The sequence below is a fragment of the Aeromicrobium sp. Leaf350 genome (assembly GCF_916858655.1).
GTDB lineage: Bacteria > Actinomycetota > Actinomycetes > Propionibacteriales > Nocardioidaceae > Aeromicrobium.
Map to the genome: position 1 here is coordinate 618,999 of NZ_CAKASL010000001.1, position 115,343 is coordinate 734,341.

At 71.8% G+C, this 115,343-nt stretch carries 105 protein-coding genes and 1 pseudogene (2 of these 106 cut by a window edge); 35 read left to right on the forward strand and 71 right to left on the reverse strand.

Features of this window, described 5'->3' with window-relative positions; all coding sequences use genetic code 11:
- Positions 1-568: the 5' portion of a tryptophan--tRNA ligase gene (gene trpS / locus LO931_RS03105; RefSeq protein ID WP_229051757.1), read on the reverse strand. The gene continues 479 nt to the left of window position 1, outside the view; 568 of the gene's 1,047 nt are visible here — the first part of the coding sequence; the start codon lies at positions 566-568; its stop codon lies beyond the left edge, outside the window.
- Between the two features lie 72 nt (positions 569-640).
- Here trpS and galK point away from each other — a divergent pair, with 72 nt between their 5' ends.
- From galK to LO931_RS17625, 10 genes and pseudogenes are all read left to right on the forward strand, one after another.
- Positions 641-1,753: a galactokinase gene (gene galK, locus LO931_RS03110; protein ID WP_229051758.1), complete on the forward strand. Its 1,113-nt coding sequence runs from the start codon at positions 641-643 to the stop codon at positions 1,751-1,753.
- Positions 1,750-2,604, forward strand: coding sequence for a prephenate dehydratase (locus LO931_RS03115; RefSeq protein WP_229051759.1), 855 nt, complete (start codon positions 1,750-1,752; stop codon positions 2,602-2,604). The genes galK and LO931_RS03115 overlap by 4 nt, the downstream gene beginning before the upstream one ends.
- Positions 2,605-2,611: 7 nt before the next feature.
- A complete protein-coding gene (locus tag LO931_RS03120; protein ID WP_229051760.1) occupies positions 2,612-3,739 on the forward strand; it encodes a GNAT family N-acetyltransferase in 1,128 nt (375 codons plus the stop codon).
- Positions 3,740-3,827: 88 nt separating this feature from the next.
- A complete protein-coding gene (locus LO931_RS03125) occupies positions 3,828-5,360 on the forward strand; it encodes a DHA2 family efflux MFS transporter permease subunit (protein ID WP_229051761.1) in 1,533 nt (510 codons plus the stop codon).
- Positions 5,361-5,400: 40 nt separating this feature from the next.
- The gene (locus LO931_RS03130; RefSeq protein WP_229051762.1) at positions 5,401-6,048 is read left to right on the forward strand and encodes a DedA family protein; all 648 of its coding nucleotides are present in this window, start codon (positions 5,401-5,403) and stop codon (positions 6,046-6,048) included.
- 142 nt (positions 6,049-6,190) lie between these two features.
- The gene (locus LO931_RS03135) at positions 6,191-7,234 is read left to right on the forward strand and encodes an extracellular solute-binding protein (protein ID WP_229051763.1); all 1,044 of its coding nucleotides are present in this window, start codon (positions 6,191-6,193) and stop codon (positions 7,232-7,234) included.
- Positions 7,231-8,091, forward strand: coding sequence for a sulfate ABC transporter permease subunit CysT (gene cysT / locus LO931_RS03140; RefSeq protein WP_229051764.1), 861 nt, complete (start codon positions 7,231-7,233; stop codon positions 8,089-8,091). The genes LO931_RS03135 and cysT overlap by 4 nt, the downstream gene beginning before the upstream one ends.
- The gene (locus LO931_RS03145) at positions 8,084-8,977 is read left to right on the forward strand and encodes a sulfate ABC transporter permease subunit (protein ID WP_229051765.1); all 894 of its coding nucleotides are present in this window, start codon (positions 8,084-8,086) and stop codon (positions 8,975-8,977) included. The genes cysT and LO931_RS03145 overlap by 8 nt, the downstream gene beginning before the upstream one ends.
- Before the next feature lie 25 nt (positions 8,978-9,002).
- Positions 9,003-9,659: pseudogene (locus LO931_RS03150) on the forward strand (sulfate/molybdate ABC transporter ATP-binding protein); the annotation flags it as partial.
- 27 nt (positions 9,660-9,686) lie between these two features.
- Positions 9,687-9,974, forward strand: coding sequence for a TOBE-like domain-containing protein (locus LO931_RS17625; protein ID WP_370636088.1), 288 nt, complete (start codon positions 9,687-9,689; stop codon positions 9,972-9,974).
- On the opposite strand, the gene LO931_RS03155 is transcribed toward LO931_RS17625, so the two are convergent.
- The gene (locus LO931_RS03155; RefSeq protein ID WP_229051767.1) at positions 9,964-11,211 is read right to left on the reverse strand and encodes an MFS transporter; all 1,248 of its coding nucleotides are present in this window, start codon (positions 11,209-11,211) and stop codon (positions 9,964-9,966) included. The two genes, LO931_RS17625 and LO931_RS03155, sit on opposite strands and share 11 nt — an antisense overlap.
- A gap of 181 nt (positions 11,212-11,392) precedes the next feature.
- On the opposite strand from LO931_RS03155, the gene nhaA reads away from it, so the two are divergent.
- Positions 11,393-12,634 (forward strand): Na+/H+ antiporter NhaA, encoded by a 1,242-nt coding sequence (nhaA, locus tag LO931_RS03160; RefSeq protein WP_229051768.1) that lies wholly within the window; start codon positions 11,393-11,395, stop codon positions 12,632-12,634.
- Positions 12,635-12,886: 252 nt separating this feature from the next.
- Positions 12,887-13,876: a malate dehydrogenase gene (locus tag LO931_RS03165; RefSeq protein ID WP_229051769.1), complete on the forward strand. Its 990-nt coding sequence runs from the start codon at positions 12,887-12,889 to the stop codon at positions 13,874-13,876.
- Position 13,877: 1 nt separating this feature from the next.
- Here the strand turns inward: LO931_RS03165 and LO931_RS03170 are convergent, their stop codons facing one another.
- The gene (locus tag LO931_RS03170) at positions 13,878-14,168 is read right to left on the reverse strand and encodes a DUF3017 domain-containing protein (protein ID WP_229051770.1); all 291 of its coding nucleotides are present in this window, start codon (positions 14,166-14,168) and stop codon (positions 13,878-13,880) included.
- Positions 14,165-15,031, reverse strand: a complete 867-nt coding sequence (locus tag LO931_RS03175; protein WP_229051771.1) for a bifunctional methylenetetrahydrofolate dehydrogenase/methenyltetrahydrofolate cyclohydrolase — start codon at positions 15,029-15,031, stop codon at positions 14,165-14,167. Before LO931_RS03175 ends, LO931_RS03170 begins: the two co-directional genes overlap by 4 nt.
- A 158-nt stretch (positions 15,032-15,189) precedes the next feature.
- Here LO931_RS03175 and LO931_RS03180 point away from each other — a divergent pair, with 158 nt between their 5' ends.
- Together LO931_RS03180 and LO931_RS03185 are read left to right on the forward strand one after the other, a co-directional pair.
- Positions 15,190-15,822 carry a TetR/AcrR family transcriptional regulator gene (locus LO931_RS03180; RefSeq protein WP_229051772.1) on the forward strand — a complete coding sequence of 211 codons (633 nt, stop codon included), beginning with the start codon at positions 15,190-15,192 and terminating at the stop codon, positions 15,820-15,822.
- A 53-nt stretch (positions 15,823-15,875) separates the two neighbouring features.
- On the forward strand, positions 15,876-16,886 hold the full coding sequence (locus LO931_RS03185) for a DNA topoisomerase IB (RefSeq protein ID WP_229051773.1): 1,011 nt from the start codon (positions 15,876-15,878) through the stop codon (positions 16,884-16,886).
- A 50-nt stretch (positions 16,887-16,936) separates the two neighbouring features.
- On the opposite strand, the gene purH is transcribed toward LO931_RS03185, so the two are convergent.
- Genes purH through LO931_RS03200 form a run of 3 tightly spaced genes read right to left on the reverse strand, consistent with a single transcriptional unit; the run spans position 16,937 to position 20,293 of the window.
- Positions 16,937-18,514 (reverse strand): bifunctional phosphoribosylaminoimidazolecarboxamide formyltransferase/IMP cyclohydrolase, encoded by a 1,578-nt coding sequence (gene purH, locus LO931_RS03190; RefSeq protein WP_229051774.1) that lies wholly within the window; start codon positions 18,512-18,514, stop codon positions 16,937-16,939.
- Positions 18,511-19,140 (reverse strand): phosphoribosylglycinamide formyltransferase, encoded by a 630-nt coding sequence (gene purN, locus LO931_RS03195; RefSeq protein WP_370636089.1) that lies wholly within the window; start codon positions 19,138-19,140, stop codon positions 18,511-18,513. Before purN ends, purH begins: the two co-directional genes overlap by 4 nt.
- Positions 19,133-20,293 (reverse strand): DUF6350 family protein, encoded by a 1,161-nt coding sequence (locus LO931_RS03200; protein ID WP_229051776.1) that lies wholly within the window; start codon positions 20,291-20,293, stop codon positions 19,133-19,135. Before LO931_RS03200 ends, purN begins: the two co-directional genes overlap by 8 nt.
- Positions 20,294-20,361: 68 nt before the next feature.
- Between LO931_RS03200 and LO931_RS03205 the strand changes: the two genes are divergently transcribed.
- Positions 20,362-22,191, forward strand: a complete 1,830-nt coding sequence (locus LO931_RS03205) for a hypothetical protein (protein ID WP_229051777.1) — start codon at positions 20,362-20,364, stop codon at positions 22,189-22,191.
- Positions 22,192-22,300: 109 nt separating this feature from the next.
- Here the strand turns inward: LO931_RS03205 and sucD are convergent, their stop codons facing one another.
- The 3 genes from sucD to LO931_RS03220 all read right to left on the reverse strand — a co-directional run bounded on the left by sucD (position 22,301) and on the right by LO931_RS03220 (position 24,785).
- The gene (sucD, locus tag LO931_RS03210) at positions 22,301-23,197 is read right to left on the reverse strand and encodes a succinate--CoA ligase subunit alpha (protein ID WP_229051778.1); all 897 of its coding nucleotides are present in this window, start codon (positions 23,195-23,197) and stop codon (positions 22,301-22,303) included.
- Between the two features lie 14 nt (positions 23,198-23,211).
- Positions 23,212-24,378, reverse strand: coding sequence for an ADP-forming succinate--CoA ligase subunit beta (gene sucC, locus LO931_RS03215; RefSeq protein ID WP_229051779.1), 1,167 nt, complete (start codon positions 24,376-24,378; stop codon positions 23,212-23,214).
- A 110-nt stretch (positions 24,379-24,488) separates the two neighbouring features.
- Positions 24,489-24,785, reverse strand: coding sequence for a hypothetical protein (locus LO931_RS03220; protein WP_229051780.1), 297 nt, complete (start codon positions 24,783-24,785; stop codon positions 24,489-24,491).
- 160 nt (positions 24,786-24,945) lie between these two features.
- Here LO931_RS03220 and LO931_RS03225 point away from each other — a divergent pair, with 160 nt between their 5' ends.
- A complete protein-coding gene (locus LO931_RS03225; protein WP_229051781.1) occupies positions 24,946-25,731 on the forward strand; it encodes a M23 family metallopeptidase in 786 nt (261 codons plus the stop codon).
- A 141-nt stretch (positions 25,732-25,872) separates the two neighbouring features.
- Here LO931_RS03225 and pcrA read toward each other — a convergent pair whose 3' ends face one another.
- On the reverse strand, positions 25,873-28,212 hold the full coding sequence (gene pcrA, locus LO931_RS03230) for a DNA helicase PcrA (protein ID WP_229051782.1): 2,340 nt from the start codon (positions 28,210-28,212) through the stop codon (positions 25,873-25,875).
- Positions 28,213-28,316: 104 nt separating this feature from the next.
- Between pcrA and LO931_RS03235 the strand changes: the two genes are divergently transcribed.
- On the forward strand, positions 28,317-28,682 hold the full coding sequence (locus LO931_RS03235) for a GntR family transcriptional regulator (protein WP_229051783.1): 366 nt from the start codon (positions 28,317-28,319) through the stop codon (positions 28,680-28,682).
- A gap of 157 nt (positions 28,683-28,839) precedes the next feature.
- Here the strand turns inward: LO931_RS03235 and zwf are convergent, their stop codons facing one another.
- From zwf to LO931_RS03255, 4 genes are all read right to left on the reverse strand, one after another.
- Positions 28,840-30,258: a glucose-6-phosphate dehydrogenase gene (gene zwf / locus LO931_RS03240; RefSeq protein ID WP_229051784.1), complete on the reverse strand. Its 1,419-nt coding sequence runs from the start codon at positions 30,256-30,258 to the stop codon at positions 28,840-28,842.
- A gap of 43 nt (positions 30,259-30,301) precedes the next feature.
- Positions 30,302-31,534, reverse strand: a complete 1,233-nt coding sequence (locus LO931_RS03245) for a hypothetical protein (RefSeq protein ID WP_229051785.1) — start codon at positions 31,532-31,534, stop codon at positions 30,302-30,304.
- A 134-nt stretch (positions 31,535-31,668) separates the two neighbouring features.
- A complete protein-coding gene (locus tag LO931_RS03250) occupies positions 31,669-32,343 on the reverse strand; it encodes a response regulator transcription factor (protein ID WP_229051786.1) in 675 nt (224 codons plus the stop codon).
- Positions 32,330-33,640 carry an ATP-binding protein gene (locus tag LO931_RS03255; RefSeq protein ID WP_229051787.1) on the reverse strand — a complete coding sequence of 437 codons (1,311 nt, stop codon included), beginning with the start codon at positions 33,638-33,640 and terminating at the stop codon, positions 32,330-32,332. The genes LO931_RS03250 and LO931_RS03255 overlap by 14 nt, the downstream gene beginning before the upstream one ends.
- 131 nt (positions 33,641-33,771) lie before the next feature.
- On the opposite strand from LO931_RS03255, the gene LO931_RS03260 reads away from it, so the two are divergent.
- Complete coding sequence (locus tag LO931_RS03260) at positions 33,772-35,136, forward strand: PspC domain-containing protein (protein WP_229051788.1); 1,365 nt, start codon at positions 33,772-33,774, stop codon at positions 35,134-35,136.
- The gene (locus LO931_RS03265) at positions 35,133-35,318 is read left to right on the forward strand and encodes a hypothetical protein (RefSeq protein ID WP_229051789.1); all 186 of its coding nucleotides are present in this window, start codon (positions 35,133-35,135) and stop codon (positions 35,316-35,318) included. Before LO931_RS03260 ends, LO931_RS03265 begins: the two co-directional genes overlap by 4 nt.
- Position 35,319: 1 nt before the next feature.
- On the opposite strand, the gene LO931_RS03270 is transcribed toward LO931_RS03265, so the two are convergent.
- From LO931_RS03270 to groES, 15 genes are all read right to left on the reverse strand, one after another.
- On the reverse strand, positions 35,320-36,351 hold the full coding sequence (locus LO931_RS03270) for a glycerophosphodiester phosphodiesterase family protein (RefSeq protein ID WP_229051790.1): 1,032 nt from the start codon (positions 36,349-36,351) through the stop codon (positions 35,320-35,322).
- A gap of 73 nt (positions 36,352-36,424) precedes the next feature.
- Positions 36,425-37,927, reverse strand: coding sequence for a gamma-glutamyltransferase (locus LO931_RS03275; RefSeq protein ID WP_229051791.1), 1,503 nt, complete (start codon positions 37,925-37,927; stop codon positions 36,425-36,427).
- 24 nt (positions 37,928-37,951) lie between these two features.
- Positions 37,952-39,559 carry a glutamine-hydrolyzing GMP synthase gene (gene guaA, locus LO931_RS03280; RefSeq protein ID WP_304523490.1) on the reverse strand — a complete coding sequence of 536 codons (1,608 nt, stop codon included), beginning with the start codon at positions 39,557-39,559 and terminating at the stop codon, positions 37,952-37,954.
- Between the two features lie 337 nt (positions 39,560-39,896).
- Positions 39,897-41,591: a GMC oxidoreductase gene (locus tag LO931_RS03285; protein ID WP_229051792.1), complete on the reverse strand. Its 1,695-nt coding sequence runs from the start codon at positions 41,589-41,591 to the stop codon at positions 39,897-39,899.
- Positions 41,592-41,605: 14 nt separating this feature from the next.
- Positions 41,606-43,198, reverse strand: a complete 1,593-nt coding sequence (locus LO931_RS03290; RefSeq protein WP_229051793.1) for a succinic semialdehyde dehydrogenase — start codon at positions 43,196-43,198, stop codon at positions 41,606-41,608.
- Between the two features lie 85 nt (positions 43,199-43,283).
- Complete coding sequence (locus tag LO931_RS03295) at positions 43,284-43,700, reverse strand: hypothetical protein (protein WP_229051794.1); 417 nt, start codon at positions 43,698-43,700, stop codon at positions 43,284-43,286.
- Positions 43,697-44,467: a carbon-nitrogen hydrolase family protein gene (locus tag LO931_RS03300; protein WP_229051795.1), complete on the reverse strand. Its 771-nt coding sequence runs from the start codon at positions 44,465-44,467 to the stop codon at positions 43,697-43,699. The genes LO931_RS03295 and LO931_RS03300 overlap by 4 nt, the downstream gene beginning before the upstream one ends.
- Entirely contained in the window at positions 44,464-44,928 is a 465-nt protein-coding gene (locus LO931_RS03305; RefSeq protein ID WP_229051796.1) for a GNAT family N-acetyltransferase, read from the reverse strand. Before LO931_RS03305 ends, LO931_RS03300 begins: the two co-directional genes overlap by 4 nt.
- Positions 44,925-46,031 carry a GuaB3 family IMP dehydrogenase-related protein gene (locus LO931_RS03310; RefSeq protein ID WP_229051797.1) on the reverse strand — a complete coding sequence of 369 codons (1,107 nt, stop codon included), beginning with the start codon at positions 46,029-46,031 and terminating at the stop codon, positions 44,925-44,927. Before LO931_RS03310 ends, LO931_RS03305 begins: the two co-directional genes overlap by 4 nt.
- 127 nt (positions 46,032-46,158) lie before the next feature.
- Positions 46,159-46,662: a hypothetical protein gene (locus LO931_RS03315; protein WP_229051798.1), complete on the reverse strand. Its 504-nt coding sequence runs from the start codon at positions 46,660-46,662 to the stop codon at positions 46,159-46,161.
- Between the two features lie 15 nt (positions 46,663-46,677).
- Positions 46,678-48,186, reverse strand: a complete 1,509-nt coding sequence (gene guaB, locus LO931_RS03320; RefSeq protein ID WP_229051799.1) for an IMP dehydrogenase — start codon at positions 48,184-48,186, stop codon at positions 46,678-46,680.
- A 201-nt stretch (positions 48,187-48,387) separates the two neighbouring features.
- Entirely contained in the window at positions 48,388-49,104 is a 717-nt protein-coding gene (locus tag LO931_RS03325; protein WP_229051800.1) for a hypothetical protein, read from the reverse strand.
- Between the two features lie 3 nt (positions 49,105-49,107).
- Positions 49,108-50,103 (reverse strand): ABC transporter substrate-binding protein, encoded by a 996-nt coding sequence (locus LO931_RS03330; protein ID WP_229051801.1) that lies wholly within the window; start codon positions 50,101-50,103, stop codon positions 49,108-49,110.
- Between the two features lie 145 nt (positions 50,104-50,248).
- Complete coding sequence (groL, locus tag LO931_RS03335) at positions 50,249-51,853, reverse strand: chaperonin GroEL (protein ID WP_229051802.1); 1,605 nt, start codon at positions 51,851-51,853, stop codon at positions 50,249-50,251.
- 117 nt (positions 51,854-51,970) lie between these two features.
- The gene (gene groES, locus LO931_RS03340) at positions 51,971-52,261 is read right to left on the reverse strand and encodes a co-chaperone GroES (protein WP_229051803.1); all 291 of its coding nucleotides are present in this window, start codon (positions 52,259-52,261) and stop codon (positions 51,971-51,973) included.
- 383 nt (positions 52,262-52,644) lie between these two features.
- On the opposite strand from groES, the gene LO931_RS03345 reads away from it, so the two are divergent.
- From LO931_RS03345 to LO931_RS03360, 4 genes are read left to right on the forward strand one after another with little or no spacing between them, the layout of a single operon-like run.
- Positions 52,645-53,805 (forward strand): class I SAM-dependent methyltransferase, encoded by a 1,161-nt coding sequence (locus LO931_RS03345; protein WP_229051804.1) that lies wholly within the window; start codon positions 52,645-52,647, stop codon positions 53,803-53,805.
- A 28-nt stretch (positions 53,806-53,833) separates the two neighbouring features.
- The gene (locus tag LO931_RS03350) at positions 53,834-54,523 is read left to right on the forward strand and encodes a LamB/YcsF family protein (protein WP_229051805.1); all 690 of its coding nucleotides are present in this window, start codon (positions 53,834-53,836) and stop codon (positions 54,521-54,523) included.
- Positions 54,520-55,113, forward strand: coding sequence for an allophanate hydrolase subunit 1 (locus LO931_RS03355; protein WP_229051806.1), 594 nt, complete (start codon positions 54,520-54,522; stop codon positions 55,111-55,113). The genes LO931_RS03350 and LO931_RS03355 overlap by 4 nt, the downstream gene beginning before the upstream one ends.
- Positions 55,110-55,967: a biotin-dependent carboxyltransferase family protein gene (locus LO931_RS03360; protein WP_229051807.1), complete on the forward strand. Its 858-nt coding sequence runs from the start codon at positions 55,110-55,112 to the stop codon at positions 55,965-55,967. The genes LO931_RS03355 and LO931_RS03360 overlap by 4 nt, the downstream gene beginning before the upstream one ends.
- Positions 55,968-55,970: 3 nt before the next feature.
- Here LO931_RS03360 and tsaD read toward each other — a convergent pair whose 3' ends face one another.
- The 3 genes from tsaD to LO931_RS03375 all read right to left on the reverse strand — a co-directional run bounded on the left by tsaD (position 55,971) and on the right by LO931_RS03375 (position 58,450).
- Entirely contained in the window at positions 55,971-57,014 is a 1,044-nt protein-coding gene (gene tsaD, locus LO931_RS03365) for a tRNA (adenosine(37)-N6)-threonylcarbamoyltransferase complex transferase subunit TsaD (protein WP_229051808.1), read from the reverse strand.
- Between the two features lie 48 nt (positions 57,015-57,062).
- A complete protein-coding gene (locus LO931_RS03370; protein ID WP_229051809.1) occupies positions 57,063-57,362 on the reverse strand; it encodes a DUF427 domain-containing protein in 300 nt (99 codons plus the stop codon).
- Between the two features lie 329 nt (positions 57,363-57,691).
- A complete protein-coding gene (locus LO931_RS03375; RefSeq protein WP_229051810.1) occupies positions 57,692-58,450 on the reverse strand; it encodes a 1-acyl-sn-glycerol-3-phosphate acyltransferase in 759 nt (252 codons plus the stop codon).
- A gap of 141 nt (positions 58,451-58,591) precedes the next feature.
- On the opposite strand from LO931_RS03375, the gene LO931_RS03380 reads away from it, so the two are divergent.
- Genes LO931_RS03380 through LO931_RS03395 form a run of 4 tightly spaced genes read left to right on the forward strand, consistent with a single transcriptional unit; the run spans position 58,592 to position 61,815 of the window.
- Positions 58,592-59,035 (forward strand): GtrA family protein, encoded by a 444-nt coding sequence (locus LO931_RS03380; RefSeq protein ID WP_229051811.1) that lies wholly within the window; start codon positions 58,592-58,594, stop codon positions 59,033-59,035.
- Positions 59,032-59,865: a glycosyltransferase family 2 protein gene (locus tag LO931_RS03385; protein WP_229051812.1), complete on the forward strand. Its 834-nt coding sequence runs from the start codon at positions 59,032-59,034 to the stop codon at positions 59,863-59,865. Before LO931_RS03380 ends, LO931_RS03385 begins: the two co-directional genes overlap by 4 nt.
- A complete protein-coding gene (locus LO931_RS03390; protein WP_229051813.1) occupies positions 59,862-60,881 on the forward strand; it encodes a glycosyltransferase in 1,020 nt (339 codons plus the stop codon). The genes LO931_RS03385 and LO931_RS03390 overlap by 4 nt, the downstream gene beginning before the upstream one ends.
- Positions 60,826-61,815 carry an NAD(P)-dependent oxidoreductase gene (locus LO931_RS03395; protein ID WP_229051814.1) on the forward strand — a complete coding sequence of 330 codons (990 nt, stop codon included), beginning with the start codon at positions 60,826-60,828 and terminating at the stop codon, positions 61,813-61,815. The genes LO931_RS03390 and LO931_RS03395 overlap by 56 nt, the downstream gene beginning before the upstream one ends.
- 34 nt (positions 61,816-61,849) lie before the next feature.
- Here LO931_RS03395 and LO931_RS03400 read toward each other — a convergent pair whose 3' ends face one another.
- The 12 genes from LO931_RS03400 to glmS all read right to left on the reverse strand — a co-directional run bounded on the left by LO931_RS03400 (position 61,850) and on the right by glmS (position 77,014).
- Positions 61,850-63,853 carry a glycosyltransferase gene (locus LO931_RS03400; RefSeq protein WP_229051815.1) on the reverse strand — a complete coding sequence of 668 codons (2,004 nt, stop codon included), beginning with the start codon at positions 63,851-63,853 and terminating at the stop codon, positions 61,850-61,852.
- Between the two features lie 94 nt (positions 63,854-63,947).
- Positions 63,948-66,137, reverse strand: coding sequence for a hypothetical protein (locus tag LO931_RS03405; protein WP_229051816.1), 2,190 nt, complete (start codon positions 66,135-66,137; stop codon positions 63,948-63,950).
- Positions 66,138-66,164: 27 nt separating this feature from the next.
- A complete protein-coding gene (locus LO931_RS03410) occupies positions 66,165-68,516 on the reverse strand; it encodes a hypothetical protein (RefSeq protein ID WP_229051817.1) in 2,352 nt (783 codons plus the stop codon).
- Between the two features lie 69 nt (positions 68,517-68,585).
- Entirely contained in the window at positions 68,586-69,044 is a 459-nt protein-coding gene (locus LO931_RS03415) for a DedA family protein (protein WP_229051818.1), read from the reverse strand.
- Positions 69,041-69,487, reverse strand: coding sequence for a ribosomal protein S18-alanine N-acetyltransferase (gene rimI / locus LO931_RS03420; RefSeq protein WP_229051819.1), 447 nt, complete (start codon positions 69,485-69,487; stop codon positions 69,041-69,043). The genes LO931_RS03415 and rimI overlap by 4 nt, the downstream gene beginning before the upstream one ends.
- On the reverse strand, positions 69,484-70,116 hold the full coding sequence (gene tsaB, locus LO931_RS03425) for a tRNA (adenosine(37)-N6)-threonylcarbamoyltransferase complex dimerization subunit type 1 TsaB (RefSeq protein WP_229051820.1): 633 nt from the start codon (positions 70,114-70,116) through the stop codon (positions 69,484-69,486). The genes rimI and tsaB overlap by 4 nt, the downstream gene beginning before the upstream one ends.
- Before the next feature lie 24 nt (positions 70,117-70,140).
- The gene (gene tsaE, locus LO931_RS17540) at positions 70,141-71,151 is read right to left on the reverse strand and encodes a tRNA (adenosine(37)-N6)-threonylcarbamoyltransferase complex ATPase subunit type 1 TsaE (protein WP_255657708.1); all 1,011 of its coding nucleotides are present in this window, start codon (positions 71,149-71,151) and stop codon (positions 70,141-70,143) included.
- Positions 71,152-71,164: 13 nt separating this feature from the next.
- Positions 71,165-72,148, reverse strand: coding sequence for an alpha/beta fold hydrolase (locus tag LO931_RS03440; protein WP_229051821.1), 984 nt, complete (start codon positions 72,146-72,148; stop codon positions 71,165-71,167).
- Positions 72,145-73,323, reverse strand: coding sequence for an alanine racemase (alr, locus tag LO931_RS03445; RefSeq protein WP_370636057.1), 1,179 nt, complete (start codon positions 73,321-73,323; stop codon positions 72,145-72,147). Before alr ends, LO931_RS03440 begins: the two co-directional genes overlap by 4 nt.
- A complete protein-coding gene (locus tag LO931_RS03450) occupies positions 73,320-74,735 on the reverse strand; it encodes an NAD(P)H-hydrate epimerase (RefSeq protein ID WP_229051823.1) in 1,416 nt (471 codons plus the stop codon). Before LO931_RS03450 ends, alr begins: the two co-directional genes overlap by 4 nt.
- 2 nt (positions 74,736-74,737) lie before the next feature.
- Positions 74,738-75,100 (reverse strand): holo-ACP synthase, encoded by a 363-nt coding sequence (locus LO931_RS03455; protein WP_229051824.1) that lies wholly within the window; start codon positions 75,098-75,100, stop codon positions 74,738-74,740.
- Between the two features lie 69 nt (positions 75,101-75,169).
- Positions 75,170-77,014: a glutamine--fructose-6-phosphate transaminase (isomerizing) gene (gene glmS, locus LO931_RS03460; RefSeq protein ID WP_229051825.1), complete on the reverse strand. Its 1,845-nt coding sequence runs from the start codon at positions 77,012-77,014 to the stop codon at positions 75,170-75,172.
- 46 nt (positions 77,015-77,060) lie between these two features.
- Between glmS and coaA the strand changes: the two genes are divergently transcribed.
- Entirely contained in the window at positions 77,061-78,011 is a 951-nt protein-coding gene (gene coaA / locus LO931_RS03465; protein ID WP_229051826.1) for a type I pantothenate kinase, read from the forward strand.
- 180 nt (positions 78,012-78,191) lie between these two features.
- Positions 78,192-79,094, forward strand: coding sequence for an endonuclease domain-containing protein (locus tag LO931_RS03470; RefSeq protein WP_229051827.1), 903 nt, complete (start codon positions 78,192-78,194; stop codon positions 79,092-79,094).
- Between the two features lie 103 nt (positions 79,095-79,197).
- Here the strand turns inward: LO931_RS03470 and LO931_RS03475 are convergent, their stop codons facing one another.
- From LO931_RS03475 to rplM, 17 genes are all read right to left on the reverse strand, one after another.
- Positions 79,198-79,479 carry a hypothetical protein gene (locus tag LO931_RS03475; protein WP_229051828.1) on the reverse strand — a complete coding sequence of 94 codons (282 nt, stop codon included), beginning with the start codon at positions 79,477-79,479 and terminating at the stop codon, positions 79,198-79,200.
- Positions 79,480-79,529: 50 nt separating this feature from the next.
- Positions 79,530-80,771 (reverse strand): hypothetical protein, encoded by a 1,242-nt coding sequence (locus LO931_RS03480; RefSeq protein WP_229051829.1) that lies wholly within the window; start codon positions 80,769-80,771, stop codon positions 79,530-79,532.
- 64 nt (positions 80,772-80,835) lie between these two features.
- Positions 80,836-81,135 (reverse strand): WXG100 family type VII secretion target, encoded by a 300-nt coding sequence (locus LO931_RS03485; protein ID WP_229051830.1) that lies wholly within the window; start codon positions 81,133-81,135, stop codon positions 80,836-80,838.
- 134 nt (positions 81,136-81,269) lie between these two features.
- The gene (locus LO931_RS03490) at positions 81,270-85,763 is read right to left on the reverse strand and encodes an FtsK/SpoIIIE domain-containing protein (RefSeq protein WP_229051831.1); all 4,494 of its coding nucleotides are present in this window, start codon (positions 85,761-85,763) and stop codon (positions 81,270-81,272) included.
- Positions 85,760-87,466, reverse strand: coding sequence for an RDD family protein (locus LO931_RS03495; RefSeq protein WP_229051832.1), 1,707 nt, complete (start codon positions 87,464-87,466; stop codon positions 85,760-85,762). Before LO931_RS03495 ends, LO931_RS03490 begins: the two co-directional genes overlap by 4 nt.
- The gene (locus LO931_RS03500; protein ID WP_229051833.1) at positions 87,463-89,889 is read right to left on the reverse strand and encodes a transglutaminase domain-containing protein; all 2,427 of its coding nucleotides are present in this window, start codon (positions 89,887-89,889) and stop codon (positions 87,463-87,465) included. The genes LO931_RS03495 and LO931_RS03500 overlap by 4 nt, the downstream gene beginning before the upstream one ends.
- On the reverse strand, positions 89,886-91,097 hold the full coding sequence (locus tag LO931_RS03505; protein WP_229051834.1) for a DUF58 domain-containing protein: 1,212 nt from the start codon (positions 91,095-91,097) through the stop codon (positions 89,886-89,888). Before LO931_RS03505 ends, LO931_RS03500 begins: the two co-directional genes overlap by 4 nt.
- 56 nt (positions 91,098-91,153) lie before the next feature.
- Positions 91,154-92,143, reverse strand: a complete 990-nt coding sequence (locus LO931_RS03510; protein WP_229051835.1) for a MoxR family ATPase — start codon at positions 92,141-92,143, stop codon at positions 91,154-91,156.
- A 31-nt stretch (positions 92,144-92,174) separates the two neighbouring features.
- Entirely contained in the window at positions 92,175-98,393 is a 6,219-nt protein-coding gene (locus LO931_RS03515) for an Ig-like domain-containing protein (RefSeq protein WP_229051836.1), read from the reverse strand.
- Positions 98,390-99,184: a hypothetical protein gene (locus LO931_RS03520; protein ID WP_229051837.1), complete on the reverse strand. Its 795-nt coding sequence runs from the start codon at positions 99,182-99,184 to the stop codon at positions 98,390-98,392. The genes LO931_RS03515 and LO931_RS03520 overlap by 4 nt, the downstream gene beginning before the upstream one ends.
- Positions 99,185-99,208: 24 nt before the next feature.
- The gene (locus LO931_RS03525) at positions 99,209-100,855 is read right to left on the reverse strand and encodes a serine/threonine-protein kinase (protein ID WP_229051838.1); all 1,647 of its coding nucleotides are present in this window, start codon (positions 100,853-100,855) and stop codon (positions 99,209-99,211) included.
- The gene (locus LO931_RS03530; RefSeq protein ID WP_229051839.1) at positions 100,852-102,120 is read right to left on the reverse strand and encodes an FHA domain-containing protein; all 1,269 of its coding nucleotides are present in this window, start codon (positions 102,118-102,120) and stop codon (positions 100,852-100,854) included. The genes LO931_RS03525 and LO931_RS03530 overlap by 4 nt, the downstream gene beginning before the upstream one ends.
- On the reverse strand, positions 102,113-102,964 hold the full coding sequence (locus LO931_RS03535) for a PP2C family serine/threonine-protein phosphatase (RefSeq protein WP_229051840.1): 852 nt from the start codon (positions 102,962-102,964) through the stop codon (positions 102,113-102,115). The genes LO931_RS03530 and LO931_RS03535 overlap by 8 nt, the downstream gene beginning before the upstream one ends.
- A 150-nt stretch (positions 102,965-103,114) precedes the next feature.
- Entirely contained in the window at positions 103,115-103,588 is a 474-nt protein-coding gene (locus LO931_RS03540; RefSeq protein ID WP_229051841.1) for a GNAT family N-acetyltransferase, read from the reverse strand.
- The gene (gene glmM / locus LO931_RS03545) at positions 103,585-104,931 is read right to left on the reverse strand and encodes a phosphoglucosamine mutase (RefSeq protein WP_229051842.1); all 1,347 of its coding nucleotides are present in this window, start codon (positions 104,929-104,931) and stop codon (positions 103,585-103,587) included. Before glmM ends, LO931_RS03540 begins: the two co-directional genes overlap by 4 nt.
- A 7-nt stretch (positions 104,932-104,938) precedes the next feature.
- The gene (gene rpsI / locus LO931_RS03550; protein WP_229051843.1) at positions 104,939-105,433 is read right to left on the reverse strand and encodes a 30S ribosomal protein S9; all 495 of its coding nucleotides are present in this window, start codon (positions 105,431-105,433) and stop codon (positions 104,939-104,941) included.
- 20 nt (positions 105,434-105,453) lie between these two features.
- The gene (gene rplM, locus LO931_RS03555) at positions 105,454-105,897 is read right to left on the reverse strand and encodes a 50S ribosomal protein L13 (protein WP_229051844.1); all 444 of its coding nucleotides are present in this window, start codon (positions 105,895-105,897) and stop codon (positions 105,454-105,456) included.
- Positions 105,898-106,139: 242 nt separating this feature from the next.
- Here rplM and LO931_RS03560 point away from each other — a divergent pair, with 242 nt between their 5' ends.
- On the forward strand, positions 106,140-107,435 hold the full coding sequence (locus LO931_RS03560; protein ID WP_229051845.1) for a citrate synthase: 1,296 nt from the start codon (positions 106,140-106,142) through the stop codon (positions 107,433-107,435).
- Positions 107,436-107,600: 165 nt separating this feature from the next.
- Here LO931_RS03560 and LO931_RS03565 read toward each other — a convergent pair whose 3' ends face one another.
- Positions 107,601-107,984 carry an META domain-containing protein gene (locus LO931_RS03565; protein WP_229051846.1) on the reverse strand — a complete coding sequence of 128 codons (384 nt, stop codon included), beginning with the start codon at positions 107,982-107,984 and terminating at the stop codon, positions 107,601-107,603.
- A gap of 41 nt (positions 107,985-108,025) precedes the next feature.
- On the opposite strand from LO931_RS03565, the gene truA reads away from it, so the two are divergent.
- Genes truA through LO931_RS03590 form a run of 5 tightly spaced genes read left to right on the forward strand, consistent with a single transcriptional unit; the run spans position 108,026 to position 111,040 of the window.
- On the forward strand, positions 108,026-108,808 hold the full coding sequence (gene truA, locus LO931_RS03570) for a tRNA pseudouridine(38-40) synthase TruA (RefSeq protein WP_370636090.1): 783 nt from the start codon (positions 108,026-108,028) through the stop codon (positions 108,806-108,808).
- Position 108,809: 1 nt separating this feature from the next.
- On the forward strand, positions 108,810-109,271 hold the full coding sequence (locus LO931_RS03575; RefSeq protein WP_229051848.1) for an NUDIX domain-containing protein: 462 nt from the start codon (positions 108,810-108,812) through the stop codon (positions 109,269-109,271).
- Positions 109,272-109,275: 4 nt separating this feature from the next.
- Positions 109,276-109,635, forward strand: coding sequence for an MmcQ/YjbR family DNA-binding protein (locus LO931_RS03580; protein ID WP_229051849.1), 360 nt, complete (start codon positions 109,276-109,278; stop codon positions 109,633-109,635).
- Entirely contained in the window at positions 109,632-110,429 is a 798-nt protein-coding gene (locus LO931_RS03585) for an endo alpha-1,4 polygalactosaminidase (RefSeq protein WP_229051850.1), read from the forward strand. Before LO931_RS03580 ends, LO931_RS03585 begins: the two co-directional genes overlap by 4 nt.
- Positions 110,430-110,443: 14 nt before the next feature.
- Entirely contained in the window at positions 110,444-111,040 is a 597-nt protein-coding gene (locus tag LO931_RS03590; protein ID WP_229051851.1) for a class I SAM-dependent methyltransferase, read from the forward strand.
- A gap of 65 nt (positions 111,041-111,105) precedes the next feature.
- Here the strand turns inward: LO931_RS03590 and rplQ are convergent, their stop codons facing one another.
- The 8 genes from rplQ to LO931_RS03630 form a co-directional block, all read right to left on the reverse strand.
- Positions 111,106-111,687 carry a 50S ribosomal protein L17 gene (gene rplQ, locus LO931_RS03595; protein ID WP_229051852.1) on the reverse strand — a complete coding sequence of 194 codons (582 nt, stop codon included), beginning with the start codon at positions 111,685-111,687 and terminating at the stop codon, positions 111,106-111,108.
- Between the two features lie 47 nt (positions 111,688-111,734).
- Complete coding sequence (locus tag LO931_RS03600; RefSeq protein WP_229051853.1) at positions 111,735-112,742, reverse strand: DNA-directed RNA polymerase subunit alpha; 1,008 nt, start codon at positions 112,740-112,742, stop codon at positions 111,735-111,737.
- Between the two features lie 55 nt (positions 112,743-112,797).
- Complete coding sequence (gene rpsD / locus LO931_RS03605; protein ID WP_229051854.1) at positions 112,798-113,406, reverse strand: 30S ribosomal protein S4; 609 nt, start codon at positions 113,404-113,406, stop codon at positions 112,798-112,800.
- A gap of 47 nt (positions 113,407-113,453) precedes the next feature.
- Positions 113,454-113,852 carry a 30S ribosomal protein S11 gene (rpsK, locus tag LO931_RS03610; protein ID WP_229051855.1) on the reverse strand — a complete coding sequence of 133 codons (399 nt, stop codon included), beginning with the start codon at positions 113,850-113,852 and terminating at the stop codon, positions 113,454-113,456.
- A 7-nt stretch (positions 113,853-113,859) separates the two neighbouring features.
- On the reverse strand, positions 113,860-114,228 hold the full coding sequence (gene rpsM, locus LO931_RS03615; protein WP_229051856.1) for a 30S ribosomal protein S13: 369 nt from the start codon (positions 114,226-114,228) through the stop codon (positions 113,860-113,862).
- A 195-nt stretch (positions 114,229-114,423) separates the two neighbouring features.
- Positions 114,424-114,537, reverse strand: coding sequence for a 50S ribosomal protein L36 (gene rpmJ, locus LO931_RS03620; protein ID WP_008361054.1), 114 nt, complete (start codon positions 114,535-114,537; stop codon positions 114,424-114,426).
- 89 nt (positions 114,538-114,626) lie between these two features.
- The gene (infA, locus tag LO931_RS03625) at positions 114,627-114,848 is read right to left on the reverse strand and encodes a translation initiation factor IF-1 (RefSeq protein ID WP_023647000.1); all 222 of its coding nucleotides are present in this window, start codon (positions 114,846-114,848) and stop codon (positions 114,627-114,629) included.
- 115 nt (positions 114,849-114,963) lie between these two features.
- On the reverse strand, positions 114,964-115,343 hold the 3' portion of the coding sequence (locus LO931_RS03630) for a M20/M25/M40 family metallo-hydrolase (RefSeq protein WP_229051857.1). It continues 952 nt past the right edge of the window; only the last 380 of its 1,332 coding nucleotides appear in the window; its start codon lies off the right edge, out of view — the gene reads right to left on this strand; the stop codon is at positions 114,964-114,966.

The window sequence follows — 115,343 nt, forward strand, 5'->3', positions numbered from 1 at the left end:
CCGTGAACGTCTCGCCGAAGCGGTGGTTGAACCGCTGCGCGAGGTTGCGGGTCAGCTCGACGTGCTGGCGCTGGTCCTCGCCCACCGGGACCTTGTCGGCCTGGTAGACGAGGATGTCGGCCGCCATGAGGATCGGGTAGGTGAACAGGCCGACGCTGGCGTTGTCGGTGCCGCTGCGGGACGACTTGTCCTTGAACTGCGTCATGCGGCCGGCCTCGCCGAAGCCCGTGATGCCGTTCAGCACCCACGCGAGCTGCGCGTGCTCGGGCACATGGCTCTGCACGAACAGGGCGCTGCGCTCGGGGTCGACCCCCGAGGCCAGCATCTGGGCGGCCGCGACGTACGTCCGCTCCCGCAGGAGCGCCGGGTCGTAGTCGACCGTGATCGCGTGCAGGTCGGGGATGAAGTAGAACGCCTCGAACTCGTCCTGGAGCGCGACCCACTGCCGGAAGGCACCGAAGTAGTTGCCCAGGTGGTACGAGTCAGCGGTCGGCTGAGCACCGGACAGCGCACGCGGCCGTCGATCGGAGCGCTCTGTGCCAGACCGAGAGGGGGAAGCGTCGGACATGGCCAGCATCATGCCAGCACGCCTGGGGACGGCATCCACGCCCCGGCCCGCCTCCTCGCCTAGGCTCGACCAGTGGTGAACACGGTGGCGGGCGCAGCGGTCGGGATCAAGCAGTGGCACGTGCCCGGTCGGGTCAACCTGATCGGTGAGCACCTCGACCACAACGGTGGCTTGACGCTCCCGTTCGCGATCGACCGCGGCACGACCGTCAAGGTCCGGCGCCGCGACGACGACCGCGTCGCCGTGTGGAGCGGCGGCGAGCGGGCCGACTTCGCCACCTCCGTCGTGCCGGGCGAGGTCGACGGCTGGGCGGCCTACGTCGCCGGGGTGGTCTGGGCGCTCGGCCAGGCGGGCCACCGCGTGCCCGGGGCCGACGTCGTCGTGGAGTCGACCCTGCCCCAGGGCGCCGGGCTGGCGTCGTCGGCCGCTCTCACGTGCGGCGTCGCGCTCGGGCTCGCCGACGTCGCAGGACTCGGACTCGACCGCGCCGTCGTCGCCGCCGTCGCGCAGCACGCCGAGAGCGGGTTCGTGGGCGTCCCGGTCGGACGCATGGACCAGCTCGCCGTCCTGCTCGGCCAGGCCGGGCACGCCGTGCTGATCGACCACCGCCCCGACCCGCCGACCACCACCGACGTCGTGCTCGACCCGGGAGCCGACGGGCTCGCGCTGGCACTCATCGACACGCGGGTGCACCACGCGCTCGCGGCAGGCGAGTACGCGGCACGCCGGGAGGAGTGCGGCGCTGCTGCGGCCGAGCTGGGCCTCGAGCACCTGGCGGCCGCCCCCGTCGACGCGGTCTTCCGCCTGAGCGACCCGACGCTGGTCAAGCGCACCCGCCACGTCATCACCGAGACCACCCGCGTGCGCGGCGCGGTCAAGGCGCTGAGCATCGGGGCCTGGTCGCAGCTCGGCGGGATGCTCACGTCGTCGCACGAGTCGCTGCGCGACGACTTCGAGGTGAGCTGCCCCGAGCTGGACCTCGCGGTCGAGGTCGCGCTCGAGCACGGCGCGCTCGGGGCACGGCTGACGGGCGGAGGCTTCGGGGGCAGCGTGGTCGCCCTGGTGCCCGCCGACCGCGCGGCCGCCATGGCCACCGCCGTCAAGGAGGCCTTCGTCGGTCGCACGTGGGCCGCGCCGGTCGTGGCTCCGGTCCGGCCCTCCGCTGGTGCCAGACTGGTCCCGTGACTTCCAGCCCCGGCCACCGCCGCATCGCCTACCAGGGCGAGCCCGGAGCCAACTCCCACATCGTCTGCCAGCAGCACTACCCCGAGCTCGAGGCCATCGCCTGCGCCTCGTTCGAGGACGTGTTCGCGGCGGTGCGCTCGGGCGAGGCCGACCTGGCGATGATCCCGATCGACAACACGATCGCGGGCCGGGTGGCCGACATCCACCACTTCCTGCCCGACTCGGGGCTCCACATCGTCGCGGAGCACTTCCTGCGCATCCAGTTCCACCTGATGGCGGTGCCGGGCGCCAGCCTGGAGTCGATCCGCACGGTGCACAGCCACGTGCACGCGCTCGGTCAGTGCCGTCGCATCATCGGCCGGCTCGGCCTCACGACCGTGATCTCGGGCGACACCGCCGGCGCGGCCCGTGAGATCGCGGACGCCGCCGACCCCACGCAGGCGGCGATCGCCCCGCCGCTGGCTGCCGACATCTACGGCCTCGAGGTGCTCGCGTCCGACGTCGAGGACGAGGACCACAACACGACGCGCTTCGTCGTGCTGTCGCGCGAGGCCGTCGTGCCGGTCGCCGGGTCCGGACCGGTCGTCACGACCTTCGTGTTCAACGTCCGCAACCTCCCGGCGGCGCTGTACAAGGCGCTCGGCGGCTTCGCCACGAACGGCGTCAACATGACGAAGCTCGAGTCGTACATGGTCGGCGGCGCGTTCGCGGCGACCCAGTTCCTCGCCGAGGTCGACGGCCATCCCGACGACCCGGGCCTGGCGCGGGCGCTGGAGGAGCTGACGTTCTTCACGACCGACGTCCGCGTGCTCGGCGTCTACCCCGCCGATGCCTCGCGGGCGACCCGCTGATCCCGGTATGAGCGAGCTCGCCTGGCCGCTGAGCGTGCCGGTCCTCAGCGACGGCACCGTGACGCTACGCGCCCACACCCCTGCCGACCTCGACGCGATGCTCGAGACCGCGACCGATCCCGAGATGGTGCGCTGGACGTCCGTGCCCAACCCGTACGACCGGTCCCACGCCAAGCGCTTCCTGAGCGACGTCGTCGCGGCCGGCTGGGACTCCGGCGCACACCTCATGTGGGCGATCGAGGTGCTCGACGAGAACGGACACAGCCGCTTCGCCGGCGACGTCGCCGTGCGCGGACGCGGCGTCTCCGACATCGGCTTCTCCCTGCACCCCGAGGCCCGCGGCCAGGGCGTGATGACCGCGGCCGTGCGGCTCGCGGTCCAGCACTGCTTCGACTCCGGCTTCAGCGAGGCCGTGCAGTGGAAGGCCCACGTCGGCAACCTCGCGTCTCTGCGCGTCGCCCACGCGTGCGGCTTCCGCCTCATCGCCGAGGTGCCCTCGCTGCTCTTCGAGCGAGGCCGCGCGATCGACGGGTGGCTCGGCGTGCTGACCTTCGGCGACCTGATGTTCGCCCGCCAGCCCTGGCGCGGACGTGAGGTGCTGGACGTCAGGACCCGGTCCGGGCGTGACCTGGTGCTGCGGGAGGCCACCCTCGACGACGTCCCGCGGCTGGCGGAGGCTCTGTCCGACGCCGAGACCCAGCGCTGGCTGGTCGACATGCCTCGCGACGAGGCGGGCACCCGCACGGCCGTGGCCCGGTGGTGGTGGCGCGCTGCGACCGGCCAGGTCGCGACCTGGGTCGTCGCGGACGCCGGCACCGACGACGCACTCGGCGAGATCTGCGTGATGGACCTGCACGGCCTCGACCCCACGAGCGGCGAGATCGGGTACGCCCTGCACCCCGACGCCCGCGGCCACGGGGTGCTGCGGGCGGCGCTGCCCGCCGTGCTCGACCACTCCTTCTCCCCCGCCGGGCTCCGGCGTCGCCGCATCACGGCCGCAGCGGCCGAGGGCAACGAGGCCAGCCTCGCGATCCTGCGGGGGGCCGGATTCGTGCCCACGGGCCGGCAGACCGCGGCCGAGCCGCTCGGCGACGGCACCTATGCCGACCTGCACGAGCTCGAGCTCCTCCGCTGACCGACGCCGCGTGCACCGACGCGTGCTGTGACCAGGACAACTGGTTGCCGATGGCAATCATGTCGGTCCGACGCGCCACTATGGGGACATGACTTCCTCCACCCCCGACACCACACCGGCCGCGACCGGCACGGGGCTCCCGGACGACTACCGCCCGTGGCCCGCCCTGTGGGCCATGGTCATCGGCTTCTTCATGATCCTGCTCGACAACACGATCGTGTCGGTCGCGACGCCCGACATCATCCGTGAGCTCGGCACCGACTTCACCAACGGCATCTGGGTCACGAGCGCCTACCTGCTCGCCTACGCCGTGCCCCTGCTCATCACGGGCCGTCTCGGCGACCGGTTCGGGCCGAAGAACGTCTACCTGATCGGCCTGGTCATCTTCACGCTCGCGTCGCTGTGGTGCGGGCTCACCGGGTCGATCGAGGGCCTCATCGTCGCTCGCGTCGTGCAGGGTTTCGGCGCCGCGCTCATGACCCCGCAGACCATGGCGGTCATCACCCGCACGTTCCCCGCTGCCAACCGCGGCAGCGCGATGGCGCTCTGGGGCGCCACGGCCGGCGTCGCCACGCTGGTCGGCCCCATCCTCGGCGGCGTGCTCGTCGACCTCGCGGGCTGGGAGTGGATCTTCATCATCAACGTGCCGGTCGGCGTCATCGGCTTCGTGCTCGCGGTCCGGCTCGTGCCGGTGCTGCCGACCCACACCCGCAGCTTCGACCTCGTCGGTGTCGCGCTCAGCGCGATCGGCATGTTCCTGCTCGTGTTCGGCATCCAGGAGGGCGAGAAGTACGACTGGGGCCAGATCGACGGGTTCCTCAGCGTTCCGCTGCTGATCGGCGGCGGCGTCCTCGTGCTCGCCGTCTTCTTCTGGTGGCAGACCCGCGTGCGCACCGAGCCGCTCGTGCCGCTGAGCCTGTTCCGCGACCGCAACTTCGCCGTGGCCAACATCGGCATCGCCCTGATCTCGGCCGCGATCACGGCCATGGCGCTGCCGTTCATGTTCTACGCGCAGGGTGCCCGCGGCTGGAGCCCGATCCAGGCGGGCCTGTTCATGCTGCCGATGGCGATCGTGCTGATCGCCCTGTCGCCCTACGTCGGACGCCTCGTCGACACCGTGCACCCCCGCACCATCACCCTCGTCGGGTTCTCGACCGCGGCCGTGGCCATGGCCTGGACGGGGATGCTCATCGACGTCGACACCCCGGCCTGGCAGCTGCTCGTCCCGATGGCGTTGTTCGGCGTCTCCAACGCGTGCCTCTGGGCACCCCACGGCGCCACGGCGACCCGCAACCTGCCGATGTCGGCGGCCGGCGCCGGTGCCGGGGTCTACAACACGACCCGCCAGGTGGCCGCCGCGCTGGGCAGCGCCGCCATCGCGTCCCTGATCGGGGCCCGCCTGTCGGCCAACGGGCTCGACGGCGGCGCGGAGTCGTTCCAGGCCGCCGGGGGCTCCATGCCGGCGCAGGTGCAGGGGCCCTTCGCGCAGGCGATGGCGGAGGCCTACTGGCTCCCGGTGGCGTGCTTCACGATCGGCATCGTGGTGGTGCTCTTCTTCCGTGCGCCGAACCACGACCGCGAGCCGGCCGTCGACACCGAGCGGGTGACGTCGGCCGACTGACCGTCGGGCCGGGTTCACGGCGACCCCCTAGGCTGCACGCGTGGGGGACCTACTCGATCAGATCAACGACTTCGCGATCGACCTGGGTGGGTCGGAGTGGGTCTACCTGGCGCTGTTCGCCTTCGCCGCGATCGATGCGATCTTCCCGCCGCTGCCCAGCGAGTCCGTCGTCGTGGCTCTCGCCGCGATCGGCGCCAGCACGGGTGAGCCCGACCTGGTGCTGCTGGGTCTCGCGGCCGGCCTCGGGGCGTTCGTCGGCGACAACATCACCTTCCACGTCGGCCGTGCCGTCGGCGTCGAGCGTTTCCACCCCGACCGGAGACCGAGGCTCGGCAAGGCGATCCACCGGGCGCGGTACGAGCTGGACCGTCGCGCGGCCATCCTGATCCTGACGGCGCGCTACATCCCCGTCGGCCGGGTCGCGGTCAACCTCACAGCCGGTGCGACGGGCTTTCCCCGCAAGCGCTTCGTCCCGCTCAGCGCCCTGGGTGCCGCCTCGTGGGCCACCTACTCCGTCCTGATCGGCGTGGTGGCCGGCACCTGGGTCAAGGAGAACCCGCTGCTCGGCGCTGTCGTGGCCGTCACCATCGCCGCGATCGTCGGCTACCTGATCGACCGCGTCCTCCAGCGCAAGCACCGCAAGGACGAGGCCGCCGCCGAGGACCTCGACCCCGATCCGGCCGCCTGACCTCGACTCGCCCGCCCGGCGCCGTCTCAAGCCTTGTCGTTTTGTCCCACATCGTGAGATCTGTCAGCAGGTCGCTCAGGGACGCCTAGATTCTCCGGGAGCCGACGCCGATCCGAGGCGCCGACGACCGAAGGATCCCACCATGAGCCTGAACCGACGCACCCGTCGCACCGCCGTCGCGGCCGCCACCGCGGCCCTGCTGACGCTCGGCGCCTGCGCCAGCGCGGGAGGTGGCAGCGGCGACGGCGACAAGGAGGTCGTCGACCTGGTCGGCTTCGCCGTCCCGGAGGCCGCGAACGAGGCCATCGAGGCCAAGTTCAACGAGACCTCGGAGGGCGAGAACATCGACATCCGCGGCTCCTACGGTCCGTCGGGCGACCAGAGCCGCAAGGTCGAGGCCGACCCGGAGATCGCCGACTACGTGCACTTCTCCCTCGAGGGCGACGTCGATCGCCTCGTGAAGGCCGGCCTGGTCGACGAGGGCTGGAAGGACAACGAGAACGAGGGCATCGTCTCGCGCTCCGTCGTCGTGCTGGTGGTGCCCGAGGGCAACCCCGGCAACATCCAGGGCTGGGACGACCTCGCCCGCGAGGGCGTCTCGATCGTGACGCCCGACCCGGACTCCTCTGGCGCCGCGCGCTGGAACATCCTCGGTGCCTACGGCCACGCGATCGCCGAGGGCAAGACCGAGCAGGAGGCGAACGACTTCCTCGTCAGCGTGTTCCGCAACGTCGACCAGTGGGCCGCCAGCGGCCGCGAGGCCACCACGGCCTTCGACACCGGCGAGTACGACGTGCTGATCAGCTACGAGAACGAGGCCATCCTGGCCCGCCAGAACGACAAGGCGTACGACTACATCGTCCCGGACGACACCCTGCTCATCGAGAACCCCGGAACGGTCCTGATCGACGCCCCCGAGGCGGCGACGACCTGGCTGGACTTCGTCCTCAGCGACGAGGGTCAGACCGAGTTCGTCAAGAAGGGCTTCCGCCCCGTCGACGACGAGCTGGACCTGGACGGCATCGAGGTCGAGGGCGCCAACGATCCCTCCGACCCGTTCCCGACTCCCGCGACGCTCCTCACGATCGCCGACGACTTCGGCGGCTGGGACGCGGCCAACGCGAAGTTCTTCGCCGAGGAGAACGGCCTCATCAAGCAGCTGCGTGACCAGGCTGCCCAGGGGTGAGCACGCTCGACACCGAACGCCCTGAGCCGGCGCCCGCGCAGCCTCCACTGCGCCGGCGCCGGCCTCGGCGTTCCACCCTGACCCGCGCCTCGGGCGTCGGCCTCGGTCTGGCCGTCGTCTGGTTCAGCCTGCTCGTGCTGATCCCGCTCGCGGCCGTCGTCATCGCAGCGGCCGACGGCGGGTGGGACACCTTCGTCAACACCATCACCGACGGCGACACCGCGGCGGCGATCCGGCTGACGGTCGCCGAGGCCGCACTCGTCACGATCGTCAACGTCGTGATGGGCACCGTGATCGCCTGGGTGCTCGTGCGCGACCGGTTCCCGGGCAAGCGCGTGCTGGAGGTCGTCATCGACCTACCGTTCGCCCTGCCCACGATCGTCGCCGGCCTCGTCCTCCTGAGCCTCTACGGCCCGGACAGCCCGGTCGGCGTCAACGTCGTGAACACGCGCCAGGGCATCTTCCTGGCGCTGCTGTTCGTGACGTTGCCGTTCGTCGTCCGCACCGTGCAGCCCGTGCTGCTCGAGCTCGACGCCGAGGTCGAGGAGGCCGCCGCGTCCCTGGGCGCCTCGCGGGCCACGACGTTCCGGCGCATCATCCTGCCGGCGCTGGCTCCCGCCATCGCCGCCGGCGCGTCGCTGGCCTTCGCCCGGGCCATCAGCGAGTTCGGCTCCCTCGTGCTGATCGCCGGCAACCAGCCGCGCAACACCGAGGTCGCCTCGCTCAAGATCCTCAAGTACATCGAGGGCGACCAGCAGGCGGCCGCCGCGTCCGTCGCCGTGCTGCTGCTCCTCGTCGCGGTCGTCGTGATCGTGGCCCTCGACCTGATCTCACGGAGGGTGGCGGCCCGTGGCTGACGCGATCCCCACGCCCCTCGACGCCGGGCCCGTGCAGGAGGCGAAGCGACGCGTCCGCAGCAAGCGCGGTCCCCTGGCCTACACCCTGCGCGTCGTCGTCATCGCGTACCTGTTCTTCCTGGTCGTGTGGCCCGTGTCGGTCGTCGTGCAGCGCGCCTTCGCTCCCGTCGACGGCAAGCCGGGCGGCATCGGCCCGCTCTGGGAGCGCCTCACCGACCCGGCCGCGATCTACGCCTTCAACCTGACGCTGACCGTCTCGTTCTGGGCCGTCGTCATCAACACGATCTTCGGCGTCGGCATCTCGATCCTGCTCGTGCGGCACCGCTTCCCGGGCCGACGCGTCCTCTCGGTGCTGATCGACCTGCCGATGAGCGTCTCCCCCGTGGTCGTCGGTCTGGCGCTCGTGCTGACCTACAGCACGTCGCTCGGCATCTTCGGCGACGTCCTGCAGGCGACCGGGCTGCGCATCATCAACTCCACGCCCGGCCTCATCATGGCCACTGCGTTCGTCAGCCTGCCGTTGGTGATCCGTGAGGTCATTCCCGTGCTCGAGGAGGTCGGCGACGACGCCGAGACCGCCGCGAAGAGCCTGGGCGCCAACGGCTGGCAGGCGTTCTGGCGCATCACGCTGCCCACCATCAAGTGGGCCGTGGTCTACGGCGTCGTGCTGAGCGCCGCACGGGCCATCGGCGAGTACGGCGCGGTCCGCATCGTCAGCCGTGGAGCCGAGTTCAACGGCGAGACCGCCACCCTGCTCATCCAGAACGAGTACGGCGCCTTCAACGAGGCCGCGGCCTACGCCGCCGCGTTCGTGCTCGTCGTGCTGGCCGTCCTGGCCCTCGTCGTCATCACCGTCATCCGACCGCAGGAGTCGCACCGATCATGAGGAACTCGTTCGTGAGGAAGCAGCCATGAGCATCGAGATCGAGGGCGTCAACAAGTTCTTCGGGGACTTCGCGGCGCTGACCGACATCAACCTGACGATCCCGACCGGTCAGCTGACCGCCCTGCTCGGCCCGAGCGGCGGCGGCAAGTCGACCCTCCTGCGCGTCATCGCCGGGCTCGAGGAGGCCGACACCGGCCGGGTCACGATCGAGGGCAATGATGCGACCTCGCTGCCCGTGCAGAAGCGCAACGTCGGCTTCGTGTTCCAGCACTACGCCGCGTTCAAGCACCTCAGCGTGCGGCGCAACATCGCCTTCGGGCTCGAGATCCGCAAGCGCCCCAAGGCCGAGGTCAACGCGAAGGTCGAGGAGCTGCTCGAGCTCGTCCACCTGACGCAGTGGGGCGACCGCAAGCCCGCGCAGCTCTCGGGTGGTCAGCGCCAGCGCATGGCGCTCGCCCGGGCCCTCGCGATCGAGCCGAGCGTGCTGCTGCTCGACGAGCCCTTCGGCGCGCTCGACGCCAAGGTGCGCAAGGAGCTGCGCGACTGGCTGCGCCGGTTGCACGACGAGGTCCACGTGACGACCGTGTTCGTGACGCACGATCAAGAGGAGGCCCTCGAGGTCGCCGACCAGATCGTCGTCATCAACGACGGCAAGATCGAGCAGATCGGCACCCCCGACGACCTGTACGACCGGCCGGCGAGCGAGTTCGTGCTGAGCTTCCTCGGACCCGTCACGCGGCTCGGCGGCGACCTGATCCGTCCGCACGACATCGAGATCTCCCGCTACGAGCAGGCCTCCACCGCCGCCGGACCCATCACCCGGTGGACGCGAGTCGGCTTCGAGGTGCGCCTCGAGATCACGCCCGACGACGCATTGCACCCCGAGCCGGTGCAGGTCGCGCTGACCCGGACGGAGGCGCGGGCGCTCGACCTCAACCTCGGCGACCGCGTGTGGCTGCGCCCGGCGGTGGGCGCTCAGTCGGTGATCAGCGGCTGAGCTCGCGGGCCCGCAGGACGCGGGTGCCGATCACGAAGATCAGCAAGCCCAGCAGCGCGAGACCGGCGCCGACCAGGCTCGGAGCACGGTAGCCGTGGCCCGCGGCGATGACCATCGAGCCGAACCAGGCGCCGAGGCCGTTGCCCACGTTGAGGGCCGAGTGGTTCAGCGCGGCACCCAGCATCTCGGCGTCGCCCGCCTCGTGCATCAGGCGGACCTGCAGGTTGATCGCCACGACCGAGCCCAGGCCGCCGATCGCGAACGACAGCAGCGCCAGGGCCAGCGGGACGCCGGCCAGCGGCAGCACGAGCAGCAACGTCACGACGGTGGCCACGAAGCCCAGCACGATCGAGCGCTCGACGTCCCAGTCGGCCATGCGCCCGGCGATCCACGTGCCGCCGACGGAGCCGATGCCGAACGCCAGCAGGAACAGCGGCACCGCGCCCTCGCCCAGGCCGGCCTCGTCGGTCACGAGCTTCGCGATGTAGGTGTACATCGCGAACAGACCACCGAAGCCCACCATGCCCGCGACGGCCGCCACGACGACCTGGGGACGCTTCAGCGCCGAGAGCTCCTGGCGGACCGTCGCGTCCGGGTTGCCCGGCGTGGCCGGCACGAAGGCGAGGATCATCAGCGCCGCGACGACGGCGATCGCGAGCACGACCCAGTACGCACTGCGCCACCCGAGGTTCTGCCCGAACCACGTGCTGGCGGGCACGCCGGCGACCGTCGCGACCGACAGTCCGAGCATCACCGAGCTGATCGCCCGGCCGCGGTGCTGCGGCGGCACCATCGAGGCGGCGATGAGCGAGGCGACGCCGAAGTAGGCGCCGTGCGGCAGGCCGGCGACGAAGCGGGCCAGCATGACGGGCCCGTAGGTCGAGGCGATCGCGGTGAAGGCGTTGCCGATGCCGAGCGCCAGCACGAGCGCGACGGCCAGCCCGCGGCGGGGCAGGCGCGCGCCGAGCGAGACCAGCAGCGGAGCGCCGACCACCACGCCGAACGCGTACGCCGTGATGACGTGGCCGGTCGTGGGCACCGACTCGCCGATGCCGTCGGCGATGTCGGGCAGCAGGCCCATCGACATGAACTCGGTCGTGCCGATCGCGAAGCCACCCATCGCGAGCGCCAGGAGGGCGAGACCGAGGTGGGCCGGACGCACGGTCGGGAGACCGAGCTCGCCGGTCCCGGACGTGGGGGCGGCGGCGGTCGGCGCGGCAGGGCTCTCGGAGGTCACCCTTGATTCAAGCCCACCCGATGGCGTCGCATTCCTCCAGGCCCGCGCGAGCCGCGGTGGCAACCGTCACAGCGGGGCCTCGATCGAGGGTTCCCGGTAGACTGGTCGCGGTGAGCCGGGAAGTCTGGTCGGCGGGTGCGAGAGCGCTCCAGCCTTCGACCGACCCCGAGGACCTCCACCCGTGACCATCACCTCGCCCGCCTCCCGCCTGCGTCGCCTGACGACCGACGAGACCGTCTCCGGCCTCGTGCTCCTGACGGCGGCGGTCATCGCCGCCGTCTGGGCGAACTCCCCCGTCGGCGACGCCTACCGCGACCTGACGTCGGCCGTCATCGGCCCCTCGGCCCTGCACCTCGACCTCAGCGTCTCGACCTGGGCCGCCGACGGGCTGCTGGCGGTGTTCTTCCTGGTCGTCGGTCTGGAGATCAAGCACGAGCTCGTCGCGGGCAGCCTCAGCGACCCGCGCGAGGCCGCGGTGCCGATGCTCGCCGCCGTCGGCGGGGTCGTCGTCCCGGCGCTCGTGTACACCGCCGTCGTCGCGACCCAGGGCACCGCCTCGGAGCTGCACGGGTGGGCCATCCCCGCGGCGACGGACATCGCGTTCGCCGTGGCGGTGCTGATGGTGGCCGGCCGCGGGCTCCCGCTCGCGCTCCGGGTCTTCCTGCTGACGCTGGCCGTCGTCGACGACCTGATCGCGATCACGGTCATCGCCGTCTTCTACACGGCCGAGGTCGACCTGCTGCGCCTGCTGGGGGCCGCCGGGGCGGTCGCCGTCTTCGCGGTGCTGGCCCGCGCCCGCACGGCTCGCTGGTGGCTGCTCGTGCCCGTCGGCCTGGTCGCGTGGTGGCTGATGCACGAGTCGGGCGTGCACGCGACCGTCGCGGGAGTCCTCCTGGGTCTGACCGTCCCGGCCTCCGTCCCGGACGACGGCACCGACTCGCGGGCGGTGCGATGGGCGCACGGCGTGCAGCCGTGGTCGAACGGCATCGCCCTGCCCGTGTTCGCCTTCACCGCGGCGGGCGTCCACCTGGCTGACGGTCTCGTGGACCCCCTGACCTCGCCGGTGGCGCTGGGCGTCGTGGGCGGTCTGCTCGTCGGCAAGGTCGTCGGCGTGCTCGGGACCACGGCGCTGGTCACTCGGCTGACGCCACTGCGCCTCCCCCAGGGCATCGGCGTGCGCGACCTGCTGGGGGTGGGCCTGCTGACCGGCATCGGCTTCACGGTCGCCCTGCTGATCGCGGAGCTGTCGTTCACGAACCCCGACGAGGTCGACGCGGCCAAGGCCGCCGTGCTCGTGGCCTCCGTCCTGGCCGCCGTGCTGGGTGCCATCGCCCTGCGTCTCGAGGCCCGTCGCGCCCGCAGCGACGACATGAACGAGGACGGCGTGCCGGACGGGCCTCTCCCCCGCATCGGAGATGCATGAGCGGCGCAGCATCGGAGATGCATGAGCGGCGCAGCATCGGAGATGCATGACCGGCACCGCATCGGAGATGCATGACCGGCACCGCATCGGAGATGCATGACCGGCACCGCATCGGAGATGCATGAGCGGCGCAGCATCGGAGATGCCTGACCTGCACCGCATCGGAGATGCCTGACCTGCACCCGTTTGCCGCCTGAGCGGTCTGCGCTACGTTGACGATGTCGCGCAGGTCACATCCCCGAAGGAGCATCGATGAGCCCCACCCCGGTCAAGATCGCCGTCACCGGAGCCGCAGGACAGATCGGCTACAGCCTGCTGTTCCGCATCGCCGGAGGTGACCTCCTCGGCCCCGACACCCCCGTCCAGCTGCAGCTGCTCGAGATCGAGCCCGCGCTGAAGTCCCTCGAGGGCGTCGTGATGGAGCTCGACGACTGCGCATTCCCGCTGCTGGAGTCGGTCGAGATCGGCTCGGACCCGAACCAGGTCTTCGAGGGCGTCAACCTCGCGCTCCTCGTCGGCGCCCGGCCCCGTTCGGCCGGGATGGAGCGGGCGGACCTCCTCGAGGCCAACGGCGCCATCTTCACCGCGCAGGGCAAGGCGTTGAACGCCGTGGCCGCCGACGACGTCCGCATCGGCGTGACCGGCAACCCGGCCAACACCAACGCACTGATCGCGATGAGCAACGCCCCCGACATCCCGCGCGAGCGCTTCAGCGCGCTGACCCGGCTCGACCACAACCGCGCCCTGAGCCAGCTGCACGGGCGCACGGGCGTGCCGGTGGCGGACATCCGCAAGGTCACGATCTGGGGCAACCACTCCGCGACGCAGTACCCCGACATCTTCCACGCCGAGATCGACGGCCGCCCCGCGGTCGACGTCATCGACGACCAGGACTGGATCGAGAACACCTTCATCCCGACGGTCGCCAAGCGCGGCACCGCGATCATCGAGGCGCGCGGCGCCTCGTCGGCGGCCTCCGCGGCGTCGGCCACGATCGACGCGGCCCGTGACTGGCTGCTCGGCTCGCACAGCGACGACTGGGTCTCGATGGCGGTGGCCTCCGACGGCTCCTACGGCGTCCCGGAGGGCCTCATCTACTCCTTCCCCGTCACCACGTCGAACGGGTCGTGGAGCATCGTCGAGGGCCTCGACATCAACGACTTCAGCCGCGCGCGGATGGACGCCACGGCGGCCGAGCTCGCCGAGGAGCGCGACGCCGTCACGAAGCTCGGCCTGATCTGAGTCAGGCGTCGGGGCCCGGGGGCACGACGAAGCCGAGCACCGCGAGGGAGATGCCGAGGAAGGCCGTCCAGGCCACGTCGAACCCGCGGCTGCGGACGGCCAGCAGACCCTTCTGCTCCTCGGGCACGACCGCGCGCAGCCCGGCCGAGACGATGAACGCGCCGCCGACGACCACGATCCCGCGGCGCCAGTGACCCAGACCGACGAGCACGAGACCGACCAGCACGACGAGCAGCAGGACGATGTACGCCTGCGTCCCCCGCGACCGCGGCACCTTCAGGAGCGACCTCACGCGCTGGTCGCCTCGAGGGCCTGTTCCGTCGCGTCCACGACGTTGGCCAGCAGCATCGCCCGGGTCATGGGCCCGACACCGCCGGGGTTCGGCGCGACCCAGCCGGCGACGTCGTGCACGCCGGGGTGGAGGTCGCCCACGATCTTGTTGTCGTCGTCGCGGCTGACGCCGACGTCGAGGAGGGCGGCACCCGGCTTGACCATGTCGGGCGTGATGATGCCGGGCACACCGGCCGCGGCGATCACGATGTCAGCCCGGCTGACCTCGGCGGCGAGGTCACGCGTGCCGGTGTGGCACAGCGTCACGGTGGCGTTCTCGCTGCGACGGGTGAGCATGAGCCCCATCGGCCGCCCGACCGTGATGCCGCGTCCGACGACCGCGACGTTGGCGCCGGCGATGGGCACCTCGTGGCGTCGCAGGAGCTCGATGATCCCGCGCGGGGTGCACGGCAGCGGTGCCGGCTCGTTCAGCACGAGCCAGCCGAGGTTGGTGGGGTGCAGGCCGTCGGCGTCCTTGGCCGGGTCGATCCGGCCGATGACGGCGTTCTCGTCCAGGCCCTTCGGCAGCGGCAGCTGCACGATGTAGAGCGTGCACTCGGGATCGGCGTTGAGCTGGTCGACGGCCGCCTCCACCTCGGCCTGCGTGGCGGTGGCCGGCAGGTCGATGCGGATCGAGCGGATGCCGATCTCGGCGCAGTCCTTGTGCTTGGCACCCACGTACCACTGGCTGCCGGGGTCGTCGCCGACCAGGATCGTGCCGAGTCCGGGGACGACGCCCCGCTCGGCAAGAGCGGCGACGCGGGTCGCGAGCTCGGACTTGATGTCGGCGGCGGCCGCCTTGCCGTCGAGGATCTGCGCAGTCACGGGGACGAGTCTGTCACGCGACGGCACCGGCGATTCACAGGGGAATCCCGTCGCCCGGTGACGACCGTCGGCATAGACTCACCAGGCCGCGCCGACCGGGTGCCCTGCATCACACCGGCGGCACCGGATCGAGAACGAACTTCGGACGAGGAGCGTCAATGGCGTCGCGAGCACAACTCAGCCAGGCCAGGAGCCGGGCCCGGCGTGACGAGCTGCTGGCTGCGGCGATCGACCTGTTCGCCGAGGGCGGCGCACGCGCCGTGACGCACCGTGCCGTCGCGGCTCGCGCCGGTCTTCCTCCCGCCACCACGACGTACTACTTCGCCTCGATCGAGGAGCTCGTGCGCGAGGCGCTCTCGACCCACATCACGAGCTGGGTCGCCACGCTGGAGGCCCTCGCGGACGTCGAGATCGACCCCCGGCTCGACCTGGGCACCGCGAGCGACTTCGTGACCTCGATCTTCGCGACCCGCAGCCCCGAGAAGGCCGGCACCGAGCTGGCGATCTACCTCGCCGCGGCCCGTGACCCCGAGCTCCGCGAGGCCGCCGCCGACGCACTGCGTGCGCTGGAGGACCTGGCGGTCCGCTTCTTCGACCGGCTCGGCGTCCAGGCCCCGCGGGAGGTTGCCGCCCAGACCGTCGCCCTGATCGCCGGGATCGCGCTGAGGCGTCAGAGCGGGCCGTACGACGACGCCGAGGAGGCGCGACTGCTGACGACGGCGATCGGCCACCTCGTGGCCGCACACCTCGCCGCCACGCCGGCCGAGGCGACCGCGACCGTGACCTCCTGACACCGGGCCCCTGCCGACGAGCGTGCCCTGCGTGGCGAGCCTAGGCTCGCCGCATGGTCCGTCTGCGTCGTGTCTCCCCCGACGAGCCGGGGTGGTCGCGGGTCCGCCACGGCCGCGGGTTCCGCTACCTCGGGCTCGACGGGGTCTCACTCACGCCGGTCGACATCGAGCGGTGCAAGCGGCTCGTCATCCCGCCCGCCTGGACCGAGGTCTGGATCTGTCCGTTCGACCACGGTCACCTGCAGGCCGTCGGCACCGACGACGCCGGCCGGCGTCAGTACCTGTACCACGAGGAGTGGCGACGTCGTCGCGACGCGGAGAAGTTCGAGGCGATGGAGCAGTTCGCCCGGTCGCTGTTGCAGAACCGGCGGGTCGCGCGGAACGACCTGCGCCGGGAGGAGCCGGACCTGACCCGCGCCTGCGCCGTCGCGTTCGGGCTGCTGGACCTCGGGCTCTTCCGCATCGGCAACGAGCAGTACCGCGCGGCGAACGGGAGCCACGGCCTGACGACGCTCGACCGCGACCACGTGACGGTCGAGGGCCAACGGATCGCCCTGCACTACCCCGCCAAGTCGGGACAGGTCGTCGACGGCTCGGTGCGGGACGAGCGCCTGGCCACCGCGGTCCAGGCGATGCTCGATCGTGAGGGCGGGACCGATCGCGCCTTCGCGTGGGCCGACGAGAACGGCTGGCACGACCTCGACTCCGCGACGGTCAACGCCTACGTGGCCGACGTGCTCGGCCCGGGGTTCACGGCCAAGGACTTCCGCACCTGGCGCGGCACCGTGATCGCCGCCCGCTCGCTGGCGCTCTCCGACGTCTCGACGGCCCGCTCCCGCAAGTCCGCCGTCACGGCGGCGATGAAGGAGACGGCGGGCCACCTCGGCAACACCCCGGCCGTCGCCCGGTCGTCCTACGTCGATCCCCGCGTCGTCGACCTGTTCGAGCAGGGCATCACCCTCGGCGACACCGCCCTCGGCTCACGGCGCCGCATCTCCCCCGGCGCCCCGGTGCCCCGTGTGCTCGAGCGGTCGGTGCTCCGCCTCCTCCGGCGCTCGGCGTAGGCGGACACCGCAGCGCGGGCGGTGCGGTTCCAACGGCCCGCGGGAGCCCCTCAGTGGAAGAAGTGGCGGGTGCCCGTGAAGTACATCGTGACGCCGGCGGCCGTGGCCGCCTCGATCGTCTCGGGGTCGCGCACCGAACCACCCGGCTGCACGATGGCCTTCACGCCGGCGTCGATGAGGATGCCGGGGCCGTCGGCGAACGGGAAGAAGGCGTCGGACGCGGCGACCGACCCCCGCACCCGCTCCTCGCCGGCCCGCTCGACCGCGAGGCGGCAGGAGTCGACCCGGTTGACCTGACCCATGCCGATGCCGACCGACGCGCCGTCGGCCGCGAGCAGGATCGCGTTGGACTTCACGGCGCGGACCGAGGTCCAGGCGAACGCGAGGTCGGCCAGCGTCGCCTCGTCGGCCGGCTCACCGGCCGCGAGCGTCCACGTGCTCGGGTCGTCGCCGCCCGTGACGCCGGCGTCGCCCTCGACCACCGCGTCGACGCGGTCCCGCAGCTGCACGAGGACGCCGCCGCTGACCTGCCGGAGCTCGGCGGCCGGGTACTGACCGAGGTCGTCGGCCTGCAGGATCCGGATGTTCTTCTTGCCCTGCAGCACCTCGACCGCTCCGTCCTCGTACGAGGGAGCGACGATGACTTCGGTGAAGACCTCCGCGACCTGCTGGGCCATCGCGACCGAGACGGGTCGGTTCGCGGCGATGACGCCGCCGAACGCCGAGACCGGGTCGCACGCGTGGGCCCGGGCGTGGGCCTGGGCGATGTCCTCGCCCACCGCGATGCCGCACGGGTTGGCGTGCTTGATGATCGCGACCGCCGGACGGTCGTGGTCGAAGGCCGCACGGATCGCCGCGTCGGTGTCGACGTAGTTGTTGTAGCTCATCTCCTTGCCGTGCAGCTGCTCGGCCGCGGCCAGGCCGCCGGAGCCGTCGGTGTAGAGCGCCGCCTCCTGGTGCGGGTTCTCGCCGTAGCGGAGCACCGCCGACTTGTCCCACGCCTCGCCCACGAACGCCGGCCAGCCGTCCTCGGCCGTGTCGTAGGAGGACGCGAACCACGACGCCACGGCCGCGTCGTACGAGGCGGTGTGCGCGAAGGCCTGCGCGGCGAGGTGACGACGCTGCTCGAACGTGAACCCTCCCGACGTGAGGGCCTCGCGCACGTCGCCGTAGGCGTCGGGTGACGTCACGATCGCGACGGTCGGGTGGTTCTTGGCCGCGGCGCGCACCATCGACGGTCCGCCGATGTCGATCTGCTCCACGCACTCGTCGGGCGAGGCGCCGGAGGCGACGGTCTCGCGGAACGGGTAGAGGTTGACCACGACCAGGTCGAACGGCTCGACGCCGAGGTCGGCGAGCTGCTGCACGTGCGACTCCAGCCGGGAGTCGGCCAGGATGCCGGCGTGCACGCGCGGGTGCAGGGTCTTGACCCGCCCGTCCAGGCACTCGGGGAAGCCCGTGAGCTCCTCGACCGGGGTCACGGGGACGCCCGCCGCCTCGATCGTCTTCGCGGTCGACCCGGTCGAGACGATGTCGACGCCGGCGTCACGCAGCGCGTGGGCGAGCTCCTCCAGACCGGTCTTGTCGTACACGGACACGAGGGCGCGCTTGATCGGGCGCTGGGTCATGCGGATTCCTTCTTCCGAGGGGACGTGACGCGGCGTCCGTCCGTCGAGTAGCCGTCGCGGGCCAGGCGGCCCACCCACTCGACGAGCATGCCGCGCTCGCTGGTCTTGATGCGTTCGTGCAGGGAGTCGACGGTGTCGTCGTCGAGGACCGGGACGGCGACCTGCGCCACGATCGGGCCGGTGTCGACGCCCTCGTCGACGAGGAACAGGGTCGCGCCGGTGATCTTGACGCCGTGCTCGAGCGCGTCGCGCGGGCCGTGCATGCCCGGGAAGGACGGCGAGAGCGCGGGGTGCGCGTTCAGCGTGCGGCCGCCGAACCGGGCGAGGAACGCCGGGCCCGTCAGCTTCATGAAGCCGGCCAGCACGACCAGCTCGGGCGCGTGCGCCGCGACCCGGTCGGCCAGCGCCACGTCCCACGCCTCGCGCGTCTCGAAGTCGCTCACCCGGAGCACGAACGTGGGGACCCCGGCCGCCTCGGCCCGCTCGAGCCCCGCGATGCCCTCGCGGTCGGCGCCGACCGCCGCGACCCGCACGCCGTAGGCGGGGTCGTCGCACGCGTCGAGGAGGGCCTGGAGGTTGGTGCCGCTGCCCGAGACGAGGACGACGACGGGAGTCGCGTCAGTCAGCGGAGGCACGGCCTCCACGATAGTGGGCCGCTGCGGCACCGACCCCGGCGGCCACGGCCAGGAACGGCAGGACCGCCAGCAGCCCCAGCAGCGACTCGGGACCGACCTCGGTCATGCGTCCGGGGCCTGCGGCGCCTGCGGACGTCCAGGTCAGCAGCGCGAGCGCGACCGAGCCGGCGGCACCGGCACCGGCGGCGACGCCGACACCGCGCCAGAAGTCGAGGGCGAGATCGAGGTGACCACCGCGCACGAGCCGCCACCCCGCGAGGGCGGCGGCGGCGATCGGGACCAGGCCGAGCAGGATCACCCAGGTCGGGAGGTCGCCCGGAGCGGGCAGAGCCGCGAGGACGGGCAGACCGGGCACCTGACCCAGGTCGGCGCTCGTGAGGTCGACCGACGTGTCGGTGCCGACCTGGAAGCCCGGACCGAGCAGGGCCGCAGCAGCCCACAGCACCAGCGTCGGCACCAGCAGGACGCAGACGGCTGCGAGGGCGATGCCGCCACCGAAGCCGGGATCGAGCAGCGCCCACAGGCTGCCGGCCTGCTCGACGTGCCGCGCCAGCAGTGCCACGACGAGCAGGAGCGCGACGGTCAGCACCGTGACGACGATGGTCGCGGCTCCGCGCAGCACCGCGAGCAGCTCGGGTCGGTCGGCCGGCCACCAGGCGGCGGGTGCGCCGTGCACGCTGACGTAGGCCAGCGCCGCCCCGACGCCGGCGACGACGAAGGTCACGAGCGCCGCGCGGACGGTCGGCACCGAGATCGAGGAGTCGTTGGCCACCGAGGTCACGATGGACGCCAGCACCGCGTAGACGCCGGCGGCCGTCGCGGCGAAGGCGGCCGGCTCCGCGACCGGCTCCCGCACCTGCCGCCGGGCGACCAGCACCACGACGGCCAACGTCAGCAGGACCCCGCCCCACGGCACGAGGCTCACCTCGGCGCCGTCGGCGCGGATCCCGCTGCCCTGCGCGACCAGCCAGACCCGCGCGCCGGCGCGGATCGTGCCGATCGCCCCGTCGCCGGCACCGGCCACGAGGAGCAGCACGGCCGTGAGCACCCAGCCCACGAGCGCAGCCCAGATCGCGGCGACAGCGCCCGGCCAGATGGCGGATCGCAGTTCGTCGGGAGAGGTGAGGCGAGCAGGGGACGGCACCCCACCATCCTCCCCTGTAGTGTTGCGGCGTCTTCCGGAGCCACGCCGACTCGCGAGGAGGGGTTCGATTGCCGCGGGTCGAGGAGTTCGACGCGTTCTACACCTCCACGTCGGAGGACGTCCTACGGGTGTTCTACGCCCTGACGGGCGACCGAGCCGTGGCGCGCGACGCGACGATCGACGCCTACCGGCGCGCCTGGCGCGACTGGGCGAAGATCCGCGACCACGAGCCGCAGCGCTACGTGCGCGTCGAGGCCTGGAAGGCGCAGGCCGTCACGCGCGGCACGCACCCCCTGCGGCGGCGGCACGAGGAGGACTCCGACACCGAGCTCCTCGACGCCCTGATGGACCTGCCGTCCGACGACCGGCGACTCCTGGTGCTGATGACCCTCGGCGCGACGGACCTCGACGTCGCCGCCCGCGAGATCGGCGTCGGTGACGAGGAGGCGATCGAGCTCGTCACGACCGCGATCACGACCCTCGAGGCGAGCACGGGGCAGACGATCGACCAGCTCGAGCGCCGCCTCAACGCGCTCGGCTCGGTCACGAGCCAGCTGCCGATGCCGGAGCCGGAGCAGATCCGCGAGCGCGCGACCCGTGGCCACCGGTTCAACACCGTCGCCGTCGCGATCGCGGCCGTCGTCGCCATCGCGCTGGGCAGCGTCGCCCTCACGGACGGTCGCCCGCTCACCCAGCTCGCCAGCGACTCCTACCGCGAGAAGATCGGCGCCGAGAGCCACGACCTCGTGCTCGACGCGCAGAAGATCTCGACCGACAACCTCCTCACGACCGACCAGGTCTCCGACCTGGCACCCGCCGCCAGCTGGAGCATCGACTCCACCGAGCAGGACACCGACGAGTCCGACGCCCTCACGACCTGCGCGACCGACCGCTTCGCGACCGACGACCCGCTCAAGGTGTTCGTGCGCACCTTCGACAACGGCGGCACCCCGAGCCAGCGGGTCACGCAGTCGATCGAGGTGGCCCGCGGCGTCGCACAGGCCAACGAGGCCTACCTGAAGGCGGTCGACTGGTACGCCGGCTGCGACCTCCCCCGCGTGCAGCTGACCGAGTCGTACCGGGTCAGCCGCCCGTTCGGCGACGTCCTGATCCTGCGGCTCGTCGACCACGGTGCGGCCGACCGCACCATGACGGTCGGGATCGGCTGGTCCGGCACCGTCACCTCGACGATCGTGCACGAGACCGACGGCACGGCGGCGCCCTCGATCGAGGACTTCGCGCTCACGATCAGCGACTCGTTCGAGAAGGTCTGCAGCGACAGCGGCGGCCAGTGCAGCGACGACCCCACGGCGATCCCCGCCGATCCGCCGCCCCTCGCCGAGGACCCCGGCTTCCTGGGCACGGTCGACCTCCCCGCCCTCCCCGGCGTCACCAACCCGTGGGCCAGCACCGAGCCCGAGGAGGCCACCGGCAACCCGGCGTCGACCACGTGCGACCAGGCCGACTTCTCGGCGGCCGGCGGCACCGCGACGTCACGAATCTTCCTCGCGCCCGACCCCGACGCCGAGACGGCCGCGGTGACCTTCGGCCTCGTGGAGTCGGTCGGCACGTTCGACACCCCCGAGGCCGCCACCGCGTTCGTCGACCAGGTGCAGGCGGCGATCAACGCCTGCCCGCAGAACAACCTCGCGGCCTCCGTGGACCAGCCGCTCGCCTTCGGCGACACCCCCGACAACCGCGGCGCCACGTGGGCCCTCACCCTGCAGGTCGAGGGCGGCGAGCCCGTCACGCTCCGCACCGCCATCGTGCAGCGGGGCTCTGCCGTGGCGCAGATCCTCTTCACCCCGACCGCCACGGTCGACCTCAGCCCCGAGGGCTTCACCGCGGTCGCCCAGCGCGCGGCACAGCGACTGATCTACGCCGCTCCCCCGGCCTGACCCTCCCCGGCCCCGTCGGCTGGGGCACCCCAGCCACGCGAGACGGTCAGGACGCAGAACGGGCGGTGACCGACCGACGTCAGTCACCGCCCGTTGAAGGCTGTCAGGCTCAGAGCGCCTTCAAGATCTCCCGCATGAGCTCAGCGGTCTCGGACGGCGTCTTGCCGACCTTGACCCCGGCGGCCTCGAGGGCCTCCTTCTTGCCCTGCGCGGTGCCCGCACCGTCGGACACGATGGCGCCGGCGTGGCCCATCGTCTTGCCCTCGGGAGCGGTGAAGCCGGCCACGTAGCCCACGACGGGCTTGGTGACGTTGGCCTGGATGTAGGCCGCGGCCTTCTCCTCGGCGTCGCCACCGATCTCGCCGATCATGACGATGGCCTTGGTCTCGGGGTCGGCCTCGAACGCCTCGAGGGCGTCGATGTGGGTCGTGCCCACGATCGGGTCGCCGCCGATGCCGATGGCCGTCGAGAAGCCGAAGTCACGCAGCTCGAACATCATCTGGTAGGTCAGCGTGCCCGACTTCGAGACGAGACCGATCGGACCCTTGCCGGCGATGTTCGCCGGCGTGATGCCCGCGAGCGCCTCGCCCGGCGTGATGATGCCGGGGCAGTTCGGGCCGATGATCTGCGTCTTCTTGCCCTGGGCGTAGGCCCAGAACTCGGCCGAGTCCTGGACGGGGACGCCCTCGGTGATGATGACGAGCAGACCGATCTCGGCGTCGATGGCCTCGATGACGGCGTCCTTGGTGAACGCCGGCGGGACGAACGCGACGGAGACGTCGGCACCCGTCTTCTCGATGGCCTCGGAGACCGAGCCGAAGACCGGCAGCTCGACGGCGTTGCCGTCGGCGTCGGTGTGGGAGACGGTCGTGCCCGCCTTGCGAGCGTTCACACCGCCCACGACCTGGGTGCCGGCAGCCAGCATGCGGGCGGTGTGCTTGGAGCCCTCACCGCCGGTGATGCCCTGGACGATGACCTTGGAGTCCTTGGTCAGGAAGATCGACATGTCTAAAGGCCCCTTCAGCCGTTCGCCAGCTCGGCGGCCTTGTCGGCCGCGCCGTCCATGGTGTCCACCTGGGTCACGAGCGGGTGGTTCAGCTCGTCCAGGATCGCGCGTCCCTCGTCGACGTTGTTGCCGTCGAGGCGCACGACGAGCGGCTTGGTGGCGTCGTCACCGAGGAGCTCGAGAGCGCCCTTGATGCCGTTCGCGACCGCGTCGCAGGACGTGATGCCGCCGAAGACGTTGACGAACACGCTCTTGACCTGCGGGTCGCCCAGGATGACGTCGAGGCCGTTGGCCATGACCTCCGCCGAGGCGCCGCCGCCGATGTCGAGGAAGTTGGCCGGCTTGACGTTGCCGTGCTTCTCGCCGGCGTACGCGACGACGTCGAGGGTGCTCATGACGAGACCCGCGCCGTTGCCGATGATGCCGACCTCGCCGTCGAGCTTGACGTAGTTGAGACCCTTCGCCTTGGCCTTCGCCTCGAGCGGGTCGGCCTCCTCGTGGATCACGAAGTCCTCGTGGTGCGGGTGGCGGAACTCCGACGCGTTGTCGTCGAGCGACACCTTGCCGTCGAGGGCCTCCAGCTTGTCGCCCTCGAGACGGGCGAGCGGGTTGACCTCGACGAGCGTCGCGTCCTCCTCGACGAACGTCTTCCAGAGCGCCTGGATGAGGGTGACCGCCTGGTCGGCGAGCTCGGCCGGGAACTTGGCCTCCTCGACGATCGCGCGGGCCTTGGCCTCGTCGACGCCGGTGCCGGCGTCGATCGGGATCTGGCGCACGGCCTCGGGGTTGGTCTTGGCGACCTCCTCGATCTCCACACCACCCTCGACGCTGGCGATGCAGAGGTAGCTGCGGTTCGAACGATCCAGCAGGAAGGAGAAGTAGTACTCCTCGACCGGGGGCGTGGCCGGCGTGACGAGCACGCGGTTGACCGTGAGGCCCTTGATCTCCATGCCCAGGATGTTCGACGCGTGCTCGTAGGCCTCGTCGGCGGTCTTGGCGATCTTGACGCCGCCCGCCTTGCCGCGGCCGCCGGCCTTGACCTGCGCCTTGATGACCGTGACGCCGCCGAGCTGCTCGGCGGCGGCCTTGGCCTCATCGGCCGTCTGGACGACGACGCCGAGCGTCGTCGCGACGCCATGCTTGGCGAAGAGTTCCTTCGCCTGGTATTCCATCAGATCCACGGTGATGACCGTCCTGTGGTGTTGACGAGTGAATTCGGGCGCACCGGCGATCGCGCCGAGAGCCGTGGCGACTCTAACCGCGCCGGTATCGCAGGGCGAACCCGGGTCGGTTACCCGTGGGTCAGGTCACCCTCACCGAGCGGGGCACCGACCTCGACGTCATCCGCGTCCCGCGCCGTGAGCGCCTGCGCCACCGGGTCGACCTGAGCCTGGTCGCCGACCTCGACGCCGTCGGCGTCCTCGGCCACGGCGATCGCGGCGACCTGGTCGGGGGTGAGCCCGGAGCCCGCCCAGACGACCTCGACGCCGGCGTCGCGCAGGACCCGTGCGCGCCGCACGAGCGCGTCCTCGGCACCGGATCCATCCGCCAGACCGGCGACGACGACACGGCGGGGATCGGAGGTCACCCGGCCATCGTCCCACCCTGTGAGACCTCGCACATCGCCTGCCATGTTTCCGCCTGATGACAGGGGTACGGTGGAGGAGATCATCCGATCGGCTGTGACGATCTCATCCTGTCGGCTATCCTCGTCGAGGTTTGTGTCGTCCATCGGTCGGAGGTTGTGCGTGAGTTCTCCCGCACCCAAGCGCCGACTCGACGTCCGTCACCAGTCCAGCGTTCGCGCCTCGGACCAGGCGGCCTCGAGTCGCCGGGCCGCCCCGCGCCGTGCTCGCCGCTCGTTCCGTCCGTCGATGGCGATGGTCGGCGCGGTCGCGCTCGTGCTCGCCGGGCTGGGCTCCGCCGTGGTCAGCAGCCGCGCCGACTCCGGCACGCTGGGCGGCGACTACCAGGCACTCTCGGCCGACGTCTCGGACGGCGGCTTCGACGTCAGCCGCAGCGGTGACCGCGAGCTGCTCGAGGAGCAGACGCAGGCGCAGGCCGACCAGCTCCTCCAGGCCCAGCAGGACCTGCAGGTCGCGACGCAGGCCAAGGCCGACGAGCTCAAGGCCAACCAGTGGGTGCTGCCCGTCACGGGCTACCGCATCACGGGTCGTTACGGCGTCACGAACTCCCTGTGGGGCAAGGGTCACTCCGGCCTCGACTTCGCCGGTCCGAGCGGCTCGACGATCTCCTCGATCGCCTCCGGCACCGTCATCGCGGCGCGATACTCGGGCAATTGCGGCAACATGACGCAGATCAAGCTCGACGCCGAGGACATCGTCCTCATGTACTGCCACCAGAGCCGTCAGACCGTCTCCGAGGGCCAGCACGTCCTCGCCGGCGAGACGATCGGCTACACGGGCTCCACCGGTCGCTCGACCGGTCCCCACCTGCACGTCGAGGTCAAGCCGGGCGGCGGCAAGTCCGTCGATCCCGAGCCGTACTTCAACGACCACAACGTCTACCCGTAAGCGCGCGGTTCACTCCTCACCGCAGTCAGGCTTCGCCTGAGCGCCTGCCTCGCCTTCGGCTCGGCCCGTGGTTGCCAGCCGGTGGTGGGAGCAGCCGGCCACCAGCGGTCGTCCGTCCGAGGAGTTCGATCGCGATGCCGGCTAGAGCTTCTCGAGCTTCGCGTAGCGCAGGATCAGCCGCTTGACCCCGGCCGAGCCGAAGTCGACCGAGGCCTGCATGTTCTGGCCGCTGCCGTCGAGGGCCACGACCGTGCCGAGGCCGAACGTGTCGTGGCTGACGCGATCGCCCGGCTCGAGCGAGGGGACCCCGCTCATGTCGGCCGATCGCGAGACCGAGCGGGACGTGAACGACTCGCTGCGGCGGGTCGTGGCCGACGGCGTGGACGGCATCCAGGACGTGGGTGACGGGGCCTCGCGGCGCCAGTCGACGAGCTCGGCCGGGACCTCGTCGAGGAAGCGCGACGCCGGGTTGTACGCCGGCGCGCCCCAGGCCGACCGGCTCGTGGCCCGGGTCAGATAGAGCCGCTCGCGGGCACGGGTGACGCCGACGTAGGCCAGCCGTCGTTCCTCGGCGAGCTCGTCGTTGTCACCGATCGACCGCATGTGCGGGAAGATGCCGTCCTCCATGCCGGTCAGGAACACGACCGGGAACTCCAGGCCCTTCGCGGTGTGCAGCGTCATGAGCGTGACGACCCCGTCGCCCTCCTCCGGCAACGAGTCGGCGTCGGCCACGAGGGCGACGCGCTCCAGGAAGGCGTCGAGCGAACCGGGCTCGAACGCCAGCGCGTCGTCCGGGTCGACCTCGGGGGCGTCCTCGTCGATCGTGGCCGCACCCGTGACGAACTCGCGGGCCACCGCGACGAGCTCGGCGAGGTTCTCGACCCGCGTCTCGTCCTGGGGGTCGTCGCTCGACTCCAGCGCCGCGAGGTAGCCCGAGCGCGTGAGCGCGGCCTCGAGCACCTGGTCGGCGGGCGCTCCCCCGGCGGCCATCGCGCGCAGCTCGTCCATGACCGTCGCGAACTCGCGCACGGCGTTGGCCGAGCGGGTGGCGAGCTCGTTGACCTCGTCGACCCGACGCATCGCATCGGCGAGGCTGGTGCGCTCACGGGCGGCGAAGCTCTCGAGCGCGGCCTCCGCACGGTCGCCGATGCCGCGCTTGGGCTCGTTGACGATGCGCCGCAGGGAGACGACGTCGCGCTCGTTGGAGATGGCGCGCAGGTAGGCCAGGGCGTCGCGGACCTCCTTGCGCTCGTAGAACCGGACGCCACCCACGACGCGGTACGGCAGCCCGACGCGGATGAAGACTTCCTCGAACACACGGCTCTGGGCGTTGGTGCGGTAGAACACCGCGACCCCCGCCGGCGTGACGACCTCGTCGTCGGTGAGCGTGTCGATCTCGTCGGCGATGAACTGCGCCTCGTCGCGCTCGTCGTCGCCGACGTACCCGACGATCTGCTCGCCCTCGCCCGCCGCGGACCACAGGTTCTTGGCCGGGCGGTTCTCGTTGCGGCTGATCACGGCGTTGGCGGCCGACAGGATGGTCTGCGTCGAGCGGTAGTTCTGCTCGAGCACGATCGTCTCGGCGTTCGGGAAGTCCTTCTCGAACTCCAGGATGTTGCGGATCGTGGCGCCGCGGAACGCGTAGATCGACTGGTCGGAGTCGCCCACCACCATGAGGTCGGTGTGCTCGTCGCTGAGCTCGCGGATGAGCTGGTACTGCGCGTGGTTGGTGTCCTGGTACTCGTCGACCAGCACGTGCCGGAACCGCCGGCGGTACCCCTCGGCGATCGCCGGGAACGCCTGGAACAGGTGCACCGTGTGCATGATCAGGTCGTCGAAGTCCATCGCGTTGGCCGCGGCGAGCCGGCGCTGGTACTCGCCGTAGATCTCGGCGAACGTCTCCTCGGTGGGGGTCGAGGCCTGGCTGCGGGCCGACTCGTGGTCGACGAGCTCGTTCTTGTGGTTCGAGATCCAGTTGAGCACCGCGCGAGGTGGGACCCGCTTCGGGTCGAGCTGCATGTCGCGGCACACGAGGGTCACGAGTCGCTTGGCGTCGGTGGCGTCGTAGACCGTGAACGACGACGTGAAGCCGAGCGTCGTGGCCTCGCGGCGCAGGATGCGCACGCACGCCGAGTGGAACGTGGAGACCCACATCGCGCGGGCGGCCCCGCCGACGTCCTCGGCGACCCGCTCGCGCATCTCGGCGGCGGCCTTGTTGGTGAACGTGATGGCGAGGATCGAGCCGGGGTTCGCGCCACGCGCGGCCATGAGCCAGGCGATGCGGCGCGTGAGGACCCGCGTCTTGCCCGAGCCGGCACCTGCCACCACCAGCAGCTGGCCCGGCTCGTGGCCGACGGCTGCGCGCTGGGGGTCGTTGAGACCTTCCAGCAGGGTCTCCGACCGCGGCCGCCGGCGTCCTTCGGAGGCGGGGGCGGCATCACGGGAGGGGCGAGCCTCGGGCACGGGGAACGGCAGCGTCATCGTCGTCCCAGCCTAGTCGGCCGCGCCGACGCTCCCGCGCCGGCCGCGTCGGTCCGCCGCCTGGCTACAGTGCGGAGGTCAGGCCCTCACGACCGGAGGTGTGCATGGATTCCTCGCCGGTGTTCGTGGTGGACCCGGAATCCTCCGAGCCGCCGTTCGAGCAGGTGCGCCGGCAGATCGCGGCCGGCGCCGCGGACGGCACGCTCGCCCCGGGGCACAGGCTGCCGACCGTGCGCCAGCTGGCCGCCGACCTCGGCCTCGCGGCCAACACGGTGGCCCGCGCCTACCGGGAGCTCGAGTCCAACGGGGTCATCGAGACCCAGGGTCGCCGGGGCACGTTCGTCGCCGCGCGTCGGATGTCCGAGCCCGAGGCCGTGGCGGCGGCCGCCACGTTCGTCGAGGTCGCCCGCCGGTCCGGCCTCTCGCGTGACGAGGCCCTCCGCCTGGTCGACTCCACCTGGCTCGGCTGACCCCTCGCGAGAGACTTTGTTCGTGGTCACGAGAGACCTTGTTGGTGCACAAGAGTGACGAACCCGCTCGTGTGCACAGACAAGCTCGCTCGCGACGGGTAACAAGGTCTCTCGCGAGCGGAAGGGGCGGCCGGGCGGTGGGGCGGGGTGCCCGGGGTCAGCCGCGCCAGCGGCGTTCGAACGGGAGGCGCCAGCGGCGCGGCGCGACGAGCTCGAGCGCGGCCTCCGGGCCCCACGAGCCCTGCGGGTACGACTGCACCGGCGGCGGGGCGTCGAGCAACGGCTGGCTGACCTCCCAGAGCCGCTCGATGCCCTCGGCCGTCGTGAACAGCGTGCGCTCGCCCAGCATCGCGTCGTGGATGAGTCGCTCGTACGCCTCCAGCACGTCGCCCGAGCGGCCCGTCTCCTGCATCGCGAACTGCATCGACAGCTTGTCGAGCGTCATGCCCGGCCCGGGGCGCTTGCCGTAGAACGACAGCGACATCCGCGAGGAGTCCGCGAGGTCGAACGTCAGGTGGTCGGGGCCGGAGCGGCCGACGCCCGAGCCCTCCGGGAACATCGACTTCGGCGGCTCGTTGAACGCGATCGAGATGATGCGCGCCCCCTCGGCCATGCGCTTGCCCGTGCGCAGGTAGAACGGCACGCCGGCCCACCGCCAGTTGTCGATCTCGGCCTTCAGCGCCACGAAGGTCTCGGTCTGGGAGTCCGGGTCGACGCCCTCCTCCTGGCGGTAGCCCTCGTACTGCCCCCGCACGACCTCCTCGGCCACCAGCGGCTTCATCGACCGGAAGACCTTGTTCTTCTCCTCGCTGATCGAGTCGGAGTCGAGCGAGGTGGGCGGCTCCATCGCCATGAAGGCCAGCACCTGGAACAGGTGGGTCACGACCATGTCCTTGAACGCGCCGGTGCCCTCGTAGAACCCGGCGCGCCCCTCGACCGAGAGGGTCTCGGGGATGTCGATCTCGACGTGGTCGATGAAGTTGCGGTTCCAGATCGGCTCGAACAGACCGTTGGCGAAGCGGAACGCGAGGATGTTGAGCGCCGACTCCTTGCCGAGGAAGTGGTCGATGCGGAAGATCTGCTCCTCGTCGAACACCTCGTGGATCGCGGCGTTGAGGCTGCGCGCGCTCGTGACGTCGGTGCCGAAGGGCTTCTCCATGACGATGCGCGAGCGCTCCACCAGGTGGGCGTCGTCGATCAGGTGCACGACGTCGAGCGCAGCACTCGGCGGGACGCTCAGGTAGTGCAGGCGGCGGGCGTCGTCGCCCAGCTGCGCCTCGAGACCGGCGGCCTTCGCCTCGAGCGCCTCGGCGCCCTGGCCGAGCGAGATGAACGAGAGCTTCTCGGCGAAGCTGGTCCAGACGTCGCTGCGCACCGGGCGGGTGCTGAACTCCTTGCACGCCTGGAGCGCGAACTCGCGGAACTCGTCGTCGCTGTAGTCGTGCGTAGAGACGCCGAGGATGCGGGCGTCGCCGACGAGGTGCGACTCCACCAGGTGCATGAGGCCCGGCAGCAGCTTGCGCCGGGCGAGGTCACCCGTGGCGCCGAACAGGACGATCAGGTGCGGCTGCTTCATGTCGCCAGGCTAGTCCTGCGTCATGACGCGCGCGTGAACGAGATCAACCCGAGGAGCGCTTCTGGTCCTGCTGGTTCTCGTACACCACCACGGCCTGCGCGCTGAGCCGCTGCTGCGCCTCCTCGAGCGACACGCCGTCGCTCTCGAGCAGGTACGAGTCGAACGGGGTGAAGCACAGGAACGGCGGGAACAGGGTCAGGTCGAAGTTCTCCTCGTCCTCGTTCGCCAGGCACACCGCATCATCCAGGCCCGGCGGCGGGTCGACCTCGACCATGCCGAGCGTGAGGGTCTGCTCGAGGAACGCCTCGTGCAGCCGCTCGGCGCCCGTGGCGTCCTCGGCCGCGTAGATCGTGGTCAGGTTGGACGCGACCCGCGAGACGCCCGCCCGGTTGAAGGCGCGCGAGACCCCGTTGGAGTTGATCTGACGCGTCTGGGCGGCGTGCCCCCCGGAGACGTAGGCACTCTCGGAGAGACCTCCCGCGGCGTCGGGCGCCAGGGTCAGGCCCCACAGGCCTGACGGGTCGAGGTCGCGGACCCGCGGCTCCTCGCTGACGGTGACACGCTCGACGTCCTCGAGCGCCACTTCTTGGTCCTGGAGGAACTCGTCGGCGTACTCGCGCTGGTCGTCGAGGTCGCCGTTGATGTCGTAGAACCAGCCGTACGCCAGGAACGGGCCGTAGGCGCGCAGCACGTACATCTGGTTCGACACGTCGTCCTCGGTCGCGACCACAGCGGTCGCCTGGTCGTCGCTCGCGACCGGCTGGATCGTCAGCGTGCTCGAGAAGCCGTCGGGGTCCGGCACCGTGAGTGCCGCCGCGGCCGCCTGCTCGGCCGCCTCGGCGGCTGCCTCGTCGGGGAACTGGAGGAGAGCCGTCGTGATCCAGGCGTCGCCCTTGGCGTCGACCCGCCGGGTCAGGAGCCCGGTCTCGGTGCCGACCATGGCCGGTGCGGCGTCACTGAGGGAGAGCTCGAGCTCGACGGGCGTGGTCAGCGCGCCCGTCTCGATGCCGTACTTGTCCAGGCCCGAGCGCAGCTGCTGGGGCAGCACGAGCTTGCTGCCGAGCTGGTAGGCGCCGATGAGGCGGGAGGTGGCGCCGTCGAGGGCGGTCGAGACGTCCGTGCCGGTCGGCTCGATGCGACCCAGCTCGAGCGCCTCGGGGTCGAAGGCCGAGGACGCGGTCGGCTCCGGCGTGGGCTCCTCGTCGCCCCCGCAGGCCGTGAGGCCCGAGAGCACGACCACCAGGGTCGCCGCGGTCGCGGCTGCGCGCCTGAGCATCGAGTCCCCCGTTCCGTCCCGCAGCGGAGCGGGATCGCCGTGGTCGCCCGAGGGCGACCGCGACCGATTCTATCGAGCCACCGTGGCGCGTGCCGCCGATGCCGTGTGCGTACCGGCCCTCGGGACGCCCCCGCTCAGATCAGACGACGGTCGTTGGCCCAGCGGGTCAGCTCGTGCCGACTCGAGAGCTGCAGCTTGCGCAGGACGCTCGACACGTGGGTCTCGACCGTCTTGGGCGAGATGAACAGCTCCTTCGCGACCTCCTTGTACGCGTAGCCGCGCGCGATGAGCCGCATGACCTCGCGCTCACGCTCGGTCAGCCGGTCGAGGTCGGAGTCGACCTGGGCGACCTCGACGTGCCCCGCGAACGCGTCGAGCACGAACCCCGCGAGGCGCGGGCTGAACACCGCGTCCCCGGCGGCCACCCGGCCGATCGCGTCGACGAGGTCCTCGCCGGAGATCGTCTTGGTGACGTAGCCGCGCGCGCCGGCCCGGATCACCCCGATGACGTCCTCGGCCGCGTCGCTGACCGACAGGGCGAGGCACCGCACCTCGGGGGCGGACGTCGAGAGACGGCGGAGCACCTCCGGCCCGCCACCGCCCGGGAGATGGACGTCGAGCAGGACGACGTCCGGTCGGGTCCGCACGATGACCTCGACCGCGGCGTCGACGTCGCCCGCCTCGCCCACGACGTCGACCGACGCGGTGATCTCGGCCCGTACCCCGGTGCGGAACATCGCGTGGTCGTCGACCAGCACGACCCGCAGCTGGGCGTCTCCCACGACGGGGTTCGGGTCAGACACGGTCATGCTCGCTCCTGGGGTCGGTCGTGCCGGGGTTGTGTTCTTGGTGCTTGGGCTCGTCGCGCTTCGGCTCGTCGTGGCTCGGTCGCTCGGGACGCGGCAGCACCAGGCGCACCTCGGTGCCGGAGCCGGGCGACGACCGCACCTCGGCCCGACCGCCGTGACGACGCACGCGGTCCATGATGGAGCCGCGCAGGCCCATGCGGTCGGGGTCGACGGATTCGGGGTCGAAGCCGGCACCGCGGTCGCGGACGAACACCTCGACGACGCCCGGCGACGCCTCCGCGAACACGTCGACCCGGTCGACGCCCGCGTGCTTGGCAGCGTTGACCATCGCCTCGCGGGCCGCCCGCACCACGGCCACGACGTCGGGGTCGACGGGCGTGTCGCCCACGACGACCAGCTCGACCGCGACCCGGTGGTGGTCCTCGACCTCGTCGGCCGCCGCGCGCATCGCCACCGCGAGCGTGGAGTCGGCCAGCTCGTCGCCGCCGTACAGCCACGCGCGCAGCTCGCGCTCCTGCCGACGCGCGACCGTCGACACCGTGGCCGGGTCGTCGGCGTACTTCTGCAGCAGGGAGAGCGTCTGCAGCACCGAGTCGTGCAGGTGCGCGGCGACGTCGGCCCGCTCCTGCGAACGGACGCGTTCGCGTCGCTCGGCGCCGAGGTCGGTCACGAGCGAGGCGATCCACGGGCCCGCCACGATGGCGAGACCGACCAGCGCCACGGCGATCGCGACGCCGGCGTCCGCCAGCGCCGACCAGCCGCCCTCGACGGTCACCGCGAACGCTGCGGCGGCCGCGACGAGTCCGATCCCGACGACCACCCGCGCGACCGACCACCACCGCAGGCGTGAGACCCGGCCGACGTCGTCGAGACCACGCCACATGACGGCCAGACCCGCGCCACCGACCGTGAGCGGCACGAGCCAGCCCCACGCGATGCCCTGGCCGGAGACCTGCAGGGCCAGGGCGACCCCCGCGCCGAGGGCGAGGATCGCGACGGCGCGGGTGTGGTCGACCCAGGTGGTCGTGCGAGCCGTGCGCAGCCCCCGCCGCCCGGCGGCCTCGAGGCCCGGGCTGGCGGTGTCGTCGGCGATCGGCAGGAACCGCCACAGCAGCAGGTACGCCACGATGCCCACGCCGTTCAGGACCGCCGTGACGGTGAAGGCGAGACGCACCCAGAGGGTGTCGACGCCCAGGTGGTCGGCGACCCCGGCGCTCACGCCCGAGACGAGCCGCCGGCCGGCGGGTCGGTACGCGCGGCGCACGGGCGGTGCGGGGCGCGCGGAGGGCGAGGTCACCCCCTGATCGTCACACGTCGCCGGGCGCGGCACCATGAGGGAAGCACCCGGCACGGACCGGGGCGATCTCAGGGTCGGACCAGGGTCGCTCCTGATGGTCCCGGGCCGGTCGCGCGACCCACGATGGAGCCATGAATCAGACCACCACACCGCCTCCCCCGCCGCCGGGTGCCCAGCACCCGGGCGACGGCGGTCCCGACCGTGAGCGCTTCCGGTCGGTGACCTCGACCCGTCGCTCGACCGACGGCCGGCTGATCGCCGGCGTCGCGTCGGGCCTCGGACGACAGCTCGGCATCGACCCGATCATCGTGCGGATCGTGCTCGTCGCCCTCTGCTTCGCCGGCCTGGCCGGCCTCGTGCTGTACGGCGCGGCCTGGCTGGCCCTGCCGCCGGACGACGGTCGCCCCAGCGTCCTGGCCGACTGGTTCCGTCTCGACGAGACCGAGCCGCAGGCCCGCGTCGTGGTGCTCGCGATCGGCGCGGCTCTCGCGCTGGCCTCGATCATCGGCGACACGGGGTGGTGGTGGGGTGTCAGCACCCCCTTGTTCACGCTGTGGCTCGTCGTCCCGGCCCTGTTCTTCTACTGGCTGTTCGCCGTGCGGCCTCGCCAGCGTCGCGAGGGCACGCCGCCTCCGCCGGTCCAGCCGTGGCCCGCTCCCCCGAGCGCCGGACCGACGACGACCTTCTCCGCGACTCCGCCGAGCGCCGCCGGGCCGGTCAGCGACCCTGACGAGGCGCCCACGACGACCGACGCCGCCGACGACGAGCCGACCGCCGTCCTCGACGACGACGAGGTGAGCGACGACGCGAGCGACGCCGGCGACCCACCGCCGCCACCGACCGCCGGTCCGGGACCCGCCGAGGGCTGGCCCTCCGGACCGGTGCCGCCGCCCGTCGCGGTCAAGCCGCGCACCCCGCCGACCCTCTTCCTCGCGACGATGTCGGTCGTGCTGATCGTGCTCGGCGGCCTGGCGACGGTGCACGCAGGTGCCGGCCTGGACCTGCCGCCGCAGGTGTACCCGGCCGTCGCGCTCGGCATCGTCGGCCTCGGCCTCCTGGTCGGAGCGCGCTGGGGGCGCAGCATCGCCCTCGTGCCGATCGGCCTCGTCCTGTCGGTCGTCCTGCTCGCGGTCGGCGCAGTTCCCGACGGCCCGCTCGGCGATGTGCGGCGCACGCCCGTCAGCGCGGCCGACGTCGCCCCGGAGTACGAGCTCGGCGCCGGGTCGCTGCGCCTGGACCTCTCGCAGGTGCGGAACCCCGAGCAGCTCCTGGGCCGCACGATCGTGATCGACGGTGGTCTCGGACAGGTGCGCGTGATCCTGCCCGACGACCTGGCCGTGACGGTCGAGGCCGAGATCTCGGGCGGACAGATCCGCATCCTGGGCGAGGAGACCTCCGGCCAGGGCGCCAGCCTCGACGTCGTCAGCGACGAGCGACCGGCGCTGACCATCGAGATCGACCACACCTTCGGACAGATCGACGTGGAGCGAGCATGAACCAGCACCCCTTCAACCCGTGGAGCTTCCTCGCCGGAGCCCTGTTCCTCCTCGTCGCGGTGGGCGGTGCGGTCGTCTCGGCCGACCTCGTCGCCCCGAGGACGCTGCTCGTCCTCTCACCGCTGGCGCTGATCGCCCTCGGCGTCGGCGGGCTCGCGCTGACGTTCCGCCGCACGTCCTGACTCAGCTGACGGACTCGCCCGCGAGGTCCTCCGCCATCCGGCGCAGGGCCTCACGGGCCGTGCTCGTGTCGTCGGCGAAGAAGCCGTCGACCCCCGCCTCGAGGAACACGCGGTACTCCGCCAGGGCGTCGCCGTGGGCCGACAGGTCCTCGCCGAGCTTGAAGTCGGCAGGCAGGAAGTTGTTCTCGTCGCGCATCGTCCAGACGTGCACCTGGAGACCGACCGCGTGCGCCGCAGCCACGAGCCCGGTCTCGCCGGTCAGCCAGTGGCCCTTCCGCCGGCCCACGACGAGGCTCTTGTTCGGCCCGATCCCGTCGGCGTAGGTGGCGATCTCGGCCAGCGCCTCGGGAGTCGTCAGGTCGGCGTAGGTCCGCGGGTCCTGCGCCTCCATGAAGTCCCACGGTGCGCCCTTGCGGTCGATCAGCTGGATCAGGGGCAGCGGGGTGCGCGGCCGCAGGCCCCGCAGGTTGCGGGTCTCGAACGACTGGATCATGACCGGCACGTCCGCGTCCGCCCGGTTCAGGCCCCGGCGCTCGAGGGCCGCCAGCACGCGGTCGTCCAGGTCGAGGTCGAGGTCCGCGAAGTACCCCGGGTGCTTGGTCTCGACGTAGACGCCGACCCGCCGGTCAGCGGCCTCGGCGATGTCGAGGACCTCCTCTAACGTCACGATCGGCTCCGCGAGCGCGATGTTGCGCGGGCGCAGCTGCGGCAGCCTCTCGACCGTCCGCAGGGTCTGCAGCTCCTCGAGCGTGAAGTCCTCGGTGAACCACCCGGTGCGCGCGATCGCGTCGACGAGCTTGGTGGTGCGTCGCCCGGCGAACTCGGGGTGGAGCGCGACGTCGGTCGTCTCCGAGATCTCGTTCTCGTGGCGCACGACGAGGTGTCCGTCGGACGTGCAGACGACGTCCGGTTCGATGAAGTCGGCGCCCCACTCGATCGCCAGCTCGTACGACGCGCGCGTGTGCTCGAGACGGTACGTCGGCACACCGCGGTGGGCGATGATCAGCGGCGGGCTGACGAGTGGCCGTTCCACCCCTCCATCCTGCCACCGCGCCGACCAGCGACGCGGGACCCTCGGCGAGACGGGTGCGAAGTGCCGGGCGGCCTCAGCGCTGGGCGTGCACGAGGCGCACGGCGCCGTCGCGCCGCGGATCGGCGGCCGCGACGAGGTGACCGTCGGGCCGGCGCAGCGTCGCGGCGACCCCGCCGAAGTACATCGACGGCTCGGTCTCGACCTTGACCTCTTCGTTCGGGCGCCCCGCCCGGTGCACGTGCACGCGGGGATGGTTGACCGCCGCCTGGAGGCCCAGGCCACCGTTCACGAATCCGGCCAGGGCCTGGGTGATCGCCGTCGTGATGCGGTCGGCCCCCGGTGACCCGATCGCCAGCGCCGTGCCGTCTGCGTGGCGACCGACGGTCGGCGCCATGTTGGAGAGCAGACGGGTGCCGGGCTCGAGCCCGTGCAGGCCTCGCGGATTGAGCTCCTGCTCGCCCAGGCAGTTGTTCAGATAGATGCCCGTGCCTGCAGCGATCATGCCCGAGCTGTAGCCCGACGAGACGGTGACCGAGCAGGCGGTGCCCGCCGAGTCGGTGGCGGAGACGTGCGCCGTCGACCCGGACTCCAGGGCGGCGATGCCCCCGGCATCCACCTGGGCGAGCAGGGCGGCGGCCTCGGCGGCCAGGTCGTCCGCGACCTCCAGCCGCTCGAGCCGCGCCGCGAGCACGGCCCGCTGCACCCTCACCACGTGGGTGACGTCGGCCTCGCTCCAGCGGTGGTCACCGAGAGGCGCACGCGGGTGGCCGTCGAGCAGCCTCAGCATCGCCGCGACGCACACGCCTCCGACCGCCGGTGGCGGGTTCGTGCCGAAGGTCCAGTCGCCGAGGCGGGCGACGAGCGACGGACGCACCACCGGCCTGTAGGCGGCGAGGTCGTCCGGCCCGAGGATGCCGCCGCGGGCCAGGACGTCGGCGCTGATGGCGCGCGCCAGGTCGCCCTCGTGCATCGCGCGCGGACCCTCGGCCGCGATGATCTCGAACGTCGCCGCCAGGTCGGGCACCACCACGGGCGACGTCGTGACCTCGCCGTCCGGGTCGTGCACGACCGCGTGGCTCGCGGGGTCCCAGCCGAAGATCGAGGCGTGCACGTACTCGAGGTAGTAGCGGGAGGCGGCGCTGAGGCGGAAGCCGGACCGCGCGACGTCGATGGCCGGGGCGACGAGCTCGGCCCAGGGCAGGCTCCCCCACCGGGCGTGGGTCTCGCCCAGGGCGGCGATCGAGCCGTGCGTCGCGACCGAGCCGGGTCCGACGGTCACGGTCACGCCGCCGCCGTACGCGGTGTCGACGTCCCAGGTGCCGCCTCGGAGGGCGGCGGCCGAGCGGCCGGGCATGTCCATCCAGCCGTCGACGGTCTGCGGCGCGGAGCCGTCGCCGGGCTGCACCGTGACGAAGCCGCCCGAGCTCGGCGAGACGATGCCCACCTCGTTGACCATCGTCACGAGCGTCGCAGCCACCGCCGCGTCGACCGCGTTGCCTCCGGCGAGCGCGATCTGCTCGCCGGCGTCGGCCGCGGCCTCGCTCGGCGCGGCGACCGCGACGTCGGTGCGCGTCACGGGACGGTGCTCACAGGAGGGTGCTCACTCCCACTCGATCGTTCCCGGCGGCTTGCTCGTCACGTCGAGCACGACCCGGTTGACCTCGCGGACCTCGTTGGTGATGCGGGTCGAGATGCGCTCGAGCAGCTCGTACGGGAGGCGGCTCCAGTCGGCGGTCATGGCGTCCTCGCTGGACACGGGCCGCAGCACGATCGGGTGACCGTACGTGCGTCCGTCGCCCTGGACCCCGACCGAGCGGACGTCGGCCAGCAGCACCACCGGGAACTGCCAGATGTCGGAGTCGAGGCCGGCCGCGGTGGTCTCCTCGCGCACGATCGCGTCCGCGTCGCGCAGGATGCGGAGCCGGTCGGCGTCGACCGCACCGACGATGCGGATCGCGAGACCCGGCCCGGGGAACGGGTGGCGGCCGACGATCGCCTCGGGGATGCCGAGCTGGCGACCGACCTCGCGGACCTCGTCCTTGAAGAGGGTGCGCAGCGGCTCGATCAGCCCGAACTCGAGGTCCTCGGGGAGCCCGCCGACGTTGTGGTGGCTCTTGATGTTGGCCGCGCCGTCGCCGCCGCCCGACTCCACGACGTCCGGGTAGAGCGTGCCCTGCACGAGCCACTTGACGGGCGCGCCCGGCGTGCTGAGGATCTCGCGCTCGGCGGCCTCGAACGTGCGGATGAACTCGCGCCCGATGATCTTGCGCTTCTCCTCCGGGTCCGTGACGTCCGCGAGGTGTCCGAGGAACTGCTCGGCCGCGTCGACGACCTTCAGGTCGACGCCGGTGGCGGCGACGTAGTCGTTCTCGACCTGCTCGGCCTCGCCCTTGCGCAGCAGGCCGTGGTCGACGAAGACGGCGGTGAGCTGGTCGCCGATCGCGCGCTGCACCAGGGCGGTGGAGACGGCGGAGTCGACACCGCCGGAGAGTGCCGAGATGACACGGGCGTCGCCCACCTGCTCGCGGATCAGGGCGACCTGCTCCTCGACGATGTTGGCGCTGGTCCAGGTCTGGCGGCAGCCGGCGATGTCGACGAGGAAGCGCTCGAGCACCTGCTGGCCGTGCTCGGTGTGCAGCACCTCGGGGTGCCACTGCACGCCGGCGAAGCGGCGGTCGGTGTCCTCGAACGCGGCCACGGGCGCGCCACCCGTGCTGGCCAGCACCGAGAAGCCCTCGGGCGCCTGGGTGACGGCGTCGCCGTGGCTCATCCAGATGCGGTGGCTCGGGGGGATGCCGTCCAGGAGGACGCCGCCGGACAGGACCGACACGTCGGTGCGACCGAACTCCGACAGGCCCGTGCGGGCGACCGTGCCGCCGAGGGCCGCGGCCATCGCCTGGAATCCGTAGCAGATGCCGAACACGGGCACCGAGCCGTCGAGCACGCCGCCGTCGAGCTGCGGGGCTCCGGGCTCGTACACCGAGGACGGGCCGCCGGACAGGATCACGGCGGCCGGCTTGCGGGCCAGGATCTCCTCGGCGGACGTCGTCGACGGCACGATCTCGGAGAAGATGCGCGCCTCGCGGACCCGTCGGGCGATGAGCTGGGCGTACTGGGCCCCGAAGTCGACCACCAGGACGGTGTCGTGCTGGGCCTCGGCCACGGCCTCGGGAGCGGTATCGGCGGGGGTGCTGGGAGCGTCCGTCACAGAGGCGATCCTAGCGGCCGGAAAACTTTCTTCGTCGCCACGTAACCCCCGGTGTGGGGCGTCGTTGATACGAGTGGATCTGACACTTTCTCCCTCCCGTCAGATCCACAGTGCCCGCTCCTCGTGGCACAACAGAGCCCGGTCACTTTCTCCCTCCCGACCGGGCTCTGTGCATTTCTCCGACACCGGTCGGCGTCGAGGCTCGGGCCTCCGCCGGCCGGTGTCGTTGCACCCCCCCAGGTGCCTCCACCAGATGTGTGCAGAAACCGACCTCGATCACGCAGGATCAGGTCGGTTTCTGCACACATCTGGAGGCCCCGCGGGGACCGGCGCCTCGTCAGCTGACGATGGGCAGGCGCAGGGCCGCGGGAGCGTCGTCGGGGACGACGGGGCTCTTCGGGGCCACCGGCTCGACCCGGCGATAGGCCTCGGTGACGTCCGGGCGCGTGTCGGTCTCACCCTTGTTGGGCCAGAACGACATCGCGCGCTCGGCCTGCGCCGTGATCGTGAGCGAGGGGTTGACGCCGAGGTTCGCCGTGATGGCCGAGCCGTCGACGACGTGCAGGCCGTCGTGCCCGTACAGGCGGTGGAACGGGTCGATGACGCCCGACTCCGCGCTGTCGCCGATGCAGGCCCCGCCCATGAAGTGCGCGGTCAGCGGCACGTTGAACGGCTCGCCGATCGTGCCGCCGGCGGTGCCGGGCATGTGCTTGGCCATCCGCTGCACGGCCTCGTGCCCCTCGGGGATGAAGGCCGGGTTGGGCGCACCGTGACCCTGGCGCGAGGTCAGGCGCTTGCGCCCGAGCAGTCCGCGCTTGGTGTAGGTCGTGATCGAGTTGTCGTGCGTCTGCATGACGAGCGCGATGACCGTGCGCTCCGACCAGTGCCGCAGGTCGTAGAGCTTGAACAGGTTGCGCTTCTGCGTCCACATCTCACGCACCCAGACGCGCCAGCGCGCCTTCGGACCGCTGCCGTCGGTCAGGACGGTCTGCATCAGCGACATCGCGTTCGAGCCCTTGCCGTAGCGCACGGGCTCGATGTGGGTGTGCTCGTTCGGGTGGAACGACGACGTGATCGCGACGCCCTCGCTGTAGTCGATGTCCTTGCCGTCGGAGATCGCGCCGAGGAGCGCCTCGGAGTTGGTACGGGTCAACAGGCCCAGCCGCTGCGAGACGTTCGGCAGGTCGCCGGAGTCGCGCATCTTGTGCAGCAGCTTCTGCGTGCCCATCGTGCTGGCCGCGAGGACGACCTGCTGGGCCCGCAGCTTGCGGTGCCGGCGGAAGCGCTTGTTGGTGCGTCGGGTCTCGATCTCGTAACCGCCGCCCGGCAGCGGACGCACCGCCGTGACGGTCGTGAGCGGGTGGACCTCGGCGCCGTTGGTCTCGGCGAGGTGCAGGTAGTTCTTGACGAGCGTGTTCTTGGCGTTGTGACGGCAGCCCGTCATGCACTCGCCGCAGTTGATGCAGGCGTTGCGGTCGGGTCCGGCGCCGCCGAAGTACGGGTCGCCCATGTTCGCGCCCTGCTCGTCGCCGAACAGCACGCCGACGGGCGTGTGGTGGAACGTGCCCTCGACGCCCATCTCGGTCGCGACCTGCTTGATGAGCCGGTCGGCCTCGGTCTCGTACGGGTAGATGCTGACGCCGAGCATCCGCTTCGCCTGGTTGTAGTACGGGGCGAGCTCGGAGCGCCAGTCGGTGATGTGGCCCCAGGCCGGGTCCTTGTAGAACGGGTCGAGCGGCTCGTAGAGGGTGTTGGCGTAGACGAGCGAGCCGCCGCCGACCCCGGCACCGGACAGGATCAGGACGTCCTTGAGCTTGTCGATGCGCTGGATGCCGTAGCACCCGATCTGCGGCATCCACAGGAACTTGCGCAGACGCCAGGAGCTCTTGGCGAAGTCCTCGTCCTCGAAGCGCTTGCCCGCCTCGAGCACCGCGACCTTGTAGCCCTTCTCGGTCAGGCGGAGCGCCGAGACGCTCCCGCCGAACCCGGAGCCGATCACGATGACGTCGTAGTCGAATTCGTTGTCAGTCATGCCCATCTCCTCACTCACCGACGCACCGTGGTGCGTCGCAGGACGCGCAGCAGGAACGTCAGAACGGCAGCGTACGGCTTCGCGGGGATCGCGGCAGGTCCCGCGACCGGCACCAGTCGCTGCACGCCCACGGACTGGGTCTCGGTGTAGCGGTAGTAGCCCTCGGCTCCCTGCCGGCGGCCGGTGCCCGAGGTGCGCATGCCGCCCATCGGGGCGTCGATGCTGCCGAACGTGGCCGCGAAGCCCTCGTTGATGTTGACCGTGCCGGCCTTGATGCGCGGCGCGATGCTGCGGGCCAGCGCGACCGGACCGAAGAGCGAGGCGTTCAGGCCGTACTCGCCCGCGTTGGCGAGCTCGACGGCCTCCTCGACGCTGCCGTAGCGGTACAGCGAGACGAGGGGTCCGAAGGTCTCCTCCGCGAAGCACTCGGCCGCCTCGGTGACGTCCTCGAGCACGGTGGGCTCGTAGAAGTACGGGCCCAGGTCGGGACGCGCGCGCCCGCCGGCCAGGACCGTCGCGCCATTCGCGACGGCGTCGTCGACGTGCTTGGTGACCGTCTCGAGCTGGCTGGCCGAGACGAGCGAGCCCATGTCGACGTCCCAGTCGAGCGACGCGCCCAGGCTCATCGAGGACACGCGGCGGACGAACGCGTCACGGAACTCGTCGTACAGCGAGTCGTGCACGTAGAGCCGCTCGATCGAGACGCACAGCTGGCCGGCCGACGAGAAGCACGCGCCCACGGCCCCCTCGGCGGCCTTCTCGACGTCCGCGCCGGGCAGCACCACGAGCGGGTTCTTGCCGCCGAGCTCGAGGGAGTAACCGATCAGGCGCTCCGCGGCGAGCTTCGCGATGCCCGTTCCCGTGGCGGTCGATCCGGTGAAGCAGATGTAGTCGGACTGCTCGACGATCGCCGTGCCGACCACGGACCCGGCACCGCTGACCACCTGCCAGACGTCGGTCGGCGCACCGGCCTTGCGCAGCAGCTCGAGCGCGGCGAGGGCCGTCAGCGGGCTCTGGCTGTCGGGCTTCTGCACCACGACGTTGCCCGCGGCGATCGCCGGGATGCCGTCGGCCAGAGCCATCGTGAGCGGGTAGTTCCAGGGGCTGATGATGCCGACGACGCCCTTCGGCACGTGGTGGACCGTGACCTGCGTGATGAGCGGGAAGACGCCGACGCCCCGCCGGCTGCCGGCCAGGTGGCGCAACCTGCGGCCGTAGTACCGCGCGGTGAGCGCGAGGTGCAGCACCTCGTCGTAGGCGTGCTTGCGGGTCTTGCCCGACTCGAGCTGGATCAGGTCCATGAGCTCGCCCTGGTGCGCGAGCACGAGGTCGTGCAGGCGGATCAGCATCGAGGCTCGGTCGCGGACGGCCGTCGTGGCCCAGCGGGCCTGGGCGACGCGAGCCGCGTCGAAGGCGGCGTCGACGTCGTCGAGGCCCGAGACGGGGACCTCGGCCAGCGGCTCGCCGGTGAACGGCGTCGAGGTGGTGCGGGACTCCCCCGTGGTGGAACGGATCAGGCGGGTGAGCTCGGCGACCCGGGTCGCGGAGATCGGGGCGTCCTCGGTCTGCGAAGGGACACCAGGACGCGCTGCGGTGGACGACGACATTGGATCAGCATACCGCCGGTATGTGACGTGTGCCATCGGCTGTTCGGCCGCGTGCGACCGAGCCCGTCTGACCTGCGGCGATGCGTCAGGAGGTGACGACCGCCGCGACCACGACCACCGCCAGGGTGGCCAGCGCCGCGACCACGTGGCCGGCGAGGACCCACGGCCACGCCCTCGCGCCCCGGGCCAGGGCGACGATCAGGCCCACCAGCGAGACGGTGCACGCCAGGACCAGGGCCGCCAGGCAGGCCAGGACCGTGACGACGTAGGCGGTCGTGCCGGACTCGGTGCAGATGGGCGGGTCGGTGTGGCTCGGACCGCAGGCCAGGCCGACCAGCAGGGCGAACGGCGAGAAGACCAGGAGGAAGCCGCTCCCCGCAGCCAGCACGACCCACCCGAACACCGACAGCACCATGTCGACCGGGTGCGTGGCCGGCGACACCCGCGGCGGAGCGTGCTGCGGGTGCGGACCGCCGAACGGCGCAGGGTGCGGGTGGCTCACACCCTCGATCGTCGCACCGTGCCGAGCTCGCGTCTCTCGGACAGCATGGGGTGAAGTCCCCTGGTCGTCGCGACGAGACCGAGGTCCAGGTCGGCGACCGCGACACCGGCGACACCGTCCGGCACGGCGGCCAGCGTGCGACCCTCCGGGTCGTGGATCGCGGCCCCGCCGCAGAACTCGGCACCTCCGCACTCCCCCACCAGGGCTCCGACGGCCACGAAGAACCCGTTGTCGAGCGCTCGGGCCCGCGTGTAGAGGTCGCGGCGGTGCTCGCTGCCGGCGAAGAACGCGATCGAGGCGGCGTACACGAGCGCGCCGGCGTCGGCCGCCGCTCGGCCGTGCTCGGGGAAGCTGGTGTCGTAGCAGGTCGCGAGGCCGACGGGAGCGGACGAGAGGTCGAGGACGGTGCCCGACTCCCCTGGCGCGAAGCAGTCCTGCTCGCCGCCGGACAGGTGCTGCTTGTCGTACACCCGCTGCACCTCGGCACCGCCGAACGCCAGCGTGCTGAGGGTGGGCGCGCCACGGCCCGCGATCGCGGCGCCCGCCAGCACGAGCGTGCCGCCGGCGACCGCCGCGTCCTGCAGGGGCAGGAGACGCGGGTCGTCGGCCTCGATGACCGGCGGTGGCAACGTGTAGCCGGTGAGGAAGAGCTCGGGCAGCACCAGCAGCTCGGCGCCCTCGGCCCGCGCGACTGCCTCGACCGCGGTGGCGACGTTGGCCTCGACGTCGCCCGCGACCGACGCCAGCTGCGCCACCGCGACCTTCACGACGCGCTCAGGCGCTTCGCGAAGCAGACCGACTCCGGGACCGAGAGGTACGGCTCGAACACCGCCACCTCGTCGTACCCGCTGCGGCGGTACAGCGCGAGGGCCGACTCCTGCCGCTGCCCCGTGTGCAGGAGCATCCGGGACGCCCCCGCCTCCCGGGCGCGCTGCTCGAGCTCGTCCAGCAGCACGCGACCGAGCCCACGACCGCGACCGGCGGGTGGCACGAACATCCGCTTCGCCTCGACGTCGTCACCGAGACGACGCAGTGCTCCCGTCCCGAGCGCCAGGTCGCCCTGCGTCAGCAGGAGCGTGACGAGGAACGAGTCGGGGTCGAGCCGCTCCGCTGCGGCGTCGTGCCGGGCCGCTCCGTAGAGGGCCGCCATCTCGGCAGCCATGTCGGCGCGCAGCCGCACGACGTCGTCGTGGTCGGTCGCGACCTCGCGGACCGCGACGGGCCTCACCCGACGACGACCTCGACCCGCTGGAACTCCTTGAGCTCGGTGTAGCCCGTGGTCGCCATGGCCCGCTTGAGCGCACCGATGAGGTTCATCGTGCCGTCCGGGACGGTCGAGGGGCCGAAGAGCACGGACTCCAGCGAGCCGACGGTGCCGAACTCGACGCGCTCGCCGCGCGGCAGCTCGGCGTGCCAGGCCTCGGCGCCCCAGTGGTAGCCACGTCCGGGCGCCTCGTGGGCCCGGGCCAGCGGCGAGCCGATCATGATCGCGTCGGCGCCACAGGCGACCGCCTTGGCGATGTCGCCGCTGCGGCCGATCGAGCCGTCGGCGATGACGTGCACGTAGCGTCCGCCGGACTCGTCGAGGTAGTCGCGACGGGCCGCCGCGACGTCGGCGACGGCCGAGGCCATGGGCACCGCGAGCCCGAGGACCGACCGCGTCGTGTGGGCGGCGCCGCCGCCGAAGCCGACGAGCACCCCCGCCGCGCCGGTGCGCATCAGGTGGAGGGCGGCCTGGTAGGTCGCGCAGCCGCCGACGATCACGGGGACGTCGAGCTCGTAGATGAACTGCTTGAGGTTCAGCGGCTCGGTCTGGCCCGAGACGTGCTCGGCGGAGACCGTCGTGCCGCGGATGACGAAGATGTCGACGCCGGCCTGGACCACGACGTCGGCGAACTGCTTGGTGCGCTGCGGCGAGAGGGCGGCGGCGACCGTGACGCCGGCCTCCCGGACCTCCTGCAGACGACTCACGATGAGCTCGGGCTTGATCGGCTCGGCGTAGATCTCCTGCATCCGTGCGTTCGCGGCCACCGGGTCGAGGCTCGCGATCTCGGCCAGGAGCGGCTCCGGGTCGTCGTAGCGGGTCCACAGGCCCTCGAGGTCGAGCACGCCGAGGCCACCGAAGCGGCCCAGCGCGATGGCCGTCGCCGGGCTCATGACCGAGTCCATCGGCGCCGCCAGCACCGGCAGGTCGAAGCGGTAGGCGTCGATCTGCCAGGCGGTCGAGACCTCCTCCGGGTCGCGCGTGCGCCGGCTCGGCACGATCGCGATGTCGTCGAAGGAGTACGCCCGGCGGCCGCGCTTCGCGGCTCCGATGTCGAGATCAGCCATGCGCCCACCCTATCGGCGCGCTGTCCCGACCCCGCGCCCTGCGGTGCGAGCCTCGCCCCCTGAGGTGCGAGGAACGAGCCGCTCCCCGCCCCTTGAGGTGCGAGGAACGAGCCTCGAAAGGGGCACCTCAACCAGCAGGCGTGGTCTCCGCGAGCTCCTTCAGGTTCAGCAGCTGGCGGCGGGCCATCGGCAGGTCGCCCAGGCACACCGCGGTCGCGGTGCCGCGGGGTGGGTTGCCGGCGAGCTTCAGCAGCAACCGCGTCGAGCCGTCCTGCTGCGGCGCGACGAGGTAGGACATCGCGACACCGAGGATCGACGCGGTGAGCTCCCGCCCCGGCTCGGCGGCCAGGACCCGACCGACGCTGCGCCCCGCCGTGGCGGTGAACGGGTCGCCGACGGCCGGCTCGGGCAGGTCCGAGCGCACGCGAGGCGACCGCCGGCCGAGGTTGTCGATCCAGTCGTACGAGTACGGCGCCAGGCGGATCTGCGTGACCCACGACCACACGACGGCCGGCGTCGCCGCCACGCTCACCCCGCGCCAGGCCTGCAGCGTCGGATCGAGCACGAACGCGTCGCATCCGTAGGTCAGGCGGGTCTCGGCGTCACTGACGCCCCAGCGGTCACCGAGCACGCGCCCGGCCCGCCCTCAGCGACCGGCGTAGTTCGGGGCCTCGACGGTCATCTGGATGTCGTGGGGGTGCGACTCCTTGAGCCCGGCCGAGGTGATGCGGACGAAGCGGCCCTTGGTCTGCAGGTCCTCGATCGTGCGGGCACCGACGTAGAACATCGACTGGTGCAGACCACCCACGAGCTGGTGGGCGACCGCGCCGAGCGGGCCCCGGTACGCGACCTGGCCCTCGATGCCCTCGGGCACGATCTTGTCGTCGCTGACGACGTCGGCCTGGAAGTAGCGGTCCTTGGAGTACGACTTCTTGCCGCGCGAGGCCATGGCGCCGATCGAGCCCATGCCGCGGTACGTCTTGAACTGCTTGCCGTTGACGAACACGAGGTCGCCCGGCGACTCCTCGCAGCCCGCGAGCAGCGAGCCGACCATCACGGTGTCGGCGCCGGCGACGAGTGCCTTGGCGATGTCACCGGAGTACTGCAGGCCGCCGTCGGCAATGACCGGCACGCCGGCCGGAGCGGCGGCGAGCGAGGCCTCGTAGACCGCCGTGATCTGCGGGACGCCGACGCCGGCGACGACGCGCGTGGTGCAGATCGAGCCCGGGCCCACGCCGACCTTGACGGCGTCGACGCCCGCGTCGACGAGCGCCTGGGCGCCCTCGCGGGTGGCGACGTTGCCGCCGATGATCTGCACGTCGTCGAAGGCGCGGTCGGCCTTCAGGCGTCGGATCATGTCGAGCAGGAGGCGCGCGTGGCCGTGCGCGGTGTCGACCACGAGCACGTCGACGCCGGCCTCGCGCAGCTGGTTGGCGCGCTCCCAGGAGTCGCCGAAGAAGCCCACCGCGGCACCGACCATGAGGCGGCCCGAGGAGTCGTTGCTGGCGAGCGGGAACTGCTCGGACTTCACGAAGTCCTTGACCGTGATGAGGCCGGCGAGCTTGCCCTCGTCGTCGATGATCGGCAGGCGCTCGCGCTTGTGCTGACGCAGCAGCGACTGGGCCTCGTCGCGGGTGATGCCGACCTGACCCGTGAACAGCGGCATGGGCGTCATGACGTCGCCGACGTGCGTGGTGCCCCACTCCGCCACGGGCGTGAAGCGCAGGTCACGGTTGGTGATGATGCCGAGCAGCGTGCCGTCCTCGTCGACGACCGGGAGGCCGGAGACGCGGTACTCGCCGCACTTGGCGTCGAGGTCCTCGAGCGTGGCCTTGATGCCGATCGTGATGGGGTTCGGGATCATGCCCGTCTGGGTGCGCTTGACCAGGTCGACCTGGTACGCCTGGTCCTCGATCGAGAGGTTGCGGTGCAGGATGCCGATGCCGCCCTCGCGCGCCATCGCGATGGCCATGCGGGCCTCCGTGACGGTGTCCATCGCGCTGGACAGCAGCGGGATGCGCAGCGACAGCTCACGCGTCAGGCGCGCCGTGGTGTCGACCTCGCTGGGGATCACGTCGGTCTCGCCCGGCAGCAGCAGGACGTCGTCGTAGGTGAGGCCCAGCGTCTGGAACTTGTCGGGGATGCCACCGCTCATGGAGCCATGGTACGCGCGCCCGCGAGCGGCTCCCGCCAGGGCGAGCGTGATCTCGGGCTCCCCGCCCCCGCCCGCCCGGTTTCCCACGAGACCGCTCGAATCCCGCGTCGCGCGCACGAAACTTCGTGTGCGCGACGCGGGATTCCTGGGTTCACCCACGAAGATTCCGACGGTCTCGTGGGAACCCGCGGACCCGCCGGCTCAGAGGCCGGTCTTGCCGTCAGCCCAGTAGGGCTGGGTGCGGATGCCCCGACGGTCGATCGGCGTGAGGTCCAGCAGCACCCGCCGCTGGCGCTGGATCGACTGTCCGTGGCCGGCCAGGTAGACCGTCGTCGTGGAGTCGATCTCGCCGGCGTGACGCTGCAGCCAGGCCTCGGCCTCCAGCCCGTGGGCGCCGTCGCGCGCCACGACGGTGGTGCCGGGGACCAGCCCGAGCGTGGCCTCGACGTCGCCCGGCTCGACCTCGAGCAGGGCCGAGAACGGACGCCCCTCGGCGGCGCACCGGTCGCCGAAGGCCATGACCAGGCTGATGACGGTGGCATCGCCGACGACCATGACCGGGGTGGAACCGTCCTCCCAGCGGAAGTTCTTCTTGGAGCCCCACTGGCACACGGCCACCGGGTCTCCGTCGGACCAGCCGAGGATGAGCTCCTCGCCCGGCCCGCTGCCGTGCTTGTGCACGATGATCGACATCTCGCCGCGCTCGGCGTCGAGCCGGGCCGGGGTGTAGTGCCGGAACTCGGTGCGCCCGGTGCGGAACGCGGTCGAGTCACCGGGGACGAACGTGGCCCCCCGGAAGTCGTCGGACCCGAGCACGAGCTCGAGGAGCCCGTGCCCGAGGTCGCGACGACTCACGAGGGTGGCGGCGTGCGCCGACTTCATGACCTGGTCGGCAAGGAAGCCGGGCGTGCGCACCATGGGTCAGAGCAGTCCCTGCGCGGCGGTCGTGAACCGGGTCAGGAGCGTCGCCGCCTCCTGGTAGGTCGGCGGGTAGACCGACGTCCAGGGGGTGAAGGCGTCGTTCTGCGCGGCGGTGATCGTCGCGAAGACCGGCTGGGCCTTCAGGCCCGCGAGCCCGGCGTCGCCCTGGCGGTCGTCGTACAGCGCGAGGTCGGCGTTGTACTTGTCCGACTCCTCCCAGCTGAGGGTCTCGAAGTAGCCCTGCGGGTCCGGGTTGTCCGGGACGACGATCGGCAGGCCGAGGGTCTCGACCCAGTAGTTCAGGTCGGCCGAGACGGCCGGGTTCGAGACGTAGTACGAGTCGGTCGTGCCCGAGACGGCGACGACGGTCTTGCCGGCGGCGGTGAGCTGCTCGCCCAGCGTCGTGGCCGTGGCGGCGGCGGCCTCGAAGGCGGCCTTGCCCTCGGTGACCTCGGTGCTCTCCAGGTCGGCGCCGAGCTCGCCCGCGAGCTCCTCGACGGCGTCGATCTGGTCGGTCAGGCTCAGGTCCACGTAGCTGACGGCGACGATGTCGTAGCGCTTCGCGAGGCTGTCGTGGATGTTCTTGGCCATGTACCAGTAGTCGCCCTCGAGGTAGCTCGAGGTGATGACGAGGTCGGGGTCGAGCTCGGCGACCTTCTCCTCGTCGATGTCGCCGTAGTCGCCGGCGCCGGTCACGTCGGTGACCGTCGCGGGGTCCAGGCCGTTGGCCTGGCTGTCGACGCCGCCGTCGGGGCCGTTGAGCGGGCCAAAGGTGCCGACGATGCGGTCGCCGAGGCCGAGCTGGGTCAGCGCGGCGGCGACGGTGCTCTGCGCGACGATGCGCTCGGGGCCGCCGTCGGCGAGCTCGACGTCGATGCCGTCGGTCTTGTCGACGTTGCCGTCGCCGTCACCGGAGTCGGAGTCGGAGCCGCACGCGGCCAGGGGCAGGAGGAGGAGAGCGCCGACGATGCCGCCGACGATGGAACGAGTCTTCATGTTGGGAAGGTTACCCTGTCCACGCTTAGGTATGCCTAAGCAGGCTGGTCGAACTCGTCACATCGAGCGCGCCAGGCACGGCGAACGGCCCGCCCCCTCCTCCGAGGAGAGGGGGACGGGCCGTTCGTCGTGGAGCGGTGACGCGTCAGTGGCTGTGGCCAGCGTGCGCGTCCTCCGCCTCCTCGGCCGGCTTCTCGGCGACGAGCGTCTCGGTCGTCAGCAGCATCGCGGTGATCGACGCGGCGTTGGCCAGCGCGGAGCGCGTGACCTTGACCGGGTCGAGGATGCCCTGCGCGAGCAGGTCGCCGTACTCGCCCGTGGCGCCGTTGTAGCCCTGGCCCGACTCGCGGACCTTGCTCACGACGACCTCGCCGGCGGCACCGCCGTTGCGGGCGATCCACTCCAGCGGGGCGTCGGCGCCCTTGCGGACGATGCGGACGCCGAAGGCCTCGTCGCCCGTCAGGCCGAGGTCGCCCTCGAGCACCGCGACAGCGTGGACGAGCGCGGAGCCGCCACCGGGGACGATGCCCTCCTCGATCGCCGCGCGGGTCGCCGAGACGGCGTCCTCGATGCGGTGCTTCTTCTCCTTGAGCTCGACCTCGGTGGCCGCGCCGACCTGGATCACGCAGACGCCGCCGGCGAGCTTCGCGAGACGCTCCTGGAGCTTCTCCTTGTCCCAGTCGGAGTCGGTCAGGTCGATCTCGGACTTGATCTGCGACACGCGGCCGCTGACCTCGGCGGCGTCGCCGCCACCCTCGACGATCGTGGTGTCGTCCTTGGTCACGACGATGCGGCGGGCGGTGCCCAGCACGTCGAGGCCGACCGAGTCGAGCTTGAGGCCGACGTCCGGCGTGACGACCGTGGCGCCCGTGAGCGTCGCGATGTCCTGCAGGATCGCCTTGCGACGGTCACCGAAGGCCGGGGCCTTGACCGCGACCGAGGTGAACGTGCCGCGGATCTTGTTGACGACGAGCGTGCTGAGCGCCTCGCCCTCGATGTCCTCGGCGATGACGAACAGGGTCTTGCCGGCGGCGATGACCTTCTCGAGCAGCGGGAGCAGGTCCGAGACGGACGAGATCTTGCCGCTGTGCAGCAGCACGAACGGGTCGTCGAGCACGGCTTCCATGCGCTCGGTGTCGGTGACCATGTAGGGGCTCAGGTAGCCCTTGTCGAACTGCATGCCCTCGGTGAAGTCGAGCTGCGTGCCGAGGGTGTTGGACTCCTCGACCGTGATGACGCCGTCCTTGCCGACCTTGTCGAAGGCCTCGGCGATGAGCTCGCCGATGTGGGCGTCGCGGCTCGAGACCGTGGCGACGGCCGTCATGTCCTTGACGTCGTCGACGGCGCGAGCGGTCTCGTGGAGCTTCTCGACGACGGCCGCCACGGCCGCCTCGATGCCCTTCTTGAGGCCGACCGGGTTGGCGCCGGCGGCCACGGCACGCAGGCCCTCGTGGACCATGGCCTGGGCCAGCACCGTGGCGGTCGTGGTGCCGTCACCGGCGACGTCGTTCGTCTTGGTGGCGACCTCCTTGGCGAGCTGGGCGCCGAGGTTCTCGAAGGGGTCGTCGAGCTCGATCTCACGCGCGACGGTGACGCCGTCGTTGGTGATCGTGGGGGCGCCCCACTTCTTGTCGAGCACGACGTAACGGCCCTTGGGGCCGAGGGTGACCTTGACGGTGTCGGCGAGCTTGTCGACGCCACGCTCGAGCGAGCGGCGGGCGTTCTCGTCGAACTCCAGGATCTTGGGCATGGTGTGCACCTTTCACGGAGTGAAGAATGAGCAGAGCTGGGAGAGGAAAAGGTGGGGAGATGCGAGCGCCCCGGCGCCCGCCCACGGACGTGGGGGGCGGGCCGGGGCGTCAGCGCATCAGGAGATGACGGCGAGGACGTCGCGCGCCGAGAGGATCAGGTAGTCCTGACCGGCGTGCTTGACCTCGGTTCCGCCGTACTTGCTGAAGATGATCTTGTCGCCGACGGAGACGTCGAGCGGGACGCGGTTGCCGTTGTCGTCGATGCGACCGGGGCCCACGGCCACGACCTCACCCTCCTGCGGCTTCTCCTTGGCGGTGTCCGGGATGACGAGACCGGACGCGGTGGTCTGCTCGGCCTCGCTCGTCTTGATGATGAGACGGTCCTCGAGCGGCTTGATAGTCGACACTGGTCGACCTCCCCTTCGTTCTGAGAGTGGAGTCTGTGGGTGACATCTGGGTGCTGCACACGTCGTCGCGGGTGCCGTGCGCGGCTGGCAATCTCACCTGGAGAGTGCCAGTTCCGACGTTAGCAGATCGCTGGCACTCAGGGAACGCGAGTGCCAGCGCCACGTGCTCGCTTCGCTTCGCACTCGGTCGGGCTCGGGCGCGGGGCGCCCTCGCCCTGGGCGCTTCTCGTCGCTGCGCTCCTCGCCGTGGTCACCAACCGGTGGTCGCCGCAGCCCCCATCCGACCGCGTTCCCCAGATGTGCTCCCGAATCCACTGTTTCTCTGGCGGCAGATGGTGGATTGAGGAGCACATCTGGGCGCGGCCCACCGATAGGGTTCGGGGATGGACCTGGAGACGTTCGAGCGGTTGCTCGCGCCCCAGGGGCAGGAGCTGCTGGCCGAGGTCACCGAACGAGCCGGGATCGAGTCGGACCTGGGCCTCGGCACCCGGCTCCGCAAGACGCACCCCGGCGACCTGGTGGCCGCCGCGGTGACCCAGAACCACCTGCGCGGCAAGGCGGCCACGAAGCTCGGCGACGACGCCGCCCACCTCTACTTCACGCACGACGCGCTCGAGCAGGCCACCCGCCGCCGCGTCGCCGACCACCGCGCGCGGCGTCTCGCGGAGGCCGGGGCGACGAGCGTCGTCGACCTCGGGTGCGGCATCGGCGCCGACCTCGTGGCCTTCGCGCGGGCCGGCCTCCGGGTGCGGGGCGTCGAGCAGGACCCCGTCCGCGCAGCGATCGCGAACGCCAACCTGCGGGCGCTCGGGCTCGAGGGCGGCGTCGAGACCGGCGACGCCACCACGGCGACGATCGGCCCCGACGAGACGGCCTTCGTCGACCCGGCCCGCCGCACCGGCCGCGGCCGCGTCTTCGGCACCGCCGACCTCCAGCCGCCGTGGTCGTGGGTCCGCGAGCTGCTGCGCGGGCGCGCGGTCGCCAAGGTCATGCCCGGCCTCGCCCACGGTGACGTCCCCGCGGCCGTCGAGGCCGAGTGGGTCAGCGACGGCGGCGACCTGGTCGAGTGCTGCCTGTGGGGCACCGCGTTCGCCCGCACCCGCCGCCGGGCCACCCTGCTCCCGTCGGGGGCCACGCTGTCGCTGCGCGACGAGCCCGCCCACGTCGGCCCCGTCGGCGCCTACCTCTACGAGCCGGACGACGCTGTCATCCGCGCCGGAGTCGTCGCCGAGCTGGCCGCCGAGCTCGGGGGCTGGCTGCTCGACCCCCACATCGCCTACGTCACCGCCGACCGCGGCGACGTCACACCGCTCGGCCGGCGGTTCCGTGTCGTCGACGAGCTGCCGTTTCGCGAGAAGCAGCTCAAGGCCGCCCTCCAGCAACGCCGCATCGGCACGCTCACGGTCAAGAAGCGCGGCGTGCAGGTCGTGCCCGAGGAGCTCGTGAAGCGACTCCGCCTCACGGGCCCGCACAGCGCGACCGTCGTGATGACCCGCGTCGACGGGGCGGGCCGGGCCTTCCTCGTCGAACCGTTGCGGGGCTGACGTCCGACCGCGCCCCTAGGCTGGGCGCATGCAGGTCGACCTGAACGCGGACGTCGCCGAGAGCCCCGACGACCTCGCCCTGCTCGACGTCGTCACCAGCGCCAACGTGTGCTGCGGCGCCTACGCCGGCGGGGTCGAGCTCATGGTCGAGGCCTGCACCCGCGCCGTCGAGCGCGGTGTCGTGATCGGCGCCCAGGTCGGCTACCCGGACCCGGAGGGCTTCGGCCGGCGCGCGATGGACCCGAGCGACGACGAGCTGGTCGAGACGCTGCGTGAGCAGATCGACCTCCTGGCCGAGATCGCCGACGCGGCCGGCGCTCGCGTCGCCTACGTCAAGCCGCACGGTGCGCTCTACAACACCGTCGTCGCCGACGAGCGCCAGGCGCGGGCCGTCGTGGAGGCCGTCGCGCCGTACGGCATCCCGCTGCTCGGGCTGCCCGACGCCGCCTCGCTGCGCATCGCGACCGAGGAGGGGCTCCCCGTGGTGGTCGAGGGTTTCGCCGACCGCGCCTACCGCGCCGACGGCACGCTGGTCCCCCGCTCGGAGCCCGGCGCCGTGCACGTCGACGTCGCCACCGCCGTTGCGCAGGCCGTCCGGCTGTCGTCGCACGTCGACTCGCTGTGCGTCCACGGCGACACCCCCGACGCCCTCGCGCTCGCGCACGCCGTGCGCGACGGGCTGCAGCAGGCCGGGCTCACGGTGCAGGCCTTCGCGTGAGGCTGCGTCCCTCGGGCGACCGGGCGGTCCTGCTCGACTGTGACGACGCCGCCGAGGCCCAGGCCTGGTTCGCGGCGCTGGAGCCCGAGGCCGACGTCACTCTCGGTGCTCGCACCGTATTGGTGCGCGGCGCGCCCGCCGACGTGCGCCGGCTCGTCGGCGCCGCGACCCCGGGCGAGGCCGCCGGCCGCTCGACCTCGGAGGTCGTCGTGCCGGTCACCTACGACGGCCCCGACCTGGGGGAGGTCGCGCGCCTCACGGGGCTCACGGTCGACGAGGTCGTCGACGCGCACACCGCCACGCCCTGGACCGTCGCGTTCACCGGTTTCGCCCCCGGGTTCGCCTACCTCACGGGCGGCGACCCGCGGCTCCACGTGCCGCGGCGCGACAGCCCTCGACCTCGGGTGCCGGTCGGCGCGGTCGGCCTCGCCGGCCCGTACTCCGGCGTCTATCCCCGCGAGTCCCCCGGCGGCTGGCAGCTCGTCGGCAGCACCGACGTGCCGTTGTGGGACCTCGAGCGCGATCCTCCGGCCCTCCTCCTGCCTGGAGCCCTCGTCAGGTTCGAGTCCGTGCTGCGAGGCGCCGCATGAGCCTGCGCGTCACGGCCCTGACCGGCTCGGCCCTCGTGCAGGACACCGGTCGGCCCGGACGCACGGGTCTCGGGGTCACGCCGTCCGGCAGCTTCGACCGCAACGCCGCCCGTCAGGCGAACGTCCTGCTGGGCAACCCGCCGGACGCCGCCGTGCTGGAGGTCGTGGGCTCAGTGACCGTGCGGGCCACCCGCGCCACGGCCGTCGCCGTCACCGGCGCACCCGGGCCCGTGCAGTGCGAGGGCATCCCGGTCGACACGGGTCAGGTCCTGCTCCTGCAGGACGGCGACGAGCTGACGGTCGGACCCCCGGCCCTCGGGGTGCGACGCGTGCTGGCCGTCGCGGGCGGGCTGACGCCCGATCCGGTCCTGGGCTCGCGGGCCACCGACACGCTCTCGGGGCTCGGCCCCGCCCCGGTGACCGTCGGCACGCTGCTCCCGGTCGGCCTGCGCACCGGACACCCGGTCACCACCCGCATCGAGACCGGCGTGCTCGGCGTCGGCGACCTCACGGTGCGCCTCGTCCTGGGGCCCCGCGACGACTGGTTCACCCCCGAGGCCGTCTCGATGCTGCTCGGCACCGGATGGACCGTCTCGCCCCGCAGCGACCGCATCGGCGTGCGGCTGGACGGTCCGTCGCTCGAGCGAGCGGTGGCCGGCGAGCTCGAGTCGGAGCCCGTGGTGCGTGGCTCCGTGCAGGTCACGACCGCCGGCCTCCCCGTCGTGCTCGGACCCGACCACCCCGTCACCGGCGGCTACCCCGTCATCGGGGTCGTGGTCGACGCCGACACCGACCTCCTCGCCCAGGCCGCGCCCGGGCGCCGCGTGCGGTTCCGGCGCCACCCCGCCCCGTGAGGGTCAGGCCACGACCGAGGTGACCGGCAGGCCGGAGTCGGCGCGGAGGTCCAGCGCCGACGGCGGCAGGCCACGACGCACGACCTCGGCGCCCAGCGCGGCGACCATCGCGCCGTTGTCGGTGCACAGACCGAGCCGCGGCACACGCAGTTCCAGGCCGGCCTCGGCGCACCGCTGCTCGGCGTACCAGCGAAGACGCGAATTGGCGGCCACGCCACCGCCGATCACGAGCGTGCCCACGTCGTGCACCCGACAGGCCTCGACCGCCTTCGCGGTGAGCACGTCGCACACCGCGTCCTGGAACGAGGCGGCGACGTCGGCGACCACGAGCTCGCGACCGGCGAGCTGCTCGCGCTGCACGTGGCGGGCGACGGCGCTCTTGAGCCCGGAGAACGAGAAGTTCCACCGGTGCTTCTCCTGGTCGCGCGACGCCGTGAGGCCTCGCGGGAAGGGCACGGCCCTCGGGTCGCCATCGGCCGCGACCCGGTCGATGTGCGGGCCGCCCGGGTAGGGCAGCCCCAGCAGGCGGGCGACCTTGTCGAAGGCCTCCCCCGCGGCGTCGTCGATCGTCTGGCCGAGCAGGGTGATGTCGCTGGCGATGTCGTCGACGAGCAGGATCTCGGAGTGGCCGCCGCTGGCGAGCAGCGCCACGACGCGGCGGTCGAAGCGGCCGTGCTCGAGCTGGTCGACCGCGACGTGGGCGGCCAGGTGGTTGACGCCGTAGAGCGGCAGGTCGTGCGCGACCGCGAGCGCCTTCGCGCCGGCCAGACCCACGAGCAGCGCGCCGGTCAGACCCGGGCCGCTGGTCACGGCGATCGCGTCGATCTCGGCCATCGTGAGGCCGGCGTCGGACAGGGCCTCCGTCAGCGTCGGCACGAACGCCTCGAGGTGCGCGCGGCTGGCGACCTCGGGCACGATCCCGCCGAAGCGGACGTGCTCCTCCATGCTCGAGGCCACGACGTGCGCCAACAGCTCCGTGCCCCGCACGATGCCGATGCCGGTCTCGTCGCAGGACGACTCGATGCCGAGGACGACGGGTTCACTCACCCCGCCAGTGTTTCATCCTGCCGCCCGGGGCCCGGCACCCCTGCCCGGCTACTCGGAGACGGTGACCTTGCGGTCGAACGCCACGTAGCCGGCGAAGTCCGTGCCGACGCGCTCGACCGCGCCCGGCAGGAGGTCGGGGTACGACCACGCGCCGTCCGCGAGCTTGTCGTCGCCCGTGCCGACGTCCCAGTACTGGGTGTCGCCCTTCCAGGGGCAGTGGTACGCGGTGTCGCTCTCGGCGAACTCGCCCGTGAGGCTCGAGGGCGGGAAGTACCAGTTCCCCTCGATCTTCACGAGCTGGTCGGCCGGGGCCTCGGCCAGGACGGTGCTGCCGTAGACGGCCTTCATGGTGCCTCCTCAGGGTCTGCTCCCAGTGTGACCCCGGCACCCTGAACCCGCGACCCGTGCAGCCGCCGCGTCCCGCCCAGTGGCGGTGGATCCACCACCGAAAGACCGGCCACGACGGGGTTGGCGGTGGATCCACCACCGTACGAACCGCGATTCGGTGGTGCATCCACCGCGGACCCCAAGCTCGGCCCTATTCGGTGGTGGATCCACCGCCCCACCCGGTGACCTGGTCAGGAGACGGTCAGCGGTACCCCGCTGGCTCGTCCTTGCTGCTCTTCCGCGCTCAGCCGTTCTCGCGCTCCGCGCTCAGCCGTTCTCGCGCTCCGCGCTCAGCCGTTCTCGCGCTCCGCGCGGCGCGCCGCCTTGGCCGCCTTCTCCTCGGCGTCGAGGCGGGCGGCCTCCTCCGGGGTCGGCGCGAGTCCGCCGAAGCGGGCCGGCGCCCACCACTGGCCCTCGGGACTGATCGGGTACTCCGTGATGGCCTTCTCCAGGAGCCGGGTCATCTCGGCGTGCAGGAGCGCCGTCTCGGCCACCGGGTCCTCCCCCGTGACCTGCAGCGGCGGGCCGACGTGCAGGGCGACGGTCTTGCCACGACCCCAGATGTCGGACTCGTGGTCCTTGGTCTTCAGCAGCTGCGTGCCCCACGTGACCATGGGGATCAGCGGGACCCCGGCCTCTGCGGCCATCCGCACGGCGCCGGTCTTGAGCTCCTTGATCTCCATCGAGCGGCTGATCGTCGCCTCGGGGAAGATGCCCACGACCTCGCCGGAGCGCAGGTACTCGACCGCCGTGTTGTACGACTCCTCGCCGCTGTCGCGGTCGACGCTGATGTGGTGGAAGGAGCGCATGAGGCGACCCGTGGGCCCCTCGAAGGCCTCGCGCTTGGCCATGAAGCGCACGAGCCGCTTGCTGGGCTGCGCAGCCAGGCCGTCGAACACGAAGTCGACGTAGCCGATGTGGTTGGCGGCGAGCACCGCGCCACCCTCACGAGGGATGTGCTCGGTGCCGGACGTCTGGAACCTCATCCCCAGGGCCTTGAAGAGCGTCTTGGCCGTGACGATGACGGGCGGGTACGTGATGTCACGCATGCGGCGAGCGTAGTGCACACGCGTGCACCGTGGTGATGACGCGCGGCACCCGTCGGACCGGCAGGGCGGGCGGGCCCGTGCGCTAGGCTCGCCCGGCGTCCGAAGCCTCGGGCGTGGTGTCTTTTCGAGTGAGCTGCTGCTGTGGAGAACTCCGAGTCCGTCGCAGGACTGTCCGGCCCTGACGGACCCCTCCTCCGGCTCGTCCGTGACCGCAGGATCGCGTTCCTGCTCGTCGGCGGCTTCAACACGGCATGGGCGTACGTGCTGTTCATCGGCTTCGAGCTGGGCCTCGACCGCGGCTACATGGTCAGCCTCGTCCTCACGCACGTCATCGGCACGACGACGGCGTTCATCCTGTACCGCAAGCTCGTCTTCCGGGTCACGGGTCACGTGCTGCTCGACTACGTGCGCTTCCAGATCGTCTACGCAGGCGCGTTCGCCATCAACGCCGTGTGCCTCCCGCTGCTCGTGGAGGTCGCTAGTCTGAAGCCGATCATCGCCCAGTTCTTCTTCGTGTTCGTCACGACCATGCTGAGCTGGTTCGGCCATCAGCACTTCTCGTTCCGTCGGAAGGACCCCGCATGAGCCAGCCCACGGTCTCGGTCGTGGTGCCCGCCTACAACAACGGCCGCTTCCTCGCCGAGACGATCGACAGCGTCCTGTCGCAGGAGGGAGTGGACTTCGAGCTCATCGTCGCCGATCACGCCTCCACCGACGACACGCGCAGCGTCATGGACCGCTACGCCGACGATCCCCGTGTGCGCCTGCTCGACACCCCGGCCGGCGGCGGCGCCCCCGCCAACTGGAAGCGGGTCAGCGACGAGGCGAGCGGCGAGCTGATCAAGCTCGTGTGCGGCGACGACACCCTCCGCCCCGGCGTCCTGCGGCGCCAGGCCGAGCTGCTGCGGGCGCGTCCCGCTGCCGTGCTGACCGCGTGCCGCCGCGACGTCATCGACTCCACGAGCACGACGCTCCTGGCCGGACGCGGCCTCCAGAAGATCGACAAGCCCTCCTCCGGCCCGGAGGCCGTGCGTCGCGCGGTGCGCTCCGGCGTCAACCCGTTCGGCGAGCCCGCCTCGGTCATGATGCGGCGCTCGGCCCTCACGGAGGCCGGCGGCTGGTTCCCCGAGTTCCCGTACCTCATCGACCAGGGCACGTACTGCCGCGTGCTCCTGCACGGCGACTTCGTCCCCGACACCGAGACCGGTGCCACGTTCCGCATGAGCTCCGAGCAGTGGAGCGTCGTGCTGGTCAAGCAGCAGTCCGACCAGGCCAAGGGCTTCTACCGCTGGCTGCACGAGCACCACCCGGACGTCGTGTCCGCGAACGACCTGCGCGTCGGCAGTCTCCGCGCGGCCCTCGCCGCCCGCATGCGCCGACTCGCCTACGCCGTGCTGCGACGGAGGATGCGATGACCGACGACCGCGATCCCGAGGGATACGTCCACCACGTCTCCGTCGTCGTGCCCGTCTACCAGGGCGAGCGCACGCTGCCCGACCTCGTGACCGAGCTCGAGCCCATGGTGACGGAGTTCCGCACGCCCGACGGCCACCGCGCCCGGGTCTCCGAGGTCGTGCTGTGCCACGACAACGGCCCGGACGCCTCCGACCGCGTGATCCGCGAGCTCGCGGCTGTGCACCCCTTCCTCAAGCCCGTGTGGCTCTCGCGCAACTTCGGCCAGCACGCCGCGACCCTGGCGGGCATCGCCTCCACGGGCGGCGACTGGGTCGTCACCCTCGACGAGGACGGCCAGCACGACCCGGCCTACATCCCGTCGCTGCTCGACACCGCGCTGCGCGAGCGCGCCCAGGTCGTCTACGCCAGCCCGGAGAACGTCGCCCCGCACGGCGCCGTGCGCAACGCCGCCTCGAAGGGCGCCAAGCGCGTGCTCGAGAAGGTCTTCGGCGGCGGCGACGCCTCGGTGTTCAACAGCTACCGCCTCATCCTGGGCGAGGTCGGACGCAGCGTCGCCGCCTACTCCGGCACCGGCGTGTACCTCGACGTCGCACTGAGCTGGATCGCCAACTCGATCGTGACCTCGCCGGTCATGCTGCGCTCGGAGGGCGACCGCGCCAGCGGCTACTCGTACCGCAGTCTCCTCGCGCACTTCTGGCGGATGGTGCTGACCTCCGGCACCCGGGGCCTGCGGCTCGTGACCATCACGGGCGTCCTGTTCGCCCTGTTCGGCCTGGCCTTCGCGGTCTACCTCACGATCAACCGCATCTTCGGCGGTGCGATCGAGGAGGGCTGGACCTCGATCATGGTGATGCTCTCGCTCGCCACCGGCATGATCCTCGTGGCCCTCGGCATCGTGGCCGAGTACCTCGGCGTGGCCGTCAACATGGCGCTCGGCAAGCCGGCCTACCTGATCGTCCGTGACCCGGCGGCCGGTCCGCTCGGGCGGCTCCGAGACGATGCCGGCGACGCGTAGATGGGTGATCGGTCGCGGGCTGCTGGGCAGCGCGGTGGCCGACGCCGGGCGCGACGACGTCTTCTCCGCCTCGATCGCGTGGAGTGATCCGCGTCGCGCGCTCGAGGACCTCGAGGGGGCGCTGGAGGCGTTCGCCCTCGACGCCGACGCGATCGCCCCGACCTGGGAGATCTACTGGTGCGCCGGCAAGGGCGTCACCTCGACGTCGCGTGAGCACCTCCAGGACGAGGTCGACGTCTTCGCCGGCTTCGTCGACCTCCTGCTGCGCCAGGACGGCCTGAACCTGGCGCACGGCCGGCTCTTCGTGGCCTCGTCGGTCGGCGGCGTGTACGCCGGCCGCACCGATCCCCCGTTCACCGAGTCGACCCCGCCCGCACCGCTGACCCCCTACGGCGACGCGAAGCTGCAGATGGAGCAGGTCGTGCGGGCCGCCTCGGAGGCCAGCCCGCTGCGCACGCTCGTGGGCCGGATCACCAACCTCTACGGCCCGGGCCAGGACCTGTCGAAGGGGCAGGGCCTGCTCTCGGTCATCGTCTCGAGCTACGTCACGGGCCGGCCCACCTCGGTGTACGTGCCGCTCGACACGCTGCGCGACTACCTGTACGCCGACGACTGTGCCGCGATGGTCACCACCGCGATGCGTCGCCTCGGCGGCGAGGACCCGGGCACGTCACGCACGAAGATCTTCGGGTCCATGACTCCGGCCTCGATCGGCGCCGTGATCGGCGAGGCGAGCCGCATCCGCCGCGTGCGGGCCCCGATCGTCGCGGGCCAGGGCGACGCGTCCGGCCAGGCGTCGGACCTGCGCGTCCGGTCCGAGGTCTGGACCGACATCGACGGCCTCGCCCGCACGACGCTGGCCGAGGGCATGAGCGCGCTCTACCGCGCCCAGCTGCGGCACGCGATGGTCAACGGCACGCCGGCCGCCCGCTGAGCGACACCACCCGGGCGCCGCTCGGCGGAAGGACTCAGTAGGTCGTGTCGTTGGTCGTGTGCTCGTCGAAGACCCGGCCCCAGGCCTCGAGGCCCACGAGCTCGGGCAGCGCCTCGCGGTACCGGCGGCTGAGGTCCTCCCAGTCGGCACCGAGCTGACGTGACAGGCGGGTGCTCTCGGCCAGCATCGTGCGCAGCTTCTTCGGGTCACGGCGGTACCACGAGGCACCGGTGCCCTCGGCGTTCGAGACGAGCGCCGAGTCGAACTGCGAGACGCGCCACCACGAGTTGTCCTGGTGCGGCAGGTGCACCTGCGGGCGCTGCTGCTGCTCCTCCGCCACCGGCGCGACGACCTGACGCACGAAGTTCTTGAGGGCCCACGGCGCCAGGAGTGCCCGCGGGGGCTGGCTGAAGCCCTTGCCGCGCCGCGGCGGCTTGGCCATGCCGGGAGCCGGGAAGTCCTCCGGCTCGGGGCGCAGCTGCGCGTCGGAGTGGTTGCCGAGCTCCTTGCGCACCTCGCCGAGCCGGCTCGGCAGCAGGTCGGCCAGGCCTTCCGGGCCGGCCAGCACGTCGGCCACGGCCAGGTGGCGCAGGCTGACCGTGCCGTACTGCAGGGAGAGCAGGTGACGGACGTCGTGCGTGAAGAGCTCGCGCGGCACGCGTCCACCGTTGTCGTACGGGCTGTGGAGCAGCGCCGCGATGATGCGGTTGCGGGCGTGGAAGTAGGCCTGCCAGCCGACCGTGTCGTCCTTGTCGACCCACGAGACGTGCCAGACCGCGGTGCCCGGGAGCGTCACGGTCGGGAAGCCGTGCTCCTTCGCGCGGAGGCCGTACTCGGCGTCGTCCCACTTGATGAAGACCGGCAGGGCGGCACCGATCTCACGGATGACGCTGGTGGGGATCAGGCACATCCACCAGCCGTTGTAGTCGACGTCGACCCGGCGGTGCAGCCACGGCGCCCGGCGCAGGTTGAGGCTCGCGAAGTCGTGGCCGTAGCCCATCATCGAGTGGGCGTTGTCCCACATGAACCGCCACGGGTTCACGACCTCGCCCATCGTGTGCAGGATCGACCGGTTGTAGAGGTCGAACATCTGCCCGCCGATGATGGTCGGCGTCTTGGCCAGCTGCGACATCGCGAGCATGCGCGGCAGGCTCTCGGTCTCGACCTCGACGTCGTCGTCGAGCAGGAGCACGTAGTCGAAGTCCTGGGTCACGGCCTCGGACATGCCGCGGGCGAAGCCGCCGGACCCGCCGAGGTTGGACTGGTCGATGATGCGCAGGCGGCCACCGAGCTGCTCGGCGACCTCCGCGAAGTCGGTCTGGTCGGCCACCTTGTCGGTGCCCTGGTCGACGATGAGGATCTGCTGCACGTGGTCCAGCACGTCGCTGTCCTGCCCCAGACGGCGCAGGTTGTCGATGCAGAAGTCCGGCTTGTTCATCGTGGTCATCTGGATCATCGCGCGCCCCGTGAGCGGCGCGGCGGTCTGGGCGACCCACTCGGCCCCCTCGAGCACGAGGTCCTGCTCACCCGCGACGAGGTCGAACCAGAGCCAGCCTCCGTCACCGAACGACTCGAGCGTGAGGTCGATGGACGTCTCGGTCTCGCCGGTCACCCGGTGCGAGTCGAGCTGCTGCAGCGCGCCGCGGGCGTTCGACTTCATGACGACGACGGTTCCTGCGCCGCTCGTGCGCACCCGCAGCGTGACCTGCTCGACGGTGGTCCAGCGCCGCCAGTAGCCGGCCGGGAAGCCGTTGAAGTACGTGCCCAGGGACAGCCGCTCGTTGGCGCGCACCCGCAGCGACCGGCGCGACAGGAAGTCCTCGAGGTGCACGGGAGCACCGGTCTCGGTGACCGACACCGCCACGTCCTTGCTGGTGCTGCGCACGGACGGGTCGCGCGGAGGCGTCACCATCGAGACGGCGGACGCGGTGTCGACGTACAGCCCGGCCGCGTCGAGGGCCGACATCGGCGGGAAGACCACCTTCTGGAGGACGGTCGTGACCGTCTCGGCGGGTGTGGACTTCTTCGATCCGGCCATGCTGTCAGGGGTACCTTCCGCGGGACGTGGGGCTTCCGCCCCGGGACGCTCCATCGTCTCACAGGCCTCGGAGGGGGTTCCCCACCCACCGCGGTCAGGTCGAGGCGGGCTCGTCCGGGCGGGGGGCTCGCCTCGCGCGGCGTCGCACGAGCGGGTGGGCCACCGACCAGCCGGCGGCGATCAGGAGCGCGACCGCGGCGGACGCAAGCTCCAGCGTCCAGCCCGGCGGGCGGAACTGCACCGTGACGACGTCGCCCGGGGCGGCGTCCTCCAGGTCGACCGAGAGCAGGAAGTCCCGGCGCGGGTCGCCGACCGAGGCCGGACCGTCGACCCGGTATCCCGGCCAGGCGATGCGGCTGAACGCGACCGACGCGTCGTCGGCGGTGACCTCGTCGACCCGGAAGCGGACCTCCGTCGTGGAGGAGGACTCGACCGTGACCTCGGCCCCGTCGGCGTGGACGACCGAGCCGGCGCGGCCGACGGGCTCGTCACGGCTCACGATCCAGGTGTGCTCGAAGGTCTCGAGGGTCCAGCCGTCGGGCGGCACCGGGCGATCGTTGACGTCGTCCTTCATGACGACGACCGTGTTGAGCATCATGTCGTCGGCGATCGTGCGGTCGTCGCCGTCGCGCTGGAAGAGGCGCTCGTAGGCGTCGGGGCAGGTCTCGCCGCGCTCGCCGGAGCACAGGATCTCGGACATGCGCTTGAAGCGGACCACGGTGTAGACGCTCGCGGCGTCCTTGCCGGTCAGGTACCAGGAGTTGGCCAGCAGCGTCTCGCTGTAGCCGTCGGGGTTGGCCGACAGCATGAAGACGTTGCCGACGGTGAAGATGCCGTGCTCGCTGCCCGCCTCCGTGGCGGCCGACTCGGCGATCGACTCCGGGACGTGGAAGTCGGGCAGCGGTCCGCGCGGGTTCTGCCAGGTCGCGAGCGCCGAGAACGCCAGCGCACCCACGGCGACCGTGGCCGCGGCCAGCCGCACGCCCCGGGCCGGTGTCAGGTCGGGGCGCCGCATGATCCACTCCAGCAGGGCGGCCTGCACGAGGCCGCCCAGGACCACCCACTCGATGTTCGCGGGAACCGCGACCGCGCCGGACCAGACGGCCAGCAGCAGCAGGCCGCGAGCCCACCAGCGGTCGCGCTGGGTGAAGGTGCGCGGCCAGTTCTTGGTGGCCAGGACGGCGAACGCCACGCAGAACGCCATCACGACGTACGGCATCATCCGGATCTGGAAGCGCAGCGGACCGACGTCGCTGGGGCCCATCACCAGGAGCAGGCCCGCGAGCCCGACCAGGCCCACGACCGCGAGCTCCGGACGCCGGCCGCGCAGCAGCAGCGCCGGCAGCAGGGGGATGAACCAGGCGATGAAGGCCACCGGGACGAACGGCAGGCCGCCGCCGAACCAGGTGACGGTCGGCCAGCCGGTGGCCAGCGGACCGATCGCCAGGTCACCGAGGTCCATGTTGAGGGCCTGGGTGTTGAAGATGCCGTCCGCGGTGCGCACCGTCGCCGACGACGTGAGCACGCTCGGCAGGAACACGAAGACGACAAGGAGGCCGCTGTAGACGCCGAGGCCCAGGGTGCGTCGGACGTCCGACCAGCTCTTCTGCAGTCCCTGGGCGATGAGCATCGCCACGAACAGGGCGATGAGCATCAGCACGGGCGCGACGTACCCGACCGTCACGAGCAGGTACGACAGGACGAAGAACGGCCACGGATGGCGGCCGTGGCGCAGGTAGCGGTCCATCGCCCACCAGGTCCAGGCGAACAGGCCCGACCCCATCAGGCCCGTCACCCACGAGGGTGAGTCGAGGTAGGCGGTCTGCCCGCCCAGCGTGACGGCGAAGCCCGCGACGGCGGCCCAGGGCGCCGAGGCCCCGTAGGTGCGCGCGAGCAGGAAGACGCCGCTCGTCAGCACGAGCAGGAAGACGACCTTGACGAACGTCGCGTACAGCGCCGCGTCGTCCTGGGCGTGGCTGCCGATCGCGACGAGCCAGGAGAGCGGGTTCCACAACCCCCACTGACCCTCGACGAGCAGGTTGCCGCCCTGCCAGGCGCCGGGGTCCAGGATCGTCCAGTCGCCGTCGAGCAGTCGCTGCCCGAGGGCGTACCACTGGCCCACGGCGCCGGTCTGGGTGTCGTCCAGGAAGTAGTAGGTCGGGTTGCGCACCAGGCGCAGCACGACCGTCACGAGCGTGGCGACGCACGCCAGGGCCCACCACCCCAGCGACGCGCGCCGGTCGGACCGTGCCGTCGCCGGACGTTCGTCGACGGCAGAAGTCATGCGCCCTAGGTTAGACATGGTTCAGCGTCAGCTGACGGCTGCCCCGCGGGGCAGGCCGGAGGCCACGCCCGGGTCCACCGTCAGCACGACCGGCGTGCCGCCGCCGTTCAGGCGCACGAGCGCGTCCCAGCTCGTCACGGGTCGGTACGTGCCGCCCTCGGCCGCCAGGACCGTGGCGTCGTTCGAGGCCTTCACGAACAGGCGGGGAACGGTGGGGCCCGTGCGGTCGAAGGTCGCGCACGCCTCGGTCGTCCACTCCTGCACCGCGAATCCCTGCGCCGCGTCGGCGCCGGTGACGCGGGAGACCTTGCCGCTCGCGGCGGCCACCAGGTCGGTGCCGCACCGGCCCCAGAGGCTCAGGTCGGCGACGCGGGTGCGGGTGCCGAGGTCGGCCGTCGAGACGGTCGCGAACGAGGACGGGATGCCCCACTGGGCGGCCATCGCGAACGACGGGATGCGGGCGAGCTTGTCGCCGGAGACCACGAGGACCTCGGGCGAGCTGCTCGGCTTCACGAGCGACGCGTCGCGCAGGCGGGCTCCCCCGGCGGGGATGCGGGCCAGGCCGTCGGCCGTCATCGTGACGATGGTCGGGTCGCCCTCGCCTCCGATGCGCTGGGCGTCGGACCACGACAGGACCGCTCGACGGACGCCCTGCTCGACGGAGTAGACCGTGGCGTCGCCGGCCTTCTTGACCAGGAGGCCGGACGCGACCGCTCGCCCGCCGAGGGCGAGCTGGGCACACGTCTGCGGCTGGAGCGCCACCGTGGGGAGCCCGGCAGCGGCCGGGTTCGCGAGGCGGTGCAGCGTGCCGGTCCCGGCGACGTAGGTCGATCCACCACAGGTGACCGCGGTCTCGACCTTGGTCCCCGCCGGGCGGTAGCCGGTCAGGTCGGCGGCGGTGACGGTCTGGAGCGTGCTGGACGCCCGGCCCAGCTCCGTGGTCGCCGCGAAGTCCGCGACGGGCAGCAGGGTGTTCGTGCCGTCGGTCAAGTACACCTGCGGCGAGGCGGCGTCGCGCACCAGCGTCGCCGGGGCGAACAGCGTCGGCGCCTTGGTGAAGGCGGCGTAGCGGGCGTCGCCCATGCGAGCGGTCCACCCGAGCGGCGACCCGGTCAGGGCCCGGACCGCCTCGGCGTCCCAGTACGGCTGGGCCGCGCCGGACGAGGACAGCAGGACGGGTCGGGCACCAGCGCCGACCCGGGCCCAGCTCGACATCTCGGGGCCCGCGGTCGTGCCGGCGAACATCGCCGGGTGGGCGCTCGTGAGGCTCGCGCACGACCCGCCCCAGATCGCCACCTGGTCACAGCTCGCGAACCGGTGCAGCGTGCCGTCCTGCACGAGGCTGATGGCACCGCTGCCCGTGTCGTGCAGGATCGTCGACGTGGCTCCGGCGGCGGCGTAGCGGTTGACGAAGCTCGCGCTGACCGTGTTGAGCGGGCCGAACACCTGGATCAGCTCGTTGTAGTCGTCGAGGGACGCGACGCTCCAGCGACGCAGTCCGTCGATCAGGTAGACCGTGGGGTCGGCGGCGGTGCGGATGAGTCGCACCGCTCCGCCCTGGGTCGAGCCGAACCAGTCGCTGAAGTAGCGGTAGAAGTTGCGGTTGCCGTACGAGGAGCAGCTGTCCCCGGTGCCCGCGCCGGCCGCGATCGACGCCGCGTTCGGCTGGTACGGCGTGTAGTAGTAGAGGTTGGCCGTCGCCTGGTTCTCGATGTAGACCGGCGTGCCGCCGCACGCGGCGTTGGGGTGGTACCGGATCGTCGGCGAGGTGCCGGGGTTGTTCCAGGTGTACCGACCGCTGAGCTCGTAGACGCGCATCTGGCGGATGCCGGCGTACACCTGGTTGCCGAACCCGTAGTACTGGGCGTCGCACGCCGAGGTGTCGGGGCACCCCATGCCCATCGCCGCGCGGTACTTCCCGTCGGTCGGGGCGGTGGTCGTGACGAGGCCCTGCTCCTTCTGGAGCATGACCAGGATGACCTGGGGGTTGACGCCGCACGACTGGGCGACCTTCCAGATGATCGTGGCGGCCTTCTCGTACCCCGGGGAGGCGTAGCCGTTGCAGTACGCGTCGGCCGCCTTGTTCACCGAGATGAGGTTGATGTGCTTGAGGCAGTAGGCGTCGGTGCAGCGGGAGCCCTGGGCGTCCAGGAACGACTGGATCTGGGCGACGCTCATCGTCCCGGTGTCGAAGAACACCGCGTCGCTGATGATGTTGCCGGGCCGGAACTGGGACATGTCGACGGCCTCGGAGTCCGGGGCGCGCGACACGTTCAGGACGCCGACCAAGCCGACGGCGACGAGCACCCCGACCAGGACGAGGCGCAGCGACCGGAAGGCCGGCGACGTCCTGTGACGCGTGGGGGTGCTGTGACGCATGGGAGTCAGTATGCGGTACGGCACGGGTTCTGTCCCGGGTCCTCGGGAGACAGCAGTCCGGTCGGACGGTCAGACGCGCCGGCGAGAGCTGCCGACCGCCACGAGCACCACGCCCAGGAGCACCGCGATCACGACCCCGACCAGGACGGGGTGGGAGCCGGTCTGGCGCAGGAGCGAGAACACACCGGCGCCGATCGTGGTCCAGATCGTCGCCCAGAGCGCGGCGCCCGGCACGAGCCCGAGCAGGTAGCGCGGCGTCGTCATCCGGCAGAGGCCCGCCGCCAGGTTGATGACGGTCTGCGCCCCGACCGTCAGGAAGCTCAGCGTCACCGCGGGCGGACCCCAGCGGTCGACCCGCTCCATCGCGAACCTGAGCCGCTCGCTCGGCTCGCGGCCGCGGGCAGCGCCGGCGGCGATGAGCCGGCCGATGCCGTACGTCGCGCCGGCCCGCAGCACGACGATCGCGAACAGGGTCAGCCAGGCCCAGAACCAGGGCCAGGAGCGGATGTCGTCGAGCACGCCGTTCACGGCAGCGCCCGTTCCATGACGAGGGCGTCGCCGCCGTCGGCGTAGTACGCCCGGCGCCGGTGGATCTCGCGGAAGCCCAGCCCGCCGTAGAGCGCCTGCGCGCCGGTGTTGTCCGCCGCGACCTCCAGCAGGATGCGCTCGGCGCCGGCGTCCGCGGCGGTGCGCAGCAGCTCCTCCACCAGCACCCGTGCCACGCCTCGGCGACGGGACGCGGGACGGACGGCGACCCGCAGCAGGTCGGCGGTCTCGGCGACGACGAGCGTCGACGACCAGCCCACGGCCGTCTCCCCCTCCACGGCCAGGCGCACGTGCCGCTCGACCGAGGCCACCTCGCTCGCGACCGACGACGCGCTCCACGGGTCGTCGAAGCAGGCGCGCTCCAGCTCGGCGAGGACGGGGACGTCGTCCTGGGTCGCGGCGCGGACGACCACCGTGGCGGTCATCGCTGGTCGAGCGGCACGGCGTCGGGCCGGCGCAGGTACAACGGCTCGAGCGGGAGGACCTCGACGAGCCGGTCGACCACGGCGCGCGCGAGGGCGGCTCCCGTCGGGTCGAGCGGGCCCCGCGATCCCCCGAGCACGGCGGCGTGGACCTCGGCTCCGCGGCCGACCACCGGCAGGTCGCCGAAGCGCTCGACCACGGCCGCCGGGGTGTCGACCGCTGGACCGTCGAGCCGGCGCGCGTCAGGTCCGTACCGCGCCCAGTAGACCTCGCGGCGGCGGGCGTCGGTCGCGACGAGGAACTCGCCGTCGAAGGCCTCGGCGGCGTCGACCGCGAGGACGTCGAGCGTGCAGACACCGTGGGTGCGCAGGCCGAGGGTGGCTCCGAGGGTCAGCGCCGTCACGACGCCGACCCGGAGGCCCGTGTAGGGGCCCGGACCGACACCCACCGCGACGTCCGTGAGGTCGGCCGGGACGGCACCCGCCTGGCGAAGTGCGGCCGTGATGGCCGGGGCCAGCTGCTCGCCGTGCGCCGTGGCGCCCTCGCCGCCCGCCTCGCCGACCACGGAACTGCCGTCGTGGACCGCGACCGTGATGGCCGGGGTCGCGGTGTCGAAGGCGAGCAGGAGCACGGGCCGAGCCTAGCCAGCGCCGACTCAGGCGCCCAGGAGGGTCGAGCGCAGCGGCACGCCGAGCCAGCGCGACCCGTAGGAGCGGATCGTCAGGACGCGGGCCTCCGCGAGGTCGTCGGCCTCACCGGCGGCGACGCCCATCGGGTCGCGCGTGCCGAGCGGGTCGCCGGGGCGGGCGTGCCGGCGCTCCAGGTGCACGTGGAGCCGGTTGGATGCCAGCTGCTCGGCGATGCCCTGGCCCCACTCCACGACCGTCACCGAGCTGTCGACGGAGGCGTCGAGGTCGAGGTCGTCGAGCTCCGCTGCCGAGCCGAGCCGATAGGCGTCGACGTGCACCAGACCGGGCCCGTCGGTCAGGGACGGGTGGGTGCGGGCGATGACGAACGTCGGCGACGTCACGGGACCCCGCACGCCCAGCCCCTCGGCCAGGCCCTGGGTGAACGTGGTCTTGCCGGCTCCGAGGTCGCCCGAGAGCACCAGCAGATCCCCCGCCCGCAGGAGCGTCGCGAGCCGGCCCGCCAGCGCCTGGGTGTCGTCCGGCGTGTGGGTCTCACGGGCGAGCCAGAGGGTCTTCCCGAACTCCAGCAAGGTGCTGCCACCGTCGTCCTCGGTGTCACCCGTGCGCACGTACTTGCGCCGCTCCCAGAACCGCACCGTGTCGGGCAGCTCGGAACGGACGTGCAGCCAGATGCCGTCCTTGCCCCGCTCCTCCGCCGTGTCCTCGGCGACGCCGACCATCGCCGACGCGACGCCGCGCGACTGGATCTCGGGGTCGACCGCGACGCGGCGCAGGCCCAGCAGGCCCGGACGCGACTCGTCGAACAGCAGCGCACCCATGGGGCGTCCGCGCCGCTCGACCAGCAGCCCGCCGGACGCGGCGAGCGCCTCGGCGACCGACTCGGTGGTCTCGTCGGTCGCGGTGCTCGGCGGGTCCAGCACCGGCCGCGCCGCGAACGACCGGCGGATGATGTCGGCCACGACCTCCGCGTGCTCGGGGCCCGCCTCGATGACGTCGAGCGCGTGCAGGGAGCTCATCGCGTCACCTCGTTCACCGGACCCGCTCGACGAGCGCGTCGATCGCGTCCGAGACGTCGTCCGGGTCCTCGAGCATGACCATGTGGCCGGCCCCCTCGACGAGCACGAGCCGCGCGCCGTCGATGGCCTCGGCCAGGCGCCGGCTGTGCTTGGGCGGCGTCAGGAGGTCGGACGTGCCGCACACGACGGTCACGGGCACGTCGGCCAGCGTCGAGAGGGCGTCGAACAGGTCGAGCGACGGGAAGTTCGGGTAGAAGTCGGCGATGACGCGCGACGGGGCCCGCGAGATCATCTCGTCGGCCATCGCCGCTCGCTGCGGGTCGGCGTCGGGGCCGACGGCCCAGCGCCGGATGACGGTCTCGCTGTTGAACGCGCGACCCCAGTCGAGCACGGGGCCGGAGCGGCGCACGAACCAGGCGAGACGCTCGAGCGCAGGCGTGCCGCGGACGAGCTTGCCGGCACTCGTGCCGACCAGCGCGACGCCGACCACCGTGCCACCGAACAGCTCGGGGAAGTCGGCGGCGAGCTGCATCGTCGCCATGCCGCCCATCGAGTGGCCCACGACCACCACGCGACCCTTGCCGTGCGCCGCGATGACCCGCGCGAGGTCGTCGGCCAGGTGGCTGAGGTCGGAGTTGGCACCCGACGTCGGGCCCGAGGCGCCGTGCCCCCGCTGGTCGACGAACACGAGCCGGGCACTGCCGCGCAGGTGCAGGCGCTGGAAGTGCCAGGTGTCCTGGTCGCACATCCAGCCGTGGACGAAGACGATCGTGAGGCCGTCGTCGCCGTCGGCGTCGGGCTCGTCGACCTCGACGTTCAGCTCGGTGCCGTCCTGCGCGACGACCGTGTGCCGCTCGCCGCGCACCGAGCCGAACGGCACGTCGCCGCCGAGGTGGCGACGGCGCTCGACGATGCGCTGGCGCCGCAGCAGCGAGGCCGCGACACCGGCTCCGGCGAAGGCGGCCGCCGTGACGGCAGCCGTCGTGATGCGCTTCATCGGGTTCCCCCTGGATCGTGGTCGTGGGTGTGGACGAGCTGGATGCGGCCCCCGAGCCCCGTGACGACCTCGTACGCGATCGTGCCAGAGGCCACCGCCCAGTCGACCGCGGTGGGCTCCCCCGCGGTGCCGGGCCCGAACAGGGTCACGACGTCACCGCGCCGGGCCGGCAGGTCGCCGAGGTCGACGACCATCTGGTCCATGCAGATCGTGCCGACGACCGGGACACGCCGGCCCGCGAAGAAGGCGGAGGCGCGGCCCGTGGCGGCGCGGTGCACCCCTTCGCCGTAGCCGATCGGCACCAGGCCGAGGGTCGTCTCGCGCTGGGTCACGTGGCGGTATCCGTAGGAGACACCCTGCCCGGCCGGCACCCGCTTGACCGCGGCGAGGCGCGCGCGCAGCGACATCACGGGCGTCAGGGGGACGTCGTGGGGCATGGTCGGGTCGGGCGGCAGCCCGTACGTGGCGATGCCCGCACGGACGAGGTCGAAGTGGGCGCTGGGCCGGGTCATCAGCGCGGCCGAGTTGGCGAGGTGGCGCAACCCGGGATCGACGCCGGCGGCCTCGAGCTCGGCGACGGCCTCGCGGAACCGGGCCTCCTGGGCGTCGTTCGCGGGGTGGCTCGGCTCGTCGGCGCAGGCGAGGTGCGACCAGACGCCGGTGATGCGCGCGCCGCCCTCGACCGCGCGGGCCGCCGCGGCGACGAGGTCGGTCCACTGGTCGCCGAAGGCGCCGTTGCGGCCGAGGCCCGTGTCGACCTTGAGCTGGGTGCTCGGCACGTCCGCGGCCGCCAGGACCTCCGCAAGCTGCTCGGCGGAGGACGCGGTGACCTCGACGTCGGCGCGGGCGGCCGCGGCGAAGTCGGCCCCTGGGGCCGCGAGCCAGCACAGCAGCGGACCCTCGTCGCCGGCCGCTCGCAGGGCGAGGGCCTCGTCGAGCGTCGCCACGCCGATCCAGTCGGCTCCGGCCTCGCGCGCGGCGCGGGCCACCGGCAGGAGTCCGTGCCCGTAGGCGTCGGCCTTCACGACCGTCATGAGCTGCGCGGTGGGAGCGAGCGCCGCGAGCGTGCGCACGTTCTGCCGGTAGGCGTCCAGGTCCACCTCGGCCCACGCCTGTGGCGTCGACGGCAGAGCCTGTGGCGTCGACGGCAGAGCCTGTGGCGTCGGCGGCGTCACCAGTCCCGCTCCCCCGTGAGGCGGCCGGCGAGGAAGTCGGCCACGACGCCGGGGATGCGGGCCGCGACCCCCGTGGCCGTCACGGGGCCACCGGGATTCGCCCGCACAGCGGCGGCGCCGTGCACGAAGGCGGCGACCGAGGCCGCGTCGCGGGGCGACAGGCCCGAGGCGAGCAACGAGCCGAGCAGGCCGGAGAGCACGTCCCCGGATCCGGCCGTGCCCAGCCAGGCGGTGCCCGAGAGGTTGACCCGCACCGGCTCCCCGGGCGCCTCGACGAGGGTGCGGCGTCCCTTCAGCAGGACGGTGGCGCCCCAGCGCTCGGACGCGGCGCGGGCGTGGCTCCACGGGTCGGCCTCGACGTCCGCGCGGTCGACCTCGAGCAGCGTCGCGAGCTCGCCCGCGTGCGGAGTGATGACGACGCCCGGGCGCAGGGCGGCGGGCAGGTGCTGCAGCGCCGTCGCGTCGACCACGACGGGCACCGCGTCTGCGAGTGCGGCCTGGAGGTGCTCGGCGACGTCGTCGCCACCTCCGGGTCCGACGACCCAGGCCTGCACGCGCCCGGTGGCGGGCACCACCTCGGGCGCACGGAGCACGACCTGGCGCGCGACCTCGTCGTCGCCGACGAAGCGCACGTATCCCGCCGTGCCGGACTGGGCGCCCGCCACCGCGAGGTGAGCGGCACCGGGGAAGTCGGCGGAACCGGCCCGGACGCCCACGACACCGCGCGAGTACTTGTGGGCGTGGCCGTGCGGCACGGCGGGCGCGAGCACGGCTGCGTCGGCGGTCGTGAGCGCCTCGACGGAGGGGTCGCCCAGGTGCGGGTCGAGCCCGATGGGCGCGAGCGTCAGCGCGCCGGCGGCGTCCGCGGCCGGACCGAGGAGCAACCCGGTCTTGTACGAGCCGAACGTGACGGTGTGGTCGGCCACGAGGTGAGGGCCGGGCGTCGTGCCGTCGTCGACCCCGACGCCTGACGGCACGTCGACCGCCACCGTGAACGGTCGCGTCTCGGCCTGCCAGCGTGCCCACTCGGCCGCTCGTCCGGTGAGTCCCGCTCGGGCCCCGATGCCCAGCAGCCCGTCGACCACGACGGTGTGACCGTGCGGCTCGGTCACCTCGCCGACGCCCACCGCGCGGGCCGCCGCGAGGCCGGCCTCGTGCGCGTGGTCGGGGTCGAGCAGGCAGACGTTGACCGGCCGCCCCCGCTCCCGCAGCCGCGCCGCGGCGAACAGCGCGTCACCGCCGTTGTTGCCGGGTCCGACGAGGACGACGGGGGTGCGTCCCGGGGGGAGCACCTCCAGCAGCACGTCAGCAAGCGCGTCGGCGGCCTGCTGCATCAGGGCGTCCCAGCCCACCGCGCGGGCGGCCGCCTCCTCGGCGGCACGGACCGCCGCGACGTCGTGCGCGCGCAGCATCGTCAGGCCACCTCGGCGACCACGAACGCGGTCGCGACCGGGCCGTCGTGCGCGATCGACAGGTGCAGCGACGTGATGCCGAGCTCGTGCACGCGCGCCTCGGCCAGGCCCGACAGGACGAACGAAGGAGCACCGCGGTCGTCGACGACGACCTCGATGTCGGTCCACGACATGCCGGCGGGGGCTCGCAGGGCCTTGACGAAGGCCTCCTTCGCCGCGAAACGACCGGCGAGCGACTCCAGCCTCAGGCCGGCCTCGACCTCGCCCGGCGTGAACAGCCGCTGTCGCAGCGTGGGGGTGCGCTCGAGCGACTCCGCGAAGCGCGCCAGGTCCACGACGTCGACGCCGACACCGCTGACACCCATGCGCTCCACCCTAGCGCCGCTCAGCCGCCTCAGGCTCGATGCACGACGTCACCGCCGGCGGCGGCCGGGTCACTCGACCGTGACGCTCTTGGCGAGGTTGCGCGGCTGGTCGACGTCGTGACCCAGCTGGGCGGCGAACTCGCACGCGAAGATCTGCAGCGGCACCGTGGCGACGAGCGGCTGGAGCAGCGTCGGCACCTTCGGCAGTCGGATGACGTGGTCGGCGAACGGCACGACGTCGTCGTCGCCGTCCTCGACCAGCACGATCGTGCGCGCACCGCGCGCCCGGATCTCCTGGATGTTGCTGACGATCTTCTCCTGCAGCTGGTCGCGCCCCTTGGGCGGCACGACCACGAACACGGGCACGCCCTCCTCGAGCAGCGCGATGGGTCCGTGCTTGAGCTCGCCGGCCGCGAAGCCCTCCGCGTGGAGGTACGCCAGCTCCTTGAGCTTCAGCGCCCCCTCGAGCGCCACGGGGTAGCCGACGTGACGGCCCAGGAACAGGATCGAGCGCGTGCCGGCGAGGTCGTGGGCGATCTTGCGGACGTGCTCGCCGTCGTCGAGGACCCGCTGGATGGCAGCGGGCATCGCCTCGAGGTCGTCGACGATGCGGGCGATCTCGTCGCCGTACTTCACGCCCTTGACCTGCGCGAGGTACAGCCCGAGCACGTAGCAGGCGACGACCTGCGCGAGGAAGCCCTTGGTCGAGGCGACCGCGACCTCGGGTCCGGCGTGCGTGTAGAGCACCGCGTCGGACTCACGCGGGATGGTCGAGCCGTTGGTGTTGCAGATGCTGAGCACCCGCGCCTTCTGCTGGCGGGCGTACCGGATCGCCATCAGGGTGTCCATCGTCTCGCCGGACTGGCTGATCGTGACGACCAGCGTGGACTGGTCGAGGATCGGGTCGCGGTAGCGGAACTCGCTCGCGAGCTCGACCTCGACGGGGATGCGCGTCCAGTGCTCGATCGCGTACTTCGCGACCATCGCGGCGTAGTACGACGTGCCGCAGGCGATCGCGACGATCTTGTCGACGTTGCGGAGCTCGTCGTCGGACAGCCGCATCTCGTCGAGCTGCAGGCGGCCGTCCGGGTCGTGACGGCCCAGCAGGGTGTCGGCGACCGCCTTGGGCTGCTCGGCGATCTCCTTGAGCATGTACCACTCGTAGCCGTCCTTCTGGGCGGCCGAGAGGTCCCAGTCGACCGTGAAGGTCGTGGTCTCGGCGGGCGCGCCGTCGAAGTCGGTGACGGTGATGTCGTCGGGCGTGATGACGACGACCTGGTCCTGACCCAGCTCGACGGCCTCCCGCGTGTACTCGATGAACGCGGCGACGTCGGAGCCGAGGAAGTTCTCGCCCTCGCCCCGGCCGACCACGAGCGGGGAGTTGCGGCGCGCGCCGACGACGACGTCGGGGGTCAGGGCGTCGCAGATCACGAGGGTGAAGGCGCCCTGCAGACGACGCGCCACCGCGCGCACCGCGTCGGGCAGGTCGTCACCGGCCGCGAGGCGGTCGGCGACGAGGAACGCGACGACCTCGGAGTCGGTCTCGCTGGCGAGCTCGCGACCCGAGCGCTCGATCTCGTCGCGCAGCTCGGCGAAGTTCTCGATGATGCCGTTGTGGACGATCGCGACCCGGGACGTGTCGTCCAGGTGCGGGTGCGCGTTGCGGTCGGTGGGGCCGCCGTGCGTGGCCCAGCGCGTGTGGCCGATGCCGGTCGTGGCCGGCGGCAGCGGGCTCTCGGCGAGGGCGGCGTCCAGGTTGGCGAGCTTGCCCGCCTTCTTCGCCGACGCGATCGTGCCGTCGGCGACGAGCGCGACGCCGCCGGAGTCGTAGCCGCGGTACTCGAGGCGTCGCAGGCCGCCCATCACGACGTCGACCGCAGAGCGCTGGCCGACGTATCCGACGATTCCACACATGCCGATCAGGGTACCGACTGCTGCCCTCCGGTCGGCCATCGTGACAATGGACACCATGTCCCGGGAGCTGTCGCCGTACGTCGAGCTCGAGCGCGACGCCTGGGCCATGCTGGCCGGCGACGCGCCGCTGCCGCTCACCGCCGACGAGATCGAGCGCGTGCGGGGCCTCGGTGAGGAGCTCGACCTCGAGGAGGTGCGGCAGGTCTACCTGCCGCTGACCGAGCTCATGGTGCTGCGCATCCGCGCCGCGTCCGGCCTGTACCGGGCCACGGAGAAGTTCCTTGGCAACCCGCAGCCGCAGCGCACGCCGTACGTCATCGGCATCGGCGGCTCAGTCGCCGTCGGCAAGTCCACGACGGCGCGTCTCATCCGCGAGCTGCTGGCCCACGCGCCCGAGAACCCGACCGTGGAGCTCGTCACGACCGATGGGTTCCTGCTGCCGAACGAGGAGCTCGAGCGCCGCGGCATCCTCGACCGCAAGGGGTTCCCGGAGTCGTACGACCGCAAGCGGCTCCTGCGCTTCATCATGAGCGTCAAGTCGGGCGCGGAGCACGTCGAGGCGCCCGTGTACTCCCACCTCACGTATAACGTGACCGACGAGGTCGTCACCCTCCAGCGGCCCGACGTGGTGATCGTCGAGGGGCTCAACGTGCTCGCGCCGGCCCGCGCGCGGGGCGACGGCAGCCCGGGCCTGGCGATCAGCGACTTCTTCGACTTCTCGGTCTACGTCGACGCCGCCAACCGCGACATCAAGCGGTGGTACATCGACCGATTCCTGACCCTGCGCCGCACGGCGTTCGCGGACCCCGAGTCGTACTTCCACCGCTACAGCTCGCTCAGCGACGAGGAGGCCGACGCCCGCGCCCGCCACCTCTGGGACACGATCAACTGGCCCAACCTGCGCGAGAACATCCTCACGACCCGCGGCCGCGCCGACCTCGTCCTCCGCAAGGACGCCGACCACAACGTCAAGTGGGTCCGCCTCCGCAAGATGTGACCCCGGCTGCCCTGCCCCCAGATTTGTGCGCTTACCGACCTTTGTCCCGTCGATTCAGGTCGGTTGGTGCACAAATCTTGGGGCCTTCCTCACGTGGGGCGACGGATCCACAGGGCAGGGCCGTCCACAGTCGCCCGATTCCTCGTGGCCGCGCGGCAGAGGCGGGATCACGGTCGTTGGATGGACACCTCACGACCGTTCACGACGGCCCAGGCCCGCGCCTCCGGAATCACCGAGCGAGTCCTGGGTGGCCGTCGCTACCGCCGGTTGTTCCGCGGCGTCCACATCTCGGCTGACAGCACGATCGACCTGTTCACCTGGATCGCGGCTGCGATGCTGCTCCTCCCGCCGGACGCCGCTGTCAGCCACACGACCGCGATGCGTCTGTACGGACTCGACCCAGGCGGACGACACGGCCTCGAGTTCTCGACCAACCACCCCTCGCCGCGTCGGATACCGGGGCTCACGCTTCATCGACGCCTCGGCACGCTCCACCCGCGGGCCATCGGCGGATTCCCGACGCTGGGGCCCGACCGCACGTTCGTCGACGTGGCACTGCGACTGCGGCTGCCCGAGCTCGTCGCCTTCGGAGACCACCTCGTGCACCGCGGACTGACGACGATCGAGGACCTCCGCTGGTACGCCGACTCACGTCATCTCGACGGCGTCAGGCGGGCGCGCCGCATCGCGCCGCTGGTGCGAGCCGGGGTCGAGTCACCGCGGGAGACGCTGATCCGTCTGATGCTGCGCTTCGGGCGACTCCCCGAGCCGGAGGTCAACGGAGCGATCCACGACCGTGACGGCGCCTTCCTCGCTCGCGGCGATCTCGTCTACCGAGCCTGGAAGGTCGTGGTCGAGTACGACGGGCTCCACCACCTCCGCGATCCGCGCACCTGGCAGCACGACCTCCGGCGTCGCGAGCTGCTCGAGGCCGCCGGCTGGATCGTCATCGTGATCACGACAGCCGACCTCGACCGCCCGGCATCGATCCCGGCCCGCGTCCACGAGGCACTGGCCCGCCACGGGTACCAGGGTCCCCGGCCTGCGACGAGCGTCCAGTGGAGCTCTTGGTTCGGCGCCTAGGGCACATGTTGTGCGCGAACCTACCGCCGGCAACCCGACTCAGGTCGGTAAGTGCACAAATCTGGGGGCCCTGGCTGGGGGCCGCTCGGGGGCTGGGGTGGGGTCAGCCGATGACGGACTGGACGAGGTCGTCGGCGGACTCGGGGGCGAGGCAGTGGTAGTTGGCGGCGGTGACGGTCAGGTCGACGGTGCCCTGGGTCGGCGTCTCGCCGGTCTCGTCCTCCAGGAGCTTCTCGACGACGTCGCTCCGCTCCCCGTCCGACATCAGGGCGAACTCCGCGCACCGGGTCTGGCCGCCGTCGTTGCTGCCACACGCGGCGAGCGCGGTGCTCAGCAGCACGACGAGAACGGCCGCCGCCGCGCCGCCGGACGATCGAGGCGTCATGCCCTGATCATCCCGGAGGCGCAGCCGCGGCCGCTCTCGTGGGTGTCCACTCAGGCCGGCTGGCCCGTGTTGACGTTGACCTGCTGGATGTTGTCGCGAGCGTCGGACTGCGCGACACCGGTCTGCACCGGACCGTCGCTCAGCACGATGTCGATCTCCTCGATGTCCTCGCGGGCCGTCGAGTCGGCCGGACCGGTCTCGATCGGGTCGTCGGCCAGGTCGACCTGGGTCTGGCCCTGGCCGTCGCTGGCATCGGACTGGCCCACGCCGGTCTGCACCGGACCGTCGGACAGCTCGATGTTCGTCGCCGCCGGCGGCGGCTCCCGGTCGATGAGGAACGGATGCGTGATCGGCGGGAACTCGATGCCCGCGAGCACCTCGGATCCCGTCTGCGCCAGGCTCTCGTCCGCCTCGACGTACTTCTCGTAGACGATCGTGATGCCCGAGGCGAGCTTCTCGACGACGCGCTGGCCCATGAGGCCCATCTCCTCGGAGACGGTGGCGAGCATGTCGTCGAGCAGCGCCTTGAACATCCCCGACGTGGCGAGGTCCGGGATGGACGTCGGCGTCAGGTAGTCGCACTGCATGTGCCAGTCGAGCAGCGTGTTGAACGCCGTCTCGAAGTCACCGTAGGCGTCCTGGATGTCGGTGACGGCGGACTCGATGTCGAGCACGTCGCACACCAGCGTCGGGACGACGACCGAACCGCTGACCGCCGGCGTGAGCGAGACGACCACGTCGGCCACCGGGCGCGTGACGGCCTGGATGGCCTGCTCGGTGAAGCTGTTGATCGGATCGATGACCTGCGACTGGATCTGGTCGTTGATGGCGCCGATGACCTGCGACATGAGCTCGGCCACCGCGATGTCGATGATCGACTTGATGGCCTCCTTCGCGACGAGGCGCACGGCGCCGGCCAGGGGGCCGGCCGCCACGAGAGCGGCCGCCTGGACCGTGCCGACGGCGAGGACCGAGATCTTGTAGCCCCGGATGCCGTCCGCCACCGCGGAGCAGATCGGCTGCGTCGCACCGACCGCCTCGTTGAGCGGCGTGAAGATGTTCGACCGCGTCTCCTGGAAGACGTCGGCGTAGGAGTTCAGCGCCGACGAGTCCGAGACATCAGCGACCGTGCTGACCGCATTGCCCACCGACTCGACGAAGGCGTCGAGCGACGTGGTGAAGTCCAGCAGCTGGCCGCCGAGCTCCTCGACCGCGTCCTCGTTGATGTTGATCCACTTCAGACCGAAGAGGTCCAGCGCCCACTCGACGGGCTCGGGAATCATGATGGGCATGGCGTGTGTCCCTTCCGAGGGTCACGGTCGCTCCGGCACCCCCGCCGGAGCGACCACGGTCAGGTCAGGAGGCGTTGATCGCGCTCGACAGGTCGGCGTCGGTCGCGGACAGCGTGTCGGCGGCCTGCTCGAGGTACGCGGCGAGCTGCTCGAGGGCGTCGACGGCCGAGCGCGTGCTGGTCGTGAACTGCTCGTACTGGTCGTTGTAGGTGACCGACGCCTGGTCGGTGACGAACCCGCTCTGCACGAGGTTCTGGATGAAGCTGCTCAGCTCGGTGAGCGTCGTGTTCATGTTCTCCTGGCCGGTGCGCAGCTGGCTGGCCGCGGAGCGCATCTCGTCGTAAGTGACCGAAACGTTCGACATGGTGTTCCCTTTCGCTGACCCGCCCCGTTGGCGGCTTGTGAGGAAAACATTAGGAGCGGATCGTCATCCCCGCGATGGGGAGCACTCCCCCGGGTCGGCGGGAACATTCACCAACCCGAAAAAACCCTGCAGTATCAGGACTTTTCGCCGGTCCACGGCACCTGGACGCGCACCGGCTTCCCCTTCATCACGGCCATCGCACGGCCCGGCGGGAACTCCCGCTTCGCGAAGCGCGGGAACGGGGTGCGCAGGATCGTCTCGCCCTCGATCGACTCCGGCTGCATCAGCATGCCGCGCCGGCCGTTGCGGATCTCGCTCAGCAGCGGGTACATCGAGCCCCACGAGCCGGTCTCGGACTCCGCCACCAGGAAGTGGTCGGTGCGCCGGATGGCCCGGATGAGCTCGACGATGCCGGCGTCGGCGGGGGTCGACAGGAAGTCGGCGATCGACTCCACGAACACCGCGATGTGCCCGTCGTCCTCCGCGGCGACCCGAGCGGCGAGCTCCTTCGCGAGCGCGGCGACCTCGGCCAGGTCGGTCACGGCGGCGGTCCACGGCGCCATGCGGGGCACGACGGACCTGCGGTGCCCGAGGTAGATCAGCTCGCCGTCGGGCTTCCAGCGGTGCAGCGACCGGGCGAGCGCGACGAGGGTCGTCGTGCGTCCGCTCGAGGGTCCGCCGCCGATCAGGAACGTGCCGGCGGCCTCGAAGCCGATCGGCTGGAGCGTCTCCTCGCCGATGCCCAGCACCGGTCGGCCGTCGACCTCGTTCGGCAGGTCCGACTCCGGGACCTCGGACGGCATCGAACCGATGGGCGGAGCCGGCGCCACCTGCTGCCGCTCCATCGCCCTGGCGAGCTTGCCGATGGCCTGCGACTGGTCGGCCACGTTGCCCGATCCACCGAGCACGGCCACCTGGGTCTCGACGCCGTCGATGATGCCGCGTCCGGGCGGAGAGGCGGCCGACAGGACGTCGGTCGGCATGCCCATCACGAGGTACGCGGTCTCGTCGGCCAGCCGCAGCACGACGCGGCGCGGCACGCTGGAGGAGATCGAGCCGGGCACGCTGGCCGGACGGTCCGCGGTGAAGACGACGTGGATGCCGAGCTGGCGGCCCTCCGAGAGCAGCTGCTGCAGCACGCCGTACCACTGGGCGCGCGATCCCCCGGAGTCGTAGGCCTCGCGGAACGCGGGGAAGTTGTCGAGCAGCAGCAGGATGCGCGGCTCGTCGGGTCGGTTGGTGGCCTGCCGGTACTCCGTGATGGAGCCGGCGTTGACCTCCGGGAAGTCGCGGGCGCGCTGCTCGGCGATGCCGCGCAGGGTGCGCAGGAGCCGCACGATGCGCTCGTCGTCGTCGCCGGAGACGATCGACCCGACGTGCGGCAGCGCCTCGAGCATGCGCAGACCGCCGGCGGCGAAGTCGAGGCCGTAGACGTGCACCGGTCCGCCGCGCGGCGTGACGCCGGCGCCGGCCGCGAGCGAGCGCAGCAGCACCGACTTGCCGGATCCACCCGTGCCGTAGATGGCCATGTTGCCGTCGACGTCGGGCTTGAAGGCGACGACGTGCTGGGCCTGGTGCTCGGGGAAGTCGGCGACACCCATCAGCAGCTCGGTGTCGGTGCGCGGGCCGAGCAGGGCCAGGTCGTAGACCTCGCTCAGCTCGTCGAGCCAGGGGCGACGCGGCTCGGGCAGCTCGGCGAGCAGCGACGCCCGGCCGATCGTGTCGACGAGCCGCACCTGGTCGGTCGGGCCGGGATCGGTGATCTCGGGCTCGACGTCCGGGGTGGGACGGCGCCAGCGCTCCTCGGCACCGAACTTGAGCGGGTGCAGGTGCACCGTGGCGGGCACGACCTCGTCGGTCGTGTGGCCTCCGGCGTAGGCGGACTGGAACGGGATGAGGCGGCCCGGACCCATCTTGGCCACGGCGCGGCCGGGCAGCGACGGGTCGAAGTGCGCGGCCTCCTTGGAGTCGATGACGTCCGAGCTGTCGGACTCGTCGGCCATGCGCAGGGCGATGCGCAGGTTGGTGTTGGCTCGCAGGTTGTCCTTGATGACGCCTGCAGGGCGCTGCGTGGCCATGATCAGGTGGATGCCGAGCGAGCGGCCGCGCTGGGCGATGTCGACGACGCCGTCGACGAACTCCGGCACCTCGCTGACGAGGGCGGCGAACTCGTCGATCACGAGGATCAGGGCCGGCGGCGAGTCCGGGTCGCCGCGCTTCTCGAGCTCGAGCAGGTCCTTCGCGCGCTTGCGCTGCAGGACGAGCTCGCGGTGGTGCAGCTCGGCGCGCAGGCTCGTCAGCGCACGTCGCACGAGGTGCGGGCTGAGGTCGGTCACGAGACCGACGCAGTGCGGCAGCTTGACGCAGTCGGCGAAGGCGGCGCCGCCCTTGTAGTCGACGAACAGGAACGTGACGCGGTCCGGGCTGTACTCGGCGGCCATGCCGAGGACCCACGACTGCAGGAACTCGCTCTTGCCCGAGCCGGTCGTGCCGCCGACGAGGGCGTGCGGCCCCTGGGTGCGCAGGTCGAGATGCATCGCGTCGGTGGCACCCTGCCCCACGAGGGCGCGGAGCGTGCCGGTGCGCGGCAGCGGCTTCGGCGGCTTGTCGCGCTCGTGGACGGAGAAGTTCTGACGCCAGCGGTCGAGGACGGCCTCACCGGACGAGCGCAGCTCGGTGCCGACGAGCGTGACCATCGAGACCTGCCGGGGCAGGTCGCTGGAGTCGTCGGTGACGGCGCCCTCGTCGGCCAGCGGCGCGATCGCCATCGCGAAGCGGTGGGCGTGCTCGACGCTGACGCCCTCGACCCGGACGTCGGTCACGACCTGGCCGTGACGCACGAAGTGCGCCTGGGCGGCTCCGAGGCCACCCGTGACGTCGAGGAACGTGCGGCACATCGCCGGCAGCCGGTTGCGGGTGGACCCCACCCAGATCGGGAACACCCCGACCTTGTGCGCCCGCTCGAAGAGCTGCACGACGCGGGCCCGGTCGATGGGGGCGTCCTCGGTCACGAGGACGACGACCATCGGCAGCGGCACCTCGTCGTCGTCGCTCTTGTCCTCGACGACACCCACGGTGCCACCACGAGCGGTCGACTCCAGGTCGCTCGAGAGCGGTCCGAGGCGCTCCGGGGCCTCGCTGGCCCGGCGGCCCAGACGCTCGTCGACGAGCTGCTCGAGCGCCGACACCAGGGCGGTCGCCGTGGTCTGCGTGTCGACCAGGTGCGAGCCCGACAGCGGTGACTGCGGCGAGCTCGTGTGCGGGAGCCAGCGCATCCAGTCGATGGCCGGGGTCTCGTCGGGACTGGCGATCGCCGCCAGCACGACCTCGGCCGGCGAGTGCAGACCGCTGATCTGGAGCAGCGTCCCGCGCACCGCGTCGGCGGCGTGCTGAGCCGGCCCGACGATGCCCATGGCGCCGGCGGTGTAGAGCGACTCCACGACCGGGACGTCCGGGACGTCGCGGTAGCGCTCCTCGACCTCCTCGAGCATGCGCGCGTACTTGGGCATGCCCTCGTCCATGTCGTGCGCCTCGGCGATCGTGTGCCGCGAGGGCAGGACGGCCGTCCCGAGCCGCAGGTTCAGCATCGTCCAGTGCTCCGGACGACGGGTCCAGAGCATGTCGTTGCGCTCGAGCCCAGCCTGGTACACGAGCGCCACGGCAGGCGTCTCGGCCTGGCGCACGCGGTGCTCCTCGGGCATCGCCGAGCGGAGACGCTCCTCGACCACGCGCAGCTGCTCGGTGAACTTCTCGGAGTCCATCGCCAGCTGACGGTTGTTGCGCAGCTTCCGGTTGACGAAGTTGCTCGTCATCATGAGCGGCGCCATCGCCACGAACAGCAGCGACATCGGGTTGCCCGTGATCGTGAACATCGCGGTGCCCATGACGATCGGCGCGACCATCATGAGGAACGGGAACGGCTGGGGGGTCGGCTCGATCGGGACGGCGGGACGCGGGTGCTGGAACTCGGGGTACCGCTCCTCGACGCGCGGCGAGCGGTTGAACGGGATCGCGCCACCGCGGATCTCCGAGCTCGTCACGGCCGGCGTGCCGGCGACCATCGCGAACGACAGACGGGTGTCACCCAGCTGGACGGTCTGCCCGGGCAGCATCGTCACGCGCGAGACGACGACGCCGTCGACCGCGATGCCGTTGGCCGAGTTCAGGTCGACGACCTCGATCGCTGCGCCGACCTCGACACGGGCGTGCCGCTTGGAGACGAACTGGTCCCCCAGCACGACGTCGGCGCTGGTGTCGCGGCCGATCACCGAGGAGCCGGGCGGCAGGTTGACCTGACGGCCGGCGTCCGGGCCCGACTCGACGCGCATCGTGGCCGCGACGACGGTCGAGCGGGATCCACCGACGGCCTCGACGACGGACACGACGCTGCCCGACGCGACGGGCGACTCACCCAGGATGCGATCGGGCGACAGCACCGTCGGGCGTCCGCCGCCGGGCGGCGTGACGGCGAGCGTGACCTCCTCGGCCGAGCGCGCGGCGGCCTCGGCCAGCGGATCCTGCTCGAGCAGCTCGCGGGCGACGTCACCGACGTGGGCGGTCGGTTCGGTCACGAGCACGACGTCCGTCGTGGGCCCTGTCACCCGCTGGAGCGACAGCTTGAGCTTCATCCGTGCTCCGCCACGAAGGCGCGGTCGCCGAACCAGACCGTGTCACCGGGCTGGATCTCGAGCGGGGTGCCCGGCTGGACGGCCGACTCCACCCCGTGGCTCAGGACGTGGGTGCCGTTGGTCGAGTGCAGGTCGTCGACGCGCAGGGCTCCGCCCGAGACGGTCAGGACGGCGTGGGTCTTCGACACGCTGCGCTCCGGGTCGGGGATGGCGGCCGGCAGGGCTCCGGTGTGGTCACCCGTGTCGGGGTCGCGACCGACCACGACGGTCGACGTCACGGCGATGCGCCGGCCGTCCTCGCTGACCAGGACCCACGTGGGTCGGGCCGAGCGGCGCTGGCCGATCTGGGTCTTCGCGTCGATCGCGTCGGACTCGGGCGCGGCAGCGGCGGGCTCCGGGGTGGCCGCGGGCTCGTCGACCGCCTTCTCGTCCTCAGCCTCCTCGCGAGCGGGACCGGCATGGCGGGGTCCGACCACGGGCGCAGGGCGATCGACGTCGGCCGGCGCGTCGGCACCCGTCGCCGGCTCGGGTGCCGACTCGGGGGTCGGCTCCGGCTCGGGCTGCGGCGCTCCGGAGGCCGGGAAGCCCGGCACCGAGGTGATCAGACGGCCACCACCGGACGGCGGGCCCGACGGCGGGGCCGGAGGGCTGACCGACGGGGTCGCCGGCCGGGGCGGCGGCGGAGTCGGCTCGGGCTGCGGCTCAGGAGCAGGCGCGGGGATCGGCTCCGGCTCAGGGATCGGCGTCGGCCCGGGGGTCGGCTCCGGCTCAGGGATCGGCGTCGGCTCGGCACCCGGGGGCGGCGGCAGCGGGGGCAGCGAGGACGAGTCGGAGGACACCGGCGCGGCCGGCGGTGCCGGGGCCGGAGGACGCGGTGCGGCGGGAGGCGCCGTCGGAGGCGTGGAGGGCGGGCTCGTCGGCGGCCCGGACGGCGGGGCCGCAGCCGCGGCCGGGTTGGGCGAGGTGTCGAACGACGGGAACGCGGACGGCGGGGCCACCTGCCCCGGCCCCTGCTCGGGCAGGTCGTTCGGCGGGCCGGCGTACTGGACCGGCGCCGCCCAGGGCGCGGGCGACGCAGGCGGGGCGTCGGACGTGGCCAGACCCGCGGGCGGGGCCGAGCTGTCGAGCATGACGTGCGGTCCCCCGATCGGGATCGGGGCCTGGCGCGCCCGGCGATCGGCCTCCTCGGCGATCGATCCCACCGTGCCCTTGACCACGACGGCACCCACCGCCTTGTCGTGCCAGGCCTGACGCTTCTCGTCGCGACGGCTGAGAAACATCGAGACGAGCACGAGGATCGCGATCGACTGGGTCAGCGCCAGCACGATGGTGCGCAGGAGGGCCTTGCCGAACCCGAGCGGCGTGCCGCCCTCGGCCCGCAGGACCGAGATGCCCACCACGCGGCCACCGACGGTGAAGCCGTTGCGCGACAGGTTGATCCACTGCACGAGCAGGAAGATCAAGGTCAACAACGTGGGGACGCCGGCGAAGAACAGCTGCCGGAACCCGGGGTCGCCGTTCTCGAACGCGACGTAGAACAGCGCGGCGGCCGGGGTGACCAGCGCCGAGAGGATCACGCGGTCGATCAGGTACCCGCCGAAGCGGGCGCCGAGCGACGCGAACGGACCCGTCACGGTGCCGACGCGCCCGTGGGAGCTGGGAGCGTCGTCGCGGCGTGCTCCGCCGTCGAGAGGCGTGGTCATGAGGTCCCCTTCTTCTGGTGCTGACGGCGTCGCCGCGCCGCTGAGCGTTCCGCCACCCACCGGGCAGGCGCGGACCGACGTGCTGATGCTCCCAGACGCCGGGCGCGCGAGCTGGCGCCGCGGCCGAGCTGACGCCACGGGATGCTGGCCGGCGAGAGAACCGCGACCCAGCGGCGCCACCACGGCACCGACTTCCGCATGCGCGACAGCGCCGTGCGGACGTCGCGCCAGTAATCGTCGACCTCCGACGGCGTCGGCTCGCCGGGCGCGAACACGTGCCGGTCGGCCACGGCTGCCAGCGTCGGCGCCTCCGCCTCGGGGAACCGGCCGTCGAGCACCAGACCGTTCTGGTGCCGCGTGTTGCTGACGGGCAGTCGCACACCGAGGTCGCGAGCCCGGTCGGTGACCTCGCGCCACCCACCGCTGAGGCGCGTCACCGGGTCGCGAGCGCCACGGCGTCGGCGACGGCGCCACCACTTCACGAGCAGCAGCCCCCAGATCGGGGTGAGCAGCAGCAGGATCTTGACGATCGTCCAGAGCACGCCCAGGATCGCGAGGATCAGCCCCCACAGGTCGAAGCCGGTGTTCTCACCGGCACCCTGCGGCGGGGCCTGGTCGGCCTGGCCCGGCTCGTCCGGCACCTGGGGCGGCTGTGGCAGGTAGGGCTGCGGCACCGGGTCGGGCTCCTCCTGCTCCTCCTTCAGGATCTGGTCGTCCGGAGGCGTGGGGGTCAGCGGCACCCATCCGAGCCCGTCGAGCGCGACCTCGACCCAGGCGTGCATGTCGTCGCCCGTGACCGAGCCGCTCGCCGGCACCTCGGCACCGATCACGACGCGCGCCGGGACCTGCAGGTTCTGCAGCGCGACCCCGAGGGCCGACGCGTACTGCTCGTCGTTGCCGACCATCTGGCGCGGACGCTCGACGAGGTCGGAGATGCGCTTGACGCCGTGCCCGGCGGTCGACGGGTACCCGCTCGGCTTGCCGTCGCTGTAGAAGCCGTCGTCCTTGAAGCGCTGCGCGATGGTCTGCACGGTGGCGCCGTCGCCACCGGCGCCGCCCGCGTCACCGATCCACGTCTCGACGAGCTTCGTGAGGTTCTCGGGCACTCCGACCGGAGCCTCCAGCGAGACCCCCTGCTGACGGGCCGCGTCGGTGATCTGCTCCTCCGAGGGGAGGTCGGGGATGACGGTCTCGAACTCGTACGAGACGCCCGGTCCGACCCCGCCGACCTGGGCGACGGTGCCCGTCGCGTCGTTGTGGAGGACGTCGACCGAGCGCTCCGCGTCGACGTCGCCGTCGACGTCGCGCACCGTGACGGCCTGACTGTCGCCCACGGACGGCACCCACACGCCCGTGTACTGGTCGATCGTGATCGTGACGTCGGTCGTGTCGCCGGAGGCCGTGTCGTCGCGGAAGCGCACGAAGGTGCCGGAGGCGTCGCCGGAACCGGCGCCACCCGTGACGTTCCAGACGATGCCATCGAAGTAGTCCATCGTCGCGACGCGCACCAGGGTGCCGCCGTCGACGCCCTCGACCTGGAACATCGGGGTGTTCTTGAGGTTGAGCTGGTCGGTGTAGGCGCGGAACTTCGACAGCGGGCTGGGGTAGTCGCGCGGGTCGAAGGGCGGGTCGACGTGGTCGCGCAGCACCTCGCGACGATCGGTGTCGAGCAGGCTCGTGGCACCGACGGCGGCTCCGCCGACGATCGCGAGCGTCACGGCAGCCAGCAGGCCGCGGCGCAGCCAGGCCGCGCGCGACCCGCTCATCGAGCGCCACCGGATCCACAGGAGCAGCAGCATCGCGAGGGCGACGCCGCGCACGGTGGTGTGCTCGGCCGTGGAGGTGCCGAACGCGACCGAGACGGCGAGGATGCCGAGCACGACGAGGGCGGCCGAGCCGGGCCAGCGGCTCCGCCAGACGAGCACGCCCGAGACCACGCCACCGAGCAGGCCGATGACCCACGGCACGATCAGCACGTTGCCCGTGCTGCCGAGCGGTGCGATCAGCGTCAACGAGTCACGCCACGCGTCGATCACGCCGCTGAGCAGCGTGCGCACCGCGTCGGGGCTCGGGGCCACGCCGCCGGCCGCGAGGTCGGGGGTCGCCAGGGCCGGACCGACGACGAGGTAGACGAGGACCAGGGTGCCCGCCGTGAGCCAGGGCCCGAGGTGGGCGGTGCGCGACACGAGGGCGACCAGCAGGCCGAGGGCGAGTCCGCCGCCGACCGCCGCGGCCCAGCGCCAGCCGCCGTAGGCGTCGGCCAGGGGGCTCGCCGCGACGAGGCCGAGCGCGAGCAGGGCCACGAGGTCGAGCGCGACGGTCGGTGCCGTGAGCGGGCGCGAGCGGTGCTCGGTCGTGTCGAGCGTGCGTGCCGTGCGGCCCGTGGCGCGGCCGACGGTGCGCCCGGTGGTCGAGGCGCTCACGAGGCGAGCCGCCGCATCGTCGGGGCGAGGTCGTCGAGATCACCCAGGACCGCGATGTCGAGGTCGCCGACGGGGTGCACCGACGTCTCGCCGCCGGGACGGGCCTGCACGACGATCGTGCGGACGTCGACCGGCAGGAAGCGCCGGGCACGACGGAGCTCGGTGGGATCGACCAGCGAGCCGCACACGAGCACGGCGACGCTGGCACCGGAGACCTCGCGCACCAGGCGGCGCACGAGCTCGGAGAGCCGCGGCGACGTGGGCTCGTACTCGACGCCCGAGAGCTGGTCGAGCCACTGCTGCACCGTCGGCGTGCGCAGGCGCCGGGTCGAGGTGGAGCCGCTCAGCGTCTGCCCCTCCCCGAGGCACTGCACGCCCAGCGAGCCGGCGACCGACACCGCGACCTCGAACTCCTCGTCGCTGCCGTAGTCGTCCAGGCGGGTGCTGAGCGCGACGAGCAGGTGGGAGCGCCGCGTCTCCTCGAACTGACGCACCATGAGCGTGCCGGTGCGGGCGGTGGACTTCCAGTGGATGTAGCGACGGTCGTCGCCCGGCACGTACGGACGCAGCGCGTGGAACGCGACGTCGCTGTTGGAGAGCTTGCGGACGGTCTGGCCCTCGAGGTCGCGGATCAGGCCGGTCGCCGAGCTCTCGATCCGCACGGTGCGCGGGTGCACGTACAGCAGGTGGTCCTCGGTCAGCGGCTGCTCGCGGCGGAACAGGGCGAAGGGGTCGGACCGGACCGACAGCACCGGGCCGACCGGGATGATCGCGCGGCGCTGCGTCGGGATCGCGAAGAGCTCCTCGCGCTCGTCACCGACCTTGAGGGACGGCACGTGGAACGCCGCGCTGCCGCGGCCGACAGGCAGCTCGATCGTGACCGGCAGGCTGCGTCGGCGGCTGCCGTTGCTGACGAAGATGGCGCCGTTGGCCCGCTCCCCCACCACGACGCGGTCGCGGCCCAGGTCGAAGCGCGCCGAGAGCTGGTGGCGACCGAGCACGAACAGGGCACACACGGCGAGCAGCGCCAGCCCCAGCCAGAAGCCGAGCAGGAGCTCGAGCCAGCCGAAGCGCCAGCCGACCAGGCCTCCGACGAGCGTGACCAGGGCGACCGCCACGGCAGCGCCGCTCGTGACCTCGGTGACCGGGCTCAGCCAGCGTCGTGGGGTCGCGGTCGAGCGCACGATCCAGTCGCGGGTGCGGAGCACCAGATGGAGGGTGCGACGTCGCACCCCCCTGATCTGACGATCGACCGCGTTCCCGCTCATCCGGCAGCGCGCTCCTGCGGAGCGGGGATGGTGTCGAGCAGGCGCTGCACGACCGCCTCGGAGGTGAGGCCCCGGAACTCCTCCTCGGGGTCGAGGATCATGCGGTGCGCGAACGTCGGGATCGCGAGCACCTTGATGTCGTCCGGGAGCACGAAGTGGCGTCCGGAGGCCGCGGCCCAGACCTTCGCGACGCGCACGAGCGCGAGCCCCGCGCGGACGCTGCAGCCGAGCTGCACCTCGGGCGCGCTGCGCGTCTCGGCGAGCAGGTTCGTGACGTACTCCAGCACGACGTCGTCGACGTGCACCAGGGCGGCCAGGTCGATCATCGAGGCGACCGCGTCGGTCGTGATGAGCGGTTCGAGGCCCGTGGCGGAGGCCTTCGTGGCCGTCGCCGCGAGGATCTTGAGCGTGCTGGCGTGGTCCGGGTAGCCCAGCGTCGTCTTCATGAGGAAGCGGTCGAGCTGCGCCTCGGGCAGCTTGTAGGTGCCGGCCTGCTCGATGGGGTTCATCGTCGCGATGACCATGAACGGGCGGCCGACACGGTGCGTGTTGCCGTCGACCGTGACCTGCCCCTCCTCCATGACCTCCAGCAGCGCCGACTGCGTCTTGGGCGACGCACGGTTGATCTCGTCGGCCAGCACGATGTCGGCGAAGATCGGGCCCGGGTGGAACTCGAACTTCTGCGTCTTCTGGTCGAAGATCGTGACGCCCGTGACGTCGCTGGGCAGCAGGTCGGGCGTGAACTGGATGCGGCTCTGGCGCCCCTTGAGCGTCTGCGCGATCGCCCGGGCCAGCGAGGTCTTGCCCGTGCCGGGGAAGTCCTCGAGCAGCAGGTGACCCTCCGAGAGCAGGCACGCCATCGCGAGCTGGATCTGGTGGGTCTTGCCGACGACGGCCTGCTCGACGTTGCCGACGAGCTGGCCGAACGTCGTGGCGAACCACTGTGTCTGGTCAGGCGTCAGGGTCGGGGTCGTGGTGGTGGTCATGCAGAGTTTCCTCGCTGAGGTGGGTGGGAGGTCAGTTCGGGATCGTCTGGGTGCGAGACGGGCCGCCGGGGTTGATCTGGATCGTCATCTGCTGTCCGTTGTAGCCCGTGTAGTAGTAGTCGGTGGTGTACGTGTAGTTGCCGTTGCCGTCGGTCCGGAAAGAAATCGGGTCGAACGTGTTGGTGCTCGGGTCGTACTTCGCCGTGTAGTTCGTGTTGGGCTCCAGGTCGGTGACCCGGAACTTGATCCACTTGCACTGGGTCGCCGGCCGGGAGCACTCCCCGATGTTGTAGCCGACGTTCTCGAAGTACAGCTCGACCTGCGGGTTCGGCGCATCGGTGGTCGCGGACGCCGATCTGGCCTGGGACGCGCCGCCGACGGAGTCGATGGCCCGCACGTCGATCGTGTGCTCGGTCCCCTGTCCGTAACCCGTGCCGCGGTACGACGTCTGGGACGTCGTCGCCGACCAGCTGCCCCCGTCGACCCGGTACTGGTAGCCCGCGATCGGTCGACCGTTCTCGCTGCTCGGCCTCGACCACGAGTAGTTGATCGCATTGCGACCGTCCTTGGTCGCCTGCACGCCCGTCGGTGGGTTCGGCGGACCGTACGGGGCGATGCCGCCCAGGGAGTTCGACCGGGCACCCGCCAACGCCGACCCGCCGTCCGCCGCGCTGAGCGGGGTCAGCGTGACGGTGTACGGGCCGCGGTTCGCCCCGAAGTTCACGCGGACCTGGGTCGCCGCCCCCTCGGCCTGGGTGGGCGCGGCGATCGTCTGAGAACCGCCGTTCCACTCGGCGCGGTACTGGGTGACCGGCCGACCCCCGTTGTCGGACGGGGTCGTGAAGGCGATGTTGACGCACGAGCACCCGCCGTTGCCGGCGTTGTCCTCGGATCCCTTGCCCGTGATCTGCGGCGCCGAGGCCGGGCCGAACGGGTTGACGACGTTCGACCGCGGGCTCGGGCTGGTGGCCCAGCCGGCGCGGTTCTTCGCCTCGATCGTGAACGTGTAGTCGACACCGTTCTCGACGCCGTCGTACGTGCGGTTGACCGTGCCCGCGGGCAGCTCCTCGGTGCGCAGCACCGAGCCGTTGGCGTAGGTCACGAGCCGGTAGCCGGCGATGGGGTCGCCGTTGTCGTTCGGCGGCTCCCACAGGGCGCGGACCGTCCGTCCGCCGCCGGCGCCGTTGTTGCGGGCCTCGGCCACCGGGGCCTTCATGACCGCGGGCACGCCGAACGGTGCGACGGCCGCCGACGACGGCGAGAACTGCTGCTGCGTCGGCGTCTTGTTGATGGCGCGGATCTGGAACTGGTAGGTCGTGCCGTTGACCAGCCCGCCCCACGTGTAGCTCGTGGCCGTGCCGCCGACGGTCTGGGACTGGCCGGAGCCGACCATCTTGATCTCGTACGACGTGATCTCCGAGCCCTCGTTGCCGGGTCGGGCCCACGAGAGCTGCAGCTGGCCGTCCATCGCGGTCGGCTGGATCGCGATCTGCGGCGGTGCCATGACGTCCGGCATCTTGTCGGGCGTGACCGGCGCGGACGCCGGGCTCGGGTCGCTGTCGCCGATGCGGTTCACCGCCACGACCGTGAACGCGTAGGAGTCACCCGGGTTCAGGCCCGTGATGGTGCACGTCGTCGAGGCGCACTCCTGGTTGACGCCGTTGCCGGTGACCTTGTAGCCCGTGATGGGCGCGCCGCGGTCGTTCGGGGCCGACCAGGTCAGCACGACGGAGCGGGCCTCGGTGGTCGTGACCTGCGGACGCCCCGGTGCCTCCGGGCGGCCCGCGACCGTCACGGTCGCGCGGCCCACGACGTCGCGCAGCGAGTCGCCGGACGCGTCGGAGACGGTGAACCGGACGGTGACGGTGCCGAACGAGTCGGCCTTGGGCGTCACGGTGAACTCGGTGCCCTGGGTGCCGGAGACGGAGCCGTCGCCGTTCTCGACCTCGACGTTCGAGAGCTTCAGCGGCTCGTCGTCGTCGGCGTAGGGGTTGGTCGCGTAGTCCGCGACGTCGATCGTGACGGGCTCCCCGGCGTTGGCGTCGACCCGGATGGGCGCGACGGTGATGGGGGGCCGGGTCGAGCTGGAGATCTCGACCAGCACCTGGCCAGGCACCTGCACCGTGCCGTCGTCGACCACGACGTCGATCGTCGCGGTGTCGCCCGGCTTCGCACCGTCCTGGGCGGACACCTCGATCACGGTGTCGCCGTCCATGTCGGCCTCGACCGGACCCTCGACGCTCGTGACCTCGAAGCTCAGCTCGTCGTCCTCGTTGGCGTCCTTGGCGGCGTTGACCAGGTCGAGCCGGGCGGCCTCGCCCGTGTCGGACACCAGCATGCGCACGGTGCGCATCGACGGCGGGACGTTGCCGTCCGGCGTCACGTCGATCGGGATGGTGAGCAGCGAGCGCTTGCCCTCGGGATCGTTGAGGCCGTCGCCGTCGGTGACCTCGACCGTCACGGAGGCGGGGCCCACGTAGTCGGCCTGCGGCGTGAAGACGACGCGGTCGTCCTCGCCCTCCTTGACGAGCGGCGAGCCGTCGGAGCGCTGCGCCGTGATGACGTCCTCCGTGGTCAGCACCGGCACCCGGCCGTCGCGCACGAGGATGACGTCGGCCAGCTCGATCTCGATCGGCGTGTTCATGGCGGTCTCGAGCGGCACGGCCTCGGGGTTGACCGTCGGGGGCGCACTGTCGGTGCCGGAGACGAACACGAAGCCGTAGGCGATCTGGTCGTCGTCGTCGACGACCTTGTAGGCGACGACCTGGTCCTCGGCGGCGAGCGTGACCTCGAGCTGACGCCCCGCGACCCGGCTGACGTCCTCGTCGACGATCTCGATGTCGAGGTCCTCCAGACGACCGTCGAGGTCGCCGTCGTTCTCGAGCACGTCGACGAGGGCGGTGTCGCCGGCCTTCTTGCCGGTCACCTCGGCCAGGTCGGCGGAGTCGTCGCGCACGATCGGGGCGTGGAACGGGGCGTCCTCGCTGGCGCTGAGCACGAAGAACGCGTTGCCGGTGCCGCCCAGGCCGTCGGTGATCGTGTAGCCGACCGAGGTGGAGGTCGTCTCGCCCCCGGAGGCCTCGGGAGCCGTGACCTCGATGAAGGTGCCCGAGACGCGGGCGTCCGAGGCGGCCGGGACCGAGAGCTCGGCCAGCAGGTCGATCGGGTCGCCGTCGGGATCGGCGTCGTTGAGGCGGGGATCGAACTGGATCTTCTTGCCCGGCTTGACCAGCAGCTCGTCGTTGAGGGCCACGGGCGCCTGGTTGACGGGGGCCTGCGGGATCACGCCGACGCGCACCTCGGCCGGGGCGGAGGCGCCGTACTTGTCGGCCACCGTGACGCTGAAGACGTCGGTGCCCGACTCGCCCTCGAACGGCTCGTACTCGACCCAGTCGGCGCCGGTCGCGACGATGCGACCCTTCTGCGGCGCCTGCACGACGCTCTTGAAGCCCACGGCGTCGCCGTCGGGGTCGGCGCCCTGCACGTTGAGCGGCACGCGCACCGTGCTGCCCACGATCGCCCGGTCGACGATCGGGTTCGGTCGGGGGGCGCTGTTGCCCTCGGGGGTGTCGGGCTTGACCGTCAGCCACACCGTGGACGCGACCCGCACGCCTCGGGCGTCGCGGACGCCGTACGTGAACGAGTACTGCCCCGGCTCCTGCGGCGCGCGGACCTTGAGGTCGTCGCCGGACACGAAGACGAGCAGGCCGGCCTCCGTCGTGGCCTCGTCGACGACGAGGTCCTCCTGCACGAGGTTCAGCTCGTCGCCGTCGGGGTCGGAGTCGTTGTCGAGCACCGAGACCGTGGCGACGGAGCCCGCCCGCAGGGTCTGGTAGTCCTCGTTGACGACGGGGGCGCGATTCTCGCCGAGGGGCCCGGGGCTGATCACGACGGCTCCGGTCGCGGTCTCCTCGCCGTCGGAGACGATGTACTCGATCTGGGCGGGCTCGGTCAGGTCACCCGTGGCCTCGACCCGGAGCATGCTGTTCTCCAGCAGCACGGCCTTGAGCGGGACCCCGTCGGCGACCTCGGCGCCCTGGACGACGAGCACGTCCTCGTCCGGGTCGTAGTCGTTCGCGAGGACGTCCACCAGCACCGAGCCACCGGCGGGCAGGACGCCCTGGTCCTTCACCGCGACCGGAGCGGAGTTCGCCTCGCTGGGGGCCTTGACGTCCAGCCGGACGACCGAGTTCGCCGAGCGGTCGACGTTCGCCGTCGTGTAGGGCAGGTAGTACGTGCCGGGACGCTGGGCGGTGGCGGTGAAGGTGCCGGCGATCGCGTCGACCACGACCTCGACGCCCTCGACCCGACCGACGTCGGTCAGCGTGAGGGGCACCCCGGTGGGGTTGCTGTCGTTGAGGAGCGGCTCGACGAGGGCCTTGGTGCCGGCGATGCCCACGGCCCGGTCGGCGACCGGCTCGGGAACGGCGGAGGTGGCCGCGACGACGTTGACCGGCACGACCGCCGTCACGTCTCCCCCGCGGCCGTCGGACACCGTGATCTCGACGCCGTTCTGGCCCACCTGGCCCAGCGTGTCGATGAACTCGACGGTCCCGTCGGGGCGGAACTCGACCTGACCCTCGCCCGTCGGCACCGCCGCGGTGATCGTGACGTCGTCGCCGTCGGGGTCGAGCCAGTCGGCCAGCACGAAGGCGGCGTTCCGCTGGCCCTGCGCGACCGTCAGCGACGTGTTGCGGTCGGGCAGCTTGACCGGCACGAGGTTCTCGCTGGCGCCTCGCATCGTGATGGTGGCCTCGGTCGAGGCCGTGCCGCCACGGCCGTCGGCGATGTCGTAGCGGAAGACGGCGTCGCCCACGGCGTCGGCGGCGAAGCTGGCCTGCACCTGGGTGTCGTTGCCCACGACCGCGTAGCCGCTGGTCGGTTCGGGTCCGCTGACGTGGGTGACCTTCGTGATGGTGATGAGGTCGCGGTCGGGATCGGTGTCGTTCAGCACGACCGGCAGGATCGTCGCCTGGCCCGGGCGGGCGCCGAGGTTGTCGGGGTTCGCGACCGGGGGCCGGTTCTCCGGCTGCTCGTCGGGGTCCTCGACCTCCTGCTTCTCGAGCTCCTGGCGCTGCGTGTTCGGGTCGACGTCGTCCCAGTTGTTGACCCGGTCGAGGGAGTCCTTCTGCACCATCCAGGAGTCGCCCGAGACGGTGTCGTTCAGGACCACGACGTCGCGGTTGACCCGGAAGACGAGGTTCGCGGACGCCGTGACGCCGGGGATGGCCTTGTGGAACGCGCGCTCGCCCTCGCACAGGCGGGTGTAGGACTCGGCGTCGCCGTCGTCGGCCCAGGCGGCGTGCACGCAGCCGTCGAGCACGACGGGCGCTGCGGGGTCGCCCGCCACGGCGGGCTGCTTGAGCTGCTCGAGGTCGCCCCCGGTCGGCGAGCCCGAGAGCAGGCCCTCGTGCGTGCCGACGTAGAGCGTCGACCCGGCCGCGCTGGGGGCCTGGAGCCGCACGGCGTCGGGCTTCTCGGTGTCGACGACCAGGGAGTCGCTGCCCGAGCGGTACAGGCGGCCCTGCTCGGGGTCGTAGGCGACGGGGGTCGAGCCGACGACGGTGAGCTGGGCGTCGGCTCCGATCGAGCCGCCCATCTCCCACGTGTTCTGCTGCTCGGGGGTGCCGTCCTCGGCCAGGGCGAAGCTCGTGACGACGCCCGACGTGCGGTCGAGCACGTACGCGACGCCGCTGGTGCTGACCGCGACCGCGCCGTCGGTGCCGACCTTGAGCACCTCGGGCTCGGTCTTGGCGGCGAAGCTGGTCAGGTTCTGGCTCGACCGCACCCAGAACTGGCCCGACTCGGCGTCGAGCAGCGCGATGGTGTGGCCACCGAACGCCGCGTCGACCGACTCGGGCAGCTCGACGGGATCGGACGCGACCGCCCGGGCGACGTCGACCTGCCGCAGCGTGCGGGTGTCGCCCTGGTTGTCGATGAAGACCGTCGACCCGTTCTGGAAGATGTCGACGTCGGCGGAGTCGGTCGAGACACCCAGGTCGAGCTGCTTGATCTGCGGGTTGAGGCGGCCGATCAGCAGACGCTGGCTGTTGGAGACCCAGACGCTGCCGTCGTGCAGCTCGACGTCGGTGACGGGTGTGCCGTCAGCGCGGAACGCCAGCACGACGAGCAGCGAGGAGACCAGGGCCAGGGAGGCGCCGGAGGCGACCTTGCGCCACCGGCGGACCCGAGGGCTGCGCGCCGCGGCCGGCACGGGGGCAGCGCGCCGCGCGCCGGAGCGCGGACTCACGTCTCACCGTCCGGCTCGTCGAGGATCTCCAGGTGCTCCGGGCGCACGATCCGTGCGGCCACCGCGTACTCGACGAGGCGGGCGCGTCGGTTCGTGGCCAGGCGGCCCGCACCGCCGCGCAGGCCCTTGACACCGGCGGCCGAGAACTTGTCGCACACGTTGTCGAGCTTGCGGTTGAAGGTCGTGATCGGCCAGCCGAGACGCTCGGCGGCCTTGGCGTTGCTGGGCAGCTCGCTGATGCCCGTGCCGGCGCGACGCAGCGATCCCTCGGCGAGCGCGAGGATCAGGCGGAACTGGGTCGGCGTGAGCTCGACGGCACCCAGGGTGCGGTCGCCGGCCGGCTGGTCGACGTCCTGGTGGGGGCTCACGACGAAGGTCGGCGCCTCGCTGTGCACGTTGACCTCATAGGTCGTCTCGCCCGCCGTGAACAGCACGGCGAGCTCCGGGAGCACGACCGGCACCTGCGAGCCCGGACCGACGACCGACTGCAGGGTCCCGGCCTCGCCGGTCACCGTGAGCGACAGGCGCGAGCCGACGTTCGTGATCCACCACAGGCCGCGCTCGTGGCGCAGGTCGACGAGCTGGCGGTGCAGGTACGGGTTGTCCTCGTCGACGACCAGGTCGGCCTCGCGGCCGATCGTGAAGGTCTCGCCGACCTCGAGGTCGTACTCCTCGCCGCAGAACTCCACGGTCAGGCGCGACACCTCGTCCTGGGCGTCGTCGGACGTCAGCTCGTCGTCGACCTCGTCGACGAGGTCCCGTGCGTCGGTCCCCTGCTCGTGCTCGCTCATCCCCCGTGCCCCCGTCTGTCCTGCTCAGTCCGCGCACACCGGTGCGGAGTCCTCGTCGGGCGAGGTCCGCCCGTCCGCTCGCTTGACCATGACGACGATGCACGTCGTCACGCCCTCGGTCGTGCGGATGCTGACCGTGGGCTCGGCGACCTCGTTGGCCGTGTTCAGCTGCCCGGCACCGGCCCGCATCCAGACGTAAGTGTCGCCCTCCTGAGGGTCAGGATTGACCCACGTGAACGTGGCGAGCGCGCCGTCGAGCGTGCCGTCCAAATCGACCGGCGCCTGCGGAGCGTCGCCGATGTCGGTCGGGTCCTGTCGCTGCGGGTCGTCGAGGTCGTCGGACTGGTCGCGGTCCGACGAGGCGCCGCTGAGCAGCGCCGTGGCGACGAGGCCGGCGATCACGAGCAGCACCACCAGGCCCGAGACCCACACCCAGGGCGAGCGGCGACGCCGCTCGGGCTGCGCCGGGGCGGTGGTCGTGGCGGGCGCGGGAGCCGCGGGGCCGAAGCCCACGGCAGGCAGTGGGGCAGGAGCGGGCGGTGCCGTGTGCCGCGGGGCCGGTGCCAGAGGCGTGGGCGCCGGGGCCGGGCGGACGGCCTGGCCGGGCGGGGCGGGTGCCGGTGTCGCGGGCGGGCTCGCCGGCACGGGCGGCCCCGCCGGGACGGGTCGGACGTGGGTGCGGTCGTCGATGCCCTCGATGACGACGGGACGCAGGCGCGTGCCGTCGGCACGGTCCTGCGGGTCGATGACCGAGACGGGTCGCACGCGGGTGCGGTCCTCGCTCTCGGGCGGCGTGGCCGCCACCGCCGCATCGAGCACCTCGATGCGGGTGGGCGGGAGGCCGAGCTCCAGCTGCACGTCGTACAGCGCCGAGGCCAGCGCGAGCGCCGACGGCTGCCGGGAGTCGACGTCCTTGCTCATCGCCATCGCCAGGATCGACATCAGCGAGTCCGGCACGTCGCCGCGGTTGATGCGCGCCGGCTGCTGCCGCTCGATGCGGGTCATGAGCGTCGCGTTGTCGTTCGCGCCACCGGGCACCTCGAAGGGCGAACGGCCCGCGAGGAGCGTGTAGAGCGTGGCGCCGAGCGACCACACGTCGCTGCGGACGTCGGCCGGCGGCTGGTCCCAGAAGGCCTCCGGGGGCGACCACGGGACGGAGACGCCGGTGGCGCCCGAGCCGATGTCGTGGGTCGTGGCCGCGATGCCGAAGTCGGTCAGCATCGGCGCGCCGTAGGCGCTGGTCAGGATGTTGTGAGGCTTGATGTCGCGGTGCAGGATGCCCGCCCGGTGGGCCGTCTCGACCGCACTGCCGAGCCGCACGCCGATCTCGAGGGTGTCGGGCACCGAGAAGCGCTCGGCCCGGTAGCGCGCCGCCAGGTTGGGCGCCGGGCAGTACTCCATCACGAGGTACGGACGGCCGTCGTTGCTGACGCCCGCCTGGAAGATCGAGACGATCGACGGGTGGTCGGAGAGCTGGGCCATCAGGTTGGCCTCGGCGTGGAAGACGTCGCGCTCGGCGGCCTGCACGGCCGACTCGAGCAGGACCTTGACGGCGACCTGGCGGTTCAGCGCGTCGCGGTACAGGAAGACGTCGGCGAAGCCGCCCTCGCCGATGTGGTCGACAAAGGTGAAGCCGTTCAGGACGGGCGGGTTGCTGCGGAGCCGGGTCACGAGGCCTCACCTGCTGCGGGAGCCTCGATCGACAGGGCGATCGTCAGGGCGTCGGACAGGCGCAGCACGGCTCCGTCACCCACGTCCGTGGGCACATCCTTCACCAGTACCACTTCCGAGCCCCCGAGCGGTGTGAGCGTCGTCCCGTTCGTCGACACGTCCGTCACGCGAACGGTAGTCGGGCCGACCACGATCTCCAAGTGCGTGCTGGACACGTAGGGGTCGTCCACGACCACCATCTGCGGCAGCGCCGTGCCGGCCAGCGTCGTCGAGCGCGGGCTGCGGCCGACCAGGGCCCGCAGGCCGACCTCGTAGGCCTCGCCCGAGCTCAGCGTCAGCGTCACGAGCGGCCCCGGGCGCCGGGCGGTCGGCGTCGGGACGACGGGCGCGCGTCGAGGCAGCTTCCCGCGGGCGACGGTGTGTCCGTCGTGGTCGCCCGAGTGCGGATCGACCTCGTCCGACGGCGGCGCCGACGGGACGCTGCCCGCCACGCTCGGCACGTCGTCCAGGTCGGCCTCCGGGTCGTCCTCGACGGGTCGCACGGCGGCGTCCTCGGGGCGACGGCCCGGCACGGTGACGCCGAACATCGCGTCGAACTCGAGCTCGTCGGTCTCGATGATCGTGGCCGAGGAGTCGGCGGCCGCGACCACCGGCTTCGGCTGCGGCTGCGGGTTCGGCGTCGGCTCGGGAGTCGGGGCCGGTGTCGGCTCGGGGGTCGGCGTCGGCGTCGGCGTCGGCTCAGGAGTCGGGTCCGGGTTCGGCTGCGGCTCCGGCGTGGGCTCCGGGGTCGGCGCAGCGGCGACGACGTCGGGGTGCCAGGCGAGCTGCGAGACCGCCACGACGCCCGAGCCGATCGGCAGACGCTGCCCCTTGCGGGAGGCGTCGTCCTCGCGCAGCTCGACCCGCTCGACGTCCGCCAGCGGCCAGGCGCGCTCGGTCCAGGTCGTCACGCCGTGGCCCTCGAGCTCGTCGTCGGCGACAGCCACCTGGAAGCGACCACGCACGAGGACGCGCACCTGGTCGCCCTCGGCGACGGCGCAGGCGAAGTCCGGCACCGACGGCCAGCCCGAGGCCGTCAGCAGCTCGACGACGCGCGCCACCGTGATCGGCTCGGCCGCGAGCCTGACGAGCGTGCGCTCGTGCCCGGGATCGATCACGACAACGCCCACGCCCGTGACCAGGGCGAGGGCGGTTCCGGGGCGGTACCAGCGGTGCGTCACCAAGTGGGCCTCCGCAGGACGGTCCAGGACGCTCGCGTCATGCATGGCTCCTCGCCTGCGGGACGGTGTCGACCTCCGGGTCGCTGCGTCCGCTGCCGAGCGTGTCGGCGTGCGAGACGACGTCGCTGCCGATGACGTCGATCACGATCGCCGTGACGTTGTCGTGGCCCCCGGCCTCGACCGCGGCGGCGACCAGGCGGGCAGCCGTGACTCCGGCGGAGGCTCCCCCGCGGAGAACCCGCTCGATGCGCTCGTCGTCGAGCTCGCCCGTCAGGCCGTCGGAGCAGAGCAGCAGGCGGGTGCCACCGCGGGCCGGCATCAGCGTGAAGTCGGCGGCGGCGTCGTCGACGGCGCCGATGGCACGCGTGATGACGTGGCGGTCCGGGTGCACCCGGGCCTCCCGCTCGTCGATCTCGCCGGCGTCGATCATCTCCTGCACGAGGGAGTGGTCGTGGCTGACCTGCTCGAGGCGCTCAGGCGTCAGCAGGTAGGCCCGCGAGTCGCCGATGTTGACGAGCAGCCAGTAGCCCCGACCCCGCTCCACGACGTAGACGGCGGCGATCACGGTCGAGCCCGGTGCCGTCACGGGCGACGTCGCGAGCGCGGAGACCGCGGCGCGGGACGACTCGAGCACGCGCTCGATGTCGGGTGCCGTGACGTCGTCACGACCGGCCAGCTCGGCGAACGCCTCGATGACCAGTCGGCTCGCGACGTCTCCGGCGGCATGCCCTCCCATGCCGTCGGCCACGACGTACACCGGCGGGCTGACGAGCCACGCGTCCTCGTTGTGGCGGCGGACCGCCCCCTCGTGGGTGGCTCCCGCCGCGACCAGCGTGACGCCCGCCGACATGATGTCGGGCGTCCACGTCACCGCCGCTGTCTGCGTCACCCGATCCATCCTCCCGGTCGCCCGCTCCGGCCGCCCCTGGAGGCGGAACGAGCGTTCGCCCGTGCGCCGCAGGATACGACGCCCTCAGGCTAGGAGCGAATCGAACGGTGCGGCGATGGGGACCGCTCCCCTGCCCCGCCCGGGCCGTCGTCAGAGCTCGAGTGCGTAGAAGATGCTGCTCGGATCGAGCCGGTACTCGCCGAACGGGCCCACCTCGACGAAGCCGTGGCGTTCGTAGAGCCGGCGCGCCGGGGCGAAGTGGTCCTGGGTGCCCGTCTCGAGGCTCACCCGCGCGAATCCGCGGCGCCGTGCCTCGCCGAGGAGGTGTCGCACCATCGCCTGCCCGATGCCGCGGCCCCGGGCAGTGCCGGAGGTGCGCATCGACTTGATCTCGGCGTGCTGGTGACCGAGGTCCTTCAGGGCTCCGCACCCCAGCAGCCGGTCTCCCTCGCGGACGGTCCAGAACGCGACCTCGGGAGCCGACAGCGCCTCCAGCGGCAGGGCGTGGACGCTCTCGGCCGGGCTCGTGGCGCGCATCTCGGCGAGGTGCTCGGCCAGCAGCGCGACGACGTCGTCGCGGTCGAGACCACCCGGCGCGAACCGGAGGGGATCGCCGACCGTCACAGGGCGAGCTGGGTGCGGACGACGCCGGCGAGCTGGTCGGCGACCTCTTGGGCCTCGACGGCCGACGGCGCCTCGACCATGACGCGCACCAGCGGCTCGGTGCCCGAGGGGCGCAGCAGCACGCGACCACGGCCGGCGAGGGCGGCGGACGCCGCGGTGACGGCGCCCTGCACGACCGGGTCGGAGTCGCTGCGGGAGCGGTCGACGTCGGGGACGTTGACCAGCACCTGCGGCAGGCGGGTCATGACCGCCGCGAGGTCGGCGATCGAGCGGCCCGTCTGCTTCATGCGCGCCGAGAGCTGCACCGCCGTGAGCACGCCGTCGCCGGTCGTGGCGTGCGCGGCGAGGATCACGTGGCCGGACTGCTCGCCGCCCAGCGAGAACCCGCCGGCGCGCATCGCCTCGAGCACGTAGCGGTCACCGACCGCCGTCTGCACGGTGCGGAGCCCGGCTCGGTCCATCGCCTGCACGAAGCCGAGGTTGCTCATCTGGGTCACGACGACCGTGTCGTCGCGGAGCGTGCCTGCCTCCTGCTCGGCGACGGCGAGCACGGCGAGGATCTGGTCGCCGTCGACGACGGAGCCGTCGGCGTCGACCGCCAGGCACCGGTCGGCGTCACCGTCGAAGGCGAAGCCCGCGTCGGCGCCGTGGCGCAGGACCGCGGCCTGCAGGCCCTCGAGGTGGGTCGAGCCGCAGTTCAGGTTGATGTTAGTGCCGTCGGGCGACGCGTTGATCGTGACGACGTCAGCACCGAGCGCCTCGAACGTCTGGGGCCCGACCTCGTGGGCGGCGCCGTTGGCGCAGTCGAGCACGATCGTGAGCCCGTCCAGGCGCGTCGGCGAGGAGGCGACCAGGTGCCTGACGTACTCACCGAGACCGGCGTGGCTCTCGCCGACGCGGCCGACGTCGGCGCCCGTGGGACGCGCCCAGGGCTCCTCGAGCCGGTCCTCGATCTGTCGCTCGATCAGGTCGTCGAGCTTGTGACCACCGCGACCGAGGAACTTGATGCCGTTGTCGGGCATCGGGTTGTGGCTGGCCGAGATCATGACGCCCATGTCGGCCGCCAGGTGCTCGGTCAGGAAGGCGCAGCCGGGGGTCGGGACGACACCCAGACGGTGCACGTCGACCCCGGCCGAGGCCAGGCCGGCCACGACCGCGGCCTCCAGGAACTGTCCGGAGACACGCGTGTCGCGGGCGACCACCGCTGTGGGTCGGCTGTCGGCGAACGCACCGCGCTCGCCCAGGACGTGAGCGGCGGCCACGGCCAGGTCGACCGCGAGCTCGGCCGTCAGGTCGCGGTTCGCGAGCCCCCGGACGCCGTCGGTTCCGAAGATCCGACCCACGAGCGGATCAGCGCTTGCTGTACTGCGGAGCCTTGCGGGCCTTCTTGAGACCGGCCTTCTTGCGCTCCTTGATGCGCGAGTCGCGCGTGAGGAGTCCGGCCTTCTTCAGGACGGGGCGGTTGGCCTCCTCGTCGATGCCGTTGAGCGAGCGGGCGACGCCGAGGCGCAGCGCGCCGGCCTGGCCCGTCATGCCACCACCGGTGACGCGGGCGACGACGTCGAAGCTGTTCTCCAGACCGATGGCCGCGAGGGCCTCCTTGGCGATCTGCTGGTGCAGCTTGTTCGGGAGGTACTCCTCGAGCGGCTTGCCGTTGACCGTCCACACGCCCGTGCCGGGCACGATGCGCACGCGGGCGACGGCCTCCTTACGACGGCCGGTGGCCGCGCCGGGCGCGACCACGGCGGGACGGTCGGTGGCCGAGGCGGCGAGGCCGCTCGACTCGGAGGTGTACACGCCGGAGGCGGGCGCCTCGAGCTCGGTGTCGGTGGTGGTGTCAGCCACGGTGCTCTCGTTCCTCGTGCTCACTGGGAGATCTGCGTGATCTCGAACGGCTGGGGCTTCTGGGCGGCGTGCGGGTGGTTCGGGCCGGAGTAGACCTTCAGCTTGCTCAGCTGCGCACTGCCCAGACGGTTCTTCGGCAGCATGCCGCGAACCGACTTCTCGATCGCCTTGCGGGCGTCCTTGACGAGCAGGTCGCCGTAGGAGATCTGCTTCAGGCCGCCCGGGTAGCCGCTGTGGCGGTAGACCTGCTTGTCGGTGCGCTTGGCACCGGACAGGGCGACCTTCTCGGCGTTGATGATGATGACGAAGTCACCACCGTCCATGTGGGGAGCGAAGGTCGGCTTGTGCTTGCCCCGCAGCAGCGTGGCCGTCTCGACGGCCAGGCGGCCGAGGACGACGTCCTGGGCATCGATGACGTGCCACTGACGGGTGATGTCAGCAGGCTTCGGGCTGAACGTGCGCACGGCGTGACCTTCTCGTTCTGGAGCTGGTGGAAATCAGGGCGGAACCCCGAAAGAATCGATGGTCGTCACCGGCAGGTGAAGTGCACGGCACGACGACGTCCAAGACTAACCGCCTGGGCACGCCCGGGTCAAAACGACCGCCTCCAGGTCGGCCCCGGGGACGCGGACCTGTGCAGGCGGGGCTAAGTTGAAGTCGCAAGCGTCACACCCCGGCGCACGTCGTACGTCACAGGAGACCCATCGTGACCGAGAAGAACACCCTGACCGTCCGCGACAACCGCTCGGGCGAGGAGTACGAGGTCGAGATCACCGACGGCACGGTCCGCGCGACCGACTTCGGCAAGATCGGCAAGTCCGACGACTCCCCCGGCCTCGCGGTCTACGATCCCGGATTCACCAACACCGCCTCCACCCGCAGCGCCGTCACCTACATCGACGGCGACAAGGGAATCCTGGAGTACCGGGGCTACCCGATCGAGCAGCTCGCGGAGAACTCGACCTATCTCGAGGTGGCCTACCTCCTGGTCAACGGCGAGCTGCCGAACCAGAAGCAGCACGAGCAGTGGGTGCACGACATCACGTTCCACACCTTCGTGCACGAGAACCTCAAGAGCTCGATGCAGGGCTTCCGCTACGACGCGCACCCCATGGGTCAGCTGATGTCGTCGGTCGGCGCGCTGTCGACGTTCTACCCCGAGGCGCGCAACATCAAGGACCCCGAGGTCCGCATGGCCCAGGTCGTGCGCCTGATCGCCAAGATGCCGACCCTCGGCGCCTGGTCGTTCCGCCACGCGCAGGGCAAGCCGTACGTCTACCCCGACAACGACCTGTCCTACACCGAGAACTTCCTCTCGATGCTGTTCAAGATGAGCGAGCGCAAGTACGACGCGGACCCCCGCCTCGTGAAGGCGCTCGAGGTCCTGTTCATCCTGCACGCCGACCACGAGCAGAACTGCTCGACGAACGCGGTGCGCTCGGTCGGCTCGAGCCAGGTCGACCCGTACTCCGCGGTCAGCGCCGGCATCGCGGCCCTCTACGGCCCGCTGCACGGCGGCGCCAACGAGGCCGTGCTCCGCATGCTCAAGCGCATCAAGACCAAGGACAACGTCCCGGCGTTCATCGAGGGGGTCAAGAACGGTGAGGAGAAGCTCATGGGCTTCGGTCACCGCGTCTACAAGAACTTCGACCCGCGCGCCACGATCATCAAGAAGGCCGTCGACGACGTCTTCGAGGTCACGGGCGTCAACCCGCTGCTCGAGGTCGCCCAGGAGCTCGAGAAGATCGCGCTCAACGACGAGTACTTCATCAAGCGCAAGCTGTACCCGAACGTCGACTTCTACTCGGGCCTGATCTACGAGGCGCTCCAGTTCCCGCCGGAGATGTTCACGGTGCTGTTCGCGATTCCGCGCACGTCGGGCTGGCTCGCGCAGTGGATCGAGCTCGTCGACGACCCGGAGCAGAAGATCGCCCGCCCGAAGCAGATCTACACCGGCGGTCGCACGCTCGACTTCGTGCCCGCCGCCCAGCGCTGGGCCTGACCCTCCCCGGTTCCGTCTCCGGTTTCCCACGAGTCCCCCTACGACTTCGTCGTGGGAGGTGCCCCCACGCTCGAATCCCGCATCGAGCGCACGAAACTTCGTGCGCTCGATGCGGGATTCCTGGGTTATCCCAGGAAGTTTCCGACGGTCTCGTGGGAAACCGGGTCAGGGGGTGCGGGTGAGGCGGAACGGCTCGCCGCCGTCGGCGGCGGGCAGCACCAGCGCGTCGTCCTCGAGGCGGAGCGGCGTCGTCACCCCGACGTCGGCCACGAGCGAGGGGTCCAGGCAGCCGCGGAGGGTCGAGATCCACTCCGACAGCACGACCTCCCCCTCCCGGACGGCCCACTCCCCCGAGCCGCTGTTGCAGCCGTCGTAGGCCTCGCCCCTCCCGCCGCCGTGCAGCACGACGTACGGCGTGCCCGCCGCGACGGCGTCCTCCAGCGGCACCCCGTCGACCGTCCACGTCCCGACCACCGGGTCGTCACCGCCGTCGTCGCGTCCGCAGGCGGCCAGCACCAGCAGCATCGTCCCGATCATGAGGATCCGCATCATCCGATGATGCACCCACGGACTAGCGTGGACCCGTGAGAATGCGGATCGACCTGGCATACGACGGCAGCGGCTTCTCCGGTTGGGCCGTCCAGCCGGGACTCCGCACCGTGCAGGGTGAGCTCGAGGCGGCGCTGGGCATGATCCTGCGGCTGCCGGAGCCGCCGAGCGTGGTCTGCGCCGGGCGCACCGACGCCGGCGTCCACGCCCGCGGCCAGGTGGCGCACGTGGACCTCGACACGCATCCCGGGGTGCTGGAGCGACGCCTGCGCCGCTACCTCCCCGACGACATCCGCATCAAGGGCATCCGCGAGGCGCACCCCGACTTCGAGGCCCGCTTCGCCGCGACGGAGCGCCGCTACGTGTACCGGATGACCGACCACCCGGCCGGCCCCGACCCGCTGGCCCGCGGCATGATCGTCGCCCACCCGCGCCCGCTGACGGTCGACCTGATGAACGAGGCTGCCGAGCACCTCCTGGGCGAGCACGACTTCGCCGCCTTCTGCCGCAAGCGCGAGGGGGCCACGACGATCCGCACCCTCCTGGCCCTGCGGACCGTGCGGGGCGGCGAGACGATCGCCACGACGGTCCGCGCGGACGCGTTCTGCCACTCGATGGTGCGCTCGCTCATGGGCTGCCTCGTCGCTGTGGGCGAGCGACGCTTCCCCCCGGAGTTCGCGGCCGAGGTGTTGTCCGGCAAGGTCCGCGACGGACGGGTCAAGGTCATGGAGCCGCACGGCCTGGTGCTGGAGGAGGTCGTCTACCCCGACGACGACGCGCTGGCGGCCCGCGTCCACGAGTCACGACGGCGCCGGGACGAGTGACGTGCCGCGGCTCCTGAGCGCCGGCCTCCTCCTGCACCGCGAGCGCGGCGGGCGGACCGAGGTGCTGCTCGGCCACCTCGGCGGCCCGTTCTGGGCCCGCAAGCACGAGCGCGCCTGGTCGATCCCCAAGGGTGTCGTGGAGCCGGGCGAGGAGCCGCTGGAGGCAGCACGCCGCGAGTTCACCGAGGAGCTCGGCCTCCCGGTCCCCGAGGGTGAGCTGCTCGACCTCGGCTCGGTCCGGCAGTCGCGCAAGGACGTGCAGGTGTGGGCGCTCGCCGCCGACCTCGACCCCGCCACGGTCGTGCCCGGCACGTTCGAGATGGAGTGGCCCCCGCGGTCCGGCCAGGTCCAGCAGGTCCCCGAGCTCGACCGCGTGGAGTGGTTCGCGCCGGAGGACGCCGAGGTGGCCCTCGTCGCCGCCCAGGTCGAGTTCCTGCACCGACTGCGTTCGCTGCCAGACTGAACCCATGGACTGGGACGACATCGCGGGTCACCTCACCGCACTCCCCGACACCGAGCTCACCACCACCTGGGACAACCCGGCGGTCAAGACCGGCGGCAAGCTGGTGGCCTGGTGGCGGGACGCGAGCGACTCCCCCGGCTCGGTGGCCATCAAGGTCTCGCCCGACGAGCTCGAGGCCCTCGTCGCCGACCCCGACAGCCCCTTCTACACGATCGAGCACTTCCGGAAGTTCGGCACCAAGGCGGTGCTCGTCCGCCCGGAGGACGTGGACCCGGACGAGCTTCGCGACCTCCTGACCGAGGCGTGGCGCCTGATGGCGAAGGTCCGGGTCCGCAAGGCCTGGGAGGCGGAGCAGTCCTCGTGAGGTGGTTGCTGCCCGTGCTGCTGCTGGCCCTGACCGCCTGCGGCGCGGGGTCCGACGACGCCGGGCTCACGCTCCCGCCCGTCGGAGCGGTCGTCGACTACCAGCTCGGCGGGCGGTACGAGCCCGCCGACGACGTCGACGTCGTGACCCGCGACAAGTCCTCGGTGCCGGACCCCGACCGGTACTCGATCTGCTACGTCAACGGCTTCCAGACCCAGCCCGGCGGCGCCCGCGACGTGTTCGTCGTGCAGCACGGCGTCGACCTGCTGCTGCAGGACGCAGCAGGAGACGACGTGATCGACCCGGGCTGGCCCGAGGAGACCCTCTTCGACATCGGGACCCCTGAGAAGCGCACCGAGCTGGCCGAGGTCGTGGGCGACTGGATTCGCACCTGCGCGAACGACGGCTTCGACGCTGTCGAGGTCGACAACCTCGACAGCTGGACCCGGTCGCAGGGGCTCCTCGACCAGGGTGACGCCGAGGCCTTCGCCGCGCTCCTGGTGGAGGCCGCCCACGACGCCGGCGTCCCGATCGGCCAGAAGAACGCCGCCGAGCTCGACGGAGCAGCGCTGGGCTTCGACTTCGCGGTCACCGAGGAGTGCGCGGTCTACGACGAGTGTGACGTCTACACCGACATGTACGGCGGCCACGTCATCGAGATCGAGTACACCGACAACGGTCTCGAGGCCTTCGAGGAGGCCTGCGCCGACGCCGCGGGTGATCGGTCGATCCTGCTGCGCGATCGTGACGTCGTGCCCGACGACGACCCCGCGTACGTCTACGAGCACTGCTGAGAAAGACTGGGGCGATGGCCGACCACTACTTCTCCGCCTCCCCCGGAGGCGCTGAGCGCCTGCGCGAGGTCGAGGTGGACCTGGGCGGCCGCACGATCGCGATGCGCACGTCCTCCGGGGTGTTCTCCGGCGACGGCCTCGACCACGCCACCCGACACCTGCTGCGCAGCCTCGAGCTCGACGAGTCCGCCCCGGACCGGGTGCTGGACCTCGGCTGCGGCTGGGGCCCCATCGCCCTGGCCCTGGCCGACCACTGGCCCGAGGCCGAGGTGTGGGCCGTCGACGTCAACGAGCGCGCGCTCGCGCTCACGGCCCGCAACGCGGAGCGGCACGACCTCACGGTCACCACCGCGGCGCCCGAGGACGTCCCCGACGACCTGACCTTCGACGCGATCTGGTCGAACCCGCCGATCCGCATCGGCAAGGAGGCCCTGCACGAGCTCCTGCTGCACTGGCTCGCGCGCCTGAGCCCGGACGGCGCCATGACCATGGTCGTGGGTCGCAACCTCGGCGCGGACTCGCTGCAGCGCTGGCTGGTCGACGAGGGCTGGCCCACGGAGCGGCTCGCCTCCGCGAAGGGCTTCCGCATCCTGCGCACGACCCGCGCCTGACGCCCGCACGCACGAGGGCCCCGCGCCGCCGAAGCGGTGCGGGGCCCTCGTGCGGACGAGCAGGGTCACTCCTTGTCGGAGGACTCCTCCGTCGTCTCGTCGGTGGTCGTCTCGTCGGACGCCTCGACCTCGGTGGTCTCCGCCTCGGCCGGAGCCTCGGTGGTGGTCTCCTCGGCGGCCTCGTCGGTCACGGTCTCGTCGGTCACGGGGGTCTCCTCGGCGGGAGCCTCCTCGACCGGCGCGGCCGTGGCGGCCTTCTTCTTCGGCGCCTGGTTCTGCGCACCGAACTCCTGGGCCTCGACGATCTCGATCACGGCCATGGGGGCGTTGTCGCCCTTGCGCGGACCGATCTTCGTGATGCGGGTGTAGCCGCCGGGACGGGTGGCCATGGCCGGACCGATCTCGGTGAACAGGTGGTGCAGGACGCTCTTGTCACGGATGACCTTGACGACCAGGCGGCGGTTGGCCACCGTGTCGATCTTGGCCTTGGTGATGAGCTGCTCGGCATAGGGACGCAGACGGCGGGCCTTGGCCTCGGTCGTCGTGATCTTGCCGTGCTCGAACAGCGACTGCGCCAGGTTGGCCAGGATCAGCCGCTGGTGCGCGGGGCTGCCGCCGAGGCGGGGACCCTTGGTGGGGGTAGGCATGCGTTACTCCAGGTGGGATGCGGCGGGCCGACGGCTCGCCGGGTGGCTCAGTACTGCTCGTCCTCGGCGAACGACGTGTCGTCGTCCTCGAAGGACACGGCGGACGGGTCGAACCCGGCGGGGCTGTCCTTCAGGCCCAGACCCATCTCGACCAGCTTCTCCTTGACCTCGTCGATCGACTTCTGCCCGAAGTTGCGGATGTCGAGGAGATCCTGCTCCGAACGGGTGATCAGCTCACCGACGGTGTGGATGCCCTCACGCTTGAGGCAGTTGTACGACCGGACGCTGAAGTCGAGGTCCTCGATCGGCAGGGCCAGGTCGGCAGCGAGCTGCTCGTCGACCGGCGACGGACCGATGTCGATGCCCTCGGCCTCGACGTTGAGCTCACGGGCCAGGCCGAAGAGCTCGACGAGCGTCGAACCGGCCGACGCGATGGCGTCGCGGGGCTCGATCGACCGCTTGGTCTCGACGTCGATGACCAGGCGGTCGAAGTCGGTGCGCTGCTCGACTCGCGTCGCCTCGACCTTGTAGGTGACCTTCAGCACGGGGCTGTAGATCGAGTCGATCGGCATGCGGCCGATCTCCTCGTCGCCGGTCTTGTTCTGCACGGCCGAGACGTAGCCGCGGCCACGCTCGACGACGAGCTCGACGTCCAGGCGGGCCTTGTCGTTGAGCGTCGCGATGTGCAGGTCCGCGTTGTGGACCTCCACGCCCGCGGGCACCTCGATGTCGGCGGCGGTGGCCGCGCCGGCACCGGAGGCCCGCAGGTACATCACGACGGGCTCGTCGATGGTCGAGGAGACCACGAGACCCTTGAGGTTGAGGATGATCTCGGTGACGTCCTCGGTGACACCGGGGACCGTCGAGAACTCGTGCAGGACGCCGTCGATCTTGATGGACGTGACGGCGGCACCCGGGATCGAGCTCAGGAGGGTGCGACGCAGCGAGTTGCCGAGGGTGTAGCCGAACCCGGGCTCGAGGGGCTCGATGACGAACCGCGAGCGGAAGTCGTCGACGATCTCTTCGGACAGGGTGGGGCGCTGGGCGATCAGCATGGTGATTCCTTTCCGGGACAACCGTTATATGAGGCCCGGGTGGGTGGGGAAAGAACTACTTCTTCGAGTAGAACTCGACGATCAGCTGCTCCTGGATCGGAACGGTGATCTGTTCGCGGACCGGGTTCTGGTGGACCAGGATCCGGCCGCGGGTGGGCGACACGTCGAGCCACGCGGGCACGGTGTCGGAGTCGTGGGTCTCACGCGCGACGATGAACGGCGTCGTGTTCAGGCTCTTGGCCTTGACGTCGATGATGTCGAACTTGCTGACCTGGAACGACGGGATGTTCGTCTTGACGCCGTTGACCAGGAAGTGACCGTGGTTGACGAGCTGACGGGCGTGACGACGCGTGCGGGCCAGTCCCGCGCGGTAGATCACGTTGTCGAGACGCGACTCGAGCAGCGTCAGCAGGTTGTCACCGGTCTTGCCGGGACGACGCGAGGCGAGCTCGTAGTAGTTCGCGAACTGCTTCTCGAGGATGCCGTAGGTGTAGCGCGCCTTCTGCTTCTCCTGCAGCTGGGTGCGGTACTCGGACTCCTTGATGCGGGCGCGGCCGTGCTGGCCGGGCGGGTAGGGACGACGCTCGAAGGCGGCGTCACCACCGACGAGGTCGACGCCGAGGCGGCGCGACTTCTTGGTGAGAGGACCGGTGTAACGGGCCATGGTTCAGTGCTCCTGAAATTCGTGGGTCGAGCTGGGACGCGGAGGTCTCAGAGACGACGGTGCTTGGGCGGGCGGCAGCCGTTGTGGGGGCTGGGGGTGACGTCGGAGATCGTGCCGACCTCCAGGCCGACACCGCTCAGCGAGCGGATCGCGGTCTCGCGACCCGAACCCGGGCCCTTGACGAAGACGTCGACCTTCTTCATGCCGTGCTCCTGGGCCTGACGCCCAGCAGCCTCGGCCGCCATGCCGGCCGCGAACGGCGTCGACTTGCGGGAGCCCTTGAAGCCCACGGTTCCACCGGACGCCCAGGCGATGACCGCGCCGGACGGGTCGGTGATGGTGACGTGCGTGTTGTTGAACGTGCTCTTGATGTGGGCGTGGCCCTGAACGACGTTCTTCTTCTCCTTGCGGCGCACCTTCTTGGCGCCGGCGCTCTTGGGAGGCATCAGGCGATCACTTCTTCTTTCCGGCGACGGTGCGCTTCGGGCCCTTGCGGGTGCGCGCGTTGGTCTTGGTCCGCTGTCCGCGGACCGGCAGGTGCGCACGGTGGCGACGGCCCTGGTAGCTGCCGATCTCCATCTTGCGACGGATGTCGGCGGTGACCTCGCGACGCAGGTCGCCCTCGGTCTGGTAGTTCGCCTCGATGTGGTCACGGAGCGCGACGAGCTGGTCGTCGTTGAGCTCGTGCACCCGAAGGTCGCCCGAGATGCCGGTGGCGGCAAGGGTCTCGGCGGCGCGAGTGCGCCCGATGCCGAAGATGTAGGTGAGTGCGATCTCGAGGCGCTTCTCGCGCGGGAGATCGACTCCGATGAGGCGTGCCATGTGCTGGCAGTTCCTTTCGGTACGGCAGAGGTGTGGGCATCCGCGGCGCCCCAGCTGCCTCCCGGAGGCCGCTCCGTCGCAGGTGCGGGGAGTGGGGATCCGGAGCCGGGCCCCGGCCTCTGCGCCGGGGGTGGCGCCCGGGAGTGGTCCCGGGCGAGCCGTCAGATGTTCAGTGGTGCTGGCGAAGAAGTCTGGTCAGCCCTGGCGCTGCTTGTGCCGGGGGTTCTCGCAGATGACCATGACGCGGCCGTGGCGACGGATCACCTTGCACTTGTCACAGATCTTCTTCACGCTCGGGTTGACCTTCATCGAGAAGCTCTTTCCTGATTCTGAACGTGAGTGTCGGTTATGAAGTTGTGGTGGGGCGGGTGCCCCGGTGCCGCGTCAGGATCGACGCGTCACTTGTAGCGGTAGACGATGCGACCACGGCTGAGGTCGTACGGCGAGAGCTCCACCACGACCCGGTCCTCGGGGAGGATCCGGATGTAGTGCTGGCGCATCTTGCCGCTGATGTGGGCGAGCACCTTGTGCCCGTTGGTCAGCTCGACGCGGAACATCGCGTTGGGGAGAGCCTCCACCACCGCGCCTTCCATCTCGATGACGCCTTCTTTTTTCGCCATAACCTCAGCTTCTCGGTTGCTTCGTCGGGTGGCCCGGACATGCGGAATTCCGCCTGGACAGGCCGACGTGCAAGTCTACGCCTCTCCAGGGGTTCCAACCAAATCGGGCCCGTGGTCACCTCTTCCCCGTGATCAGCGCGCGGTGGAACGCGACGCCGCGTTCCAGCCAGGCGGCCTCGACCCACTCGTTCGGGGCGTGGATCGAGTCGCGCTGCGACCGACTCATCTTGAGCGGGCTGAAGCGGTAGACCGAGTCGCTGATGCGGGTGAAGTGGCGGCTGTCGGTGGCGCCGGTCTGCACGTAGGGCACGACCCGGATCGGCTCGCCCGGCACCTCGAGCGCGGCGATCGCGCGCCCCAGGTGGGCCCAGGCGGCGTTGTCGGTGCGGGAGACGGGCGGCGGGTCGTTGCCCTCGATCGCCTCGATCTCGACGTCCAGGCCCTTCAGCAGCCGGGTGAGCCGGGCCCGCAGCTGCTCGCGGTCGTCGCCCACGG

Coding starts and splice junctions, on each gene's coding strand:
- LO931_RS03470 (WP_229051827.1), top strand. CDS start 78,192: ATGGACACCTCACGACCGTTCACGACGGCCCAGGCCCGCGCCTCCGGA.
- LO931_RS03475 (WP_229051828.1), bottom strand. CDS start 79,479: ATGACGCCTCGATCGTCCGGCGGCGCGGCGGCGGCCGTTCTCGTCGTG.
- LO931_RS03165 (WP_229051769.1), top strand. CDS start 12,887: ATGAGCCCCACCCCGGTCAAGATCGCCGTCACCGGAGCCGCAGGACAG.
- LO931_RS03520 (WP_229051837.1), bottom strand. CDS start 99,184: ATGAGCGAGCACGAGCAGGGGACCGACGCACGGGACCTCGTCGACGAG.
- coaA (WP_229051826.1), top strand. CDS start 77,061: ATGGACACCATGTCCCGGGAGCTGTCGCCGTACGTCGAGCTCGAGCGC.
- LO931_RS03325 (WP_229051800.1), bottom strand. CDS start 49,104: ATGGTGCGCACGCCCGGCTTCCTTGCCGACCAGGTCATGAAGTCGGCG.
- LO931_RS03385 (WP_229051812.1), top strand. CDS start 59,032: ATGAGCCAGCCCACGGTCTCGGTCGTGGTGCCCGCCTACAACAACGGC.
- LO931_RS03495 (WP_229051832.1), bottom strand. CDS start 87,466: ATGACCACGCCTCTCGACGGCGGAGCACGCCGCGACGACGCTCCCAGC.
- LO931_RS03290 (WP_229051793.1), bottom strand. CDS start 43,198: ATGTCGTCGTCCACCGCAGCGCGTCCTGGTGTCCCTTCGCAGACCGAG.
- LO931_RS03265 (WP_229051789.1), top strand. CDS start 35,133: ATGAACCAGCACCCCTTCAACCCGTGGAGCTTCCTCGCCGGAGCCCTG.
- purH (WP_229051774.1), bottom strand. CDS start 18,514: ATGACCCAGCGCCCGATCAAGCGCGCCCTCGTGTCCGTGTACGACAAG.
- LO931_RS03405 (WP_229051816.1), bottom strand. CDS start 66,137: ATGACTTCTGCCGTCGACGAACGTCCGGCGACGGCACGGTCCGACCGG.
- LO931_RS03490 (WP_229051831.1), bottom strand. CDS start 85,763: ATGAAGCTCAAGCTGTCGCTCCAGCGGGTGACAGGGCCCACGACGGAC.
- glmS (WP_229051825.1), bottom strand. CDS start 77,014: ATGTGTGGAATCGTCGGATACGTCGGCCAGCGCTCTGCGGTCGACGTC.
- rimI (WP_229051819.1), bottom strand. CDS start 69,487: ATGACCGCCACGGTGGTCGTCCGCGCCGCGACCCAGGACGACGTCCCC.
- truA (WP_370636090.1), top strand. CDS start 108,026: ATGCGGATCGACCTGGCATACGACGGCAGCGGCTTCTCCGGTTGGGCC.
- pcrA (WP_229051782.1), bottom strand. CDS start 28,212: ATGACGCTGCCGTTCCCCGTGCCCGAGGCTCGCCCCTCCCGTGATGCC.
- LO931_RS03260 (WP_229051788.1), top strand. CDS start 33,772: ATGAATCAGACCACCACACCGCCTCCCCCGCCGCCGGGTGCCCAGCAC.
- LO931_RS03600 (WP_229051853.1), bottom strand. CDS start 112,742: ATGCTGATCGCCCAGCGCCCCACCCTGTCCGAAGAGATCGTCGACGAC.
- LO931_RS03235 (WP_229051783.1), top strand. CDS start 28,317: ATGGATTCCTCGCCGGTGTTCGTGGTGGACCCGGAATCCTCCGAGCCG.
- LO931_RS03565 (WP_229051846.1), bottom strand. CDS start 107,984: ATGCGGATCCTCATGATCGGGACGATGCTGCTGGTGCTGGCCGCCTGC.
- LO931_RS03455 (WP_229051824.1), bottom strand. CDS start 75,100: ATGGGTGTCAGCGGTGTCGGCGTCGACGTCGTGGACCTGGCGCGCTTC.
- LO931_RS03510 (WP_229051835.1), bottom strand. CDS start 92,143: ATGACCACCACCACGACCCCGACCCTGACGCCTGACCAGACACAGTGG.
- LO931_RS03400 (WP_229051815.1), bottom strand. CDS start 63,853: ATGGCCGGATCGAAGAAGTCCACACCCGCCGAGACGGTCACGACCGTC.
- LO931_RS03125 (WP_229051761.1), top strand. CDS start 3,828: ATGACTTCCTCCACCCCCGACACCACACCGGCCGCGACCGGCACGGGG.
- LO931_RS03480 (WP_229051829.1), bottom strand. CDS start 80,771: ATGCCCATCATGATTCCCGAGCCCGTCGAGTGGGCGCTGGACCTCTTC.
- LO931_RS03330 (WP_229051801.1), bottom strand. CDS start 50,103: ATGAAGACTCGTTCCATCGTCGGCGGCATCGTCGGCGCTCTCCTCCTC.
- rpsK (WP_229051855.1), bottom strand. CDS start 113,852: ATGCCTCCCAAGAGCGCCGGCGCCAAGAAGGTGCGCCGCAAGGAGAAG.
- LO931_RS03135 (WP_229051763.1), top strand. CDS start 6,191: ATGAGCCTGAACCGACGCACCCGTCGCACCGCCGTCGCGGCCGCCACC.
- LO931_RS03450 (WP_229051823.1), bottom strand. CDS start 74,735: ATGCTGCGCGCGCACGACGTCGCGGCGGTCCGTGCCGCCGAGGAGGCG.
- LO931_RS03185 (WP_229051773.1), top strand. CDS start 15,876: ATGGTCCGTCTGCGTCGTGTCTCCCCCGACGAGCCGGGGTGGTCGCGG.
- rplQ (WP_229051852.1), bottom strand. CDS start 111,687: ATGCCTACCCCCACCAAGGGTCCCCGCCTCGGCGGCAGCCCCGCGCAC.
- LO931_RS03310 (WP_229051797.1), bottom strand. CDS start 46,031: ATGGCTGATCTCGACATCGGAGCCGCGAAGCGCGGCCGCCGGGCGTAC.
- LO931_RS03530 (WP_229051839.1), bottom strand. CDS start 102,120: ATGCATGACGCGAGCGTCCTGGACCGTCCTGCGGAGGCCCACTTGGTG.
- rpsD (WP_229051854.1), bottom strand. CDS start 113,406: ATGGCCCGTTACACCGGTCCTCTCACCAAGAAGTCGCGCCGCCTCGGC.
- LO931_RS03590 (WP_229051851.1), top strand. CDS start 110,444: ATGGCCGACCACTACTTCTCCGCCTCCCCCGGAGGCGCTGAGCGCCTG.
- LO931_RS03285 (WP_229051792.1), bottom strand. CDS start 41,591: ATGACTGACAACGAATTCGACTACGACGTCATCGTGATCGGCTCCGGG.
- LO931_RS03245 (WP_229051785.1), bottom strand. CDS start 31,534: ATGCTCAGGCGCGCAGCCGCGACCGCGGCGACCCTGGTGGTCGTGCTC.
- LO931_RS03410 (WP_229051817.1), bottom strand. CDS start 68,516: ATGCGTCACAGCACCCCCACGCGTCACAGGACGTCGCCGGCCTTCCGG.
- infA (WP_023647000.1), bottom strand. CDS start 114,848: ATGGCGAAAAAAGAAGGCGTCATCGAGATGGAAGGCGCGGTGGTGGAG.
- LO931_RS03390 (WP_229051813.1), top strand. CDS start 59,862: ATGACCGACGACCGCGATCCCGAGGGATACGTCCACCACGTCTCCGTC.
- rpsM (WP_229051856.1), bottom strand. CDS start 114,228: ATGGCACGCCTCATCGGAGTCGATCTCCCGCGCGAGAAGCGCCTCGAG.
- groL (WP_229051802.1), bottom strand. CDS start 51,853: ATGCCCAAGATCCTGGAGTTCGACGAGAACGCCCGCCGCTCGCTCGAG.
- LO931_RS03485 (WP_229051830.1), bottom strand. CDS start 81,135: ATGTCGAACGTTTCGGTCACTTACGACGAGATGCGCTCCGCGGCCAGC.
- LO931_RS03180 (WP_229051772.1), top strand. CDS start 15,190: ATGGCGTCGCGAGCACAACTCAGCCAGGCCAGGAGCCGGGCCCGGCGT.
- LO931_RS03250 (WP_229051786.1), bottom strand. CDS start 32,343: ATGACCGTGTCTGACCCGAACCCCGTCGTGGGAGACGCCCAGCTGCGG.
- LO931_RS03440 (WP_229051821.1), bottom strand. CDS start 72,148: ATGAAGCGCATCACGACGGCTGCCGTCACGGCGGCCGCCTTCGCCGGA.
- rpmJ (WP_008361054.1), bottom strand. CDS start 114,537: ATGAAGGTCAACCCGAGCGTGAAGAAGATCTGTGACAAGTGCAAGGTG.
- zwf (WP_229051784.1), bottom strand. CDS start 30,258: ATGAAGCAGCCGCACCTGATCGTCCTGTTCGGCGCCACGGGTGACCTC.
- tsaE (WP_255657708.1), bottom strand. CDS start 71,151: ATGAGCTCCCTGCACGCGCTCGACGTCATCGAGGCGGGCCCCGAGCAC.
- LO931_RS03580 (WP_229051849.1), top strand. CDS start 109,276: ATGGACTGGGACGACATCGCGGGTCACCTCACCGCACTCCCCGACACC.
- sucD (WP_229051778.1), bottom strand. CDS start 23,197: ATGTCGATCTTCCTGACCAAGGACTCCAAGGTCATCGTCCAGGGCATC.
- LO931_RS03120 (WP_229051760.1), top strand. CDS start 2,612: ATGAGCGAGCTCGCCTGGCCGCTGAGCGTGCCGGTCCTCAGCGACGGC.
- LO931_RS03370 (WP_229051809.1), bottom strand. CDS start 57,362: ATGAAGGCCGTCTACGGCAGCACCGTCCTGGCCGAGGCCCCGGCCGAC.
- LO931_RS03350 (WP_229051805.1), top strand. CDS start 53,834: ATGCAGGTCGACCTGAACGCGGACGTCGCCGAGAGCCCCGACGACCTC.
- guaB (WP_229051799.1), bottom strand. CDS start 48,186: ATGAGCGGTGGCATCCCCGACAAGTTCCAGACGCTGGGCCTCACCTAC.
- LO931_RS03360 (WP_229051807.1), top strand. CDS start 55,110: ATGAGCCTGCGCGTCACGGCCCTGACCGGCTCGGCCCTCGTGCAGGAC.
- LO931_RS03375 (WP_229051810.1), bottom strand. CDS start 58,450: ATGCGTGACATCACGTACCCGCCCGTCATCGTCACGGCCAAGACGCTC.
- LO931_RS03345 (WP_229051804.1), top strand. CDS start 52,645: ATGGACCTGGAGACGTTCGAGCGGTTGCTCGCGCCCCAGGGGCAGGAG.